103 protein-coding genes, 2 tRNA genes and 1 other RNA gene are annotated in these 109,231 nt (G+C 56.8%); 42 read left to right on the forward strand and 64 right to left on the reverse strand.

The annotated features are described in order from the left end of the window. Positions 1–147 precede the first annotated feature (147 nt). The 3 genes from pssA to H4J77_RS09935 all read right to left on the reverse strand — a co-directional run bounded on the left by pssA (position 148) and on the right by H4J77_RS09935 (position 3,341). Positions 148–987 carry a CDP-diacylglycerol--serine O-phosphatidyltransferase gene (gene pssA / locus H4J77_RS09925; RefSeq protein WP_123889998.1) on the reverse strand — a complete coding sequence of 280 codons (840 nt, stop codon included), beginning with the start codon at positions 985–987 and terminating at the stop codon, positions 148–150. Between the two features lie 130 nt (positions 988–1,117). Next, on the reverse strand, positions 1,118–1,609 hold the full coding sequence (gene ilvN, locus H4J77_RS09930; protein ID WP_123889997.1) for an acetolactate synthase small subunit: 492 nt from the start codon (positions 1,607–1,609) through the stop codon (positions 1,118–1,120). A 1-nt stretch (position 1,610) separates the two neighbouring features. Next, positions 1,611–3,341, reverse strand: a complete 1,731-nt coding sequence (locus tag H4J77_RS09935; protein WP_123889995.1) for an acetolactate synthase 3 large subunit — start codon at positions 3,339–3,341, stop codon at positions 1,611–1,613. A 412-nt stretch (positions 3,342–3,753) separates the two neighbouring features. Here H4J77_RS09935 and H4J77_RS09940 point away from each other — a divergent pair, with 412 nt between their 5' ends. Then, complete coding sequence (locus H4J77_RS09940) at positions 3,754–4,191, forward strand: DUF4124 domain-containing protein (protein WP_123889993.1); 438 nt, start codon at positions 3,754–3,756, stop codon at positions 4,189–4,191. Here the strand turns inward: H4J77_RS09940 and H4J77_RS09945 are convergent. The 3 genes from H4J77_RS09945 to mrcB all read right to left on the reverse strand — a co-directional run bounded on the left by H4J77_RS09945 (position 4,188) and on the right by mrcB (position 7,610). After that, positions 4,188–4,544, reverse strand: coding sequence for a YqcC family protein (locus H4J77_RS09945; protein WP_182248156.1), 357 nt, complete (start codon positions 4,542–4,544; stop codon positions 4,188–4,190). The two genes, H4J77_RS09940 and H4J77_RS09945, sit on opposite strands and share 4 nt — an antisense overlap. Beyond that, positions 4,541–5,215, reverse strand: a complete 675-nt coding sequence (locus tag H4J77_RS09950; RefSeq protein ID WP_182248158.1) for a tetratricopeptide repeat protein — start codon at positions 5,213–5,215, stop codon at positions 4,541–4,543. The genes H4J77_RS09945 and H4J77_RS09950 overlap by 4 nt, the downstream gene beginning before the upstream one ends. 67 nt (positions 5,216–5,282) lie before the next feature. Further along, positions 5,283–7,610, reverse strand: a complete 2,328-nt coding sequence (mrcB, locus tag H4J77_RS09955) for a penicillin-binding protein 1B (RefSeq protein WP_182248160.1) — start codon at positions 7,608–7,610, stop codon at positions 5,283–5,285. A gap of 123 nt (positions 7,611–7,733) precedes the next feature. On the opposite strand from mrcB, the gene H4J77_RS09960 reads away from it, so the two are divergent. The 3 genes from H4J77_RS09960 (at position 7,734) to H4J77_RS09970 (ending at position 10,725) form a co-directional block, all read left to right on the forward strand. Beyond that, the gene (locus H4J77_RS09960; protein WP_182248162.1) at positions 7,734–9,278 is read left to right on the forward strand and encodes a bifunctional aminoglycoside phosphotransferase/ATP-binding protein; all 1,545 of its coding nucleotides are present in this window, start codon (positions 7,734–7,736) and stop codon (positions 9,276–9,278) included. A gap of 175 nt (positions 9,279–9,453) precedes the next feature. Next, positions 9,454–9,720, forward strand: a complete 267-nt coding sequence (locus tag H4J77_RS09965) for a TfoX/Sxy family protein (RefSeq protein ID WP_123889983.1) — start codon at positions 9,454–9,456, stop codon at positions 9,718–9,720. A gap of 207 nt (positions 9,721–9,927) precedes the next feature. Beyond that, positions 9,928–10,725 (forward strand): cyclic nucleotide-binding domain-containing protein, encoded by a 798-nt coding sequence (locus H4J77_RS09970; protein ID WP_182248164.1) that lies wholly within the window; start codon positions 9,928–9,930, stop codon positions 10,723–10,725. Between the two features lie 262 nt (positions 10,726–10,987). On the opposite strand, the gene H4J77_RS09975 is transcribed toward H4J77_RS09970, so the two are convergent. From H4J77_RS09975 to H4J77_RS09985, 3 genes are read right to left on the reverse strand one after another with little or no spacing between them, the layout of a single operon-like run. Continuing rightward, positions 10,988–12,409 (reverse strand): efflux transporter outer membrane subunit, encoded by a 1,422-nt coding sequence (locus H4J77_RS09975; RefSeq protein WP_182248166.1) that lies wholly within the window; start codon positions 12,407–12,409, stop codon positions 10,988–10,990. Next, positions 12,406–15,543 carry an efflux RND transporter permease subunit gene (locus H4J77_RS09980; protein WP_182248168.1) on the reverse strand — a complete coding sequence of 1,046 codons (3,138 nt, stop codon included), beginning with the start codon at positions 15,541–15,543 and terminating at the stop codon, positions 12,406–12,408. Before H4J77_RS09980 ends, H4J77_RS09975 begins: the two co-directional genes overlap by 4 nt. Positions 15,544–15,549: 6 nt before the next feature. Continuing rightward, positions 15,550–16,734 carry an efflux RND transporter periplasmic adaptor subunit gene (locus H4J77_RS09985; protein WP_182248170.1) on the reverse strand — a complete coding sequence of 395 codons (1,185 nt, stop codon included), beginning with the start codon at positions 16,732–16,734 and terminating at the stop codon, positions 15,550–15,552. Between the two features lie 195 nt (positions 16,735–16,929). Here H4J77_RS09985 and H4J77_RS09990 point away from each other — a divergent pair, with 195 nt between their 5' ends. Continuing rightward, positions 16,930–17,577, forward strand: a complete 648-nt coding sequence (locus H4J77_RS09990) for a TetR family transcriptional regulator (protein ID WP_123889977.1) — start codon at positions 16,930–16,932, stop codon at positions 17,575–17,577. Here the strand turns inward: H4J77_RS09990 and H4J77_RS09995 are convergent. Genes H4J77_RS09995 through H4J77_RS10030 form a run of 8 tightly spaced genes read right to left on the reverse strand, consistent with a single transcriptional unit; the run spans position 17,574 to position 23,999 of the window. Beyond that, positions 17,574–18,446 carry a ChaN family lipoprotein gene (locus H4J77_RS09995; protein ID WP_182248172.1) on the reverse strand — a complete coding sequence of 291 codons (873 nt, stop codon included), beginning with the start codon at positions 18,444–18,446 and terminating at the stop codon, positions 17,574–17,576. The genes H4J77_RS09990 and H4J77_RS09995 overlap by 4 nt on opposite strands. Positions 18,447–18,456: 10 nt before the next feature. Then, positions 18,457–19,221, reverse strand: coding sequence for a heme ABC transporter ATP-binding protein (locus H4J77_RS10000; RefSeq protein ID WP_182248174.1), 765 nt, complete (start codon positions 19,219–19,221; stop codon positions 18,457–18,459). After that, complete coding sequence (locus tag H4J77_RS10005) at positions 19,221–20,267, reverse strand: iron ABC transporter permease (RefSeq protein ID WP_182248176.1); 1,047 nt, start codon at positions 20,265–20,267, stop codon at positions 19,221–19,223. Before H4J77_RS10005 ends, H4J77_RS10000 begins: the two co-directional genes overlap by 1 nt. Before the next feature lie 15 nt (positions 20,268–20,282). Next, positions 20,283–21,143, reverse strand: a complete 861-nt coding sequence (locus tag H4J77_RS10010; protein ID WP_182248178.1) for a hemin ABC transporter substrate-binding protein — start codon at positions 21,141–21,143, stop codon at positions 20,283–20,285. Next, positions 21,133–21,549: a biopolymer transporter ExbD gene (locus H4J77_RS10015; protein ID WP_182248180.1), complete on the reverse strand. Its 417-nt coding sequence runs from the start codon at positions 21,547–21,549 to the stop codon at positions 21,133–21,135. The genes H4J77_RS10010 and H4J77_RS10015 overlap by 11 nt, the downstream gene beginning before the upstream one ends. Beyond that, entirely contained in the window at positions 21,546–22,196 is a 651-nt protein-coding gene (locus tag H4J77_RS10020) for a MotA/TolQ/ExbB proton channel family protein (RefSeq protein ID WP_182248182.1), read from the reverse strand. Before H4J77_RS10020 ends, H4J77_RS10015 begins: the two co-directional genes overlap by 4 nt. Further along, positions 22,183–23,247, reverse strand: coding sequence for a hemin-degrading factor (locus H4J77_RS10025; RefSeq protein ID WP_182248258.1), 1,065 nt, complete (start codon positions 23,245–23,247; stop codon positions 22,183–22,185). The genes H4J77_RS10020 and H4J77_RS10025 overlap by 14 nt, the downstream gene beginning before the upstream one ends. A gap of 53 nt (positions 23,248–23,300) precedes the next feature. After that, positions 23,301–23,999: an energy transducer TonB gene (locus H4J77_RS10030; protein WP_182248184.1), complete on the reverse strand. Its 699-nt coding sequence runs from the start codon at positions 23,997–23,999 to the stop codon at positions 23,301–23,303. Positions 24,000–24,126: 127 nt separating this feature from the next. Here H4J77_RS10030 and H4J77_RS10035 point away from each other — a divergent pair, with 127 nt between their 5' ends. Continuing rightward, positions 24,127–26,325, forward strand: a complete 2,199-nt coding sequence (locus H4J77_RS10035; RefSeq protein WP_182248187.1) for a TonB-dependent hemoglobin/transferrin/lactoferrin family receptor — start codon at positions 24,127–24,129, stop codon at positions 26,323–26,325. A gap of 43 nt (positions 26,326–26,368) precedes the next feature. Next, positions 26,369–26,704, forward strand: a complete 336-nt coding sequence (locus H4J77_RS10040) for a Rieske (2Fe-2S) protein (protein ID WP_182248189.1) — start codon at positions 26,369–26,371, stop codon at positions 26,702–26,704. Positions 26,705–26,731: 27 nt separating this feature from the next. Here H4J77_RS10040 and sfsA read toward each other — a convergent pair whose 3' ends face one another. Together sfsA and H4J77_RS10050 are read right to left on the reverse strand one after the other, a co-directional pair. Beyond that, complete coding sequence (gene sfsA, locus H4J77_RS10045) at positions 26,732–27,433, reverse strand: DNA/RNA nuclease SfsA (protein WP_310734961.1); 702 nt, start codon at positions 27,431–27,433, stop codon at positions 26,732–26,734. After that, positions 27,433–28,611: a pyridoxal phosphate-dependent aminotransferase gene (locus tag H4J77_RS10050; protein ID WP_182248192.1), complete on the reverse strand. Its 1,179-nt coding sequence runs from the start codon at positions 28,609–28,611 to the stop codon at positions 27,433–27,435. Before H4J77_RS10050 ends, sfsA begins: the two co-directional genes overlap by 1 nt. A 219-nt stretch (positions 28,612–28,830) precedes the next feature. Here H4J77_RS10050 and dksA point away from each other — a divergent pair, with 219 nt between their 5' ends. The 14 genes from dksA (at position 28,831) to H4J77_RS10120 (ending at position 48,513) form a co-directional block, all read left to right on the forward strand. Next, positions 28,831–29,274, forward strand: a complete 444-nt coding sequence (gene dksA, locus H4J77_RS10055) for an RNA polymerase-binding protein DksA (protein ID WP_123889965.1) — start codon at positions 28,831–28,833, stop codon at positions 29,272–29,274. Positions 29,275–29,340: 66 nt separating this feature from the next. Then, positions 29,341–30,237, forward strand: a complete 897-nt coding sequence (gluQRS, locus tag H4J77_RS10060; RefSeq protein WP_182248193.1) for a tRNA glutamyl-Q(34) synthetase GluQRS — start codon at positions 29,341–29,343, stop codon at positions 30,235–30,237. 92 nt (positions 30,238–30,329) lie between these two features. Next, positions 30,330–30,506 carry a hypothetical protein gene (locus H4J77_RS10065; RefSeq protein ID WP_090475058.1) on the forward strand — a complete coding sequence of 59 codons (177 nt, stop codon included), beginning with the start codon at positions 30,330–30,332 and terminating at the stop codon, positions 30,504–30,506. Then, positions 30,490–33,441: a sensor histidine kinase gene (locus tag H4J77_RS10070; protein ID WP_123889963.1), complete on the forward strand. Its 2,952-nt coding sequence runs from the start codon at positions 30,490–30,492 to the stop codon at positions 33,439–33,441. Before H4J77_RS10065 ends, H4J77_RS10070 begins: the two co-directional genes overlap by 17 nt. 34 nt (positions 33,442–33,475) lie before the next feature. Then, the gene (locus H4J77_RS10075; RefSeq protein WP_123889962.1) at positions 33,476–34,912 is read left to right on the forward strand and encodes a sigma-54 dependent transcriptional regulator; all 1,437 of its coding nucleotides are present in this window, start codon (positions 33,476–33,478) and stop codon (positions 34,910–34,912) included. A gap of 919 nt (positions 34,913–35,831) precedes the next feature. Continuing rightward, positions 35,832–37,202, forward strand: a complete 1,371-nt coding sequence (locus tag H4J77_RS10080) for a polynucleotide adenylyltransferase PcnB (protein ID WP_123889961.1) — start codon at positions 35,832–35,834, stop codon at positions 37,200–37,202. Continuing rightward, positions 37,202–37,732: a 2-amino-4-hydroxy-6-hydroxymethyldihydropteridine diphosphokinase gene (folK, locus tag H4J77_RS10085; protein WP_182248194.1), complete on the forward strand. Its 531-nt coding sequence runs from the start codon at positions 37,202–37,204 to the stop codon at positions 37,730–37,732. Before H4J77_RS10080 ends, folK begins: the two co-directional genes overlap by 1 nt. A gap of 149 nt (positions 37,733–37,881) precedes the next feature. Then, the gene (gene panB, locus H4J77_RS10090) at positions 37,882–38,676 is read left to right on the forward strand and encodes a 3-methyl-2-oxobutanoate hydroxymethyltransferase (protein ID WP_182248195.1); all 795 of its coding nucleotides are present in this window, start codon (positions 37,882–37,884) and stop codon (positions 38,674–38,676) included. A gap of 4 nt (positions 38,677–38,680) precedes the next feature. After that, positions 38,681–39,532: a pantoate--beta-alanine ligase gene (panC, locus tag H4J77_RS10095; RefSeq protein WP_182248196.1), complete on the forward strand. Its 852-nt coding sequence runs from the start codon at positions 38,681–38,683 to the stop codon at positions 39,530–39,532. A 250-nt stretch (positions 39,533–39,782) separates the two neighbouring features. Then, positions 39,783–41,723, forward strand: coding sequence for an acetate--CoA ligase (gene acs / locus H4J77_RS10100; RefSeq protein ID WP_182248197.1), 1,941 nt, complete (start codon positions 39,783–39,785; stop codon positions 41,721–41,723). Positions 41,724–41,796: 73 nt separating this feature from the next. Further along, positions 41,797–42,978, forward strand: a complete 1,182-nt coding sequence (locus H4J77_RS10105; RefSeq protein WP_123889956.1) for an acetyl-CoA C-acetyltransferase — start codon at positions 41,797–41,799, stop codon at positions 42,976–42,978. 208 nt (positions 42,979–43,186) lie between these two features. Continuing rightward, positions 43,187–44,500 carry an acetyl-CoA C-acetyltransferase gene (locus tag H4J77_RS10110; RefSeq protein ID WP_182248199.1) on the forward strand — a complete coding sequence of 438 codons (1,314 nt, stop codon included), beginning with the start codon at positions 43,187–43,189 and terminating at the stop codon, positions 44,498–44,500. Between the two features lie 13 nt (positions 44,501–44,513). After that, the gene (locus tag H4J77_RS10115; RefSeq protein ID WP_182248201.1) at positions 44,514–46,655 is read left to right on the forward strand and encodes a 3-hydroxyacyl-CoA dehydrogenase NAD-binding domain-containing protein; all 2,142 of its coding nucleotides are present in this window, start codon (positions 44,514–44,516) and stop codon (positions 46,653–46,655) included. Next, entirely contained in the window at positions 46,648–48,513 is a 1,866-nt protein-coding gene (locus H4J77_RS10120; protein ID WP_218565769.1) for an acetyl-CoA hydrolase/transferase C-terminal domain-containing protein, read from the forward strand. Before H4J77_RS10115 ends, H4J77_RS10120 begins: the two co-directional genes overlap by 8 nt. Positions 48,514–48,541: 28 nt before the next feature. Here the strand turns inward: H4J77_RS10120 and H4J77_RS10125 are convergent, their stop codons facing one another. The 9 genes from H4J77_RS10125 to H4J77_RS10165 form a co-directional block, all read right to left on the reverse strand. Further along, a complete protein-coding gene (locus tag H4J77_RS10125; RefSeq protein WP_123889953.1) occupies positions 48,542–49,225 on the reverse strand; it encodes an MOSC domain-containing protein in 684 nt (227 codons plus the stop codon). Positions 49,226–49,299: 74 nt separating this feature from the next. After that, positions 49,300–49,716, reverse strand: a complete 417-nt coding sequence (locus H4J77_RS10130) for a hypothetical protein (RefSeq protein WP_123889952.1) — start codon at positions 49,714–49,716, stop codon at positions 49,300–49,302. After that, entirely contained in the window at positions 49,716–50,135 is a 420-nt protein-coding gene (locus H4J77_RS10135; protein WP_182248203.1) for an MAPEG family protein, read from the reverse strand. The genes H4J77_RS10130 and H4J77_RS10135 overlap by 1 nt, the downstream gene beginning before the upstream one ends. A gap of 72 nt (positions 50,136–50,207) precedes the next feature. Continuing rightward, complete coding sequence (locus H4J77_RS10140) at positions 50,208–50,675, reverse strand: GNAT family N-acetyltransferase (protein WP_182248205.1); 468 nt, start codon at positions 50,673–50,675, stop codon at positions 50,208–50,210. Positions 50,676–50,679: 4 nt separating this feature from the next. After that, complete coding sequence (locus H4J77_RS10145) at positions 50,680–51,066, reverse strand: MmcQ/YjbR family DNA-binding protein (protein ID WP_182248207.1); 387 nt, start codon at positions 51,064–51,066, stop codon at positions 50,680–50,682. Positions 51,067–51,077: 11 nt separating this feature from the next. Beyond that, the gene (locus H4J77_RS10150; protein ID WP_182248209.1) at positions 51,078–51,446 is read right to left on the reverse strand and encodes a VOC family protein; all 369 of its coding nucleotides are present in this window, start codon (positions 51,444–51,446) and stop codon (positions 51,078–51,080) included. 33 nt (positions 51,447–51,479) lie between these two features. After that, positions 51,480–53,069 carry an ATP-binding protein gene (locus H4J77_RS10155; RefSeq protein ID WP_182248211.1) on the reverse strand — a complete coding sequence of 530 codons (1,590 nt, stop codon included), beginning with the start codon at positions 53,067–53,069 and terminating at the stop codon, positions 51,480–51,482. Positions 53,070–53,131: 62 nt separating this feature from the next. After that, the gene (locus H4J77_RS10160) at positions 53,132–53,488 is read right to left on the reverse strand and encodes a DUF1304 domain-containing protein (protein WP_123889946.1); all 357 of its coding nucleotides are present in this window, start codon (positions 53,486–53,488) and stop codon (positions 53,132–53,134) included. Positions 53,489–53,526: 38 nt separating this feature from the next. Next, positions 53,527–54,534, reverse strand: a complete 1,008-nt coding sequence (locus tag H4J77_RS10165) for an AraC family transcriptional regulator (RefSeq protein ID WP_182248213.1) — start codon at positions 54,532–54,534, stop codon at positions 53,527–53,529. Between the two features lie 121 nt (positions 54,535–54,655). On the opposite strand from H4J77_RS10165, the gene H4J77_RS10170 reads away from it, so the two are divergent. Both H4J77_RS10170 and H4J77_RS10175 read left to right on the forward strand, forming a co-directional pair. Next, on the forward strand, positions 54,656–55,558 hold the full coding sequence (locus tag H4J77_RS10170) for a sterol desaturase family protein (RefSeq protein ID WP_182248215.1): 903 nt from the start codon (positions 54,656–54,658) through the stop codon (positions 55,556–55,558). Positions 55,559–55,592: 34 nt separating this feature from the next. Further along, entirely contained in the window at positions 55,593–56,294 is a 702-nt protein-coding gene (locus H4J77_RS10175) for a pseudouridine synthase (protein WP_182248217.1), read from the forward strand. On the opposite strand, the gene H4J77_RS10180 is transcribed toward H4J77_RS10175, so the two are convergent. The 5 genes from H4J77_RS10180 to H4J77_RS10200 form a co-directional block, all read right to left on the reverse strand. After that, positions 56,291–56,659 (reverse strand): cupin domain-containing protein, encoded by a 369-nt coding sequence (locus H4J77_RS10180; RefSeq protein ID WP_182248219.1) that lies wholly within the window; start codon positions 56,657–56,659, stop codon positions 56,291–56,293. The genes H4J77_RS10175 and H4J77_RS10180 overlap by 4 nt on opposite strands. Further along, on the reverse strand, positions 56,634–57,206 hold the full coding sequence (gene thpR / locus H4J77_RS10185) for an RNA 2',3'-cyclic phosphodiesterase (RefSeq protein ID WP_182248221.1): 573 nt from the start codon (positions 57,204–57,206) through the stop codon (positions 56,634–56,636). The genes H4J77_RS10180 and thpR overlap by 26 nt, the downstream gene beginning before the upstream one ends. 74 nt (positions 57,207–57,280) lie before the next feature. Further along, positions 57,281–57,880, reverse strand: a complete 600-nt coding sequence (locus tag H4J77_RS10190; protein WP_182248223.1) for a GNAT family N-acetyltransferase — start codon at positions 57,878–57,880, stop codon at positions 57,281–57,283. Next, a complete protein-coding gene (locus tag H4J77_RS10195) occupies positions 57,877–58,353 on the reverse strand; it encodes an ABZJ_00895 family protein (RefSeq protein WP_182248225.1) in 477 nt (158 codons plus the stop codon). Before H4J77_RS10195 ends, H4J77_RS10190 begins: the two co-directional genes overlap by 4 nt. A gap of 99 nt (positions 58,354–58,452) precedes the next feature. Continuing rightward, on the reverse strand, positions 58,453–59,346 hold the full coding sequence (locus H4J77_RS10200; protein WP_218565768.1) for a LysR family transcriptional regulator: 894 nt from the start codon (positions 59,344–59,346) through the stop codon (positions 58,453–58,455). Between the two features lie 216 nt (positions 59,347–59,562). On the opposite strand from H4J77_RS10200, the gene H4J77_RS10205 reads away from it, so the two are divergent. The 3 genes from H4J77_RS10205 (at position 59,563) to H4J77_RS10215 (ending at position 61,960) form a co-directional block, all read left to right on the forward strand. Further along, positions 59,563–59,742, forward strand: a complete 180-nt coding sequence (locus H4J77_RS10205) for a hypothetical protein (protein WP_182248227.1) — start codon at positions 59,563–59,565, stop codon at positions 59,740–59,742. A gap of 231 nt (positions 59,743–59,973) precedes the next feature. After that, positions 59,974–60,156, forward strand: coding sequence for a hypothetical protein (locus H4J77_RS10210; protein WP_182248229.1), 183 nt, complete (start codon positions 59,974–59,976; stop codon positions 60,154–60,156). A gap of 349 nt (positions 60,157–60,505) precedes the next feature. Beyond that, positions 60,506–61,960, forward strand: a complete 1,455-nt coding sequence (locus H4J77_RS10215) for a catalase (RefSeq protein WP_182248231.1) — start codon at positions 60,506–60,508, stop codon at positions 61,958–61,960. A 196-nt stretch (positions 61,961–62,156) separates the two neighbouring features. Here the strand turns inward: H4J77_RS10215 and pnp are convergent, their stop codons facing one another. From pnp to rlmE, 15 genes are all read right to left on the reverse strand, one after another. Continuing rightward, the gene (gene pnp, locus H4J77_RS10220; protein ID WP_182248233.1) at positions 62,157–64,265 is read right to left on the reverse strand and encodes a polyribonucleotide nucleotidyltransferase; all 2,109 of its coding nucleotides are present in this window, start codon (positions 64,263–64,265) and stop codon (positions 62,157–62,159) included. An 87-nt stretch (positions 64,266–64,352) separates the two neighbouring features. Next, positions 64,353–64,622: a 30S ribosomal protein S15 gene (rpsO, locus tag H4J77_RS10225; protein WP_123889934.1), complete on the reverse strand. Its 270-nt coding sequence runs from the start codon at positions 64,620–64,622 to the stop codon at positions 64,353–64,355. Positions 64,623–64,820: 198 nt separating this feature from the next. Beyond that, positions 64,821–65,741 (reverse strand): tRNA pseudouridine(55) synthase TruB, encoded by a 921-nt coding sequence (gene truB / locus H4J77_RS10230; protein ID WP_123889933.1) that lies wholly within the window; start codon positions 65,739–65,741, stop codon positions 64,821–64,823. 3 nt (positions 65,742–65,744) lie between these two features. Continuing rightward, positions 65,745–66,131, reverse strand: a complete 387-nt coding sequence (gene rbfA / locus H4J77_RS10235) for a 30S ribosome-binding factor RbfA (RefSeq protein ID WP_123889932.1) — start codon at positions 66,129–66,131, stop codon at positions 65,745–65,747. A gap of 95 nt (positions 66,132–66,226) precedes the next feature. Beyond that, positions 66,227–68,740 carry a translation initiation factor IF-2 gene (gene infB, locus H4J77_RS10240; RefSeq protein ID WP_123889931.1) on the reverse strand — a complete coding sequence of 838 codons (2,514 nt, stop codon included), beginning with the start codon at positions 68,738–68,740 and terminating at the stop codon, positions 66,227–66,229. Between the two features lie 62 nt (positions 68,741–68,802). Further along, on the reverse strand, positions 68,803–70,284 hold the full coding sequence (nusA, locus tag H4J77_RS10245) for a transcription termination factor NusA (protein WP_123889930.1): 1,482 nt from the start codon (positions 70,282–70,284) through the stop codon (positions 68,803–68,805). Between the two features lie 52 nt (positions 70,285–70,336). Next, positions 70,337–70,792 (reverse strand): ribosome maturation factor RimP, encoded by a 456-nt coding sequence (rimP, locus tag H4J77_RS10250; protein ID WP_123889929.1) that lies wholly within the window; start codon positions 70,790–70,792, stop codon positions 70,337–70,339. Between the two features lie 144 nt (positions 70,793–70,936). Continuing rightward, positions 70,937–71,013, reverse strand: a tRNA-Met gene (locus H4J77_RS10255). 103 nt (positions 71,014–71,116) lie between these two features. Next, a tRNA-Leu gene (locus H4J77_RS10260) sits at positions 71,117–71,201 on the reverse strand. 30 nt (positions 71,202–71,231) lie between these two features. Then, a complete protein-coding gene (secG, locus tag H4J77_RS10265) occupies positions 71,232–71,618 on the reverse strand; it encodes a preprotein translocase subunit SecG (RefSeq protein ID WP_123889928.1) in 387 nt (128 codons plus the stop codon). Then, positions 71,618–72,376 (reverse strand): triose-phosphate isomerase, encoded by a 759-nt coding sequence (gene tpiA / locus H4J77_RS10270; protein ID WP_123889927.1) that lies wholly within the window; start codon positions 72,374–72,376, stop codon positions 71,618–71,620. The genes secG and tpiA overlap by 1 nt, the downstream gene beginning before the upstream one ends. Positions 72,377–72,442: 66 nt before the next feature. Further along, a complete protein-coding gene (gene glmM / locus H4J77_RS10275) occupies positions 72,443–73,786 on the reverse strand; it encodes a phosphoglucosamine mutase (protein WP_182248235.1) in 1,344 nt (447 codons plus the stop codon). Between the two features lie 27 nt (positions 73,787–73,813). Next, positions 73,814–74,674 carry a dihydropteroate synthase gene (folP, locus tag H4J77_RS10280; protein ID WP_182248236.1) on the reverse strand — a complete coding sequence of 287 codons (861 nt, stop codon included), beginning with the start codon at positions 74,672–74,674 and terminating at the stop codon, positions 73,814–73,816. A gap of 7 nt (positions 74,675–74,681) precedes the next feature. After that, a complete protein-coding gene (gene ftsH, locus H4J77_RS10285; RefSeq protein WP_123889924.1) occupies positions 74,682–76,622 on the reverse strand; it encodes an ATP-dependent zinc metalloprotease FtsH in 1,941 nt (646 codons plus the stop codon). A 195-nt stretch (positions 76,623–76,817) separates the two neighbouring features. Then, entirely contained in the window at positions 76,818–77,444 is a 627-nt protein-coding gene (gene rlmE / locus H4J77_RS10290; protein WP_123889923.1) for a 23S rRNA (uridine(2552)-2'-O)-methyltransferase RlmE, read from the reverse strand. Between the two features lie 77 nt (positions 77,445–77,521). On the opposite strand from rlmE, the gene yhbY reads away from it, so the two are divergent. Continuing rightward, positions 77,522–77,836 carry a ribosome assembly RNA-binding protein YhbY gene (gene yhbY / locus H4J77_RS10295; RefSeq protein WP_123889922.1) on the forward strand — a complete coding sequence of 105 codons (315 nt, stop codon included), beginning with the start codon at positions 77,522–77,524 and terminating at the stop codon, positions 77,834–77,836. Between the two features lie 25 nt (positions 77,837–77,861). Here the strand turns inward: yhbY and H4J77_RS10300 are convergent, their stop codons facing one another. From H4J77_RS10300 to carA, 4 genes are read right to left on the reverse strand one after another with little or no spacing between them, the layout of a single operon-like run. Then, positions 77,862–78,239, reverse strand: a complete 378-nt coding sequence (locus H4J77_RS10300; RefSeq protein ID WP_182248259.1) for a hypothetical protein — start codon at positions 78,237–78,239, stop codon at positions 77,862–77,864. Positions 78,240–78,268: 29 nt separating this feature from the next. Further along, positions 78,269–78,742 (reverse strand): transcription elongation factor GreA, encoded by a 474-nt coding sequence (greA, locus tag H4J77_RS10305; RefSeq protein ID WP_182248237.1) that lies wholly within the window; start codon positions 78,740–78,742, stop codon positions 78,269–78,271. Between the two features lie 3 nt (positions 78,743–78,745). Next, positions 78,746–81,961, reverse strand: coding sequence for a carbamoyl-phosphate synthase large subunit (gene carB / locus H4J77_RS10310; protein ID WP_123889920.1), 3,216 nt, complete (start codon positions 81,959–81,961; stop codon positions 78,746–78,748). 34 nt (positions 81,962–81,995) lie between these two features. Then, positions 81,996–83,132, reverse strand: a complete 1,137-nt coding sequence (gene carA / locus H4J77_RS10315; RefSeq protein WP_123889919.1) for a glutamine-hydrolyzing carbamoyl-phosphate synthase small subunit — start codon at positions 83,130–83,132, stop codon at positions 81,996–81,998. Positions 83,133–83,505: 373 nt separating this feature from the next. Here carA and H4J77_RS10320 point away from each other — a divergent pair, with 373 nt between their 5' ends. Next, positions 83,506–84,279 carry a hypothetical protein gene (locus tag H4J77_RS10320; protein WP_182248238.1) on the forward strand — a complete coding sequence of 258 codons (774 nt, stop codon included), beginning with the start codon at positions 83,506–83,508 and terminating at the stop codon, positions 84,277–84,279. A gap of 64 nt (positions 84,280–84,343) precedes the next feature. Here the strand turns inward: H4J77_RS10320 and dapB are convergent, their stop codons facing one another. From dapB to grpE, 4 genes are all read right to left on the reverse strand, one after another. Beyond that, complete coding sequence (dapB, locus tag H4J77_RS10325; RefSeq protein WP_182248239.1) at positions 84,344–85,150, reverse strand: 4-hydroxy-tetrahydrodipicolinate reductase; 807 nt, start codon at positions 85,148–85,150, stop codon at positions 84,344–84,346. A 14-nt stretch (positions 85,151–85,164) separates the two neighbouring features. Then, the gene (gene dnaJ, locus H4J77_RS10330; protein WP_123889916.1) at positions 85,165–86,304 is read right to left on the reverse strand and encodes a molecular chaperone DnaJ; all 1,140 of its coding nucleotides are present in this window, start codon (positions 86,302–86,304) and stop codon (positions 85,165–85,167) included. Between the two features lie 134 nt (positions 86,305–86,438). Further along, positions 86,439–88,361 carry a molecular chaperone DnaK gene (gene dnaK, locus H4J77_RS10335; protein ID WP_123889915.1) on the reverse strand — a complete coding sequence of 641 codons (1,923 nt, stop codon included), beginning with the start codon at positions 88,359–88,361 and terminating at the stop codon, positions 86,439–86,441. Positions 88,362–88,450: 89 nt separating this feature from the next. After that, entirely contained in the window at positions 88,451–89,023 is a 573-nt protein-coding gene (grpE, locus tag H4J77_RS10340; protein WP_123889914.1) for a nucleotide exchange factor GrpE, read from the reverse strand. Between the two features lie 225 nt (positions 89,024–89,248). Between grpE and recN the strand changes: the two genes are divergently transcribed. Further along, a complete protein-coding gene (recN, locus tag H4J77_RS10345) occupies positions 89,249–90,922 on the forward strand; it encodes a DNA repair protein RecN (protein WP_182248240.1) in 1,674 nt (557 codons plus the stop codon). A 68-nt stretch (positions 90,923–90,990) separates the two neighbouring features. Here the strand turns inward: recN and fur are convergent, their stop codons facing one another. Continuing rightward, on the reverse strand, positions 90,991–91,404 hold the full coding sequence (fur, locus tag H4J77_RS10350) for a ferric iron uptake transcriptional regulator (protein WP_123890002.1): 414 nt from the start codon (positions 91,402–91,404) through the stop codon (positions 90,991–90,993). 124 nt (positions 91,405–91,528) lie between these two features. Here fur and H4J77_RS10355 point away from each other — a divergent pair, with 124 nt between their 5' ends. Beyond that, a complete protein-coding gene (locus H4J77_RS10355; protein WP_123890000.1) occupies positions 91,529–91,930 on the forward strand; it encodes an outer membrane protein assembly factor BamE in 402 nt (133 codons plus the stop codon). A gap of 51 nt (positions 91,931–91,981) precedes the next feature. On the opposite strand, the gene H4J77_RS10360 is transcribed toward H4J77_RS10355, so the two are convergent. From H4J77_RS10360 to H4J77_RS10370, 3 genes are read right to left on the reverse strand one after another with little or no spacing between them, the layout of a single operon-like run. Next, entirely contained in the window at positions 91,982–92,281 is a 300-nt protein-coding gene (locus H4J77_RS10360; protein WP_259364807.1) for an RnfH family protein, read from the reverse strand. Between the two features lie 7 nt (positions 92,282–92,288). Continuing rightward, a complete protein-coding gene (locus H4J77_RS10365; RefSeq protein ID WP_123889911.1) occupies positions 92,289–92,723 on the reverse strand; it encodes a type II toxin-antitoxin system RatA family toxin in 435 nt (144 codons plus the stop codon). 7 nt (positions 92,724–92,730) lie between these two features. Next, on the reverse strand, positions 92,731–94,134 hold the full coding sequence (locus H4J77_RS10370) for a sodium-dependent transporter (protein WP_123889910.1): 1,404 nt from the start codon (positions 94,132–94,134) through the stop codon (positions 92,731–92,733). A 186-nt stretch (positions 94,135–94,320) separates the two neighbouring features. Between H4J77_RS10370 and smpB the strand changes: the two genes are divergently transcribed. From smpB to H4J77_RS10390, 4 genes are all read left to right on the forward strand, one after another. Beyond that, positions 94,321–94,803 carry an SsrA-binding protein SmpB gene (smpB, locus tag H4J77_RS10375; protein ID WP_123889909.1) on the forward strand — a complete coding sequence of 161 codons (483 nt, stop codon included), beginning with the start codon at positions 94,321–94,323 and terminating at the stop codon, positions 94,801–94,803. Between the two features lie 236 nt (positions 94,804–95,039). Continuing rightward, positions 95,040–95,428: a transfer-messenger RNA gene (gene ssrA, locus H4J77_RS10380) on the forward strand. Positions 95,429–95,613: 185 nt separating this feature from the next. After that, on the forward strand, positions 95,614–96,870 hold the full coding sequence (locus H4J77_RS10385; RefSeq protein WP_123889908.1) for an integrase domain-containing protein: 1,257 nt from the start codon (positions 95,614–95,616) through the stop codon (positions 96,868–96,870). 89 nt (positions 96,871–96,959) lie between these two features. Continuing rightward, positions 96,960–98,390, forward strand: coding sequence for an IS1182 family transposase (locus H4J77_RS10390; RefSeq protein ID WP_096344619.1), 1,431 nt, complete (start codon positions 96,960–96,962; stop codon positions 98,388–98,390). 278 nt (positions 98,391–98,668) lie between these two features. On the opposite strand, the gene H4J77_RS10395 is transcribed toward H4J77_RS10390, so the two are convergent. Together H4J77_RS10395 and H4J77_RS10400 are read right to left on the reverse strand one after the other, a co-directional pair. Further along, positions 98,669–98,836, reverse strand: a complete 168-nt coding sequence (locus H4J77_RS10395; protein WP_259364799.1) for a hypothetical protein — start codon at positions 98,834–98,836, stop codon at positions 98,669–98,671. A 349-nt stretch (positions 98,837–99,185) separates the two neighbouring features. Beyond that, positions 99,186–101,096 (reverse strand): sigma 54-interacting transcriptional regulator, encoded by a 1,911-nt coding sequence (locus H4J77_RS10400; RefSeq protein ID WP_394244980.1) that lies wholly within the window; start codon positions 101,094–101,096, stop codon positions 99,186–99,188. A gap of 219 nt (positions 101,097–101,315) precedes the next feature. Here H4J77_RS10400 and H4J77_RS10405 point away from each other — a divergent pair, with 219 nt between their 5' ends. From H4J77_RS10405 to H4J77_RS10435, 7 genes are all read left to right on the forward strand, one after another. Further along, positions 101,316–101,798, forward strand: a complete 483-nt coding sequence (locus H4J77_RS10405; RefSeq protein ID WP_182248245.1) for an MSMEG_0572/Sll0783 family nitrogen starvation response protein — start codon at positions 101,316–101,318, stop codon at positions 101,796–101,798. A 65-nt stretch (positions 101,799–101,863) separates the two neighbouring features. Then, positions 101,864–102,856: a Nit6803 family nitrilase gene (locus tag H4J77_RS10410; RefSeq protein ID WP_182248247.1), complete on the forward strand. Its 993-nt coding sequence runs from the start codon at positions 101,864–101,866 to the stop codon at positions 102,854–102,856. Continuing rightward, positions 102,843–103,952: an MSMEG_0568 family radical SAM protein gene (locus H4J77_RS10415; protein ID WP_182248249.1), complete on the forward strand. Its 1,110-nt coding sequence runs from the start codon at positions 102,843–102,845 to the stop codon at positions 103,950–103,952. The genes H4J77_RS10410 and H4J77_RS10415 overlap by 14 nt, the downstream gene beginning before the upstream one ends. Before the next feature lie 10 nt (positions 103,953–103,962). Then, positions 103,963–104,523: an MSMEG_0567/Sll0786 family nitrogen starvation N-acetyltransferase gene (locus H4J77_RS10420; RefSeq protein ID WP_182248250.1), complete on the forward strand. Its 561-nt coding sequence runs from the start codon at positions 103,963–103,965 to the stop codon at positions 104,521–104,523. Further along, a complete protein-coding gene (locus tag H4J77_RS10425) occupies positions 104,516–105,532 on the forward strand; it encodes a sll0787 family AIR synthase-like protein (RefSeq protein WP_182248251.1) in 1,017 nt (338 codons plus the stop codon). Before H4J77_RS10420 ends, H4J77_RS10425 begins: the two co-directional genes overlap by 8 nt. Position 105,533: 1 nt before the next feature. Further along, complete coding sequence (locus tag H4J77_RS10430) at positions 105,534–105,815, forward strand: MSMEG_0570 family nitrogen starvation response protein (protein ID WP_182248252.1); 282 nt, start codon at positions 105,534–105,536, stop codon at positions 105,813–105,815. A gap of 28 nt (positions 105,816–105,843) precedes the next feature. Beyond that, a complete protein-coding gene (locus H4J77_RS10435) occupies positions 105,844–107,103 on the forward strand; it encodes an MSMEG_0569 family flavin-dependent oxidoreductase (protein ID WP_182248253.1) in 1,260 nt (419 codons plus the stop codon). A gap of 106 nt (positions 107,104–107,209) precedes the next feature. Here the strand turns inward: H4J77_RS10435 and H4J77_RS10440 are convergent, their stop codons facing one another. Next, positions 107,210–107,722, reverse strand: a complete 513-nt coding sequence (locus H4J77_RS10440) for an arsenate reductase ArsC (RefSeq protein WP_182248254.1) — start codon at positions 107,720–107,722, stop codon at positions 107,210–107,212. Continuing rightward, complete coding sequence (locus H4J77_RS10445; RefSeq protein ID WP_182248256.1) at positions 107,713–108,753, reverse strand: methyltransferase domain-containing protein; 1,041 nt, start codon at positions 108,751–108,753, stop codon at positions 107,713–107,715. The genes H4J77_RS10440 and H4J77_RS10445 overlap by 10 nt, the downstream gene beginning before the upstream one ends. A gap of 15 nt (positions 108,754–108,768) precedes the next feature. Between H4J77_RS10445 and H4J77_RS10450 the strand changes: the two genes are divergently transcribed. Then, positions 108,769–108,906 carry a hypothetical protein gene (locus H4J77_RS10450; RefSeq protein WP_182248257.1) on the forward strand — a complete coding sequence of 46 codons (138 nt, stop codon included), beginning with the start codon at positions 108,769–108,771 and terminating at the stop codon, positions 108,904–108,906. Positions 108,907–109,231: the final 325 nt, after the last annotated feature.

Here is a 109,231-nt window from a genome sequence, read left to right on the forward strand (position 1 = left end):
ACGCCATCTCGCCAGCCTGTCAACCCTTATTTTCAAGCTAACTTATTGATTAATAAGCGCTTTACTTAGAGCTTCCTGCTCAGCGAGAGGGCGAATTATAGAGATCTCAGCACGGCCGTCAAGCACTAAATGACAGATTAATTACATTTACTGTCCGCCCTGCTCTGCAGGCCGCTTATTACGTTGGCGCCAGCGCCAAAGTGACATGACCGGACCAGAGACAGTATAGCCTACGAAGATAGCCCAAAGGATTCGCGACGGATCAGACGAGATGACGGCAAAGACCAACACCACAACCAGAATCACAAAGAAAGGCACCCGTCCTTTAAAGTCCAGATCCTTAAAGCTGTAATAGCGGAAGTTACTCACCATCAACAACCCACCCAGCGCGGTCATGATGCCAACCAGTACTGAGATGTTAGCGCCATCGATACCAAAGTCAGACAGCGACCAGACCATACCGGCAACCAGGCCTGCACCGGAAGGACTGGGCAAACCGGTAAAGTACCTACCGTCGTCGTCGCCAATATGGGTATTAAAGCGCGCCAGGCGCAGAGCAGCACCCGCGACATAGATGAACGCGAACAACCACCCGACCTTCCCCATGTCGGTAAGCGCCCAACTAAATACTACGACCGCGGGAGCTACACCGAACGCAACCATATCCGAAAGGCTGTCGTACTCAGCGCCGAAAGCGCTCTGCGTATTGGTTAGCCGTGCTACTCGCCCATCCAGCCCGTCGAGCACCATGGCAACGAAGACGGCAACGGCCGCATGCGTAAAATTTCCATCCATTGCGCTGACGATGGCATAAAAGCCGGAAAAGAGCGCAGCGGTAGTGAACAGGTTCGGCAACAGATAAACGCCTTTATGGCGCACCTTCTTGCCATCCGGGCCGCTACTCTCTTCTACATGCTCATCTATAGGCAAAAGGGTATGCGATACATCCTGATCGGATTCTGGTTTGCTGGTTTGCTGCTCTGTCATGACATTACCTTATCGAGTCAACCGAGCTGAACAGTGTGGCAACTAGCCGAGAAAATAACCAGTGCTCACCACTACGGGCATAAAAAAACGCGGCCTGAAAGCCGCGTTTTTTCAAAACAACAACGATGAGCTAGACGCTCAAAACCTTTTCTCCGCGCGCAATACCAGAAACACCGGTACGCACCACTTCGAGCACAGACGTGGGACCAACAGCTTCGATGAAGCTCTCAAGCTTGTCAGTGGTACCTGCCAGTTGCACGGTATAGACACTTGCCGACACGTCAACGATCTGACCGCGGAAGATATCAGTTGTGCGCTTGACCTCGGCGCGCTGCGCACCCGTTGCCTTGATCTTGACCAGCATCAACTCGCGCTCGATATGCGGACCTTCGGACAAATTAACCAGCTTAACCACCTCAATCAGCTTGTTGAGGTTCTTGGTTATCTGTTCAACAACTTCATCCTGGCCAACCGTAGTCAACGTCAGCCGCGACAGTGTCGGATCTTCAGTTGGCGCCACCGTCAGCGTCTCAATGTTGTAGTTACGCTGCGAAAACAACCCGACAACACGGGACAAGGCGCCTGGTTCGTTTTCCAGTAGTACGGAAATGATGTGTCTCATATCAGGTGCGCTCCGTTTTGCTCAACCACATATCCCGCATAGCGCCACCCCGAACCTGCATGGGATATACGTGCTCACTGGTATCCACGGCAATATCCAGGAAGACCAGGCGATCTTTCATGGCGAAAGCCTCTTCCATCTTAGGCTTGAGATCTTTCAGCTCAGTGATGCGCATGCCGACGTGACCATAGGCCTCAGCAAGACGGACAAAGTCCGGCAAGGACTCCATATAGGAATGCGAATACCGGCTGCTGTACTGCATATCCTGCCACTGACGAACCATGCCCAGAGCACCATTGTTCAGATTGATGATTTTCACCGGAAGGTCATACTGCAGGCAGGTCGACAGTTCCTGAATATTCATCTGGATACTGCCTTCACCCGTGACACAGGCGACGTCCGCCTCCGGGAAGTTCATCTTCACTCCCATGGCGGACGGAAAACCGAACCCCATGGTGCCAAGCCCGCCAGAGTTAATCCAACGGTTAGGCTTATCAAATGGGTAGTACTGAGCGGCAAACATCTGATGCTGGCCGACGTCTGAGGTTACGAAAGCGTCACCCCTGGTAACTTCCCACAGGGTTTCGATTACGCTCTGTGGCTTGATAATAGAACCGTCACCCGCGTCATACGGGAACAGCTTGCCATCACCACGCCACTCATCAACCTGCTTCCACCAGGCGCCCTGCCCTTCCTGGTCCGGCTGCTGATTGATCTCCTTGAGAATCGCGATCATTTCACTCAGAACACTTTCAACCGGGCCAACAATCGGAATATCGGCTTTGACCGTCTTCGAGATGGTCGCGGGATCGATGTCGACATGAATGACCTTGGCGTTCGGGCAGAACTTGGCTGCGTCATCGCCATTGATAACACGGTCATCGAAGCGCGCACCGATAGCCAGAATGACATCTGCATGGTGCATAGCCAGGTTGGCCGTATAACTGCCGTGCATACCCAGCATGCCGAGAAACTGGCGATCGGTACCAGGATAGGCACCCAAGCCCATGAGCGTGCTGGTGATCGGCACATTGAGCGCCTTCACCAACTCAGTCAACTGAGGCGACGCCCCACCTAGAATGACACCGCCTCCGGAGTAGACGATTGGCCGCTTGGCAGCCAGCATCATCTCGACCGCTTTGCGAATCTGGCCTGAGTGACCGCGCGTAGCCGGGTTGTAGGAGCGTAGCTTGACCTTCTTCGGATAGCTGTACTCAAACTTGTCAGCCGGGTTGGTCATATCCTTGGGGATATCGACCACAACCGGGCCTGGACGACCGGTCTGCGCCAGATAGAAAGCTTTCTTGATGATCTCCGGAATGTCGCGCGGATCCTTGACCATAAAACTGTGTTTCACGATCGGACGCGAAACCCCAACCATGTCGGTTTCCTGGAAGGCATCCGTACCGACCACATTACTGGCAACCTGACCGGAAATGATCACCATGGGGATCGAGTCCATGTACGCCGTCGCAATACCGGTAATGGTATTGGTTGCGCCGGGTCCCGAGGTCACCAGAACGACCCCGGCCTTGCCGGTAGCACGCGCGTATCCGTCAGCCATGTGCGCAGCTGCCTGCTCATGGCGAACCAGAATATGCTCGACGTCGTCCTGCCGGAAGATTGCATCGTAGATATGCAGCAGGGCACCACCTGGATACCCATAGATATATTTAACACCCTCGTCACGCAATGAGCGGACGACCATCTCAGCGCCGGATAAAAGCTCCACTTTAGAATCACCTCTAGCATGCTGCCCACCATAGGAGGGCAGCCGGGTACCTGTTTACTGCTCGGCAGCGCAGTGACAACGGTAGTTGCCATGCATCAGCTTGACTACGTGCTTGGAGACTGACTCCTGATGTCTGGAGCAGCCTCCCCCAGCGCGAGGTAGCGCGTGCGGGTGCCAGGCCAAGAGTTGGCGGATTTCGCCACTTGGATTGAGCAACAAAGCGCGCTGGATTGGCAGCCGGTGGGCACCAAAATCAGCTTGCTTATGGGAACCCCGAATTGTTTACACTCAAGGCCGACAAGTCAAGCCAAGTTGCATATTTACCCGCCCCGGGATGTACCCGAAACACTTGCTTTGGCTATAGTAGCGCAACGACTCGTCGAAACCGGATCATCACAAGGAAGAAAACACCATGCGTAACACGGTCATCGCTATTGCATTGAGCCTGGCTTGCACCCAGGTAATGGCAGCGAAGCTATACAAGTGGGTAGACGAAAATGGCGTAACCCAATTTAGTCAGCAGCCCCCGGCAAGCCAGCAGTACGAGCGCATGAATGTGTCCGCACCACCTCAACTGGGAAGTACGCCAACGCCCGCCCATACACCGCCCGAGACGCAAGCTGGCACGAGCTCTGAAAGCGGCAGCACTGCAGCACAACAAGCAGAAAGAGAGCAGAAAGAGCTACGTGAAGCACAATGCGCCAAATTGCGTGAAGACCTCAAGACCCTGGAGAACAATCCGCGGCTAGGCCGAACCAATGCAGACGGCCAGATGGAACGTATCGGAGAAGACGAACGGCAAGCGATGATGACCAGAGCCCGCGAGGAGCTAGCCAGCTACTGCGACTAAGGTACCTGAATAGGGTGAGCTGGCGACAGCGGGGCGGCCATACGATCCACCTCACCAAGCGCCATCAGCAAACCCAGCTTACGCCGTCCCAGGCATGCGAAAGCCTCTTCACCCATCGGCTGCAAATTACACGCAGCCGATGGGTGTGAACGACTAGCGACATAAGCAGCCATGCGGGGCAAAAAAACCCACTGCAACCACTCTTCAAAACTCAGAGTATCCAGCGCAAAAGGGACCGCCGAGTTCAGGCGCGAATCATGGGGGCGTACGTTGCCCCACAACCCCAAGGCAAGCAACTCAGCTTCCAGCACGCGTAACGCGCCAGCCAAAGCCTGCCACTGCGCCTCGTTCAAGAAGAGACTTTAGCGCGCTGTCTGGCCTGCTCAGCGCCAGCACTATCACCCTGCTGCTCGCGAGCACGGGCGACCAGCTCCCATAACCCGGCCTGCAATTCAGGCCGACCAGAGGCGTAACTCAAGCCACGCCGGGCCAACTGCTCTGCCTGCGCGGCGTCGCCCTGCCCCAGCCTGACCTGAGCTAGCCGATAAAGCACTTGGGGCTCACGCGGAGCAATGCGCATCGCACGTTCAAGACTGGCGTTGGCACCATTGAGATCGCCATTGCTTTCCTGCTGCCGTGCAGTAGTCAGCAGGGCCAGAACTGGACCATCGAGTTGCTCATCCTGCTGAAGCACGCCATTACCAGAGCCCGCTCTGGGGCTATTGCCAATAGTTGGCACCGACGACACACCCGGACCGGTCTGTAGCGATGGCTGCGAGTCCAGCGGATAAGACTCAACCTGGCTAGAGCCGCCATCGGCATTCGGCACCATGACTACCACACCACTATCACGCGGCTGGCCGGTTACGGGGGTCGCCGTGGTTACGCGGCCAGCACCCGTATGCATATCTTCATTGGACACGGGGCGCCCATTATCGACTACCGGAATTGCGCCGCCTGAACCGGCACAGCCCGCAAGCATCGCCAACATGCCTACCAGCGGCACAATCTGTCTGATATCCATTTACCTGATCCTCTCGTTGCAAACGCTCATATTTCAAGCGCGATTGCGGCAGTGTACGCAGTGAGGCTTAACGCAGCCAGCCGCGAATAGTGTCCAGTACCTTGTTAGCCCCGTCCTGCAACGCCTCGGTATCTATGACAGGCCTACAACCCGGCCCGGGCAACGGCTCATATCCCTGACGGAAAGGTATTTCGATACTGCCCACACAGGAGGGATCGCTACCCAGCCCCGTCGCTGGATCCGCCCAAGCCTTAACAATACCGCTAGGCGGCACCGCCGAAAGACTTTGTGGATGAGCTTCGCCCATGAACGCACTCCATACCTGAAGCGCACCGGTCGCACCGGTCAACCGAGTACGCCCGTTATCGTCACGTCCAACCCAGGCAACAGCGACCAAGTCGTCGGAGAAACCAGCGAACCAGCTATCACGCAAATCGTTGGTGGTGCCCGTTTTACCGGCCAACCGGACGCTAGCAGGCACCCGGTTATAAGCCGAGCGACCGGTGCCTTCCGTCATGACATGCGACATCGCTTCCTGAGTCAGGAAAATACTGGCTGAATCAAACCGCTGGCGCACCTCGAACGGATAGCGTTTGAGCGGCTCACCCTGTGCCGTCAGTACATTGCGAATCGAGCGCAGCGGCGTATTAAAACCACCGTTGGCCAGCGTTTGATACATATCGCTCACCTGCATCGGCGTCATCGCCCCCGAGCCAAGCAGCATTGAAGGATAAGCGGGCCAATCGTGCTCCACTCCCAACCTGCGCACCGTATTGAGCACTTTATCAACCCCGACATCCATACCCAGACGAACCGCTGCCTGATTATAGGACTTGGCCAAGGCCAGATAGAGCGGCACCAGGCCGTGGCTTTGCCGTCCGTAATTCTGCGGCGCCCAGATCTTGCCGGGTTCCGCTTCCAGTTCAATCGGCGCGTCATCAATCGGCGTCACCAGAGAGTAACGATCAGCCTGCTCCAACGCAGTCAGATAAATTGCCGGCTTGATCAGAGAGCCGATCGGGCGGGAGGCATCCAACGCCCGGTTGAAACCCGAGAAACGCGGATCGCTGCCGCCTACTACCGCCATAACCTCACCGGTCTGCGCCCCGGTCACCACCATCGCAGACTCCAGCGGCACATTTTCCGCTGCAGGCCCAATACGCTTGAGCGTCGTTTTTACCGCTTCCTCAGCCTTATGCTGTAGCAAGGGATCGAGACTGGTAAAGATACGCAAGCCTTCACTGGTCAAATCTTCATCGCGATAATCGGCTCGCAGCTGTCGCTTGACCAGGTCCATGAACGCCGGATAACTGGTGTCAGCCATACTGCCGCCAATGGATACGTCCAGCGGCTTGTTCTTGGCCGTAACCGCCTGTTCCGCACTGATAATGCCTTGCTCGGCCATCAGGTCGAGCACCAGGTTACGACGATTAGTGGCACGTTCGGGATTACGTCGCGGGTTGTAATAGGACGCGCCTTTCACCATCCCAACCAGCAGCGCCACCTGGTGCAACTGCAATTCTTGCAGAGGCTGCGCAAAATAGTACTGACTGGCCAAGCCGAAACCATGAATCGCGCGATTACCGTCCTGACCAAGAAAAACCTCGTTGAGATAGGCTTCGAGAATATCCTCCTTGGAATAATGCAGCTCAAGCAGTATCGACATCATGGCTTCAAGGCCTTTACGAATGATGTTGCGATCACTGTTGAGGTAAAAATTCTTCACCAGCTGCTGGGTGAGAGTACTCCCACCCTGACGCAAACTGCCTGAGGTCAGGTTGACATAGATTGCGCGGGCAATGCCCTTGGGCGACACACCAAAATGCTGAAAAAACTCGCGATCTTCGACAGCAACCAACGAATCAACCAAGTAAGGCGATGCCTGATCCAGCCGCACCAGAATGCGGTCTTCGTTGTGCGCAGGGTAGATACCACCGATCATCATCGGCTCCAGCCGCGCCATGACCAGGTCGGAGGAACCACTGATACTGGCGACTTGCTGGCCATTAAAGCGCACGCTGACGCGCTGCGCCGGCTCCGGCCCCTCGAAGAACTGGAAACCACGTGTGTAAACATCAATACGGCTAGCGCCCACGGACATTTGTCCGGGCCCACTAACCGAATTAACCGAGCGGTAGCCCAAGGCTTTGAGCTCAGTCAGAAAGTCATCACGGGTGAGGTGCTGCCCGGCATACAACTCCAACGGGCGAGCAAACACCTTGGCTGGCACAGACCAACGCTTGCCGGAAAATTTCTCCTGGACTATCGCGTCAAGGTACATGGCCAGCGCGGCGAACAGCACCAGAAAAACCAGCCCTAACTTTAATATCCAGCCACCCAGGCGCCGCTTCATGCTGACTTTATTCCTGGACCGCACCTTGCGTTTTTTAGCCATATCGCCCTGCTCTACCTCACACCCGTTGAGACCGTTAGTAGGCTAACAGCCTGTTGCCATGGTTGGCCTAAGACCGGCCAACCCGCATAATGTTCTCACTGCCAGCCCCAGCAAGGAAACTACGTGAGCCAGACTCTATTAAAAGCACTGCAAAATCCCGCGCTCTTCGACCACCCGGTGAGCGAATTCACTCTGATGGAAACGCATATTTCCTGGGTCCTGCTGACCGGTGACTACGTTTACAAGATCAAGAAGCCGGTCAATTTTGGCTTTCTTGACTATTCCACTGTGGAGCAACGTGCACACTTCTGTGCCGAAGAGATCCGCCTTAATCGCCGCCTGGCCCCCAGCCTCTACCTGGACGTCATTGCAGTCCGCGGAACAGCAAAGTCGCCTACGCTAAAAGGCGACGGCCCGGTCATCGAGTACCTGGTAAAAACCCGTCAATTCCGCCAGCAAGATCTACTCGGCAATATGCAACGCGAGGGCCGACTGGAGAACTGGCATATTGACGAGCTCGCCAAGACGCTTTCACGCTTCCATGCACATATCGATCACGCCAGCATCGATATGCCGTACGGCAACCCCGACCAGATACAAGCGCCAGCAGTACAAAATTTCGAGCAGATTCGGCCCTTTTTAACGGCAAAAGAAGACCTGAACCAGCTCGAGCAACTGGAGCAGTGGGCGAATACTACCTTTCAACGCCTGATTCCCCAAATGGCCGAGCGCAAGGCCGCAGGGATGGTACGCGAATGCCACGGTGACATTTACCTCGACAACGTCACCATGGTTGACGGACAAGTGACCCTGTTTGACTGCATTGAGTTCAATGAAGCGTTCCGCTGGATTGATGTAATGAGCGATGTAGCCTTTATGGCAATGGACCTGGAAGACCGAGGCTTACCCGGCATGGCCCAACGCTTTGTCAGCGGTTATCTGGAAAACACCGGTGACTATGAGGGGCTCGCGCTACTGAACTACTACAAGGCCTATCGCGCCATGGTTCGTGCCAAGGTCGCACTCTTTGGCCTGAGCGACAACAGCACCGAGGCTGAGCGCGAACAGATCATGCAGCGTTATCGCGGTTACGCCGGCCTGGCCGAGCGCTATACCAACGTACCTACTCGTTTTGGACTGGTCACCGTCGGCCTATCGGGCAGCGGAAAAAGCACACTCGCACAGAATCTGGTCAGTGAACTGGGCGCTATCCGTATCCGCTCAGACGTTGAACGCAAACGCCTGTTTGGCAGCGCCGACAATCAAAACCTGGATGCTGGCCTCTATGATCCAGAACGTAGCGCCAAGACCTATGACCGGCTAGCAGGACTGGCTGGGCTGATTTTGAGTTATGGCTTCCCGGTGGTTGTGGACGCCACCTTCCTCAAACATGCACAGCGACAGCAGATCCGCGACGCGATAGAAGAGCAATGTGCGCCTTGCCTGCTATTGCACTGTGAGGTCGCGCTGGAAACTATCGAGCAGTGGATCAAGCAACGCCATACTCAAGGCACGGATCCGTCCGACGCTACTGTTGCTGTAGTTAAACTACAGCAACAGCAGGCCGAGGGGCTCGATGAGCAAGAACAGCAGATTAGCCTGGCGGTAGATACGTCCAGCGATACCAGCATTAAAGCCCTGATGGAGCAGCTAAAGAAGCGCTTATAGCCCTCTCCAGAGGGCTTCTGTACGGATGCTAAACAGGAATCTACACTAGGTATCGGGATACCAATAAAAAGAAGCCCGATACCATGCTGCTAACCAACTCATACCCGAGCGCCAGGCCGGGCCGCACTTTAGGCTCGTTCTCCATCGCGCCGTTTTTTAGCCAAGCGGGGTGCTCATGAGTCAAGATGAGTTACTCACCCTGCGCAATTTGGGCAAGACATCCGCGCAGTGGCTACACGCAACCGGCATACACAACCTGGACGAATTAGAACGATTAGGACCTGTGGGCGCCTACACGGCGGTGCGCGCGCGCGGTTTCAATGCGTCCAAAGCCCTGATGTTCGCAATTGCAGGTGCGCTGCAAGATATACACTGGAACGATCTGGATCCCCACTACAAACAACAGCTTTTACGCCAATTGGAAGATGAATCGCGTCCCTAGAGAATGTGCCGCTGGCACGTCGAGAACGCGAAAGCACTCACAATGCTGACGCAAACAAGTTGCCAGCGCAATTCGCAGGCTTTTATGTTGACGAGCAGTAGGGCCACTGCATTATTGTATAGCTAGCGCTGCGGCCCAGCCGATATTGTCTAGAGCGGCATACCGCCTTCACCCGGCAGACAGGATCTAACAAAAAGGAATTCCGTTATGTACCTCATAGGTGATCAGCCCCCCTACGCTGAAAAGCTAATCAATACTTTGCAGCGCATTCCGGAGCAACTGCTGGAAGGGCTAGAACCCTGCGACGCTCCCATTGAGCTGGATGCAGTGGATGACCTTTACGAGCACGTTGGTCACCACCGCATGTACCTCCTGAAAAGCGGACTGCTCCATGCATTAATCGACGGAAAACCGCTATTTTACATTCAGGAAGGCGACCTGATTGGCCTGCGTCAGGGCCTCAACACTGCGCCTTGCAACTACATGAGCGAAGAACCGCTAATACTAATCCCCTATGACCGCGAAGCGCTGTTCAAACATATTCATAGCAACAGCAAGCGCCAAGAGCAATTCACTCAGTATATCCTTGGTCAGGCCGCACTCATGTCTGACGCCCTGGCCCACAGCAAGCAACCTGAAGTCAGACCGGTAACCGGCTTTCAGCACTTTGCTCCGGGCGCAGAACTGATTCGCCAAGGCGATGAAGCGGACCATGTTTTCATCATCACCGAAGGGCAGGCCGAGGCCTTTGTAGAGGGTATTAAGGTCGGTGACGTGCAAAAAGATGAGATCTTTGGTGCCATGGCGCTGTTTACTCGAGAGAAACGCTCGGCCACCGTCATCGCCAGCGCACCCACTACCGTCATGATGATTCCCAAAGAGCAGTTCCTGGCATTGATGCAGAGCAATCCACGGATCGCGCATAGCCTGATTGAAAGTATGGCGCGTCGCATCGATCTGATGAATAAGGAACTGACACACTACAAACAGGCCGGTTCGAAATAGTTCGCATTTAGCATTGACATGTAAATGATATGCGTTATCATTAGCAACAAGTCATCGCGAGATGGCTTTGATAACAGATTGTCGCGAGACGAACGGTTATCTCCTCATCAGGCTAATCACGGATTTCGCCCGCTCAATGAGCGGGCATTTTTTTGTCTATTAATCTGATGTCCCATGACAAATAGCCGCTATTCCAACACTGAAGCAAAAAAACGCCGATAACCTGAGCGGGATATCGGCGTTCATGCTGCGCGGAAAAATATCAGGCTTCCGGCTGACGATCCTCCGGTGCCTGCTCTTCATACCAGCCACCACCCAACGCCTTGAACAGGTTGACTTCGCTTATTAGCTGAGCGAGCCGATCCGTCACTACTCCCTGACGAACACTGAATAGTTGGCGCTGCGCATCAAGCAGGGTCAGATAGCTATCTATACCCGTGCGATAACGACGGTCAGCAAGGTTGTAGTAGTTCTCACTGGTTTCCAACAGCGCGCGCTGCGCCTCTAGCTGCTCAACATAAGTATCACGCGCCACAAGGCCATCGGCGACTTCCTGGAACGCAGTCTGAATTGCGCCTTCATACTGAGCCACCTGCTGATTCTTGGTGATCTCGGCGTAATCCAGGCTTGCCTTGAGTGCACCAGCTCGGAATATGGGTACGCTGATACTGGGCTGAAACGTCCAATACTCAGAACCACTATTAAAAAGACCATCAAGATCGCTACTGGCTGTCCCGCCTGCGCCGGTCAGACTGATACTCGGAAAGAAAGCTGCCTTGGCTGCACCGATACTGGCGTTAACAGCGCGCAACTGATATTCAGCCTGCAAGATATCCGGCCGCTGATACAGCACCTCTGAGGGTATACCCACAGGCAAATCAGCCAGCAGTTTGTCATTCAATGACGCGCTCTCTTCCGGCAATCTTGGTGCAGCCTGGCCCAGCAGTGCGGCAAGGGCATTACGGTCCTGGGCAACCAACCGGCGATATTGAGCCAGACTTACGCGAGCAGTCTCCACCGAGCTGCGCGCCTGAGATAGCTGCAGAGAAGAGGCAACACCAACTTCGTAGCTTCTTGAGGTCAACTTCAGACTTTCTTCGAACGTATCCAGGGTTTCCTGAGTAACGTCCAGCAGCGCCTGATCCGCTTGCCAGGTAAAGTAGGTACTGGCGACGTTCGCTACCAGACTGATCTGCACGCCTCGTCTCGCCTCATCGCTAGCCAAGAACTCCTGCAATGCCTGTTCGCGCAGACTGCGGATACGACCAAACAGATCCAACTCCCAAGACACGCCAACTGTGGCCATGTACTGGCTACTGATGTTGCTATTACCTGAAGCACTAAGATCGCCAGGCATCCGCGTGCGGTTGCCAGAGCCGTTAACGTCCAGCTGCGGGTATATATTGGCGCGCTGGATTCCGTAAAGCGCGCGATTAGCCTCTACATTAAGAGCCGCAACACGCAGATCACGGTTATTTTCCAGCGCTACACTAATCAACTGTTGCAGCTGTGGGTCCTTGAAAAAGGCCTTCCAACCAATCAGCGCCGCATCGGTGTTCGCAGCGGTCTCATCACCCGTTTCCCAGGCTGCCGGAACCGACGCTTCTGGCCGTTGATAATCAGGGATCAGCGAGCAGCCACCCAAGGCGGCCATGACCGCCAGACTTAATAGACAGCGCTTCACTGTTGCTCCTCCTTCACGTCATTCGTCGGCTTCTCTTTACCCTTGAACAGGTTGGTGACCATGACATAGAACAGGGGCACCCAGAAAATGGCCAATACCGTAGCCGTTAACATACCGCCAATCACACCAGTACCAATCGCATGAGAACTGCCAGCGCCAGCGCCGGTAGCCAGTGCCAATGGCACCACACCCAGCGTAAATGCCAACGAGGTCATGATGATGGGGCGCAGTCGCAGACGGCAGGCTTCTACCGCCGCATCAAAGATATCCATACCCTCTTCATGCAAGTCCTTGGCGAACTCGACAATCAGAATGGCGTTCTTTGCGGTGAGACCAATGGTGGTCAACAAACCGACCTGGAAGAAGACATCATTCGATAGTCCCCGACCCAGGGTAGCCAACAGCGCACCAATTACACCCAGCGGCACAACCAGCATGACGGCCAATGGAATCGACCAGCTTTCGTAGAGGGCAGCCAGGCAAAGAAATACTACGATCAATGACAAGGCATAGAGCGCCGGCGCCTGATCGCCTGACAAGCGTTCCTCATAGGATAAGCCAGTCCAGGCAACACCGACGCCCTTAGGCAGCTTGGTTGCCATTTGTTCGATTTCAGCCATCGCATCGCCAGTACTGTAGCCGGGTGCAGGCTCGCCCAGAATCTCCATAGCAGAAACGCCGTTATAGCGTGACAGCTTGGGCGATCCATATACCCATTCACCCGTCGCGAAGGAGCTGAAAGGCACCATTTCGCCAACATCGTTACGCACAAACCACTTTTTCAGGTCTTCCGGGTTCATCCGCGATTCAGCTTGCCCCTGGATGTACACCTTCTTTACCCGACCCTGATCGATAAAGTCGTTTACGTAACTGGAGCCCCAAGCAATCGACAGCGTCTGGTTCACGTCGCTGAGCGACAACCCGAGTGCGCGCGCCTTTTCGTCGTTGATCACTAGCTGATACTGCGGCTGATCTTCCATACCGTTGGGTCGCACGCTGGTTAAAACCGGACTCTGAGACGCCATGCCCAGGAGTTGATTGCGCGCCTGCATCAGTACATCGTGACCTACGCCCGAATTGTCCTGCAGGTACAAGTCGAAACCAGTGGCATTACCCAGCTCCATCACTGCAGGCGGCGCAAAGGCGAACACCATGGCGTCACGGAATCCGGCAAAGTGCTGTTGCGCTCGTTGCGCCAGGGAGAATACATCCTGGCCCTCGCCTGTGCGCTCTTCCCAGGAGTGAAGCCCGACAAAAGCGAGGCCGGCATTCTGGCCACGCCCGGCAAAGTTGAAACCGGTAACAGTGAACACCGAATTGACCGTATCGGACTCTTCCTCTAACAGGTAAGTACGCATGGCATCTACTGTCTGTTGCGTGCGCTCAGCAGAGGACCCAACCGGCGTCTGTACCTGGGCAAAAAGCACGCCCTGGTCTTCATCCGGCAAGAAGGCAGCAGGCAGCCGGGTGAACAGGAAGATCATCAAACCAACGATCACTAGATACAGCAGAAGATAAGGCGCCTTGCGCTTCAGAATGCCGGCAACACCTTTCTCGTAACGGCCGATACCACGATCGAAGGTACGATTGAACCAACCAAAGAAACCGCGCTTCTCGTGGCTTTCTCCTTTGGGAATGGGCTTGAGAATGGTCGCGCAAAGCGCCGGAGTGAAGACCAGTGCAACCAGCACCGACAACCCCATCGCCGAGGCGATGGTGATCGAGAATTGGCGGTAAATAACACCGGTAGAGCCATCAAAGAAGGCCATAGGCAGAAATACGGCAGACAAAACCAAGCCGATACCGACCAGCGCACCTTGAATCTGACCCATTGATTTCCGGGTCGCCTCCAACGGTGATAGACCCTCCTCGGACATCACCCGCTCCACGTTCTCAACCACCACAATGGCATCGTCGACCAGCAGACCGATTGCCAGCACCATGGCAAACATGGTGAGGATATTGATACTGAAGCCAAACAGCGACAGCACACCGAAGGTGCCCAATAGCACTACCGGTACTGCCAGCGTGGGAATCAAGGTGGCGCGGAAGTTCTGCAGGAACAGGTACATCACCAGGAACACCAGCACAATCGCTTCGAACAGCGTGTGCACTACGCCCATGATGGACTCGGCCACTACCGGCGAGGTGTCATAGGGGTAGACGATTTCCATGCCTTCGGGGAAGAAAGGCTCCAGCTCAGAGATAGTTTCACGAATAGCCTTGGCCGTTTCCAGCGCGTTAGCGCCGGTCGCCAGCTTCACGGCCATACCGGAGGCAGCCTTACCATTGTAGAGCGCCGAAATACTCGCATCCTGCGCACCCAGCTCTACCCTGGCGACATCTCCCAGGCGCACCTGCGAACCATCGCTTTGCACTTTCAGCAGAATCTTGCGGAACTCTTCCGGCTTCTGCAGGCGCGTTTTACCCAGAATAGTCGCGTTCAACTGCTGGCCGGGCACTGCTGGCAAGCCGCCGAACTGACCGGCGGACACCTGCACGTTCTGTGCTTTGATCGCCGCACTCACGTCCATGGGCGTGAGGTCAAAATTGTTCAGTTTGCCGGGGTCGAGCCAGATTCGCATCGCATACTGCGCGCCGAATACCTGGAAGTCACCCACCCCGGCGGTCCGCGATATAGGGTCCTGAATATTGGATACGATGTAGTCAGACAGGTCGTCACGGTTCATGCTGCCGTCCTGCGACACCACACCAATAACCAGCAGGAAGTTACGTACCGCCTTGGTTACTCGAATACCCTGCTGCTGCACTTCTTGCGGCAACAGCGGTGTCGCCAATTGCAGCTTGTTCTGCACCTGCACCTGAGCAATATCAGGGTCGGTGCCCTGCTCAAAGGTAATGGTGATACTCATGCTGCCATCGGAGTTACTTTCCGAGGAAATGTAGCGCAGGCCGTCGATACCGTTCATCTGCTGTTCGATGACCTGAACCACGGTGTCTTGCACTGTCTGTGCCGACGCACCTGGATAGGCAACCGAGATGCCCACAGCCGGCGGAGCGATACTCGGATACTGATTAATCGGCAGTTTGAGTAGCGAGAGCCCGCCGACCAGCATGATGACCAGCGCGACGACCCAGGCAAAAATCGGGCGATCGATAAAAAAACGAGACATGGAGGATTACCCTTCCTGAGCGGGGGAAGAAGCCTTGTCACCCGAGTCAGAAGAGCCAGGCTTAGGCTGTTCAGACACATTGGTGGCAGGCGCAACGGATACTTCAGCGCCCGGCTTCACGAACTGCAAGCCTTCAGTAATAAGGCGGTCGCCATCATTCAGCCCAGAGTTGATCAACCAGCGGTTACCAACAGTGCGCTCGGTTTCAACTTCGCGCTTCTCAACCTTGTTTTCGGCATTCACTACCAAGGCCGTGGCAGTGCCACGCGGGGTGCGGGTAATACCCTGTTGCGGAGCAAGAATGGCATTGCTCTTGGCGCCCTCAACCAACTTCGCGTGCACGAACATTCCGGGTAGCAACATTTCGTCAGGATTAGGGAACACCGCTCGTAAGGTCACAGATCCAGTACTGGAATCGACGGAGACCTCAGAAAACTCCAGTTTGCCGTCCAACGGATAGACACTGCCATCCTCCAGGGTCAGCGTTACCTTGGCAGCGTTCTCGCCGCCACTCTCCAACCGTCCCGCCTCGAGGTCACGGCGCAAATTCAACATATCTCGTGCGGGCTGGGTAACATCGACATAAATTGGATCCAACTGCTGGATAGTCGCCAGCTCCTGAGCCTGCCCATTACTGACAAGCGCGCCTTCGGTGAAGGCTGAGCGACCAATACGACCGGCGATCGGCGCCAGCACTTTGGTATAACGCACGTTAATTTGTGCCTGATCCAGCGCCGCCTGCGCTTGCAGGCTGCTTGCACGGGCTTCATCAAACTCCTGCTGACTAACCGCACGCTCCTTGACCAGGATGCCGTAACGATCAGCCAACGAGCGGCTTGCCAGCGCACTGGCTTGGGCACTTTTGAGTGTCGCCTGATAGACATCATCATCAATCTGGTACAACTGCTGACCCGCCTTGACCTCGGCGCCTTCTTCAAAAAGACGCTTCTCGATAATGCCGTTGACCTGCGGCCGTACCTCAGCAATACGATAGGCAGCCGTGCGACCCGGCAGCTCCGTAGTCAGCACAAAATGCTCAGCCTTAAGCGTTACCACACCCACTTTGGGCGGCCCCTGCTCTTCAGAACCAGGGCCCTGCTGCTGGTTCTCTTCCTGCTTCTGGCAGGCGCCAAGCAACACGGTAATGGCTAACAACGGAATCAGTGCAGCATGAGCTGGCTTGATCGACATGGGGAAACCTCTATAAGGCGGAAATATTTGATCTTCGCTCAACACACTCGCTCAGCACAAAACGAGAGACAGCGGTAATGGTGCACAATATACTTACATTCATGAGTATTTGTAAGTGCTTTTGAACATCAGTTAACATTAGCTCACAAACAATGTCCTTGCGGGACAAAATCACTCGAGAAACACCAGAACAACATGGCCAGACGTACCAAAGAAGAAGCTTTTGAGACGCGCCAAAGCATCATTGATGCGGCGGAAAAGTGCTTCCATGAGAAGGGTGTTTCACGAGCGTCTCTGACCGATATCGCGCAGGCCGCCGGGGTTACTCGTGGTGCCATTTATTGGCATTTCCAGGGCAAGGCAGACCTGCTGGACGCCCTTTTTCAGCGCATCCACATGCCCCTCGAGGAACTCAGCGAAGCCACCCGTGATCCCGACGAGCCGCATCCCCTGGAGCTCTTCCGCGAACTGCTGACGCAAGTATTCCGCCGCGTGGAGTCAGACCCAACTACACGCCGGGTCCACGAAGTCATCTTCTTGAAATGCGAATATACCGATGAGCCCTGCGGTCCGAAAAAACACTTGCAAGCCATGCGCCAGGAACATGACAACCAGCTGCTGATTACCTTGCAGCTGGCGGTTGCGCGTGGCGAACTACCTGCGGATCTGGATATGGAGCTTGCTCTGCTCTGCGTGCACAGTTTTATCATCGGCGTGATCAACCAATGGCTGATGGTACCGACCCGACTGAGTCTCAGCGAACGAGCTGGCGACGTGGCTGACGCCATCCTTGATATGCTCAAACTGAGTCCGGCAATGCGCACCGACAGGGCAACACCTTAGTCCTGCCCCCAGTTGGCGCAGTAGTCTTGCTCAGGCAGGGCCGGAGTGAGCCAGACAAAGTCGGCTTGCTGCGCACCCGGCAACACCGCCCCACCCGCCTCCTGCAACAGCACTACCTTCGGTGCCTGCCCCCAGCTCGACTGCCAATGCAGCGGCACACCCAGATCCTTGCGCGCGTGATAAGCACCAACCAACAACAGGGCCGGCGTTGGCGCTTCTGCCAGGGCACGTGCCATCTGCTCATCACGGCCCTGTTGAATGGCCAGCATGGGCGCTACTTGTGCAGAATCCAGTTTGCCACAATGGCTATTCAGGATGGTCTGCTCCAATTGCTGACGCGCCGCCGGGGAATAGCGTGTACTGACCGGCGGGGGTTGCCGATAGCGCAGCATCATCTGTTCGCGCCCCAGATTGGCTGCCAGCAATCGCTCAGGTACCTGTAACCCCCAGCGCACCAAGGGGCCATAAAAAGACCATTGCCAGCCATCCTGCCAGGCCAGCTGCTTCTGCAGCGAGGGCGAGTCAGGCAATGGCTGACCCTGCAAGCGGTTGGCAAACACTTGCTGCCCTGGTTGCAGCATCTCCATGACTAACGCGCCCTGCGGACGCACCAGCTGCAACTGCTGCAGCAACCACAACTGCAACTGGTGATGGTCAGGGTTGTCGTGCTTCTCACCGACCAGCACATGGGCGCTGCCAGCCAGCGATTGCACCAGTTGATCGGCACTTAGCCACTGCTGAGCGGCAGTATCCCAGACCTGTCCGATATGCGCGTCATTGCGATGTTCGCTCGCCTGCCAATCGGGTAGCTCGGCGGCACCAGCCGAAGCGGAGAGGCAGAGTGCCAACAACCAATACGAATTCTTCATCAATTCACCCTCAGACAATAATCAGTGGGCTGTCCTGCAGCGGGTGCTTTTCAACCTGCACGACAACACCAAATACCTCGGCAATACGCTCTACGCTAAGCACGTCCCAGGGAGTCCCGATAGAGCGAACCCGCCCCTGATGCAGCAATAAAAGACGATCAGCATAACGGGCGGCCAAATTAAGATCATGCAATACCACGATCACCGCCAAACCACGCGCCGCCATATCTCGCGCCTGCTGCAAGATCAGCTGCTGATGCGCCAGATCGAGCGAAGAGGTGGGCTCGTCGAGCAGCAGGCAGCCCTGCCCTGCCGCATCCCAGACCTGACTCAGTACCCGCGCAAGGTGCACGCGCTGACGCTCACCACCAGACAGCGACAGATAACTGCGCGTTGCCAAATGACTGACATCAGTGGCATGCATAGCCTGCATAACAATCGCATCATCCTGCTGCTGGCCGCTGGCATGTGGCAGGCGGCCCATAGCTACGACTTCGGTGACACTAAAGGCGAATGCCAGTGATGAGCTTTGCGGCAGCACTGCCAAGCGCCTTGCGCGTTCCAGCGGGGGCCAATCGGCCAGCGCGCGTCCGGCCAATTCAACCCGTCCAGCGGAAGGTGTCAACTCACCAGTCAGGCTGGCAAGCAGCGTGCTCTTGCCAGCCCCGTTGGTACCTAACACAGCCAGCACCTCACCCGCTGCCACCTTAAAATCAATATCACGCAGTACCTTGTTGCGCCCGCGCTCGCAGCAGAGTCCTTCGACCAGCAGCATCAGACACCTCCTCGGCGCTGTGCGCGCATCAGCAGTGCCAGAAAAAAGGGCGCACCAAGCAAGGCGGTAATGATGCCCAACGGTAGCTCAGCCGGTGCTATCAGCAACCGCGCGCCCACATCAGCCAACAGCAGCAGACTCGCCCCCAACAACATGGATACCGGCAAGACCCGACGATGATCAGCCCCAAGCAACAGTCGCACCAAATGGGGCACCACCAGACCGACGAAGCCAATAAGTCCCGCAGCGGCGACACAGGCGCCAACGCCAAGCGCGGTCAACAGCACCAGCTCGCGTTTGACCCGCTCAACATCCACTCCCAGATGCCGAGCTTCCGACTCACCCAGCAGCAGCGCGTTCAGCGCCTTGGCCTGTCGCGGCAAACGCCACCAGACCAGGGCACAACATAGCGCTAACACCGCTACTCGCTGATAGTTTGCGCTGCCCAGACTGCCCATGTTCCAGAACGTCAACGTACGCAACATGGCATCGTCGGCAAGATAACTGAGCATGCCAATAACCGCCCCGCTGATCGCAGCAATCGCAATCCCGGCCAGCAGCATGCTCGCCACCGACGTACCCTGCACCGACTGCCCCAGACGGTAAACCAGCCAGGTGGTGATCACCCCACCTGCGAATGCGCCCAGCACAGTCGCGTAAGGCAGAACAAACGATGGCAGTGCCGACAACATGCTGCTGCCCAACACAATCATCAGTGCCGCACCGAGCGCGGCACCGCTGGACACCCCAATCAGGCCGGGATCAGCGAGCGGATTACGAAACAGGCCCTGCATGGCTGCCCCAGTCAGGGCCAGGGTGGCGCCGACCAGAATACCCATCAAGGTACGCGGCAACCGAATGTGCTCAATGATCAACACTTGATCGGTTGGCAGATCAGCCGTCGAGAACCAGCGCAGCAGCACTCGCAGGGTATCGCCGAGCGGAATAGCAACCGGCCCGAGTGCCAATGACAGCAGCACCGCCACCAACAGCAAAGCAAGCAAGAGTAGCGTTATCACAGGTTTGAAGCGGTAAGCCGCAACCATCTTCCATCCTTACGTTCAGTTGGCGAGCTGGGCCATATTCGCAGATTGGGCAGCCGCTTGACGCAATTGCGCCAGTGTATCGACAATCGCCGGATTGAAACCGCCTACCAGCAAGGCGCCATCGACGCTAACCAGTTGGCCCTTTTGGCCAGCCGGGGTCTTGGCAAGCGCGGGTTGCAGCGCGAGCAAGGCAGCGCTACCGCCCGCTTGATCAATGCTCTGACTGGTGGTTATCAGCCATTCTGGCCGCAACTGCAACAAGGCCTCAGCTGAAAGACTTCGGTACTGGCTAAACTGCCCTGCCACCGGATTGTACATGCCGCCCAGCTCAATCAGGCTATCGCCAGCCGTCCCGGCGCCCCCCACCAGCAAACTGCCCGCGCTATGACTAAGCAAAAACAAGGCGTGTGGGCGTTCAGCCGGAGCCTGGGGCAGTGCTGCCACCTGAGCTTTAAGTTCGCTTACCAGGTGCTCGGCTTGCGTACCACGCGAAAAGCGCTGGCCTACCGCGCCAATATTCTCATACAGCGTTGGCAGGTTAGCCTGAGCGCTGAGTACTATTACCTCAACACCGGCCTCACGCAATTGCGTCAGCACAGCGGGCGGCCCCATTTCTTCCGACCCCAGCAGCACATCCGGACGCAAAGACAGTATTCCCTCTGCGCTCAACTGGCGTTGATAACCCACATTAGGCAAATCACGCCCGGCCATTAGTGGTGCGCTGGTACTGTCCAGACCAACCAGCAGACTGTCGAGATCCAGGCGCTGGATCACCGAAGTAATACTTGCACCGGCGGCAACCAGTCGCAACGGCTCCGCTGTTGCAGCCCCGGACAAAAAAGCCAGCAAGCACAACACAAACAACTTATTCAGCATCAGATTGCTCCATCAATAAACGGGTATCACTACGTTCAGCCGCATTCAACCAGGCCAGCAGCTTTAACAAGGGTGTGGCCGGCGCGCCCTTTTCTACCGCAACGTCCAGCGGTGGGATCGATAGCTGCTTTTGCAATGCCGTTTGCAGCTCTGGCCAGCCGGCATAGGTCTCTTCTGCCAGCTGCCAATGACCATCGGCATGCAGCACCAACGCGGCACGTTCGGTGTCCTTTTGCTGCGCCAGAGCCGCAGCTGCGTCGCTATCGGGCAGCGCCACGGGTATTTCCAACAAGGGGGTATTGGCGGTGAGCAACAGGAACACCAGCACAATAAAAATCACATCCAACAGCGGCGTCAGATCCGCCACTAGGCTGCCAGCTCCAGGCTCTACAGGTAGGTCAATCATGCCGCTACCGGCCTCTCGACTGTGGTCGCAGGTATCTCATCGCCAATACCGTCGAGCATTAGAAGACAGCGATTGAGCAGCTGCTGCATGCGCTCTATATAAGTGGTACCCAGCAACCCTAACGCCTGACCACCACCCAGCGCTGCGATAGCAATAATCAGCCCCCAGGCAGTACTGTAGAGTGCCTGAAACAGGCCGTCCGCCAGCACGCTAGGGGTGACGGCTTTATCGCTCTCAGCGATTCCGGCAAACATCACCAATAAACCCAGCACCGTACCCAGGAGCCCAACCATGGGGCTCATCACGCTAATCAGCTGCAGCAGACGTAGCCTTCGCTGTAGATAATGACGGGCATCCAGCAACCAGACCGAGACCAGATCTTCACGCTGCAGCTTGCTCACGCCGCGATGGCTACGCAGCAAATCAACTCCCTGTTGCCAGCTGAATCGACGAACCCGCCGTGGCTCAAGCGGCTGACCGCACTGCTGTCGCGCCAACTGCAGGTCGCGCGCTGCCAGCGACGGTAGCAACAGCAATACCAGGGCTCGCTCCAGCAACACCGCCAGGGTGATCACCGAGCACAGCAGCAAGGGCCAGGCGATTCCACCCTGCGCGGCGAACCACTCAGGCAGTTCATACCCCCACATGGCTTTCTACCAGCTCACGCCAGACGGCTTGTTCGGGCTGACCCGGCTTGCGTTCACCAAACAATTGCAGGATTAGTTCGCCGTCGGAGTCATAGGCTTCCAGCGAGCTGACAATGCCGTCTGCCGTGGGCTTGCGCACTCGCCACAGCTGGCTGATGGCAGTCTCACGCAAGTGCAGACTGAAAGCCGGGTCCAGCACGTTATACCAGTCCCCCAGCCGACGCAGACGCTGCACCGGGCCGCTGTGGATTTGAATACACCCGTGATTACCAACAAACACCATGATGCGCTGCTGGCTGGCCGCAGCCTGCTCCAGGGTCTGCGCCAATGCAGACGTCGGCAAGCGTTCCGCCCAGCTATGTCCGGCGAGTCTCAAGGCCTGTTCACGAGCAACGCAATGACGCTTAAGCAGGGCCATAAAGTGATGCGTATCCATCAACTGCGCCCAGTCCTCGCGCAACGCAGCCTGGTCGACCAGGTGGTCCGGCTGCGATGCAGTGCTCGCTTCAGCGGTGGCGATAGTCAAGGCGTCAGGGCTGTCGTCACTCAACTGCTCACAAAGGTCATACCAGGCCGAAGCGTTGCTGGTGTCGGTCAGATAAACCTTGTGTACCGCTCGCCCCTGATGATCAAACACCTGAAAGCTGCGGCGCATTCCACCTCTGGCGAGCTCTTCGCTAACGGCGAACAGGCTGGCCCAATGGCGTAGAAACAGGCGCAGATCGATCTCGCCGTTGACTACCAAGCCCATGCTTCCGCTGCCGCCGATACTAATGTTGTCGTAGACTCCGTGCCGTTCATGCACGCAGTGCTCATTACGGGTCAATGCCATTACACGGCCCAGCGCGGGCAGACCATGCAGCAGCCCCTGCCAGTCGGCCTGCAGACGCTGAACGCCGCGTCCCAACGAGGCGTAAACCAGCTCGGCTTCGCTGACATTCAGCTGCGCCGCGCCGTCGCGTATGCGTAACCCTGGCTGCTGCTCGCGCAGTTGCCGCCAGGCATCAAGCAAATCGTTACCGGCGAACCCCGGCTGAGTCTGTTGCATCATCATTAGTCCTCTCCTGTTCCATTCGGGTACCGGCGCTCATCGCCGATAAAGGGTCAACGCAACGCAAAGGCGACAGGCACCTGCACCCGGGTGTCCACCGGCCGCCCCGCGCGCTGCTCGGGCCTGAAGCGCCATTGCAGAGCAGCGGTAATCGCCGCTCGGTCCAATAACTCGAAGCCGGATGAGCGCAGCACTACCGGCTCGCCACTAAGCCCCTGCGCACTGACCGGAATTTCCAGCCAGACCTTGCCCTCCCAGCCACGCTTGCGCGCCATCGGCGGATACTCTGGAGTAGCAGGTGGAGCGAGGTAGTCTGGGGCGGAGGTAATTACCGGCGAGGTGTGCGCCAGTGGCGCTGACGCGAGCTGCTGCACATCAGCTGTTACTTGCGCGTGACGGGGTGCCGAGACGCCTGCGGGTTCTCGCTCTCGCGCCTCTGCCGGGCGCTGCGCCGCAACCACCGGTTCGGGCATCTTGGCTATCGGCGCAGCAGCAACGCTTGCGGCCGGCGCACGCCGAACCGTCTTCGCTGGCGGCATGACAGGACTTGATGGCTGCGCAGACGGCTCCTCAGCGGGCGCCATTTGCACAAATTGCAGCGTCAAGGGTGCAGCTGACACCGTTGGCGTCTGGCTGAGCGGCATTGCCAGCATCGAGTCGCTGCACACATAAAGCCACAAGCCGTGAGCCACTACCGACGTACCCAACACACACCACCAGAGCAATGAGTTTCCCTGCCTTGTCTGCTTCATTGCCGCCTCCGGCGTCTCAATCCATAGTTAAACTTAACAATAATCATTTGCATTAACTATTAGATTATTATTCAATCTCTACCGCTTTACAACCCCAACACCGATAACAGACACAAGGAGTTTGCGCATGGCGCCCTTTGATCCAAGGCCACTCACCAAGCACTACTTTCCCTGGTTACTGATCGCCCTGAGCGCGCCCGCATGGGCCGAGTCTCCTGCCAAACGGCAGTTTGATACCCTCACCGTCACAGCCACGCGGCAGGAAGAGCGAGTTGGCGATGTTGCCGGCAGCGTCGACGTCATCGACGAACAACAGATCGACCGCCAGAACATCAACACTATTCAGGATCTGGTGCGCTACCAGCCCGGTATCTCGGTTGGTGGCACCGGGAGCCGCTTTGGCTCTGAAGGCGTCAGCATTCGCGGCATTGGCGGCAACCGCGTATTAACCCAGGTCGACGGTCTCAGCGTGCCGGATGCCTTCGCGTTCGGACCTTTCCTGTCAGCCCAGCGCGACTACGTAGATATGGATATCATCAAGCGGGTAGAGATCATTCGCGGGCCGGCATCATCGCTGTACGGCAGCGACGCCATTGGCGGCGCCGTCTCGTTTTTGACCCGCGATGCGGGCGACTATCTGCACACCAGCGACGACCAGTACGCACGCTTCAAGCTGGGGTATGACAGCGCCGATAACAGCTGGCTGCGCAGCACCACCCTGGCCGGTCGCCGCGGCGAGTGGGACGCCATGTTGCACCTGGGCCGTCGCAGCGGACATGAGATGGAGACCTATGGCGGTAAAGGCGGCAGCGGCAGCAGCCGCGAGCAGGCCAACCCCGTCGACTTTACGACCGACAACCTGATGGCCAAGCTCGGCTGGGATTACAGTGATGGCGGCCGTCTGCAACTGACCTACGAGCACTTTAAAGACGACGCAGACACACGACTGCTTAGCGACTACAGCAACACTGCGACCACGCGCACCTCGCAGGCGGACGATCAGATAACGCGTGATCGTTTCAGCCTGCAACACCTGATGCAGTTGGACAGCCTGTTAGTCGACCGCCTCAGTTGGCAGCTCAGTTACCAGGATAGCGAGAACCGCCAGCAAACCTTGCAGGATAGAGTCTCCGGGGGCACAGCCGTCTACCGCACCCGCGACTCGCGCTACAGCGAAAAACTCTGGGCCTTAAACGCTCAACTGGAAAAGGATCTGATCTGGGGCAGCAGCGACCACAAGCTGATTTATGGCATAGACGCCAAGCGCCTGAGAAATGATGATTTGCGCCTCGGCCAACAGCGCGATATCAGCAGCGGTACTGTCACCGCCGAGCCACCATCCAGCGACTTCCCTGATCCAACTACGCTCGAGCTGGCGGCCTTCGTGCAAGATCGTATCCGCATCGGCAGCTGGACCATCACACCGGGCCTGCGCTACGACCATTACCGCATGAAACCGGATGTGACCCAGCAGTATCTCAACACCAACCCGGCGGACGATGACCCAGCCAGTTACAGCGATTCCGCGCTGTCACCCAAGCTCAGCATCAGCTACGCCATCAACCCCGAGCACAGCGTCTACGCGCAATATGCAGCGGGCTTCCGGGCACCCCAGGCGATTGAAATCTTCGGTGAGTTTGAAAACCCGGGCATGTACCGAACCCTGGCTAATCAGGACCTTGAGGCGGAGACCAGCGACAGCTACGAGCTAGGTTTACGCGGCAACTACAGCGCCGGTAGTTTTGGCTTGGCGGCCTTCTACAACCGCTATGACAACTTTATCGAACAAGTCAGCCGGCCATCAGCGGCCCCCGGATTTCCATTCGGCGAGTTTCAGTACGTCAACCTCGACAAAGTCACCATTTACGGCGCTGAAGCTGAAGGTGAGCTGTACTTGGACACCCTCGGCCTGCCCCTGGGCTCGCGGCTGCGCGGCAGCCTCGCCTATGCCCACGGCACCGACGAAGAGTCTGATCAGCCGATCAACAACATTGACCCGCTCAAGGGCGTGATGGGCCTTGGCTATGACGAGCCAGCCAGTCGCTATGGTGGTGAACTGATCTGGACCCTGGTCGCCGACAAATCGCGCATCGACGAAACTGAAACCGCCAATCAGTATCAGCCAGCGGGTTACGGCTTGCTTGATCTCACCGCTTACTGGCAAATCACTGAAGGCGTGCAACTCAACGGCGGGGTTTACAACCTGACCGATAAGCAATACTGGAATTGGACCGATGTTCGCGGCCTGCCCTCGACTCAAGCCGGCGTTGCCCGCTATAGCCAGCCAGGCCGCAACGCCAGCGTCAACATCGTCTGGGAGATCTGAGGCAGAACTGGCCAAGCGGCGGCGCGGCGGCGATAATCGCGGCATGACTAATAATGATGTACTGCCCGCCCCCCTTTGCCAGCTGGACGAGCTTCCGCTTTATGGCAGCAAAGGCTTTCACCACCGGGGTCAGGCGCTGTTTGCGGTGCGTCAGGGCGAGCAGGTTTTCGTCTATGAAAATCGCTGTCCGCATCGTGGCGTGCCGCTGGAGTGGGTAGCCGATCAGTTTCTCGACAGCTCAAACCGCTTGATTCAGTGTGCCACCCACGGCGCACTGTTTCTGCCGGAGTCCGGCGAGTGTGTTGCCGGGCCCTGCGCGGGGCAGTCGTTGCAACAACGCCCGTGCCATATCCGCGATCAGCATGTCTGGCTTGATTAACGCATAACCGCTTTCGACAATAGTCCGCTAGAGCAAGACCGGCAGCTCACCTCGCACCTGCAAGCCCTGCGGCGTTGGCCAGACCGACCAGGCCAGCACAGCAACCCCGGCCGCCACCGCCGCGCGCAACAAGCGGCCGTATTCAGGATCGATTTCATCGGCTGGCCGTACCCGGTCGATTCCCGAGTGCATCACGCAAAACAACAGGCAGGCACGACGTCCATTGGCGGCAAGCTCGGTCAATTCGATCAGATGCTTCTGCCCACGCGCGCTGACCGCGTCAGGAAAAGCACCCTCACCTGCGCCCAGCGCCAGGGTCACACTTTTAACTTCAACGACACACTCGTCCGGGTCGGATAATAGAAAGTCAAAGCGACTCCCGCCTTGGCGCAAACTCACCTCTGCGCGCTGCTGCGTGTAACCGGCTAGCGGCGTAATCAGGCCGGCCTGTAGCGCCGCCGCCACCACCTTGTTGGCGCGCGCACTGTGAATGCAGGCCAGTTCGCCTGGCGCAACTTCAACCAACTCCCAACCACCCGGCAGCTTGCGCCCCGGCTTATTTTCTAACCGTAGCCAAACCCGATCACCGGGTTGCCCACAATTGCGCATTGATCCGGTATTCGGACAATGCACGGTTAGCTCACGACCATCTTCCAACTGCACATCGGCCAGGAAGCGCTTGTAGCGCTTGATCAGCCGTGCGGGTGTCAGCGGCACCTCAAAGGGAATCAGCATGCAGGCCAGCTTTGCAGAGCACGAGCCAGACGCTCGACACCCTGTTCAAGCCGCTCAAGCGAGGTGGTGTAGGCAAACCGCAGGTGCTGGTCAGCACGGTACTGGCCAAAGTCCAGACCCGGCGTCAGGGCCAAAAACTCGGTATCAATGACGTGCTGACATAGCTGCTGACTGTCGCCGCCCAATGCCTGCATATCTGCATATAAATAGAACGCCCCCTGCGGGGTCACCGGAATACTGAAGCCAAGCTGACGTAGCGCCGGCAATAGAAAATCACGGCGCGCCTGAAACGCCTCTCGGCGCACTTCGCAGATCTCCCGGCTTTGTTCATTGAACGCCGCCAGTGCTGCCTGCTGCGCCATATGCGGGGCGCAGATGTAGAGATTCTGCGCGAGTTTTTCCAGCGCAGGTACCGCTTCCCTGGGAGCGACCAGCCAGCCCAGGCGCCAGCCGGTCATGCCGAAGTATTTGGAAAAACTATTGAGCACAAAGGCGTCGTCCGCGACATTCAGCACCGAGCAGGCATCCACACCATAAGTCAGGCCGTGGTAAATCTCGTCGACAATCAACTCAGCACCCAGTCGACGGCAGGTAGCAGACATGGCGGCCAACTCGTCGCGCTCAAGCAAGGTGCCGGTCGGGTTTGCCGGCGAGGCGGCCAACACGGCAACGCAATCGCTATCCCAATGCTGCTCGATCAATTCGGGCGTCAACTGATAGCGCGTTTCCGGTCCAGTGGGGACTAAAACGGCGCGCCCTTCCACCAGCCGTAAAAAGTGGCGATTGCAGGGGTAGGCCGGATCGGCCATCAGTACTTTCTTGCCCGGCTCGACCAAGAGCGCGCTGATCAGTAACAACGCAGCCGAACCACCGGGCGTTACCACCACCCGCGCCGGGTCAAGATCAATGCCATAGCGCTGCGCGTAAAGACCAGCGATGGCTTCACGCAATGCTGGCAAGCCTAGTGCGGGCGTATAACCAGTGCGGCCGTCAGCCAGCGCCTGCTGCCCGGCGCGAATGATCGGCTCGGGGGTCGTGAAGTCCGGCTCACCAATTTCCATATGAATGACATCACGTCCCGCCGCTTCCAACTCGCGCGCCCGCGCAAGCACCGCCATGACATGAAAAGGCTGAATTTCGTGAACCCGTTGGGCCCAGCGCTGCTGAGACATGTAAACGTCCTGAACTAACTGAGTGTGCCGCGATCATACCGTGCCAGACGCGGGCCTGCAGTGCCGGAAATGTCAGCGGTTACACCTTCTGGCGCTAAACAGTAGCGGATGCGATCAGGTTCTGGTAGCTTTGCCCGCTTGCAGGCCACCGGCCGAGTCATCAGGTTGTGTATGTGGGACCTGGAACAGGAAGATCGAGCAAAAAGTGAGGCGGTTCTCATGCCCAGCAATGCCAAGCAAAAAACATCAATGTTGATCCGCGGCTTCGTCCCTTATGTAGAAAAAAAGGGCGAAGAGTATATGAACGAGCAGCAGCTCGAGCATTTCGCCAACATCCTCAATACCTGGAAAAAGGAATTGATGGAAGAAGTCGACCGCACCGTGCACCACATGCAGGACGAGGCAGCTAACTTCCCTGATCCGGCAGACCGTGCCAGCCAGGAAGAAGAGTTCAGCCTGGAGCTGCGCGCCCGTGATCGCGAGCGCAAGCTGATCAAGAAGATCGACCAGACCATGCAGCGTATCGAAGAAGACGACTACGGCTTCTGTGATTCCTGTGGTGTCGAAATCGGTATTCGCCGTTTGGAAGCACGCCCTACTGCTACCCTCTGCATCGATTGCAAGACGCTGGCAGAAATCAAGGAAAAGCAGGTCGGCAGCTAAGCCTTACCTGTGGTCCGCAGGCTGCCTCATCGCAGCCTGCGCTCATTCCCCGTCTGACCGGCCGATATGCACTCAGCAGCCCCCTACATCGGACGCTTCGCACCTACCCCTAGCGGTTACCTGCACTTTGGCTCTCTGGTTGCGGCACTTGCCAGCTATCTGGACGCACGCCAGCAGCAAGGCCAATGGCTAATCCGGGTGGAAGATCTGGATCAACCGCGCAGCATCGCCGGCGCCAGCGAACACATCATCAATACGCTAGCCTGCTACGGCATGCACAGCGATGGCGACATACTTTACCAGCACCGCCGACTCGGCCTGTATGCAGCCCAGATCGATCAATGGCTGGCGCAGGGACAAGCCTATTACTGCGACTGCTCACGCCGCCAACTGGCCGAATTCGGTGGCGTATATCCTGGCACCTGCCGCCACCGGCAACTACCGCCCGCTGCAGATCACGCGATTCGGCTGATCGTCCCGGAGCAGCCTATTACCACACTGGACCGCCTGCAGCCGCCGTTCACCCAGAACCTGACAACTACGCTAGGGGATTTCATCATCCGCCGCCGCGACGGTATCTATGCCTATCAACTGGCGGTGGTGCTGGACGATATAGCGCAGGGGGTAACTGACGTTGTGCGCGGCGCTGACCTGCTTGACTCGACGCCGCGCCAGCAGTGGATCTACCAACTACTGGGCCAGCCACTGCCGCGTTACCTGCACATTCCACTATTGCTGCGCGCCGATGGCGAGAAACTGAGCAAAAGACTCGGCTCAACCCCACTGGATCCGGCCAAGGCACCGGCTGAACTGTTTCGCGCCTTGCAGGCATTGGCCCAGCAACCGCCAGCCTCGTTACGCAGTGCCAGCATTGAAAAGCAACTGGAATGGGCTATCGCACACTGGCAACCAGAGCGCCTCAGCCCCACCCAAAGCCTGCCGCACGACCGCCTGTTTGATTGACGCCCTTGGCAAGGGGCAGCAGCCTGATTACCATCAGAACCTGACCATCGCGGACCGACATCCAACGGCCGCCCATAACCCAACGGATACCCATGTATATCTACCGACTGGTACTGCTGCTGGTGATCGGCATTTACCTGTTCTCCCCGGCCATCATGGACTGGTGGATAGAACCCCAGGGTGCCTGGTACCGTCCCTACGTGCTGTGGCTGATTCTGATTATCGCCGGCATGCTGCTACAGAGCCCAAAAGATGCCGATGAGCTTTGATCTCAGTCAGCTGCTGCTGATTAGTATTGGTTACCTGATCCTGCTGTTTGGCGTTGCCTGGATTACCGAGCACGGTCTGCTACCTCGTGCGGTTCTGCGCCATCCGGCAATCTACACCCTGTCGCTCGGGGTATACGCCAGTGCCTGGGCGTTTTACGGCACAGTAGGGCTGGCCTACCAGTACGGCTACGGCTTCCTGACCTACTATCTTGGCGTCTGTGGCGCCTTCCTTTTGGCCCCGGTGCTGCTCAACCCGATACTGCGCATCACCCGAACCTACCAGTTGTCATCGCTGGCCGACCTCTTCTCCTTCCGCTTCCGCAGCACCTGGGCCGGCACTCTGACCACGGTATTCATGCTGGTGGGCGTCTTGCCGCTACTGGCGTTGCAGATTCAAGCGGTTGCCGATTCGGTACAAATACTCACGCAGCAATCCGGCCAGGGCACAGTCGCACTCGGCTTTTGCATCCTGATCACGCTATTCGCCATTCTCTTCGGTGCACGGCACATTTCTGCCCGCGAGAAACATGAAGGCCTGGTCATTGCTATCGCCTTTGAGTCGCTGGTCAAGCTGATATCCATTGGCGCCATTGGTCTCTATGCACTCTTTGTCGTTTTCGATGGCCCGGCCGGTCTGCAGCTGTGGCTGGACAGCAACCAGGAAGCACTCAAGACGCTGCATACCCCGTTACAGGAAGGCCCCTGGCGTACACTACTGCTGGTCTTCTTCTCTGCCGCTTTCGTGATGCCGCACATGTATCACATGGCGTTTACCGAAAACCTCAACCCTCGCGCCATGGGCACCGCCAGCTGGGGGCTGCCGCTGTTCCTGCTACTGATGAGCCTGGCGGTGCCACCGATTCTGTGGGCCGGCCTGCACCTTGGCGTACCCACCAACCCTGAGTACTTTTCACTGGGCCTGGGCGTTGCCGCCGGCTCGGAATGGCTATCGCTACTGGCTTTCGTCGGTGGGCTTTCAGCCGCCAGCGGCCTGATCATCGTGGTCACCCTGGCGTTGTCGGGCATGGTACTCAACCACATGGTGCTGCCGCTCTACCAGCCCAGTGCCGACAACAATATCTACCGCTGGTTACTCTGGACGCGGCGCACTTTAATTGCGGCGATCATCATGGCCAGTTATGGCTTCTATCGCTTGCTCGGTGCCGAGCAGGATCTGGCCAACCTGGGCATCGCCTCCTTCGTCGCTACCGTACAGTTTCTGCCCGGCACCCTGTCTGTGCTCTATTGGCCACAGGCCAATAGGCGCGGCTTCATCAGCGGCCTGATTGCCGGCATGGCCGTCTGGGCAATCACCCTGCTGCTGCCACTGGTCACCAGCCTGCCAAGCTTGCAGCTGTTCGGCCTGACCCTCAGCTTCAATGCCGATACCTGGCACGTAGCAGCCATCAGCTCACTGGCGGTCAACGTGGTGGTGTTGACCTTGATCTCGCTATTTACCCAGCGCAGTGATGAAGAACAAAGCGCTGCAGAAGCCTGCTCGGTCGACAACGTCAGTCGCCCACAACGCATTCAACTGATGGCCTCGTCACCGCAGGAGTTTGCTCAGCAGCTGGCCAAACCCTTGGGTAACAAGACCGCGCAATACGAAGTAGAACAGGCACTGCATGACCTCAAGCTACCCTTCGACGAACGCCGCCCCTATGCCCTACGCCGTCTGCGCGACCGACTCGAGGCTAATCTGTCCGGCCTGATGGGACCCTCGGTAGCACAAGACATCATCGAGACCTTTCTGCCGTTCAAAATGGGACGTGATGGCTACGTAACCGAAGACATTCACTTCATTGAGAATCGTCTGGAAGACTATCATTCGCGCCTCACCGGTCTTGCCGCAGAGCTGGATGCACTGCGCCGCTATCACCGCCAGACGCTGCAGGACTTGCCCATGGGCGTGTGCTCGCTGGCGCAGGACAATGAGGTATTGATGTGGAACCGCGCCATGCAAGCATTGACCGGGATCGAGGCGGACAGCGTGATTGGCTCCCGGCTAAGCAATTTGCCCGCTCCCTGGAGTGAGCTGCTGGGCCGTTTTGTCGATGACCAGTCTTCGCATATGCATAAGCAAAAGCTCTTGGTCAAAGGCCAGACGCAGTGGCTCAGCCTGCACAAGGCGGCAATCGACGAGCCAGGATACGTTGGCGGCAGCGGCCTGGTTTTGCTGATCGAAGACCAGACCGAAAATCAGATGCTGGAAGAAGAACTGATGCATTCCGAGCGCCTTGCCTCGATTGGCCGGCTCGCTGCTGGCGTCGCTCACGAGATCGGCAACCCGATCACCGGTATCGCCTGCCTGGCGCAAAATCTGCGCGACGAGTCCGAGCAATTGGAGGCGCGTGAGGCGTCCGAACAGATCATCGAACAGACCCGACGGGTATCGCGCATCGTGCAGTCACTGGTCAACTTTGCCCACGTCGGCAGCCGCCACCAGCACCCCAACGAAGAAGTCGACCTGGCCGCCTGCAGCAACGAAGCGATACATCTGCTCTCGCTCAACCGCAAAGGGCCGGAGGTCAAGTATGTTAACCTGTGTGATCCGGCGCATCGGGTATCGGGTGATTCGCAGCGCCTGGTTCAGGTCCTGATCAACCTGCTAGGGAACGCGCGCGATGCCAGCGAAAATGGCGACAGCATCACCATCAGCACCCAGATAAACGAGCACCAGGTGCTGCTGCAAATTGAAGATCAGGGCAGCGGTATTGATAAGGAAATTATGGATCGCCTGTTCGAGCCCTTCTTCACCACCAAGGAGCCGGGGACAGGAACCGGGCTTGGATTGGCACTGGTTTACTCCATTGTCGAAGAGCATTATGGGCAGATAACTATCGACAGCCCAGTCGAGCATACATCCCAGCGTGGCACCCGGTTTACCATAACCCTGCCGCGTTACAGCAATATCAGTAACGGTGCCTACGCCTGACGTATTCCAGGGTGCCGTCACGCATGAGGTTTACATGTCACACATACTGGTAGTTGAAGACGAAGCCATTATCCGCACCGCCTTGAAGCGAATGCTGGAACGGCACCAATACCAGGTACAGGAAGCCGGCTCTGTCGCCGAGACAGAGCAATATGATCTCAAGACGTTTGACCTGATCATCAGCGATCTGCGTCTGCCGGGCGAGCCTGGCACCGAGATGATCAAGCGCGCACCTGATACCCCGGTATTGATCATGACCAGCTATGCCAGCCTGCGCTCAGCTGTCGACTCAATGAAGCAGGGTGCGGTTGACTATATCGCCAAGCCGTTCGACCACGATGAAATGGTCGAAACCGTGCAGCGCATCATCGCCACCCGCAGTCAGCGCGAACAGATCAAGAGCAGCCCGGTTGAGAGCAGCGCGAGCAAAACTGCCAGTGCCAAACCAAAGGTCGCTGCTGCGCCTGGTGACGACTACGACATGGGGATTATCGGCTCCTGTGAATCCATGCAAACCCTATTCAAACGCATCAGCAAAGTCGCGCCAACCGACTCTACCGTGCTGATCCAGGGCGAATCAGGCACGGGTAAAGAGCTGGTAGCGCGGGCCATGCACGAGCGTTCACAACGAGCCAAGGCACCGCTTATCTCGGTTAACTGCGCCGCCATTCCGGAGACTTTGATCGAGTCCGAGCTATTCGGCCACGAAAAAGGCTCTTTTACCGGTGCAACGGCAGGCCGCACCGGTCTGGTCGAAGCTGCTGATGGCGGCACCCTGTTCCTGGATGAGATCGGCGAATTGCCGCTGGAGGCGCAAGCGCGTCTGTTGCGCGTACTGCAGGAAGGCGAAATTCGACGCGTTGGCTCGGTACAATCACACAAGGTCGACGTGCGCTTGGTGGCAGCGACGCACCGTGATCTGAAGACCATGGCACGTCAGGGCTTGTTCCGCGAAGACCTCTTCTACCGACTCAACGTGATTGAACTGCGCCTGCCGCCGCTGCGTGATCGTGGCAAGGATGTTGTACTGATTGCCGAAGCGCTGCTGGAACGCGCCGCGAGCAATACTAACCAGCATGGGCTGCACTTCAGTGCCGAGGCCCGCAACGCAATTCTCAACTACACCTGGCCAGGCAACGTGCGCGAGCTGGAGAACGCTATCGAGCGCTCAGCCATTCTATGCGACCACGACGAAATCACCGCCGACCTGCTGGGCATAGAACTGGACGCCGAGTACGAGCGTGCCTCAGAGGCCGCCAATGCACTGCAGACCATGCAACACGCCGACAGCCCCGGCCAGGAGCCTGCAGAAGACCTCTCACTGGAGGACTATTTCCAGCATTTCGTGCTCGAACATCAAGAGCACATGACGGAAACACAGCTGGCTCACAAGCTCGGCATCAGCCGCAAATGCTTGTGGGAACGTCGCCAGCGCCTTGGCATTCCACGCAAGAAAACCGCCAACAGCTAAACAGCTAAACAGCTAAACAGCTTCTTATTCTCTAATCTCCTCCGACTAAAAGCGCGCTGACACACCTGCTGTGAGCGCGCCTTTAGTCGTGAGGCACCCTTGTGCCAGAGCGGTTTGTGGTCTGAGTAACAGTCAAGAGACAGCAAGTGTTACCTGTTACCCGCCCCATTTGCGAAAACTGTTACCCCACACCTTGGGCGAGGTAACACTTTTACGAGACTTACGGTAACAACTGCCACAGGTAGCACGGGAGGAGAAAACGAATAAAAACGTAAGCTATTGTTTTTAAATGACTTTAAAAAGATGGCACGGCAAATGCTTTATATCCAGTACAACAACAATAAAAACCAAAACACATAATAAAAATAATATTCATCTCCACAGACAATAAAAATAAAACGTGAGAGACGCAGCAAACTGATTCTTTTGGAGAATAGCAGTCAGGTCGCGAGCAGGATGCTCAGATGGACAAGAGAAAAATAAAAGTTGCCTAAGCAACCTACCGTCCATAGCAACATGAAGGCCGACACTGAACCTAAGCTTCCAAAGCAATCCGTTTGTTTTTGACAACCCGAGATGGGTTTATCACATGGCGAGCTTGGTCGCTGCTGTATAAAAAAAATTATAGCTCTGATAATAACAACAATAAAAAATACCATTAGGGGGAGTGAATGCTCCCCTTGGGCTTTATCTCCCGACTCCCTCCTCAAGCCCTATATCTTCCCTATCCTATTGTTCCTTACCTTTCAAGCCATTTCAGGCTAGAATGCTCGGCAATTGAGACAATTCAGGCTAGGCCCAACTCGCCAATTTTGGCGGCCCCGGCTCGCCAGACTTAAACTCATTCATTCATTCTAAGCCCTCAACCGACAGCACTGCGGTCAGCGGGCATTGACGGGCTGTTGGAAAACCAACTTTTATGATTCGGAAGCTGTTGCAGAAAATCCCTTCCCCGTTCGGCTCGCCTCAGCGCAAGCGAACAACCCCGACTGTCATCCCTGCCAGCCAGCATAGCCTGCGCCGTGAACGCCTCAGCCGGCACGCCGTAACGGTCGTTGAGCGGCTACAACAGGCAGGCTACCAAGCCTTCGCTGTCGGTGGCTGCGTGCGCGACCTGCTGTTGAATGTCGAGCCCAAGGATTTCGATATCGCGACCAGCGCTACGCCTGAACAGGTAAGAGCGACTTTCCGCAACTCACGTTTGATCGGTCGCCGCTTCAAGCTGGCGCATGTCCACTTCGGCCGTGAAATCATCGAAGTTGCCACATTCCGCACCAATCATGAAGAAGAGACCAGCGCCGAACAGTCACGCCAGAGTGAGTCGGGGAGACTGCTGCGCGATAACGTATACGGCACCTTCGAACAGGACGCCCAGCGCCGCGACTTCACTATCAATGCGCTTTACTACGACGTTACCAGCGGCCAGATTCATGATTTTGCCAATGGTATCCACGACATCCGTAATCAGCAGGTACGTTTGATCGGGCAGCCCGAGAAGCGTTACCAGGAAGATCCGGTGCGCATGCTTCGTGCTGTGCGCTTCGCCGGTAAGCTGGGCTTCGAGATTGAGCAACATACCGCGGCGCCGATCGAGTCCATGGCACCACTGCTGCACGACATCCCCGCAGCGCGCCTGTTCGACGAAGTTCTAAAGCTGCTGATGAGCGGTCAGGGTCAACATACCTTTGATCTGTTGTATCAGTACGACCTGTTCGCCCCGCTCTTCCCTGATACCGACGAAGCTATCATTGATCGCCCCGAATATACCTTGAAGATCGTTCGGCAGGCGCTGGCCAATACCGATGAACGTATAGCTCAAGGCAAACCGGTAACCCCGGCCTTCCTCTTTGCGGCTTTGCTCTGGCCAGCACTGCCACAACGGGTACGTGATCTGGAAGAACAGGGCGTGCCGAGTATTCCCGCGCATCAGCAGGCTGCTCAGGAGCTGTTATCCGAGCAATGCCGGCATACGGCAATTCCAAAACGCTTCAGCATCCCAATGCGCGAAATCTGGGATCTGCAGCCGCGTCTGGAGCGTCGCAGTGGTCGTCGCGCCGATCAGATGCTGGAGCATCCGCGCTTTCGTGCAGCCTATGACTTCCTGCTGCTACGCGAAAGCGCTGGCGAGCAAACTGACGGGCTGGGCGATTGGTGGACCCGCTATCAGGACGCCAATCCCGATGAGCGCCGACGAATGGTACGTGAAGTAGGCGGCGACAAGAGCGGCCCCAAGCGTTCACGCTCGCGCGCACGTCGCAAACCGCGCAACAGTAAGCCGTCGGACGCCTGATGACGCGCTGTTACATTGGCTTGGGCAGCAACCAGGCTGACCCCGTAGCGCAGGTCAATGCCGCCTGCGTGGCGCTCGCCTGCCTGCCCCGAACCAAGGTCGCTGCCTGCTCATCACTTTACAGCAGTGCTCCCATGGGCCCGCAGGATCAACCCGGTTACATCAATGCCGTGGTCGCACTCGATACCGAACTGGAGGCCGACGCATTGCTTGACGGTCTGCAGCAGATAGAGCGCCAGCAAGGCCGGGTGCGTAAGGCCGAACGCTGGGGCCCACGCACACTGGACCTGGATATCCTCTTGTTCGGTAACGTCCGGATCAACAGCGACCGCTTGCAGGTACCGCACTATCATATGCACGCCCGCGCCTTTGTGCTTTACCCGCTCGCCGAACTGGCGCCAGACCTGCAAATGCCCGACGGTACTCCGCTGCAAAAGCTACTGCAGGACTGCCCGCGCGGTGATCTGCAAACATTGACCGTTTTTATACAACAGCCTGATGCGCAAACAGGCTTGACACCCAACGGCTGACACGTAGGATGCCGTTCTCTGTCGGCCCTTGTGAGCGATGCTCATCAGGCGCAAAACACCCTGAGTATCCAGCGCGTTGCTACGCCATAGCGGCTGCCGCAGCGCTCACCGAACTGGCGCCTCTTTGAGGCCGAATACTGGAATCTGCCATGCCTGACGTAACCCTGACGACGCTAAACAAGCTAAAGCAGAACGGCGAAAAAATTGTCTGCCTTACCGCCTACGATGCCACCTTTGCCCACGTAGAGAGTGTTGCCGGCGTTGAAGTGATGCTGGTGGGCGACTCCCTCGGCATGGTGCTGCAAGGACACGACAGTACGCTACCCGTCAGTATTGACGATATGGCCTATCACACCCAGGCCGTCAAACGCGGTAACCGTGGCGCGCTGATCATGGCTGACTTGCCCTTTATGGCCTACGCCACTCTGCAAGACGCCTTACGCAACAGTGCCCAGCTGATGCAGGCCGGCGCGCATATGGTCAAGCTCGAGGGCGCAGGCTGGCTCGCCGAGAACGTCAGTATGCTCAGCCGCAACGGCATCCCTGTTTGTGCGCATTTGGGGCTGACCCCACAAACCGTCAACATCCTCGGCGGTTATAAGGTGCAAGGGCGTGAAGAGGCTCAGGCCAAAGCCTTGCTGGATGATGCGGTGGCGTTGGAAGCAGCCGGCGCCAGCATGCTATTGCTTGAATGTGTCCCTTCCGCACTGGCCAATCAGATTACCGCCGCCGTCAAGGTGCCGGTGATTGGCATTGGCGCTGGCAGCGGAACTGACGGCCAGGTGCTGGTAGTACACGATATGCTTGGCCTGTCGATCAGCGGGCGCTTGCCACGTTTTGTGAAAAACTTCATGATCGGGCAGACAGACATAGCCGGCGCAATCAGCGCCTATGTCACAGCCGTCAAACAGGTTGAATTCCCAGCAGCTGAACACGAGTTCTGAATCAATGAACACACTGCACACCATTGCGCAGCTGCGTGCTGCGGTCAGTCGTGCCCGCCAGGAAGGCAAGCGCATAGGTCTGGTTCCCACCATGGGGAATCTGCACGCCGGTCATATCGCGCTGGTCGAGAAAGCGCTGCAACGCACCGATTACGTGGTAGTCAGCATTTTCGTCAATCCACTGCAGTTCGGGGCCGGCGAAGACCTAGACAGCTATCCCCGGACGCTGCCAGAAGATCAAGCCAAGCTGCACGAGATCGGCACTCACATGATTTTCGCGCCCAGCGTCAGTGATATATACCCCGAAGGTATGGAAGGCCACACCCGAGTCGCCGTGCCCGTGGTTTCCGAAGGACTATGCGGCTCCAGCCGTCCCGGCCACTTCGAGGGCGTTGCCACTGTAGTCAATAAACTGCTGAACATTGTTCAGCCTGATCTGGCTATCTTCGGTCAGAAAGACTTTCAACAACTGGCAGTCATTCGCAAGATGGCACACGACCTCTGCATGCCGGTACAGATCATGGGCGAGCCCACTGTACGCGCGGCAGATGGGTTGGCCTTGTCATCGCGCAATGGCTATCTGAGTGCGGAGCAACGCGCCTGCGCACCTGTGTTGTACCGGACTCTGCAGCAGATCGCCGAAAAGCTTCAGGCCGGTCGGCAAGACTTTGCGGCCGTGATTGATGAGGCGCGGGCGCAACTAGTCGACGCGGGGCTAACACCCGACTACCTTGACCTGCGCGATGCCCACAGCCTGCAACCCGTCACGACCGCAACCCGCGAGCTAGTCGCGCTGGCCGCTGCCTACCTGGGTAAAACCCGTCTTATCGACAACCTGCAATTCTCCCTCGCCTGATCTGACCTGCGCGGCGCTGCCCATGGCAACGCCGCGCAGGCTGTTTTGAGTCCGTTACCCAGTCGCGCGTTCCCCAGCCCCTTCTCATACCAAAGAAGGGTTGAATTGGGCGCGTCGATATCCGACGCTGTATGTCATGAACTGAGCGCCTGCCTATACTTTCCAGCGGCACTCGGGTCGTGACGACGCCGTGCTTGCTCAGGGTGACTGTCGCGACCGCCCCGACTTCAATAACAACAGGGAACCACCCATGTACAAGATCGAAAACCACAAGGTATCCGCTGCCGCGCGCGTCGGTAGTCATCTGGACGAAGCTGGCTATGAACGTATGTATCGCCAGTCACTGGAGCAGCCCGATCAGTTCTGGGCAGAGCAAGCCGAGCGTTTTCTGACATGGGATCAGCCCTGGAGCAAGGTTCAGCAAAGCGACTTGAGCAAGGGTGAAGCCGCCTGGTTCATTGATGGCAAGCTGAACGTTAGCGTCAATTGCATCGACCGCCACCTCGCCGAACGTGGCGATACGACCGCCATCATCTGGGAAGGCGACGACCCGCAAGAAGCAACACACATCAGCTACCGCCAACTGCATGAGAAGGTCTGCCGCCTGGCCAACGTGCTCAAGGCCCGTGGGGTGAAGAAGGGCGACCGCGTATGCCTGTATATGCCGATGATTCCCGAAGCCGCCTATGCCATGCTGGCCTGCGCGCGCATCGGCGCGGTGCACTCGGTGGTGTTCGGCGGTTTCTCCCCCGATGCCGTACGTGACCGCATTCTTGACTCCGACTGTCAGGCAGTCATTACCGCCGATGAAGGTGTGCGCGGCGGTAAAGCCGTAGCGCTCAAAACCAGCGTAGAAAAAGCCCTGAAGGAATGCCCAAACGTACACACGGTGGTTACCGTACGGCGCACCGGTGCTGATATTCCCTGGACTGAAAACCGCGATATTTGGTACCACGAAGCCATCGAAGCCGTCAGTGCCGATTGCCCGGCCGAGCCCATGGATAGCGAGGATCCGCTGTTTATCCTCTACACCTCAGGCTCTACCGGCAAGCCCAAGGGCGTGCTGCACACCACGGGCGGTTACTTGCTGATGGCCTCCATGACTCATCACTACGTATTCGACTATCACCCAGGTGAGGTCTACTGGTGCACTGCAGACGTCGGCTGGATTACCGGCCACTCCTACATCGTTTACGGTCCGCTGTGCAACGGCGCGACTACCTTGCTGTTTGAAGGGGTGCCAACCTACCCCGATGCGTCGCGCTGCTGGCAAGTGATCGACAAGCATCAGGTAAACATCTTCTACACCGCCCCTACTGCCCTGCGCGCGCTTATGGCCAAGGGTAACAAACCGGTAGAAAGTAGTTCACGTGCCAGTCTGAGACTGCTGGGCACTGTGGGTGAACCGATCAACCCGGAGGCGTGGGAGTGGTATTTTCACGTCGTCGGCGAGAGCCGCTGCCCCATCGTCGATACCTGGTGGCAGACCGAGACTGGCGCCGCCATGATCACCCCGCTGCCCGGCTGCACCGACCTGAAACCAGGCTCTGCGACCCGCCCGTTCTTCGGCGTAGAACCGGCGCTGTATGATCCGGAAGGCAATGAACTGGAAGGCGCTACCAGTGGCAACCTGGTCATCAAGCGTTCATGGCCGAGCCAGATCCGTACCGTTTACGGCGACCACCAGCGCTTGGTAGAAACCTATTTCAGCACCTACAAAGGGGTTTACTTCACCGGAGATGGCGCACGTCGTGACGAAGATGGTTACTACTGGATTACCGGCCGCGTGGATGACGTGCTCAACGTCTCTGGCCATCGTATCGGCACCGCCGAGGTCGAGAGTGCGCTAGTGCTGCACGATGCTGTGGCAGAGGCTGCTGTGGTGGGCTGTCCGCACGATATCAAGGGCCAGTGCCTGTATGTCTATGTTTCCCCAATGAACGGTATTACACCCTCGGATGAACTGGTGACCGAGCTCAAGAGCTTTGTCGCCGATCAGGTAGGTGCGTTTGCCCGTCCGGAATACATCCAGTGGGCTCCCGGACTGCCCAAGACGCGCTCCGGCAAGATCATGCGCCGTATCTTGCGCAAGATTGCCTGCGACGAGCTGGATACTCTGGGTGACACCTCGACCCTGGCCGATCCATCGGTAGTGGATGAACTTATCGCTAACCGATTGAATCAAGCCTGAGACAACTTGTCCTGAACACGAGGCGCCTCTATGCTTGTGCACTCAAAAAAGTGCCGCATAGAGGAGTTCGTTCATGCAAGAGGTCGTGATTGTCGCCGCCACCCGTACTGCCGTTGGCAGCTTTGGGGGCCAGTTCGCCCATGTTCCCGCCCACGAACTGGGTGCGACTGTGATCCGCGCGCTACTGGATCAAACCAAAATTGACCCCGCCATCGTCGACGAAGTCATCCTCGGCCAGGTACTTACCGCAGGTTGCGGCCAAAACCCGGCGCGTCAGGCAGCAATTCACGGCGGCCTGCCGCACGCGGTCCCTGCACTGACGCTGAACAAGGTCTGTGGCTCAGGCCTCAAAGCCTTGCACCTGGCTGCTCAAGCCATTCGCTGCGGCGATGCCGAGGTTATGATTGCCGGTGGCCAGGAGTCCATGAGCCTGTCACCGCACCTGATTCCGACCTCCCGTACCGGCCAGCGTATGGGCCACGGCAAGATGATCGACAGCATGATTCAGGACGGTCTGTGGGATGCCTTCAACGACTATCACATGGGCATCACCGCCGAGAATCTGGTCGACAAATACAACATCAGCCGTGAGGAGCAGGATGCCTTCTCCGCTGGCTCACAGCAGAAAGCCGTCGCCGCGCAGAAAGCCGGCCGCTTCCAGCGTGAAATCACCCCAGTGAGTATCGCGCAGCGCAAAGGCGACCCGATTATCGTCAGCGAGGACGAGCAACCCCGCGATGGCACCACCACAGAGAGCCTCAGTCGCCTCAAGCCCGCGTTCAAGAAAGAGGGTTCGGTCACTGCCGGTAACGCCTCCAGCCTGAACGACGGCGCTGCTGCTGTCATGCTGATGAGCGCAGACAAGGCCAAGGCGCTGGGCTTACCCGTACTCGCCAAGATCGCAGCCTACGCCAATGCCGGGGTGGATCCGGCCATTATGGGTATTGCTCCGGTATCGGCTACCCGCAATTGTCTGGCCAAGGCCAACTGGCAAATCGCCGATCTGGACCTGATCGAAGCCAACGAAGCCTTTGCCGCACAGGCGCTGGCCGTCAGCAAAGAACTGCAGTGGGATATGGATAAGGTTAACGTCAACGGTGGCGCCATCGCCCTTGGCCATCCGATCGGCGCCTCCGGCTGCCGGGTCCTGGTGACCCTGCTGTACAGCATGCTGGAGCGCGATGCCAAGAAAGGTCTGGCGACCCTCTGCATCGGCGGCGGTCAGGGTGTGGCACTGGCGCTGGAACGCGACTGACAGGTTGCTGCAGTCCTGGGGCGCTGAACAAAGTGCCCCAGGACTGCAAGCCAATCGCCTGAGCATTCATCTCATTTTACCCCTATCTGCAACCGCCCCCCACGCAGTGAACTGAACCCCGCCGATCCTGTCCTATGCTTGATCAAAGCGCAGCCGCGAGGCCAGCGCTATATTCCTACTCTGTGAATCATCAAGACAAGGGCTCCTCATGGATAGCCAGCCGCCTTCTATCGCTCCCAGCCACCAGCCGGTCTATATCGTTGACGGTGCCCGTACGCCCTTTCTCAAAGCACGCGGAAAACCCGGTCCGTTCACCCCGGTAGATCTCGCAGTGCAGTGCGGCCGTCCGCTGCTGATGCGTCAGGGACTGGCGCCGGACGCCTTCGATCAGGTGATTCTTGGCTGCGTCAACGTAGTCTCGGACGAAATGAACCCGGCGCGCGTCGCCGCTCTGCGCCTCGGCATGGGCGCAGAGATGCCCGCCTTCAGCGTACAAATCAACTGCGGCTCGGGCATGCAATCGATCGATACCGGTTACCGCTATATTCGTGACGGCGGCGCCGACTTGATTCTGGCCGGCGGCGCCGAAGCGCTAAGCCATGCTCCCTTGCTGTTCAAGCAGAGCGCCGTTAACTGGTTTGCCCAACTCAATCAGGCGCGAAGCCTGCCAGCCAAGCTCAAAGCACTCAGCCGCTTTCGACCTAGCCTGTTCAAGCCAGTGATCGGCCTGCAACGCGGCCTGACTGACCCGATCGCCGGCCTCAACATGGGACAAACCGCCGAACTGGTGGCGCAGCTGTTCGATATTCAACGTGAATCCGCCGACGCCTACGCGCTGATGAGTCATCAGCGGCTGGCCGCTGCCCAGGAAGGCGGCTGGCTGAAGGACGAAGTGATACCGCTATTTGATCGGCACGGGAAGCAGTACGATCAGGACGACGGCGTGCGCCCGGATAATTCGATCGAGGCCCTGAGCCAGCTGAAGCCGGTGTTTGAAAAGCCCTACGGTCAGGTCACCGCTGGCAACAGCTCGCAGATTACCGATGGCGCCAGCTGGGTAATCCTCGCCTCTGAGCAGGCGCTGATCAAGCATAACCTCACCCCGCTGGCCGTTATTGTCGACAGCCAGTGGTCAGCCCTGGAACCCGAGATAATGGGGCTGGGGCCCGTGCTCAGCAGCACCGCGTTGCTGCAGCGCCAAGGCCATCAGCTAGCCGACATTGACCTCTGGGAGATCAACGAGGCCTTTGCTGCCCAGGTACTCGCCTGCCTTGAAGCCTGGCAGGATGCAGCGTTTTGCAAACAGGTGCTGGGGCTCGACCATCCACTGGGGAGGCTGGACCCTGCCCGCCTGAATATCGATGGCGGCGCCATCAGCCTCGGCCATCCGGTCGGTACCAGTGGTAACCGTATCGTGCTGCATTTGGTCAAGGCGCTGCAGCGCCACGGCCTGCGTCGCGGGATCGCCACGGAATGCATTGGCGGCGGCCAGTCGGGCGCCATGCTGATTGAAACACTTTAGGGAGACTGACCCGATGACCGCCTCCGTCCTTTCTGCTCTGGCAGCCCGGCGCATGGAAATAGGCCCCTTCAGCCCAGCCGAGCTTAAGGTCAGCCCACGCCGCTGGCAGCATTGGCACCTGAAACGTGACGAGCAAAACGTCGCCTGGTTACTGATGGACAAGGCCGACAGCAGCGCCAACGTGCTTTCCGAAGCGGTACTGCGTGAATTCAGCGAAATTATCGCCGCGCTCAAGAGTGACATGCCCAGCGCACTGGTCATCCGCTCGGCCAAACCCGGCAGCTTTTGCGTAGGCGCCGACATCAGCGAGTTCCGTGAGCTGCACACCGAACCCGACGTCATCAACAAGCTGGTCGAGGCACATTTGCTGGCTCAGCACCTGGTTGATCTGAGCTGTCCAACCATCGCCATCATCCACGGCGCAGCGCTCGGCGGCGGGCTGGAACTGGCGTTGTGCTGCGACTACCGGCTGGCGGTCAAAGGAGCCACCTTTGGCGTACCTGAAGTGCTGCTGGGGCTGCACCCCGGTCTCGGCGGAACCGCGCGTTTACCGGATTTGATTGATCCGTTGGTGGCCATGGACATGATGCTTACCGGTCGCACTATTCACGACGCGCAGGCCAGCCAGCTCGGGCTGATCGATCAGCTGCTGGAAGAACGCCACATAGGCAAGGCGGTCACCGCAGTGCTGGATAAGCAGATAACGGTCGACAGACGCAACCTGCGCGCGCGCCCCTTCCGCCTTGACTGGGTTCGACGCCTGGCGGCCTGGCGCATGCGCAAACAGGCAGACGCCAAGGTCGCGCCCCAGCAATACCCGGCACCGCAGGCACTGATCAAGCTCTGGGAACGCCACGGCAATAGTCCGGATCAGGTATTACACCGCGAGATCTATTCGTTCGCCCATCTGCTGAATACACCCAGCTCACGTAACCTGGTACGCGTATTCTTTCTGCGCGAACAGCTCAAGGCGCTGGGCGATCCAGGCAAGGGCAGGCACAAACCCGCACCGGTCCAGCATGTGCATGTTATCGGTGCCGGTGCCATGGGCGGCGATATTGCCGGCTGGTGCGCACTACAGGGGCTGCGCGTCAGCCTGTTTGATACCGAACCTAAAGCCATTGGCAAAGCGCTCAGCAACCTGACTGAACTCTGCCGCAAGAAGCACCGCAGCGCGGCACAAACCCGCGATATCCTCGACCGCCTGATTCCCGATCCGGACAATAGCGGCGTGGCAGTAGCTGATCTGGTGCTGGAAGCGGTACCCGAAGATCTGCAGCTAAAGCGGCAGGTGTATGCCGAGATAGAGCCGCGCATGAAACCGGATGCGATTCTGGCGACTAACACCTCAAGTATCGCCCTGGACAAGCTGCGCAGCGGGCTGGCTGATGCGGGCCGACTGGTCGGCATTCACTTTTTCAATCCGGTGGCGCAGATGCAACTGGTAGAGGTAGTTGCCCACTCTACCGCGCGCAGCAGTGCACTGGAGCGCGCCAGCACCTTTGTTGGCCAGATCAACCGCCTGCCAGCCCCGGTTAGCAGCGATCCCGGCTTTCTGGTCAACCGCGCCCTCACACCTTATCTGGTAGAAGCCATCGGCCTGCTGGATGAGGGACTGAGCGCCGAAGCTATTGACCAGGTAGCTATCGATTTTGGTATGCCGATGGGGCCGCTAGAGCTGGCCGACCAGGTTGGGCTGGATATCTGCCTGGGGGTGGCCGATATGTTGCGCGAGCAACTCGACAGCAACCTGCCCGAAGCACCTGAGTGGCTGCGCAGCAAAGTGAGCAAAGGCGAGTTGGGCCGCAAGACCGGTAAAGGCATATACCGCTGGAAACACGGCAAAGTGCAGAAAAAATACCGCCGTAAGCAGGCCCCGCGCGGCACCCAGGAGCGCCTGCTGCTACCCATGCTCAATGCATGCATGGCCTGCCTGCGCGAAAAGGTCATTGACGATGCCGACCAGCTCGACGGAGCGATGATCTTCGCCACCGGCTTCCCTCCCTTCCGCGGCGGCCCCATGCAGTACGCCGAGCAGTTGGGCTTTGATACCATTGAGCAGCAATTGCAGCAGTTAAGTGAAAAACACGGCCCCCGCTTCACGCCAGACGCAGGCTGGACTGCTCCGGGCTGGACGGCCGCACCGGATGAGTGAAGTGCCGCAGCGCTTTGACAAAGCCGAAGCGCTGGTCGATGAAATCCTCAAGCGCCTCGGCAATGAGCTGGTGGTGGGCCTGCCACTCGGGCTGGGCAAAGCCAATCACCTGATCAACGCCTTGTATCATCGGGCGCGGGCCAACCCTGATATATCCCTGACCATCTGTACCGCCCTGACGCTAGAAAAACCCAGCGCCAAGAGCGAGCTGGAACAACGCTTTATCGGTCCTTTGTCTGCACGGCTGTTTGCTGGCTATCCCGATCTTGAATACGCCAGAGCGCTGCGCAGCGGGGAGCTACCCAGCAATATCACCGTCCGTGAGTTCTTTTTGCAGCCTGGCGGTTGGCTGGGCGTGCCGCTAGCGCAACAGCAATACACCAGTCTCAATTACACCCACGCGCTGGCAACGCTGCTGCGCTGGAAGGTAAACCTGATTCTGCAGCTGGTCACACCCGGTGAGACCTTAACTGACGGGCAGCCCGCTCGCTATAGTCTCAGCTGCAACCCGGACATCAGCGCCGATTTGCTCGAACAGCGCCAACGTGGCGAGCTACGCATGCTCAGCGTGGGACAGGTCAACCACGCGCTACCTTTCATGGGCGGCTCTGCCGATCGCCCTGCCAGCGACTTCGATCTACTGCTGCAGGGCGAAGAGTACGAGTTTGCGCTATTCACCCCGCCGCACAGCCCGGCAGCTACCAAGCACCACGCCATCGGCCTGCGGGTCGCTAGCCTGATCGTCGATGGCGGCACCTTGCAAATTGGCATCGGCTCGATTGGCGATGCCATCGCCTATGCCTTGCGTCTGCGCCAGCAGCAACCAGAGCGCTTCCGCGCATTACTGCAAAGACTGGAGCAACAAGACAGTCTGCAGGATCGCCACTGCCATCCCTTTGAACAGGGGCTCTATGGCGTTACCGAGATGCTGGTCGAAGGCTTTCTAACGCTTATTGAGGCAGGCGTCATCAAGCGCGAGGTAGAGGGCAAACTGATTCATGCCGGCTTTTTCATCGGCAGCCCCGTGCTCTATCAGATCCTGCAGCGCCTGCCAGCAAGTACGCGCGCCAAGATCGCCATGATGCCGGTCTCTTACACCAACAGCCTATACGGCGATGAACCTGGCAAGCGCCAGGCGCGCAAACACGCGCGCTTCATCAATAGCGCCCTGATGGTCACGCTGACCGGCTCAGTGGTATCCGACGGCCTGGCCGATGCGCAGGTGATCAGCGGTGTCGGCGGCCAATACAACTTTGTGGCCCAGGCGTTCGCATTGGACGATGCGCGCTCGATCATCACACTACCCGCAACACGTACTCAGGCCGGCAAGGTCTCCTCCAACATTTGCTGGCAGTATCCGCACACCACTATTCCACGGCACTTGCGCGACCTGGTCGTGACCGAGTACGGCGTCGCTGACCTGCGTGACAAAAGTGATGCTGAGGTAATTGATGCCATGCTGTCGATCAGCGATGCGCGTTTTCAACCGGCGTTAATGAAACAGGCTAAGCAGGCGGGCAAGCTGCCCCCAGCTTACCGATTGCCGGAGCATTACCGCCGCAATACCCCTGCGCAGCTTGAGTCCAGCTTGCGCACAATGCAGCAACCGGGTGAGCTACCCGCCTTTCCGCTGGGCAGCGGAATGAGTGTAGAAGAAGAGGATTTGGCGCAGGCACTGAGCGCATTAAAAACCCAGATCGGCAGCAAGCGAGCACTATTACAGTTAACTTGGCAAGGTTGGCGGGTCAGCGCCAGCAGCCGCCAGCAAGTGGCGCTAAAGCGTATGAAGTTGAGCAAGACTGGCGGCCTACGTGAAGGCATCTATCGGGCACTATTGCTGGCCACGCTGCCACGCTAGTGCGTTCAACGCACCAGGCGAGCAGAACTCAAAGCCCTGGCAGCTGGCCCGTCGCCTTTTCCGCCGCAGACCTGCGCTCCTCCATCTCTACTCGCATCTTTTCTGCGACAGGCGATTGTAGCACCCGCTGTACAAAGTCCAGGTTATGCCCCTTGGAATGGCAGTAGCGAAACACCTCGTTAATGGTCGGATAGATTACATCCGCCTGGATTACCGTCAGCGTTTCGCCCGCCTCAATGCTGCCCGGTTGCAACACACGCGCATAAGCCCCACAGCGCTCGGCCTTAGCGAAAGCTTTAACAAATAGCTTGTCGTCGACCCGGGCCGCCAGCGTAGAACAGGGAATACGTGGCGCGGTAATTTCCAGCAGCAACTCACCCGCCTGCAGACGGTCACCGATTCGCAGTGTTGGCCACCAATGCGAAACTGTCAGATTCTCACCAAAGAAACCCGGTTCAAGATCACGCTGCAATTGCTGCTTCCACCAGTCGATATCTTCCTGGCTATAAATATAGAGTGCCTGATCCGGGCCGCCGTGATGCTTGAGGTCGGCAATAAAGTCACCTTCGATGCCCTGTGCGCCTATAGCAACCACACCCTGCAACGGTTGCTTGAAATGACCGGTACGGGTATGCCGATTGCCTATCTGCAAAGGCTGCGCTGAGCCAGCATTGATAGAGAGCAAACGGGGTTCGTGGGTATAGGAAGACATAACAGCAGCAGACTCCGAGAAGAGAAAACAAAGTTTGTAGTCGACCGGATCAGCCTGCAGCTGTCAACTAAAGGTCAGCGCTTACGCACCAGGTAATCGCGGCCCAAAAATAGAAAATGCGCACTCCCCAGCAACGGCAGCACTACCAACATCATGGTGGCAGCCCGCGACAAGGCCATCAATTGATGAAACAACAATAGTGCTGCTATACCCAGCAGCAGGGTAATCACTATCGCCTGCGGCTTGGCCACCTGACGCTGCGGATAAGCCACCTTGAGCACCAGCTGGGTTGCTCCCCACAGGCCAATAAACCCGAGCGCCAGCATCGCTACCAGCTGCCAGGCAAACTGCGGATCGGCTCCCTCGGCAAATGCCATCGGCAATGCCACCAACCCCATTCCCAGCAACAGTACCAAGCTGCCGAAGCAGAGTACCGCCTCCAGCAGGTACACGCGGCCTCGACCGCGCAGCAAATCCATAAACCCGGCCATCAGCCAATCACCAACACCCAGGCAGCCAGCGCAGTCATCAATATGAGCACGACACAACCAAAGGTGAATAGGCGGCGGCGCAGAGGTAGCTGATTGGTTCCGGTATGCACCAGGGTATGAGCGATCCGACTGAGTACAAATAACCAGGCCAGCAACTGCGTCAACCAGCCCACTGCCCCCAGGTTCAGTAGCACCAGGACCAGCACGTAGAAGAGCACCGGCGTCTCGAACTGGTTACGGATATTGTTATTGATCTTGATAACGCTGTCGGGCCATGCGTCGCTGTGTAACGCCCGCCGAACCTCGTCAACCTGACCCAAGGCCAGCGCCTTGCTTTTGGCCCGAGCCAGCGCAACATAGCTTGCCAGCGTCAGAGCGATCTGCAGCAGCACTGGCAGCAAAATGAGTTGGGCATTCATATTATTATTCCCTTAAACCTGAAGGCACAAAGATAGCGGTACGCTGGTAGCAATGCCAAGCAGCTTGCCACCTCAATCCAGTATTTTTTGCATGCGATAACGCAGTAGCGTTACCCCTTCGCCGCGCTGCACTTCTTCCTGTGCAATCACGCTGAAGCCCTGCTGGTGAAAGAATGGCTTCGCCAGCATGCTGGCTTCGGTAAACAGCCTCGTCACGCCTTGCGCGAAAAGGCGCTGCTCTGCTGCCAGGTAAAGTGTGCTGGCCACGCCACTGCGTGCAGCGCGCGGCGCGCAATACAGCAGGTCGATGTGCCCATCATGGGCATAACCAATAAAGCCCAGCAGCCTCTGAGCGTCCTCGGCCAACAGCAACTCCAGACTGCCCAGATGCTTCTGCCAGCGTGTTACATCCGGTTTAAGCGGCGCCCAGGCTTCGCATTGTTGCGCGTTATAGTGACTGGATGCCAACTGGTGCACTGCTGTGGTAAATAAAGCAGCGCAGGCAGCACTATCCGCTGCGGTCCCATCACGGAGCCGCATTGACTTAGCGCTCAAGCTGATCCGCATAAAGCGCAGCCTTACCGTGCCTCGCTTCCAGCCCCAAACGCTGCGCCCGCGTCAGTCCCCGCACAACCAACGCGTAAGAATGATCAACCATGCGCTGCAACTCCCCCGCTGGAACCGAACCATCATCTCGGACCGTATTCCAGTGGCGTTTGTTCATGTGATAGCCGGGAGTAACCGCCGGAAATAGATCGCGCAATCCGATCGCCTGTTCAGGGTCGCATTTCAGGTTGATACTGGCGACACCAGCACGCTCGACCAGCAGAGCAAACATCTTGCCCTGGATTTTGAATACCGCCGCTTCCGGGCCAAAAGGAAAGTCTTCCTGCGCCTCTGGCTTGCCAAGCAAATAGTTACGTAAATCCATGCCTTATTGACTCACAGGTTCTGGCCTATACGCCAAAGCACACCACTAGGATCAGTCAGCGTGAAGTCAAGCATACCCCAGGGCTGCTCAACCAATTCAGAGAGCTGCACATGATACTGTGATGTCAGACCTACTTTTTCTAGATGAATGTGCCAGGCCCGTGCATCGTCAACCAACAGATGCATCATGAAATTGTCAGCCAGCGCCGGCTGGTAAAAGTCCTGCAACAGAAAGCTGCATTCGCCAAGACGAAAGTAGGCTACATCGCCCATATCAGAGGCCATTTCAAAGCCCACATCACGATAAAACGCCTTGCTTTTCACATAGTCTTGCGCGGGTACAAACGCCTTTATTTCCCTGGCTGTCAATTTGCTATGCATCACATCTCCCTAGATTAAATCCACTTGTCTCGATCACGCTGGCGTCTCGATGCCGGCTGCGTCCGTCAAAGCCGGCATCAACACATAAAAACAAGTTCCGGCGTCCGAACTGGTAAAACCGATCTCCCCGCCCATCTGCTCTACCAGCCCGCGCGTAATAGCCAGACCCAGCCCGGTTCCGCCCGCCCGGCGCTGCGAGCTGCTGTCAGCCTGAGTGAAACGCTCGAACACCTTATCCTGAAAGCCCAGCGGCATACCGCCGCCATGGTCTCTGACCTCTATTCGCCAGCGCGCACCATCCTCTACGCTCCTGACCTGCACATGAATGACTGCGCCTGGTGGCGAAAACTTGATAGCGTTGGATAGCAGGTTATCCAGTACCTGCTTAAACCGCGTGGGGTCGACTCGCACGCGCGCATCGCTGAAAGGATTCTCGTACTCAATACTCAGATCACGCTGACGCACAACCCCGTCCAGCTCCTGGACAGCGCGCGGTAGAATTTGATCAAGCTCCAAGTCCTGCAGCTCAAGTTGCATGCTGCCAGCCACGAGTTTGTCGATATCCAGTAGATCGTTGATCAGTTTGAGCAAATGCTCGCCGTTACGTTTGGCGAGCAGCACCATGCGTTCCGCGTCCTTGGATAGCGCCCCTACGACACCGCCCTGCAGCAAGCTTAAAGTGCCAAGAATGCTAGTCAGCGGCGTACGCAACTCGTGATTAATGGTTGAGATGAATTCGCTTTTCATCTTCTCCGACTCGGCGCGCAACATTTCACGCTCGCGCCGCTGCCGAATATGAGCGGCACTGGTGTAGCCCACAGCCAGCAGGATAAGCAATAGCAGCACGTATAAACCGACGCGGTAGAGTACGCCGTGAGTTTGCTCTGAACGCGGCTGCACAATCAAACGCCAGGTCACACTCGGCAACTCGATCAACATGGCCTGCTGCGGCAAGCCCGGTATCAGATCCGCGCCCCATATACGGGTAAAGGTTTCTGCGCGCCTGTCTTGCCCGCGCTGAAGCTGCACGTTGAGGTCCTGCCAGCGCGGCTCGGTGTCAAGGATGCCAAGCAAAGCAGACGCATCCATCACCGTACTGACCAGCCCCCAGTAACGACCATCGAGATAGACCGGCGAGCGATATACTAACCCGCTGCCGCCCTGAACCAGATTCAGAGGTCCGGCCAGAACGGGCTTACCTGTGCTCATGATCTCTTGCACTGCACTCCACTGAGCGGGCACATCACTATAGGCAAGACCTAACGCCGCCTCATTACCCTCGCGAGGATAAATCAACTCGATGCGGTTATTCGGCGCAATACCAATATTGATCAGGTAATCGACTTCCTCCAGCATGCTGGCCAGCCAGTCTTCGACGTTTTTCTGATCACGCAATCCTTGCTGACTATGCAGGAAGGACACCAGTCCTCGGGTTAAATAGATACCGTCGCGCAGCCTGGTTTCCAGCACGCTGCGCACGTCTGCGCCGCGAGACAATAGCTGCTGGGCAGACTGACTGCGGGCAGAGACATCGATCTGCCACATCAATACCTCGACCACCAGAATCCCGATCAGCAGCATCGCAAACAAAGACTGTAGCAATGAGCGGTAATAAGTCAGCATTCAACCAATCCACCAGAAAGTAGAAACCTGCTTCGAGTCTAGTGCAGTCAGCACGACAAAGCTCAGGACAAGAGCACAAGAACCAGCGCGAGTGCAGCTGGAGCCGCTTGTACATAAAGAATCTTGCGGCTAGCGGTCAGGGCGCCAAATACCCCGGCGATGATCACGCAGCCAAGGCAGAACAGCTTGATGCCGTCGCCCGCCGGTCCCAGGGCCACGCCCCAAATCAGACCCGCGGCCAGAAACCCGTTATACAAGCCCTGATTTGCTGCCATCACCTTGGTCGCGGCGGCACTCTCAGGTGTTTGGCCAAAGGATTTGAGTCCCAGCGGTTTGTCCCAGAAAAACATTTCCAACAGCAGGAAGTAAGCGTGTAAAAGGGCAACCAGAAGTGTTGCTAAAGAGGCGATGGCGTACATAGGCAATCCTTGATTAACGTTACGATACTGTAACGCCATCAGTCCGTCCGCAACAGCCTGCGACGCGCACTCAAAGGCGTTTCACCACTCCAGCGACGAAACGCTCGGTTGAACGCACTTTGCTCGGAAAACCCCAGCAGCAGCGCAACATCACTGAGCAGCAAGCCAGGATCGGCCAGATATTGCTTTGCCAACTGTTGCCGCAGATCATCCAGCAACCCGCGCCAGCTCTGACCCCGCGACTCCAGGCGTCGTTGTAGATGACGAACCGACATATGCAGCTCTGCCGCCACCCGCGGCAAGTTCAAGCTACCCTCTGATAACAATCGCAGCATGCATTGCTGCAAAGCGCGAGCAAATGCATCAGATTCCGGCAGCGCCAGGAGCGCCGCCTGTGCCTGCCGGTCGAGTAGCTGGCGCACACTGGGATCGCTATGCGGTAACGTCAGCGTTAACACGCTGGACGGAAAAACCACCTCGGTGCAGGCGGCCGAAAAAAGCACAGGGCATGCGAAGAACTGCTCGTAGGCAGCAACTACCTGCGCATCACCCGGCGCTGGAAAAGCAAAACTCACTCTCAGAGGCACCGGTGGCATCGTCAGCAAATGTCGCAGCAGGCTAAGCAGAGCAGCAATGGCGACGCTGTCTGCGAGCTCGCCGGTCGAGGCGTGTGCTGGCCAGACCAGTGCCACCTCGTTAGTCGAGGCACTTACCTGCACCAGGTCTTCGCCGTAAAACAAGCGCTCATAACGCTGATAAGCAGCCACACCTTCAGCAAGATTGTTACAAGCCAGCAGCAGGTAACCCAGCACCCCTACATGCCTCGGTTTAGCCTGCGCGCCTATATTCAGCGCAACTGCTGGCTCGCTTGGTCGAAGCGCCACCGCTTGCGCCAGCATGGACTGCCACAACGGCATAGGCACCAGATCTGCACCAGTTCGACTGTCCAGCAATAGGCGCAACTCCGGCGCGGGCAGTTGCTGCGCATCGAGCCAGTCAGTCAACAGCTGCACCCAGGCACCGGTGACTCGCAATGGTGTCGCCATAATGCACCTCCACTTTTGTCGTCTAGAGTCAAAAATCCGACATATAAAGTCAAGAGGCAAGCTCCCGTTAGGTTCAGTATTACAACTATAACCAAGCTAAAAAGCAGGGAGTAACGGCCTCATGGGCTTGTTCGAGATGATGCAACAGATGCTCGCGGACAGCGGCTTAAGCTGGCTGGCGATGGATGAGCGCCAACTGGTATTTCTGCTGGCAACACCGGTATTCATTGCCGTGTTTGCCTGGGAGTACCTGAAGATTCGTCACAACCCGACCTTGGTCGATGGGCGTGAGGCCATACGCAACTTTGCGCTGGGCGCGGGTTATCAAACCACCGAACTGCTCTTTGCCGGGCTTATCGCTTTTCCGGTTTACGCCCTGGCCTATCATCACCGGCTGCTCGACATTCCGCTGAACCTGTTCACTGCGCTGGCGCTCTGGTTGCTGACTGACTTCTGCTTCTACTGGATGCACCGCAGCTCGCATCGCGTGCGCTGGTTATGGGCTGCCCACGTAACGCACCACTCCTCCGAGCGCATGAACTTTTCGACCGCGATGCGCCAGAACGCGACCAATATCTTCAACGGCGGCTGGCTGTTTTACGTGCCACTGGCGCTGATTGGCTTCAATCCAGTGTGGATAGGCGTTTGTTACGCGCTGTCCCTGGTTTACCAGTTTTTTATTCACACCACCCTGGTTGGCCGCCTGCACCCGGTTATCGAGTACATCTTCAATACCCCTAATCACCACCGGGTACATCACGCGCGTAATCCAGGCTATGTCGATACCAACTATGGCGGCGTATTTATTATCTTTGATCGCCTGTTCGGCAGCTTCACCCGCGAACGAGCGGACCAGCCCATCGAGTACGGCATTACGCGGCCGCCAGAGCACAACAATCGATTATGGATGCACTGGCTGCACGAGTATCGTGACCTGGCGCGTGATATGCGCCAGCCGGGGCCGCTGCGTCAGCGACTGGCGCATCTGTGGCGACCGCCGGAATGGGAGCGTGGCAACGATTGACCCTCGGCCTGGGCGCGGCAGGTATAATCGCCCCATGAAACTCGATCGTTTTATCAGCAACCACACCGCCCATAGCCGGCAGGCCGCGCGTCTGCTGATCGCCAGCGGCCATGTGCAGGTAGGCGGACAACTGACCCACGATCCGCGTCACGAAGTCGATCAGTTCGTGCCCATCAGCCTGGATGGCGAGCTGCTGCAGGCCCGCGAAGCGCACTTTGTAATGCTGCACAAGCCGGTCGATTACCTAAGTGCGACCACTGACCCACAACATCCCACCGTGATGGAACTGCTGCCCTCGCCCTTGCGTGAGGAGCTGCACATTGGCGGTCGCCTTGATCGCGGCAGCTCGGGGCTACTGATCCTCACCAACGATGGCCTCTGGTCACGACGTCTGACCGAGCCCCGCATCAAGCTGCCCAAGACCTACCGCGTCACGACCTTACGCCCGATCAGCGCGGAAACAACCGAGCGCTTTGCCAACGGCATCTATATGACCACCGAACAGCTAACTACCTCGCCCGCAGAATTGGAGCGACTGGGCCCCTGCGAAGCCCGGCTGACCATCTATGAAGGGCGCTACCATCAGGTCAAACGGATGTTCCATGCAGTCGGTAACCAGGTGGTGGCACTGCACCGTGAAAGCATGGGTGCCATCGTGCTGGACCCGGCACTGCAGCCGGGCCAGTATCGCGCTCTGACGCAGAAAGAGATCAACTCGGTCGACCAGCCTGGCTAAGACTCCAGATCTTGATAGCATTGCGGCTGAAAACGCGGTGAGCAAATAGCCAGAAACACCAGCTCATCGTCGCCGGTATTACCAATACGCTGCGCGCAACCCGCCGGAATCAATACCACGTCGCCTGCCGAGACCCGCTGCGGTGCCAGCGTATCGAGATAGACCTCGCCCTGCCCCGCCTCAATCAGGTAACGCTCCACCACGCCAGTCAAGGCATGCCAGCGGGTAGTCACGCCCACCGGAACGCGCGCCCGCGCGATCGACACCGCTGGATCGTGCTCAGCATTCGATAGCTCGTTGATATAGCAGCCTTCTGCAAAATAATATTCTCTGTCCAGTTCAAGGCGCTTGATCAGGGGCGTCATCAGACATCTCCACAGGCAGGGTACTGGGATAACGCGCTATTACGCGGTAACGCGAGCCATTGTCACTCGCTTCACTGGTAAACAGACATATCTCGCTTACCCTCCAGGACGGCAACTTCAGCTGTCGATGCCGCGCAAGAAAGCGGCCCGAATGACCGGCGCCGCTGCCGCAACGCGCCAGGGTCACATGTGGCACAAAGTGCTGAGAATCAGGTGCCAGCAGCGTCGCCAACAACAGGTCCAGTTTAGCTCGCAACGCATGCAGCGGGGCGTTATCGGCAACGCCAGCCCAGAGTATGCTCGGTCTTGCTTGTGGGCCGAAATACCCGACACCGCTGACCTGCACATCAAGCGCCTGCCAGCAAAGAACGGACAGAGCCTGCTGCACCTCGCAGCTCTGAGCGTTACTCATCTCGCCAAGAAAGCGCAGGGTCAGATGCAGTTGCGCCGGAGTTTGCCAGCGCAGAGCAGGGGCGGGCTCAGCCAGTGCGGCCAAGGCATCAGCCTGCACCCTGGGCAACTCAAACCCGATGAACAATCGCGGCATCAGCCTGATCTCCGCTATGGTAACGCGCCACGTAGGTGGCCTCGCCCCACTACCCTGGGCTCCGCCGCTATCGATTAACCGGCAGAGCGGCGGTCCAATTTGAACTGCAGTGACTTGCGCACCGACGGCCACTCGCTATCAAGAATAGAAAACACCACGGTGTCGCGTCGCGCGCCATCCGGCTCCAGTCGGTGGTTACGCAGGACGCCATCCTGCTTGGCTCCGAGCCGTGCGATGGCCGCGCGCGAGGCCTGATTGTGCCAATGGGTGCGGAACTCTACTGCGATTGCGCCCAATTGCTCGAAGGCATGAGTCAACAGCGCCAGTTTGCACTGTGTGTTGACGGCACTGCGCTGTACCCGGCTCGCGTACCAGGTGTAACCAATCTCCAACCTTCGACTCTCCGGTTCAGCATTACAGTAGCGGGTAGTGCCTATGACCTCCCCACTACTGCGCTCAACCACCACAAAAGGTAAAGCACGGCCGGCAGCCTGCTCCCGCAGGGCATACCCCACATAATCGTCAATGGTCTCGGTGCCAGGCACTTGGGTGTACCACAACTCCCAAAGTCGGCCGTCTGCTGCCGCCTTCACCAACGCAGAGCTATCCGCCGCACGCAGGGGTCTCAGCTGCACCAGATCGGTTTCCAGTATCACCTCATCAAACCAACTCATGAATGTCCCTCGGTCACAGCAGGCGAGTTCACCCCGTCGCCTTTCTTCATAACACGGTAATGCAGCCGCGCGAATAGGTAATACAGCACCCACTGCAGTAGAAGAGCCATGCACAAGTACGAAAACACCAGCAAGCCCGCATAGAGCAAGCCTGTACGATCAAAGAGCGCGAGATAACCACGCAGGTCGTCGCGCAACAGCAGCAGCGCGACTATCAGCGCTACGAAAAGGAGCGTCATTAGTACCGAGCACAGCGACAGCTTGAACGCGTCAGCGCTCGTCAAAGCTGAGGCTCGCCGACGGACGACCCAAAACGCCACATAACAGCTGGCACCGGCAAGCGTAGCCAAGGTAGCAAGCGCGCCCAGGGTTAAATCAAACCATACCTGAATGAAGCCAAAGCACACCGCCAATAACAGGTAGATGGCAATGTAACGCAGCGAACACTGTAACAATGGAAGCGATGCAGCCATCCGTTTCTCCTGAATTAGCTCAGCGCAAATTGACGCTGCGACACCGGGCATTATGGGTAAATTGGCGCGCATGCCAAGACATGCATAATGCCCGGGACTTCAACGGCGCTGGGCGAAAATCTCAACACAATGATCAATAAAAGCGCGCACTGGCGGCAACATCCCTTTGGGGGTCGTAAAGACCATATGAATATTCCCCTCAACGGCATGCCACTCTGGCAGGATATGGACCAACCTGCCCCGCTTCAGTTCAGGGCCACAGACATGCTCTGGCAGCAACACCACCCCCAAGCCAGCAACCGCGGAGTCACACAGCAACTGCATGTCGCCACAGCTGAAATGCGGCACATGCGCATGCGCGCGGGTCTCACCGTTGTCGTTGGCAAACTCCCAGCGATCACGCTCCAGCATCTCACCCACCGACAGCGTCGGAAACTGGGCCAACTCCTCCAGCTGCATAGGCTTACCACCGTGGTCCGCCAGCAGTTGGGGGCTGGCCACCAAAATCCGCGAGCTAACGCCAATTGAGCGCATAGCCAGAGACTGATCCGTATCGAAACGAGTCGCGACCCGAAAGGCGACGTCGATACGCTCCTTGATCAAATCTACCCGCTGACTGGACAGCAGTAACTGCAGACGCACCTCAGGGTAGCGCCGCATGAATTCAACCAGCGCTTCGCGTCCCAAATACTCCATCATCCCGGAAGAGCAGCTCACACGAACGATTCCGCGCACCTCATCCTTGGCCGTCATAGCCAGAGCCTCAGTCGCCTCCAGCCGGTCAACAATGGCCTCACACTGGCGATACACCTCTCGCCCCATATCGGTAACCCGAAAGCTACGGGTTGAGCGTTCGATAAGGCGCGTACCAAAGTACTGCTCCAAGCGTGTCACCCGTTTACTGAGCTTGGACTTTCGCTCACCGGTAGCGCGCTCCGCTGCCGCAAAACCGCCAAAACGAACTACACGGGCAAAGCAAATAAGATCATTCAAATCCTGCACCGCGCACCTCTCGTTGCGAAAATGGAAACACTGCGTAGGGATATCCCGGGCTACCGGCACTATAACCAGGGTAATAAAATAACCACTAAAGGCCACCCAGCGCGGCTTTAAAAGAAAGCACTGCTTTTAATGCTAGTTCAGCTTTGGAAACAGTAAAGCGCACCACCTCAAGCATTTTCCGGCCTTCGCCCCACCAGGAGAAATACCATGAGAAGTTTATCCGCTTTAGTTATCGCATCCTTTATTGCCACTAGCCCGGTTGCTCTGGCAGAAGATGGCAGCGAACACTACGACCAAATGCTGCAGCGCGTAGCAGGTCAATCCAGCGCAGCAACGACTGAACATCAAGCAAAAACCGCTGCAGAAGAAGAGCGAAAAAATAGCTAATGTCACCAGAAAGGATAAAACTGTTTCCAAAAAAGAAACGGTGTGTAGCGTAAAATAGAGCTACTGCGACACTATGCCGCCCCCCTATAGTGGACATCAACGGCCTATCGAACATGGCCTTAGCGGTGAAATGACTGACAGCCCTGAATCCTATCACGGGAAACAGTTTCATAATATTTCAAGCTAGCGCCATGCTCAGAAGACGCCAACTGAAACCATTAGGAGAGCATCATGAGAAATCTTTCTGCACTGATCGTTGCGTCTTTCCTTGCTTCAAGCCCGATCGCACAAGCAGATGACAGCAAGCAGCGAACCAACAACCTGCAAGGCAGCAGCACTAGCCAGAGCAGCACCGCCAGCGCAAGTGCTGGGGAAAGCAAAACCGAGCGCACAGATGAGCAGAAGCCAGTCTGAGCGCAGCAACCAAAACCGGGCATGTCGGCTAATAAAACCGGCAGGCCCGGCGCTTGAACTCCGAGAAACAGCAACCGAGCGCTATCTCTAGCCTGCTCGCTCAACCGCCATCCACAGGTTAAGCAATAGCTCTACGCTGCTGCCCTGGTCATTGCACCCTCTCCAAAAACACAAAACTGCCGGCAACCTTGGACAAACACAGTTTTGAACTCCGCGCACTGAACTCTAGACAGCAAACGACTCCAATCATTAGGTGCCTCGTGTAGAAGCAACGAGTGACGTACTGGCCAGGCGAAAACCCGCGAGCGATCGCAGCCTGCACCAGAACAATGACAGTGGAGACCTGATGATGTCTGACCAGAAAACAAAACCCACAACCAATGATGCCGGTATTCCGGTATCCAGTGATGAGCACTCACTTACCATAGGTCCAGACGGACCTATCATGTTGCATGACCATTACTTGATTGAGCAGATGGCGCAGTTTAATCGCGAGCGCATACCAGAGCGCCAACCGCATGCAAAGGGCGGCGGCGGTTTTGGTCACTTTCAGGTAACCCATGACGTCAGCTCCTACACCAAGGCAGCCGTATTTCAGCCCGGTACCAAGACCGATGTGTTGATGCGCTTCTCTACCGTCGCGGGTGAACGCGGTAGCCCGGACACTTGGCGCGACCCGAGAGGATTCTCGGTAAAGTTCTACACCAGCCAGGGAAACTACGACATGGTGGGCAACAACACCCCGGTGTTTTTCATTCGTGACCCGATGAAATTCCAACACTTCATTCGCTCACAGAAACGCCGCGCGGATACCAACCTGCGTGATCACGACATGCAATGGGACTTCTGGTCACTCTCCCCTGAATCAGCTCACCAGGTTACCTGGCTAATGGGGGATCGTGGCATCCCGAAAACCTGGCGCCACATGAACGGCTATAGCAGCCATACCTACATGTGGGTAAATGCCAAGGACGAGAAATTCTGGGTCAAATATCACTTCAAGACCGATCAGGGCATTGAGTGTCTCACTCAAGAGGAAGCCGACACACTCGCAGGGCAGGATGCGGATTATCACACCCGCGACCTCTATGACGCGCTCAAGCGAGGCGAGCATCCGAGCTGGACGCTGCACATGCAGATCATGCCCTTCGAAGACGCCGAAACCTATCGTTTCAACCCTTTTGATCTCACCAAGGTTTGGCCGCACAGCGATTATCCACTAATCCCAGTCGGCAAACTGACCTTGGATCGCAACCCCACCGACTACCATACCGAAATAGAACAGGCCGCATTTGAGCCGAACAGCCTGGTCCCAGGAATTGGTGTCAGCCCCGACAAGATGTTGCTGGGACGGATCTTTGCTTATGCCGATGCTCACCGCGCTCGGCTGGGCGTCAACTACAAGCAAATTCCGGTAAATCGTCCCAAGTCGCCCGTTAACAGCTACAGCAAAGACGGAGCGATGCGCATGGACAACGTAACCGATCCCGTTTATGCCCCTAACTCCAAAGGCGGCCCGGCGGCAGACCCAACGCTCAACCCACCGGTAGATACGTGGAGCACGAGCGGGGACATGGTGCGCAAGGCTTACACGCTGCACGCGGAAGACGACGACTTTGGTCAAGCAGGCACATTGGTCCGTGAGGTAATGGATGACGCCGCACGAGAACGTCTGGTGTCGAATGTGGTTGGACACCTTAGTGACGGTGTAGAGGAACCCGTTCTTTCACGCTCTCTGGACTATTGGCGCAAGATCGATCAGAACATCGGTGATCGCATTGCGCAGGGACTGAAACAGAGTTAAGCATTCATGCGAGAGAGAAGCCCGCTGCTCAGCGGGCTTTTTTATGCGTACTGCCAACCTTTTCATTACAAAAAAGTAGCGTAGAAGATGCGCAGCTCCAAGGTTCGCATTGCACACTACCAAGCGGAGGAAAGTAAAAGACACATAGCAAAAACCCGGCATTTGCCGGGTTTTTGCTATTGCTCAAGGGCTGCGCTTATACGCCGCTAGCTTCAGCAGACTCTACGTCTTTCATCGACAGCTTGATACGGCCGCGATTATCAACATCGAGCACCAGGACCTTCACTTCCTGACCTTCTTGCAGCACGTCGGTCACTTTCTCAATGCGCTCATTGGCGATCTGAGAAATATGCACCAAGCCGTCCTTGCCAGGCAGGATGCTGACGAACGCGCCGAAGTCGACAATGCGCTCAACCTTACCGGTGTAGACCTTGCCGATCTCCGCTTCAGCAGTGATGCCATCAACGCGCGCCTTGGCGGCGTCTGCGGCTTCCTTGCTGGCAGCGAAGATTTTCACGGTGCCGTCGTCAGTGATATCGATAGATGCGCCAGTCTCGTCGCAGATACTGCGAATGGTCGCACCACCCTTGCCGATAACGTCGCGAATCTTGTCGGAGTCGATTTTCATGCTGATCATGGTCGGCGCGTTGGAAGAGATTTCCTTGCGCGACGCTGGCAGCACTTCGTTCATCTGCTTGAGGATGCACAGACGTGCATCGTGTGCCTGGTGCAGAGCGATTTCCATGATCTCTTCGGTGATACCGTTGATCTTGATATCCATCTGCAGTGCAGTGATGCCCTTCTCGGTACCAGCGACCTTGAAGTCCATGTCGCCGAGGTGATCTTCGTCACCCAGGATGTCGGTCAGAACCGCGAACTTCTCGCCTTCCTTAACCAGACCCATGGCAATACCGGCTACCGGTGCTTTCATAGGTACACCAGCGTCCATCAGTGCCAGAGAAGCACCACACACGGAAGCCATAGAGCTTGAACCGTTGGATTCAGTGATCTCGGAAACTACGCGGATGGAGTAAGGGAACTGCTCCATATCAGGCATAACTGCCTGAATACCACGACGGGCCAAACGGCCGTGACCGATTTCGCGGCGACCAGTGCCGCCCATACGACCACACTCACCTACCGAGTAGGGAGGGAAGTTGTAATGGAACATGAAGGGCTCTTTACGTTCGCCTTCCAGCTGGTCAAGCAACTGCGAGTCACGTGCAGTACCCAGGGTGGTAACCACCAGGGCCTGAGTCTCACCACGGGTAAACAGCGCGGAGCCGTGAGTACGGCCCAGCACGCCCACTTCAATGTTCAGCGGACGGACGGTCTTGGTGTCACGACCGTCGATACGCGGGTTACCATCGACAATGCTTTGACGCACAGTACGGTATTCAATTTCTTTGAAGCCATCTTTGACTTCACCGGCTGAGAACTTACCAGCTTCATCACCCGACAACGCGGCAACGGCAGCATCACGCAGCTCGCCCAAACGGTTGTAACGGGCTTGCTTGTCGGTAGTGGTATAGCCTTCGGCGATACCGGCACCAAACTGGCCTTTGATAGCGTCCAGCAGCGCGGTATTTTCCGGCTCTGGCTGCCAATCCCACTTTGGCTTGCCAGCTTCGGCAGCCAGTTCCTTGATCGCTTGAATAGCAGGCTGGAATTCCATGTGGGCAAACAAAACCGCGCCCAGCATCTGGTCTTCGGTCAGCTCTTTAGCTTCAGATTCAACCATCAGCACGGCGTCTTCAGTACCAGCTACGACCATGTCCAGGCGTGAGCCTTTCAGTTGCTCGTAGTTGGGGTTGAGTACATAACCCTTTTCATCATCGAACGCGACGCGGGCACAACCGATGGGGCCGTTGAAGGGCGCACCGGAAATGGCCAGAGCGGCGGAGGTACCCAGCATGGCAGCCATGTCAGGATCTGTAGTCTTGTCGGTAGACACTACGGTACAAACGACCTGAACTTCGTTCATGAAGCCATCCGCGAACAGCGGACGAATCGGACGGTCGATCAGACGCGAGGTCAGGGTTTCTTTTTCGGAAGGACGACCTTCGCGCTTGAAGAAACCGCCGGGAATGCGGCCGGCTGCGTAAGTCTTTTCGATGTAGTGAACAGACAGAGGGAAAAAGTCACGACCTGCGTCGGCCTGCTTGGCGGCAACGACTGTGACCAGAACGCTGACAGCATCATCGATGCTGACCAATACGGCACCAGTTGCCTGGCGGGCGATACGACCCGTTTCCAGGGTGATAGTACTGTTGCCTAATTTAAACTGTTTGATAACCGGTTTCACGGTGTCTTCTCTCTCTTTATTTGCCTTTGGGGGAAACTCTGGGCATGGCCGGGTTTCGGACCCGACCATGTCCAAACGGGGCTGGTCTTAGCGACGCAGACCCAGACTGCTGATCAAAGCGCTGTAACGAGACAGGTCTTTCGACTTCAGATAGTCCAGCAGCTTGCGACGCTGGTTAACCATACGAATCAGACCGCGACGTGAATGGTGATCCTTCTTGTTGTCCTTGAAGTGACCCTGCAGCTTGTTGATGTTTGCAGTCAACAGAGCTACCTGAACTTCAGGAGAACCGGTATCGCCTTCGGCGCGCTTGTACTCGGCAACGATTGCAGCTTTTTCTTCAACACTCAGTGACATCTCGTATTTCCTCTGAGGTAACAGGCCGGGACCAGTGTCCCGTGTTTTAAATCGAGGTATGACCGTGCCTGTTAACAGCCACCCTCGTGGTGACCCGCAATCGGGTCAACTCTTGGACTGAATCACGGCCGCAAGGTTCGCAGCGCCTGACTCAGTCATATATACGGTATTTACCTGCCAGTAGCAGGCAACGAAACATCATGCATTGAAGCGCAATAGTCGCTTGGGCGCCACCCTGGCGTCTTCGGTCATTTCACCGATACCCAGGAAGCGGCCGCTAGCGTCACGCAACCTTACCTTGCCAAAGGCCGGGCTGCCGGGTACGCGCACCGCCTGTCCATGATTAAGGTAATAAGCGGTCTGCTCGGTCAATTCAAGAATGGGCCAATCTTGCAGGCCGCTATCCATTGGCAACAGCAGGTGATCAAGCGACTCGGCACCACCCTCGGCGTGCAGCGCTTCCAGTGCTTCCAAGGTAACCGACTGGCTCAAATCAAAGGGCCCGGCCACAGTACGCCGCAGCGAAGCCACATGGGCGCCACACCCCAGCGCTGCACCAAGATCTTCGACCAGGGTACGAATATAAGTCCCCTTGCTACAGTGCACTTCCAACTGCAGGCGATCACCCTCGAGCCCCAATATCTTGAGCACAGAGATGGTCACAGCACGAGGCTTGCGTTCGACCGTCTCGCCGGCACGAGCAAGCTTATACAGCGGCTGACCTTCGTGCTTTAGCGCCGAATACATGGGCGGGATCTGCTCGATATCACCGGTAAACTGCGCCAGATTCGCTTCCACGTCTGCCAGACTGATATTGACCGGCTTCATCTCGAGCACATCGCCTTCGGCATCGCCGGTGGTCGTCGTCATACCCAGACGCGCTTCAGTGATATAGGCCTTGTCAGCATCGAGCAAGTACTGGGAGAACTTGGTCGCTTCACCCAGGCACAAGGGCAATACGCCACTCGCCAGCGGATCAAGACTGCCAGTGTGGCCGCCTTTATTGGCATTAAACAGCCAACGTACCTTCTGTAGAGCCTGGTTAGAGCTCATACCCAACGGCTTATCGAAAATCAGAATGCCGTCGATACTGCGACGTTTAATCTTGACACCTGCCACGCCTCAGACCTCTTTATCGTCGGGGTGCTGGCTATCTTCGGCCACCGCCCGCTCAATAAGCGAAGAAAGATGCGCACCACGACGAACGCTCTCGTCATAGTGAAAGTGCAGTGAGGGCACGCTGCGCAGCTTCATGGAGCGGCCTAGCAACATGCGCAGATAACCCGCTGAATCCTTGAGGATCTCCAGGTTCAGTGCGATATCCTCAGCACTATCCTTGTTCATCAGCGTAACGAACACCTTGGCGTGCGCCAGATCGCGGCTCACTTCGACCGCGGTTACCGTGACCATACCAAGACGCGGGTCGCGGACTTCACGCTGGATAAGTAGCGCCAGCTCGCGCTGCATTTGATCAGCTACTCGTTGGGTACGACTGTATTCTTTTGCCATATTACCTATCTCAAGCAACAAACTCCGGACTGCTGAGCAGGCCGGAGTTCGTCACAAATTTCAGGCGATGACCGGGCTCGGTCATCGCTATCGGATTACAGGCTACGCTGAACCTGTACACGCTCGAACACTTCGATACGGTCGCCGCTGCGAACATCGTTGTAGTTCTTCACGCCGATACCGCACTCCATGCCATTACGCACTTCAGCGATGTCATCCTTGAAGCGACGCAGGGATTCCAGCTCACCTTCATAAATGACCACGTCTTCGCGCAGTACACGGATGGGGCGGTTACGGAACACAGTCCCTTCAATCACCATACAACCAGCGATCGCACCGAACTTCGGTGAACGGAATACGTCACGCACCTCGGCAACACCGAGAATCTGCTCACGAACATCGCTACCCAGCATACCGCCAAGCGCTTTCTTCACATCGTCGATGATCTCGTAGATGACGCTGTAGTAGCGCAAATCAAGACCTTCGTTTTCGATGATTTTACGCGCGGCTGCATCAGCACGAACGTTGAAGCCGAATACGACGGCGTTGGACGCGAGTGCCAGGTTGGCGTCGGTCTCGGTGATACCACCGACACCACCAGAAACGATCTTGACCTGAACTTCGTCGTTGCCCAGCTCGGTAAGCGAGGCTTGCAGCGCTTCCAGCGAGCCACGAACGTCGGCCTTGAGCACCACGTTGAGCGTCTTCTTCTCGTCCTGCCCCATGTTCTCGAACATGTTTTCCAGCTTGGCAGACTGTTGGCGCGCCAGTTTGATCTCGCGGAACTTACCCTGACGGAAGAGAGCGATCTCGCGCGCCTTCTTCTCGTCCGGAACGACGGTGAGTTCGTCACCGGCATCAGGCGTGCCGTCCAGACCAAGAATCTCGACCGGAATCGATGGGCCCGCGCCCTTGATGGGCTTGCCGTTCTCATCCAGCATGGCGCGAACGCGACCGTAGTTGACACCGGCCAGCACGATATCGCCTTGGCGCAAGGTACCATTCTGCACCAGTACGGTTGCTACGGGACCACGCCCCTTGTCCAGGCGCGATTCAACGACAACACCACGACCGGGAGCAGAAGGCTGCGCTTTAAGCTCGAGCACTTCAGCTTGCAAAAGTACTGCTTCCAGCAGTTCTTCGACGCCCGTACCGACCTTGGCCGACACGTGCATGAACATGGTATCGCCGCCCCACTCTTCCGGAATCACATCAAGCGCCGCCAGGGCGTTCTTGATGCGGTCAGGATCAGCATCTTCCTTATCGATCTTGTTAACCGCGACAACCAAAGGCACACCGGCAGCCTTGGCGTGAGCCACGGCTTCTTCGGTCTGCGGCATCACGCCGTCATCGGCAGCCACGACCAGGATAACGATATCGGTCGCCTTGGCACCGCGTGCACGCATCGCAGTAAAGGCCGCGTGACCGGGGGTGTCGAGAAAGGTAACCATGCCACGATCAGTTTCAACGTGATAAGCACCGATGTGCTGGGTAATACCACCCGCCTCACCGGAAGCAACCTTGGCACGACGAATATAATCAAGCAGCGAGGTCTTACCGTGGTCAACGTGACCCATAACGGTAACGACTGGCGCACGGCTCATTTCTTCGCCTTCGTGCGTCATGGATTCGACCAGACTGTCTTCCAGCGCACTTTCGTTAACCTGCTTGACCTTATGCCCCATATCTTCTGCAAGAATGGTCGCGGTATCCTGGTCAAGCACCTGGTTGATCGTCACCATGTTACCGTTCTTGAACATGTACTTGATGACCTCGGCGGCCTTCACCGACATCTTCTGAGCCAGTTCGGCTACGGTGATGGTTTCGCCAATTACAACTTCTCGCACAAGCGGTCCTGTCGGCTTCTCGAAGCCGTGCTGGTTACGTTTCTTGTTGGCCTTGAGCTTGCCACCGCCACCGCGGCGACGAGAGGCCTCGTCTTCGTCATTGATACGCGGCGTGTGGCGCCCCTTATCCTTACCATGACCACCCGCACGCTTGCGACCACGCTCTTCTTCGTCTTCGCGCGCCTTACGGCGATTCTCTTCTTTCTTTTTGTGCTGCTCAGCAGGTGCCGGAGCGGGCTCAACAACAGGTGCGATCGGCTCAGCCGGAGCAACTGGCTCTGCCGGTGCTGCCGCTGGCTTAACCTCTTCAGTCGCAACCGCTTGCTCAGCAGCCTTCGCGCTCTCTTCCTGGGCTTTCTTGGCCGCTTCTTCAGCTTGACGCGCGGCTTCAGCCTCAGTGGCCTTCTGGCGCGCCTCTTCTGCCGCACGCAGCTCTTCAAGCTCGCGTTGACGCTCGGCTTCCAGATCTGCCGGTTCACGCTTAACGTAGGTACGCTTCTTGCGCACTTCAACATTGACCGTCTTGCTACCCGCTACCTTCAGGGTGCTAACTGTCTTACGCTTGAGCGTGATCTTCTTCGGCTCGGAGCCGGAATCACCATGTGAGCTCTTGAGGAACGTCAACAAGGTCTGCTTCTCGTCATCACTCACTGCCTGCTCAGCAGCGGTATGGGACAAGCCAGCTTCGCGCATCTGTTGCAACAGGCGCTCCACAGGCGTACCAACCACTTGAGCCAATTCTTTGACCGTCACTTCCGCCATTCACTTCTCTCCTCAGTCGGGTCCCTACGTCTACGCAGGGCGGTGTTGCTTAGTCCGACCGGTTATTCAAACCAGGGGGCACGGGCAGCCATAATCAGGGTGCCGGCGCGGGCTTCGTCGATGCCTGCGATATCGAGCAGGTCGTCAACAGATTGTTCAGCCAGGTCTTCCATTGTCAGGATGCCTTTGCTCGCAAGCTGGAAAGCCAACGCGCGGTCCATACCATCCATGTTCAAAAGGTCATCAGCAGGCTGTGCTTCTTCCAGTTTCTCCTCGCTGGCGATCGCCTTGGTTAGCAAGCGATCCTTGGCTCTAGCGCGCAGCTCATTGACGATGTCTTCGTCAAAGCCGTCGATATCGAGCATTTCTTCCATCGGCACGTAGGCGATTTCTTCCAGCGTGGTGAAACCTTCCTCTACCAGCATCTGCGCGACTTCTTCCTCAACATCCAGCTCGTCAACAAAGTTACGCAAAATGTCGCCAGTCTCGGCCTCCTGCTTGGCGCGGATGTCGTCTTCAGTCATCACGTTCAAGGTCCAACCAGTCAACTGACTGGCCAAACGTACGTTCTGACCATTACGACCAATGGCTTGCGCCAGGTTGTCTTCCGCTACCGCCAAATCAATCGCATGAGTGTCTTCATCAAGAATGATGGAGGCCACTTCAGCCGGTGCCATGGCATTAATTACAAACTGCGCCAGGTTGTCGTCCCACAGAACGATGTCAACCCGCTCGCCACATAGCTCGCCGGAAACTGCCTGGACGCGCGAACCGCGCATACCAATACAGGCCCCTTGGGGATCTATGCGTTTATCCTTGGAGCGTACTGCGATCTTGGCGCGTGAACCCGGGTCACGGGCGGCACCCATCACCTCGATCAACTCTTCGGAGATTTCCGGCACTTCGATACGGAACAGCTCAATGATCATTTCCGGGCAGCTACGCGACAACACCAGCTGCGGACCACGGTTCTCGGTACGAATGTCTTTCAGCAGCGCCCGGATACGGGTGCCGGTACGAAACGTCTCGCGCGGAATCATCTCTTCACGCGGCAACACCGCTTCAGCATTGTTACCCAGATCGACGATGACGCTGTCGCGGGTTACTTTCTTGACCGTACCGCTGATAATGTCACCGAGCCGGTCGCGATAAGCATCAACCACCTGCGCACGCTCAGCCTCGCGCACTTTCTGCACGATAACCTGCTTGGCGATTTGCGCAGCAATGCGACCAAACTCAACTGACTCGATTTTCTCTTCGATGACGTCATCAATGGCAAGAGCCGGATCACGCGCCTGAGCCTGATCCAGCGTCAGCTGCATATCGGGCTCTTCGAAGTTGTCGTCAATCACGACGGTCCAACGACGGAAAGTTTCGTACTCGCCGGTCTGGCGATTGATCGCCACGCGGACATCCACTTCATCTTCATAACGCTTTTTGGTCGCTGTCGCCAACGCCAACTCAAGCGCTTCAAAGATCACATCGGGCGGTACGCCCTTCTCGTTGGAAACGGATTCCACAACCAGCAACACTTCTTTGCTCATCGTCTGCCTCGCCTAACGCCATCCATTGGGGCTACTAGAGCCCGAAATATGCTCAAAAACGCGGAATAATATTACTTTTATCGATCGAATCGATCGGCAAAAGGTACTCGTGATCCTCTACCTGCAGGATTACGTCTTCCCCTTCGATTCCGCGAATCACACCCTGAAAATTGCGCCGCCCATCATAAGGCACACGCAGTCTAATCTTGGCCTGCTCACCGACGTAGTCAGCGTACTGTTCAAGCCGGAACAGCGGACGATCCATACCAGGAGATGAGACTTCCAGGGTGTAATCACCGGAAATCGGATCTTCCACATCCAGTACTGCACTGGCTTGACGACTGACTGCTGCACAGGCTTCAACACTGATACCGTCGGGATGATCGATATAGACCCGCAACAAGGTATGTCGTCCTTGAGACAGATATTCAATGCCCCAGCAGTTATAGCCCAATGCCTCGATAATCGGGACCAGCAGGCTCTCCAACTCAGTCACTTTGCCGGACACGTTCACCGCCCTTATGATCCATGAATAAAAAATGGGCCTATAGCCCATGTCGTCTCTGGCCACTTCACCGAAGTAAAGTCCAGAGGTGGCGCCAACCCAGCGGTTAACGCCCTAACAAAAAGCCCCTAAAAAGGGGCCTTTGACTGGTTGCGGGGGCAGGATTTGAACCTACGACCTTCGGGTTATGAGCCCGACGAGCTACCAGACTGCTCCACCCCGCGTCGAATCTAGGGCATGAATTATACGCATGGTAGCCAAATATGACAACCAGCGCGCTCACCCCTGAAAAGAACAGGGCCTGCTGGTGCAGACCCTTTTTTTGATTGGTGCGGAAGATGGGACTCGAACCCATACACCCTAAGGCACTACCCCCTCAAGATAGCGTGTCTACCAATTCCACCACTCCCGCAAAACTGTTTACCGAGGGATAACGACTAACTCACTCCGGCGCTGCTGGAACATCCTCGCCAGCCGAAGCAGGCGTGAAATCTTCTTCGATAACCGGCACATCTTCACTAACAGGCGCTTCGGGAGCTGCCTGCTCGATCTGCAACATCGGATCAGGAAGACCAGCCTCCTGCACCGCCGACGCTTTGTGGCTCGCATAATAAGCCAAACCAAGCGAAGTCAGAAAGAAAATTGTTGCCAAAATTGCAGTCAAACGGCTCAAAAACGTACCAGAGCCCTGGCTACCAAAAACAGTACCCGATGCACCAGAACCAAAAGACGCACCTGTTTCCGCACCTTTACCCTGCTGCATCAGAACAAGCCCTACCAAGCCAATAGCGACCAGCAGGTGTAGCACTACAATTACGGTCTCAATCATTACACTCGTCCCGCGGCACGTGCTATCGCGCCAAATTCATCTGCGTTGAGGGAGGCACCACCAACCAGCCCCCCATCGATATCCGGCATTGCGAATAACGCCTCAGCGTTATCAGCCTTCACACTACCGCCATAAACAATCTGCACGGTCCGTGCCTGCTCGTCGTCCAGCATGGCCAACCGAGCGCGAATCATTGCGTGTACGTCCTGAGCCTGCTCCGGAGTTGCCGTCTGACCAGTACCTATGGCCCAAACCGGCTCGTACGCCACTACACCTTCGGCCAAGCCACCAACACCAAAGGTATCCAAAATAACTTGCAGTTGCCGCCCAACCACCGAAGTAGTCTCACCGGCATCACGTTCAGCCTGCGTTTCACCAACACACAAAACCGGACGCAAACCGCACGCAAGTGCCGCGGCAAACTTACGACATACCACCTCATCGGTCTCTCCAAACAACGCACGTCGCTCTGAGTGACCAACCAGTACAAATTCACATCCCGCATCACGCAACTGAGCGGGTGATATCTCACCCGTCAAAGCTCCGAACTCCGCCTGCGTAGCGCATGCCTGGCCGGCAACACGAATAGGTGTAGCTTGCAATGCCTCGACACAGCGTTCGATGTACAGTGCAGGGGGCGCAATCATCAGCTCAACCTGCTCTGGCCAATCTTGAGCGGCTAGCTGTTGCAGCAGCGCTTCAACCGACTGCCGCGAACCATGCATTTTCCAGTTTCCGGCAACTAGCGGACGACGCATGCTAAACCTCCCAACCCAAGCGGGCGCCAATCTTAACCAAGTTGCAACAGGGACACAACCGCCTTTTTAATCGGCGAATACCTGTGCAACCACTTCAGCCAAACGCTGCGCCTCCTGCTCGACCAGCGCGGCGTCCTGCCCTTCGACCATGACCCGCACCAGCGGCTCGGTTCCCGACAGGCGCAACAGCACTCGGCCAGCCTCCCCCATGCGCGCTTCAGTCTCAGCAACGGCAGCCTGCACGGTAGGATCATCAACAGGCGAAACAGCGCCCGGCGCATAACGCACGTTGATCAGCCGCTGAGGGCACTTGCGCATACCCTCGCACGCCTGCGACAACGTCTGCCCGGAGCGCTGCAATGCCTTTATAACCTGGAGCGCAGCGATAATGCCGTCACCCGTGGACGTGTGATTCAGGCATACCAGATGCCCCGATGACTCACCGCCCAATAACCAGTTACGCTCACGCAGTTCCGCCATCACGTAGCGATCGCCAACCTTCGCGCGAACAAAGGGGATACCCAAATCCTTGAGCGCCAACTCCAACCCAAGATTACTCATTAAGGTACCGACCACGCCGCCATTCAGCAGACCACGCTGATGAAGATCAACAGCCATGATGTAAAGCAGCTCATCACCATCAACCTCTTTACCCTCATGATCGACCATCAAGACCCGATCACCATCACCATCAAAGGCAACGCCCATCCCGGCTCCACTCGCCAACACAGACTCACGCAAGGCGGCCATATCGGTGGAGCCCACCTTGGCATTGATATTGAGACCATCCGGTTCAGCACCTATTACCCTGACCGCTGCACCCAGCTCTCGAAAGACGCTTGGGGCGACTTTGTAAGTGGCACCATGGGCGCAATCGAGGACCAGGTTGATACCTTTGAAACTGGTGCTAGTGGGTACGCTGCTCTTGCAAAATTCGATGTAACGTCCGGGAGCGTCTTCTACCCGCGTCACCTTGCCCAGCGCCGCAGAGTCAACCACTGTCATGGGAGCATCTACCAGCCGCTCAATTTCAAGCTCCAGGCTATCGGGCAGCTTGCTTCCACCGGACGAAAAAAACTTGATACCGTTGTCATAGAACGGGTTGTGTGAAGCACTGATAACAATGCCCGCGTCCGCCATAAAGGTACGTGTCAGGTAGGCGATAGCAGGGGTCGGCATAGGCCCCAGCAACTGTACATGCGCACCAGCTGCGGAGAGCCCCGCCTCAAGCGCTGACTCGAACATGTAGCCTGAGATCCGCGTATCCTTGCCGATCAGCACACGACAACCGCCATGATGCTTGAACGCCATCCCCACAGCCCAGCCTAACTTGAGCATGAACTCCGGAGTGATTGGAGCACTGCCTACTCGCCCACGAATACCGTCGGTACCAAAATAGCGCTTACCCATTAACAAACCACCTATTGGCTTTTCTAATTACTGCGTATCGCGCGCCTGCATAACCGCACTGGCCATACGCACCGCATCCATGGTTTCTGCCACATCATGCGCCCGAATAATCCTCGCACCAGCACCAATAGCCAGCGCGGCCAATGCCAGACTGCCAGACAAACGCTGATCGACAGGGCGATCCAGCACTTGGCCAATCATACTTTTGCGCGAGACGCCCACCAGCAACGGCAAACCTGAAGGCCGGAGGTGCCCCATACCCGCAAAGAGTTGCAAATTATGCTCAAGCGATTTGCCGAACCCAAAACCAGGATCCAACAACAAGCGCGCGCGAGAGATTCCAGCCATCTCGCATGCTGCAACCCGCGCCTGCAAATAAGCACTCACTTCATCCAGTACGCTGGCATAACTGGGCGCATCCTGCATGCTGCCAGGCTCGCCCTGACGATGCATCAAGCATACCGGCAAGCCAGTAGCTGCCGCCGCCTGCAAGGCCCCTGGTCGCTCCAGCGCCCGAACATCATTAATCAAACCGGCACCCGCCTGCGCACTGGCAGTCATGACCTCAGGCGTACTGGTATCTACCGAAATCACCACGTCGAAGCGCGACGAGATAGCCTCGACCACCGGCAAGACCCGGCCGAGCTCCTCTTCAACCGACACCGGCTCAGCACCTGGGCGCGTGGACTCACCACCGACGTCAATCAAGGTGGCGCCAGCGGCGAGCATACTTTCAACATGCGCCAGCGCACGATCCAGCCGGTTGAAATAACCGCCGTCGGAAAAAGAATCAGGGGTAACGTTGAGAATGCCCATGACATGCGGGCGGGATAGATCAAGCTCCCGACTGCCACATAGCAACCGGGAGCTTTCTAGAGAGGGACTCATCGCTGAATCAATGCTCCCCGGCAGGCCCGCCAATCACACCGCTATCTTTCGGCGGCTGATCAGACTCGCTGTCGGCGGCGTCATCTGGCGTTATTACTGCGCCAGGACCAGACTTGTCGTCGCCCTGCCAGTTCTTAGGCTCGCGCGGCGGCTTACCCGACATGATGTCATCGATCTGCTTCACATCGATGGTCTCATACTTCATGAGCGCTTCAGCCATCATATCCAGCTTCTCGCGGTTTTCCTCGAGCAGCCGACGTGCGGTGGCGTAACACTCGTCAATAATGCTGCGCACTTCTTCGTCGATCAGCTTGGCCGTCTCACCCGATACGCCCGAAGACGCACCACCGCCAGAACGACCCAGATAACCCTGATCTTCATCTTCACCATAAAGCAAGGGCCCCAACTTCTCGGACAAGCCCCACTTGGTAACCATGTTTTTGGCCAACTGGGTAGCGCGCATGATGTCATTGGAGGCACCCGTCGTGACCCCATCAAAACCAAGCGTCATCTCTTCGGCAATACGACCACCAAAGAGCGAGCAAATCTGACTTATCAAGGCCCGCTTGGAAAGACTGTAGCGATCCTCTTCGGGCAGGAACATAGTGACGCCCAGCGCCCGACCACGCGGAATGATTGTGACCTTATAGACCGGGTCATGCTCCGGCACCAAGCGTCCGACAATCGCGTGTCCCGACTCATGGTAAGCCGTATTCAGCTTTTCTTTATCCGACATCACCATGGACTTGCGCTCTGCGCCCATCATGATCTTGTCTTTGGCCATTTCAAATTCATGCATCTCGACCAGACGCTTGTTGGAACGCGCAGCAAACAACGACGCCTCGTTCACCAGATTGGCCAAGTCAGCACCGGAAAAACCGGGCGTACCACGGGCAATCAGCGCGGGGACAACATCGTCACCCATCGGCACCTTGCGCATGTGAACCTTGAGAATCTGCTCGCGGCCACGAATATCAGGCAAGCCAACCACGACCTGACGGTCAAAACGACCAGGGCGCAGTAGAGCTGGATCCAATACATCGGGGCGGTTGGTTGCAGCCACGACGATGATGCCGTCATTTGGCTCAAAACCGTCCATCTCCACCAGCAACTGGTTCAGCGTCTGCTCACGCTCATCGTGGCCACCACCCATTCCGGAACCACGGTGGCGACCGACGGCGTCAATCTCATCGATAAAGATAATGCAGGGCGCATGCTTCTTGGCCTGCTCAAACATATCGCGAACACGTGAGGCACCGACACCGACAAACATTTCGACGAAGTCAGAACCCGAAATAGTAAAGAACGGCACTTTGGCTTCGCCGGCGACCGCTTTGGCCAACAAGGTTTTACCGGTACCGGGCTGACCCACCATCAGGACGCCGCGCGGGATATGACCACCCAGGCGTTGGAACTTGCCTGGATCGCGCAGAAACTCAACCAGCTCGGCGACGTCTTCCTTGGCCTCATCACAGCCTGCCACATCGGCAAAGGTGGTCTTGACCTGATCTTCGGTCAGCATGCGCGCCTTGCTTTTACCAAAGCTCATCGGGCCGCCGCGACCACCGCCGCCGCCCTGCATCTGCCGCATAAAGAACATGAAGATGGCGATAATGATAAGGATCGGGAAGCTGGCGATCAGCAACTGAGTCCAAATGCTCTGCTGCTCAGGCTGCTTGCCTTCAATGATCACATCATTGTCGAGCAGGTCGCCTATAAGGCCGCTGTCCTGAATCGCAGGACGCACGGTTTTAAAGGTTTCACCACCACGCTCTTTACCCGTGATAATGAAGCCATCCACAGTTACGCGCTCGACCTGGCGATCCTTCACCAACTCCAGAAACTGGCTGTAGTTCAGCGCATCCGGCTCGCTGGTTTTACTGAAGTTGTTCATCACCGTGACCAGCACAGCTGCAATGATCAACCACAGGATCAGGTTCTTCGCCATATCGTTCAATTCACTACCCTCTTGCTCCACCGCCAGTGTGGCAGGAGCCTCGCTGAGTCTTGTTCCAGTTGACTACCTTACACCAGTTTAGATGATGCCGGGAGTCAGCGCTGTGTAACGCCCTGTGTCGCTCGGCCCAGAAAAGACCGCCATTCAGACCAGCAGTTCCCGACTACGAAACGGGACCCAAGCCAGTCAAGAGCGCCCTTTGTAACCACGGGCCAATAAATAGGTTTCGCGTGACCGACCACGAGAAGCATCTGGCTTGCGCGTAAGCAGCTTGTCGAACTGGCCACGCATTGTCCGGAAATACTCATCAAAGCCTTCACCATGAAACACCTTGATCAAGAAGTCGCCACCAGGGCGCAGCACTCGATCCGCCATGTCCAGCGCCAATTCGCAGAGGTACATCGCGCGCGGCTGATCAACTTCAGGCGTACCACTCATGTTGGGGGCCATATCGGAAATAACAAGGTCTACCTGGGTATCGCCAATAGCCGCAAGAATATCTTCAAACACACTGTCTTCGGTGAAGTCGCCGTGGACAAAGGTGACATCCGGAATACTATCCATCAGCAAAATATCAGAGGCGATGATACGCCCCTTCTCGCCGATCAAACGGCTGGCAACTTGCGACCAGCCTCCGGGAGCGGAGCCCAGGTCAAGCACGGTCATGCCGGGCTTGAGGATACGATCGCGTTCTTGAATAGCGAGCAGTTTGTAGCTCGCACGGGAACGATAACCGTCCTTCTGGGCCTGTTTAACGAAGGGATCATCGAAATGTTCTTGCAGCCAACGCTTGCTGGTCTTTGATTGTGCCACGGAATACCTCGTGCAGCGGGACGCGCCGCCGGTTAAACTAGTGTCTTCACACTCATTAAATCATCATACGGACTATTATGGCGCTCAGTTCCGCACAGAAAAAAGATCTTAAACGTATCGGCCATCACCTTAAGCCGATCGTCATTATCAGTGAACAGGGAGTCAGCGAAGGCGTGCTGGCCGAACTTGATCGGGCTCTGAACGATCACGAGCTGATCAAGATCCGCGTGACAGTCAGTGACCGAGAAGCCAAACAGGCTCTTATCGGCGACGCTTGCAAGCAGAGCGGCGCTGAGCTTGTGCAGGTCATTGGCAAGATGGCGATACTGCTTCGTCGGGCCAAAAAGCCCAATGACAACCTGTCGAACCTGAAACGCTTCAAAGACTTCTGAAGCCTTGCAGTTGAGAAAGGAGCGCTTAGCGCTCCTCATCAGGCCTGGGCTGAAATATCAACATCAGCCCAGCAAAAGCGACAACCAGATAACAAAACAACGACAGAAACATCGCTTGCGGTAGAAAACGAACCGCGAAAAAACAGCCTACAGCGACCAATACGGTCAACAGCAGCTGCCCGCGCACATCCCGCCAGAAACCCGCCCCCCGCTTACCTACCAGTACCACCAGCTGCAGAACCACGCATACTGCTGCGAAACCAAGCATGATAGGGCGCACCAGATTACTCACATCGTCGACCAACAAGGGCGCAAGGCCTATGTGGGTAAGCGCTGGCAACAACACAAAGTGGGCAGCCCATACACCACCCACCCAAAGCGTCAACGCCAGCTGCCAAACCACCCGACCGCTGCGGCCCGCTGGCGCCGATGTCACTTGTGACTCACCTCAACAAGTTCGTACTCAACGACACCGCCAGGCGTTCTTACCGCAACGACCTCACCCTCTTCCTTGCCGATCAAGGCGCGAGCGATAGGCGAGCTGACCGATATCTTGCGCTGCTTGATATCCGCCTCGTCGTCACCAACGATTTGATAAACCACTTCCTCGTCGGTATCAACATTGGCGATGGTAACGGTAGTGCCGAAGATCACTTTGCCGGTAGGCGCAATCGTAGTTACATCAATCACCTGGGCATTCGACAAGCGACCTTCGATATCTCGGATACGAGCCTCGACCATACCCTGCTGCTCACGAGCAGCATGGTATTCAGCGTTTTCCTTCAGATCGCCCAGCTCGCGCGCTTCTGCGATGGCCTGAGTAATCTGCGGACGCAACTCGGTTTTAAGATGCTTGAGTTCGACTTCCAGGGCTTCGGCGCCCTGCTTGGTCATGGGGTATTTCATCGATCAAATTCCTTTGTGCAGATCCTGGAGACGACGCACCGCGCGCTCCGGGCCAAATTTCAGTGCTGTACAAACCGCAGCGCCACCCGCCAGCGTGGTGGTGGAATACACCTTGTGCTGCAGAGCATTACGGCGAATAGAGTAAGAGTCGGCGATCGACTGACGACCTTCAGTGGTATTGATCACCAGGTCAATCTCGTCATTTTTGATCATGTCGACAATATGCGGACGCCCTTCGGTCACCTTGTTCACGCGGCGCACAGGCAAGCCGGCAGCGGCAACCACTTTGGCCGTTCCACTGGTGGCAACCACTTCAAAGCCCAGTTCGATCAGATCACGCGCCACGTCGACCACAAACGGCTTGTCGTCATCGCGCACACTGATGAAGACGCTACCGCTGGTCGGCAACACTTCACCCGAGCCCAGCTGGGACTTGGCAAAGGCCTCGCCGAAGCTGTCACCGACACCCATAACCTCGCCAGTCGACTTCATTTCCGGCCCAAGAATCGGGTCAACACCCGGGAACTTGGCGAACGGGAAAACGGCTTCCTTGACGCTGAAGTAGGTGGGCACCACCTCTTCAGTAAAGCCAACCTCTTCCAGCGTCTTGCCAGCCATGACTCGCGCAGCGATTTTGGCTAGCGACTGACCAATGCACTTGGACACAAAAGGCACGGTACGTGATGCACGAGGATTGACCTCGATCACGTAGATGCGGTCGCCCTGCAACGCCAACTGCACGTTCATCAAGCCGATGACGCCCAACTCCAGCGCCATGCGCTTGACCTGCTCACGCATCTCGTCCTGAACATGAGCCGGCAACGAGTACGGCGGCAAGGAACAGGCCGAGTCACCGGAGTGAACACCCGCTTGTTCGATATGCTGCATGATCGCACCGATCACAACCTGCTTGCCGTCGGAGACTGCGTCGATATCCACTTCAATGGCGCAATTAAGGAAGTGATCCAGCAATACCGGGCTGTCGTTGGAGACTTTCACCGCATCACGCAGGTAGCGCTTGAGCTCGTCTTCCTGATAAACAATCTCCATCGCCCGACCACCCAACACGTAGGACGGACGAACGACCAGCGGATAACCAATCTTGTTGGCCGCACGAATCGCTTCTTCTTCACTGCGTACGGTCGCATTCGGCGGCTGCAGCAAATTGAGGCGCTCAACCATCTGCTGGAAGCGCTCACGATCTTCCGCACGGTCGATGGATTCAGGGCTGGTGCCGATAATAGGCACACCCGCTTCTTCCAGAGCGCGCGCGAGCTTCAATGGCGTCTGACCACCGTACTGCACGATCACACCCTTGGGCTGCTCGACACGGACGATTTCCAGTACATCTTCCAGGGTAACCGGCTCGAAATACAGGCGATCAGAGGTATCGTAATCGGTTGATACGGTTTCCGGGTTGCAGTTGACCATGATGGTTTCATAGCCGTCTTCGCGCATCGCCAGAGCCGCGTGTACACAGCAATAGTCAAACTCGATACCCTGACCAATGCGGTTGGGACCGCCACCCAGGATCATGATCTTGTCACGCCCGGACGGATTGGCCTCGCACTCTTCCTCATAGGTCGAGTACATATAAGCCGTATCGGTCGCAAACTCGGCCGCACAGGTATCCACCCGCTTGTAGACCGGGAAAATATTCAGCTTGTGGCGCTGACGACGCAGACTCTTCTCACTGACGGCCAGCAGCTGGGCCAGACGGGTATCAGAAAAGCCCTTGCGCTTGAGGCGGTACATCAGGCTGTAGTCGACATCAGCCAGGCCCAACGTCTTGATCTTCTCTTCTTCGTTGATCAGATCTTCGATCTGCACCAGGAACCAGGGATCAATTTTGGTGAGCTCGAAAATCTGCTGCATGCTCATACCGGCACGGAAGGCATCAGCCAGATACCAGATGCGGTCAGCGCCCGGAACAGTGAGTTCGCGAGTCAGATCGGTCTGCGCATCGGCTGCGGCCAGATCAACCTTGGGGTCGAAACCGCAGGCACCCACTTCCAAGCCACGCAGCGCTTTTTGCATGGACTCCTGGAACGTACGACCAATCGCCATCACCTCACCCACCGACTTCATTTGCGTCGTCAGGCGAGCATCAGCGTTGGGGAACTTTTCAAAGGCAAAACGTGGAATCTTGGTAACAACATAGTCGATTGCCGGCTCAAAGGACGCAGGCGTGCGGCCACCAGTAATATCGTTTTGCAGCTCATCCAGGGTGTAACCCACAGCGAGCTTGGCGGCGATCTTGGCAATCGGAAAGCCCGTCGCTTTGGAAGCCAGTGCCGAGGAGCGAGATACCCGTGGGTTCATTTCGATCACGACCATACGGCCGGTATCAGGACAGATACCAAACTGGACGTTGGAACCACCGGTTTCCACACCAATCTCACGCAATACCGCCAAGGAGGCGTTACGCATGATCTGGTATTCCTTATCGGTCAGCGTCTGGGCTGGCGCGACAGTAATGGAGTCACCGGTGTGCACACCCATAGGATCGAAGTTCTCGATCGAGCAGACGATAATGCAGTTGTCCTTTTTATCGCGGACCACTTCCATCTCGTACTCTTTCCAGCCAATCAGCGACTCATCAATCAGCAGCTCATTGGTGGGCGAAAGATCGAGACCGCGAGTACAGATCTCTTCAAACTCTTCGCGGTTGTAAGCAATACCGCCACCCGTGCCGCCCATGGTGAAAGAGGGACGAATAATGCACGGAAAGCCGACCTGATCCAGCACACCGTAGGCCTCAGCCATGCTGTGGGCGATACCGGAACGCGGGCAATCCAGGCCGATGGACTTCATCGCCTTGTCAAAGCGCGAACGGTCTTCAGCCTTGTCGATAGTGTCGGCATTGGCACCGACCATTTCGACGTTGAATTTTTCCAGTACGCCGTGCTTTTCCAGGTCCAGGGCACAGTTCAGTGCCGTCTGCCCACCCATCGTCGGCAACAACGCATCAGGACGTTCTTTTTCGATGATCTTGGCAACCGTTTGCCACTTGATCGGCTCAATGTAGGTCGCGTCAGCCATCGACGGATCGGTCATGATCGTCGCCGGGTTGGAGTTAACCAGAATCACCCGGAAACCCTCTTCCTGCAGCGCTTTACAAGCCTGCGCGCCGGAGTAATCAAATTCACAGGCCTGACCGATCACGATTGGGCCAGCGCCGAGGATCAGAATGCTTTTGATATCAGTACGTTTTGGCATAGTCTTTTCAACAAATCCTTGGGTGTTCCGGGGCTCAGGCGCGCTTGCTCATGGCATCGATAAAACGGTCGAACAGGGGGGCGACGTCATGCGGCCCGGGGCTCGCTTCAGGGTGTCCCTGAAAGCTGAATGCCGCCTTGTCGGTCCGCTCGATACCCTGCAAGGTGCCATCGAACAATGATTTGTGAGTCAGGCGAAGATTCGCTGGGAGCGTAGTCTCATCAACCGCGAAGCCGTGATTCTGACTGGTGATCATGACCACACCGCTATCGAGATCCTGCACCGGGTGGTTGGCACCATGATGGCCGTGCCCCATCTTCACCGTCTTGGCTCCAGAGGCCAGTGCCAGCAACTGATGACCCAGGCAGATACCAAAAACCGGAATATCGGTTTCCAGAATGTCCTGAATGGCCTTGATGGCATAGTCGCAGGGCTCAGGGTCACCAGGACCGTTCGACAGGAAGATGCCATCCGGTTTCATGGCCAACACCTCAGCGGCAGGCGTTTGCGCGGGCACTACCGTCAAGCGGCAGCCGCGTGCTACCAGCATACGCAGGATGTTGAACTTCACGCCGTAGTCAAACGCCACAACGTGGTAAGGCAAATCAGCATCGGCTATTTCCGCATGACTGTCAGTCGCGAGATCCCAGACAGTGGAGCGCCACTGGTAAGACTGCTTGACCGATACTTCTTTAGCCAGGTCCATACCCTTCAGACCCGGGAAGCCGCGAGCCAACTCGAGCGCTTGCTCATCAGAAATATCATCACCGGCTAACAGGCAGCCGTTCTGCGACCCTTTTTCGCGCAGGATACGCGTCAGGCGACGGGTATCAATACCCGCAATAGCCACAATACCGTTGTCTTTTAGGTACTCATCCAACGACTGCTTGGAGCGCCAGTTACTGGCCAGCAGCGGTAGATCACGGATCACCAGACCGGCAGCTTGCACCTTGCCTGACTCGACATCTTCAGGGGTAACACCGGTGTTACCAATATGCGGATAGGTCAGAGTGACAATTTGGCGCGCATAGGAGGGATCAGTAAGTATCTCCTGGTAACCGGTCATAGCCGTATTGAAAACGACCTCACCGACGCTGGAGCCGTCGGCGCCGATGGACTCACCGCGAAAAATACTACCGTCGGCGAGTGCGAGAATGGCTGGCTTGGACAAGAAAACCTCCGAAAGGACTGACACGTTTCACCAAACGCGGGCTGCACAAAAGCGGGAATGAAGTGTGTAAAACACAACATCCCGCTCATAAAGGCTTTGTCAGATACGCGCTGAATAGACAGATTAGCGCATTAGTTTAACGACTTGCCCCCAAAATATCCAGACCACAGACCGCCTTCGGCGCAATGGATGTCGCCCGGCGACAGCCCATAACGTGATTTCATTCTCATTCACTTCTGTGTTAAAACACGCATTGGAACATTCGTAGCAGGGCAATAGCCCAACATAGACGGCGACAGATCGTCTTTCAGGCCGGGCAACCAAATGCCTGAGCTACATAACAATAACAAAATGGACTCGGGGATTTTCCACCATGGTAACGCACTTGAAACGCCTGCTTGTGTTGGCATTGCTGTGCATGGCACCGTTCGCTCACGCTGACATTCAACGATTACAGCAGCTGCATGAGCTGCGCAGTCAGGGATTTCTCGCAGGCACCTATCTGCTAATCGACAACAACCTGTTTGAGCGCGTTCGCGAGCCCGGAAATCGCGAGATTTATCGCGGCGCCATGGGGCAAATGGATCGCCTGCTAAAGCAGCTAGGAAGTACCGGCGAACTGCGCCCCCTTTATAACGACTTTGCCGCACTGGTCACCGAGCTCGAGCAACTACCCGAAGGTGAACAAGCCTACTACGGCCTGGCTACGGTAAACCGCATCATGATGGCGCACGGCAAGTTTGAAAAAGCCGCCGGCGAACTCTACGCAGCCGAAACAGCCGACGCGCCAACAGAACTGGTCGCCTTGCACGCACAAAGCATAGAAACCAGCCGCATTCTGTTGCTATACGAAAACAATATGTTCAGCTCGGTCGGCGTCTACTTCATCCAGACCCAGGAAGGTATTTTTGAAGACCTGGACGCACAGATCGCAGAAGGCTCGGCAAAACTCAAAAGCATATTGCCGGATCATCAGGACACGCTGCGACAGCTGGACCAGCAGTACGAGTTCATTCGCCCGCGGCTAATCAACCATCACACTGACTGGGTGCCCACCATTGCCGCGTTCTACCTGCGCAAAAATATCGAAATCCTGGACAACCTCTCCAGCGAACAAGCCCTCCTTGGCGCCAATACTGCCAGCTAACAGCGAAGCATAAAAAAGGCGCGTACCGCAAAAGCAGTACGCGCCTTTTTTGTTACGCAGCGTACTACTCGTTTAGACCGAGCACATCCTGCATATCAAACAACCCGGCATCATGCCCGGACAGCCAGAGAGCCGAACGCACCGCACCCTTGGCAAAGGTCATACGACTGGAGGCCTTGTGAGTAATCTCAACCCGCTCACCCTCAGTAGCAAACAACACCGTATGATCCCCGACCACATCACCGGCACGAACGGTGGCAAAGCCGATAGTCTCTGGCTTGCGCGCACCCGTCTGACCTTCGCGGCCGTAAACCGCCACCTCAGCCAAATCACGATCAAGCGCATTAGCCACTACCTCACCCATACGCAAGGCGGTGCCCGATGGCGCATCAACCTTGTGCCTGTGATGCGCTTCGATGATTTCGATGTCGGCGTCATCACCCATGACCCGCGCTGCCATATCCAGCAGCTTGAGACACAGATTCACACCCACACTGAAGTTTGGCGCAAACACGATAGGAATCCGCTTACCAGCCTCGGCCAGTTGCGCTTTCTCATCCTCGCTAAACCCGGTTGTGCCTATGACCATCGCCTTACCGGCAGCAAGACAGTGCCGCAAATTAACCAGCGTGGTGGTCGGATGCGTGAAATCAATCAACACATCAAAATCATCAAGCACCTGCTGCAAGCCGCCGCTAATAAGCACATCGAGTCGCCCAACACCGGCCAACTCGCCAGCATCGGCACCCACCAACGAGCTATCAGGACGTTCAATGGCAGCAGTCAGCGCAGCGCCATCAGTCTGAGCAATCGCCTCTATCAGGGTTTTACCCATTCGACCCGCTGCACCAATTACCGCTATCCGTCTCATATAGCGCTCCCGCCTCAGAATTTCATGTCTTCGAAGAAGTTTTTCACTCCATCAAACCAGCTTTTGGCTCGAGGAGACTGACTGGAACCTTCTTCTTCCAAGGTTTCGCGCAACTCTTCGAGCAGCTCACGCTGACGCTTGGTCAGATTGACCGGCGTCTCCACCGCGATACGGCAAAGAAGATCGCCCGCCGAGCCGCCACGAACGGGGGTAACACCCTTGCCTCGCAAACGGAACAACTTGCCGGTTTGCGCACCATCAGGAATTTTCAGCTTCACCCGCCCATCGAGCGTAGGCACTTCCAGCTCACCACCCAATGCAGCATCAACAAAGCTGATCGGCACTTCGCAATACAGGTTTTTGCCGTCGCGCTGGAAGATCTTGTGCTCGCGCACCGAGACCACTACATACAGATCACCCGCCGGACCACCATTAACACCTGCTTCGCCCTCACCGGCCAGGCGAATACGGTCACCAGTATCAACACCGGCAGGCACCTTGACGGAGAGATTCTTCTGCTTCTCAACACGCCCATCGCCATGACAGTCCTTGCAAGGATCAGTGATCATCTTGCCGGTACCATGACAGCGCGGACAGGTTTGCTGAACAGAGAAGAAACCCTGCTGCATACGCACCTGGCCAATACCGCCGCAGGTGGTACAAGTGCTTGGCGACGTGCCTTTCTTGGCACCAGAACCATCGCAGGTTTCGCAGCCGACAAGCGTTGGCACACGAATGGTCACGGACGTGCCGCGCACCGCTTCTTCCAGATCGAGCTCAAGCGTATAGCGCAGATCACTACCACGCTGGACACTGGAGCGACCACGACCACCACCGCCGCCACCAAATATATCGCCAAATACATCGCCGAAAATATCGGAGAAATTGCCGCCACCAAAACCACCGGCACCACCAGCGCCCATGCTCGGATCTACACCGGCGTGGCCATACTGATCATAAGCAGCGCGTTTGTTGGCGTCAGTCAGAATTTCGTAGGCTTCAGTCGCTTCCCTGAATTTCTCATCGGCCTTCTCATCATCAGGATTACGATCCGGATGGAACTTCATCGCCAAGCGGCGATAAGCCTTTTTCAGCTCGGCTTCACTGGCGCCCTTCTCGACACCCAGCACTTCATAATAATCACGCTTGGACATTTTACTCGGCTTCCTTCACGTTCACTCGGCACAAACGGCAACGCGGGAGAAGCTCCCGCGTTGCCTGGCAGAGTCGGTCTTCAGCGCCACTACATCACTGCACAGGCGCCCAAGAACCGCGGTTCATCAAGGACTTATTTGTTGTCCTTGACCTCTTCGAACTCAGCATCGACTACGTCGTCGCCATCATTCCCGGCTTCAGCTTCAGCACTCTGGGCGTCAGCCTGACCTGCCTGCGCCTGCTCAGCGTACATCTTCTGAACCAGCGGACCGGATGCCTCGGACAGCGCGTTGATTTTGGCTTCAATCGCATCCTTGTCATCGCTCTTAATGGCCGCTTCCAGATCAGTCAGCGCTGCTTCGATCGCCGTCTTCTCTTCTTCGGTCGCCTTGTCACCAGCCTCAGTCAGGGTTTTACGCGTCGCGTGTACCAACTGATCGGCCTGGTTGCGAGTCGTGACCAGCTCTTCAAACTTGCGATCTTCCTCGGCGTTAGCCTCGGCATCACGCACCATTTGATCGATCTCTTCATCGGACAGACCAGAAGAAGCCTTGATCACAATCGACTGCTCTTTACCGGTAGCCTTGTCCTTAGCAGACACGTTCAGAATACCGTTGGCATCGATGTCAAAGCTGACCTCGATCTGCGGCACACCGCGCTGTGCTGGCGGAATATCGGCCAGGTCAAAACGACCCAGTGACTTGTTCTGACCAGCTTGCTTACGCTCACCCTGCAGCACGTGAATGGTCACGGCAGTCTGGTTATCGTCAGCAGTCGAGAACACCTGCGACTTCTTGGTCGGGATAGTGGTGTTCTTCTCGATCAGCGCCGTCATCACGCCGCCCATGGTTTCGATACCCAGAGACAGGGGAGTCACGTCCAGCAGCAGAACGTCTTTCACATCACCGGCCAATACCGCACCTTGAATAGAGGCGCCAATGGCAACCGCTTCATCAGGGTTAACGTCTTTGCGCGGCTCTTTGTTAAAGAACTCGGACACTGTCTTCTGCACCAGCGGCATGCGCGTCTGACCACCAACCAGAATGACATCGTTGATCTCGGAAATATCCAGACCAGCATCTTTCATGGCTACACGGCAAGGCTCGATACTGCGCTTGATCAGCTCTTCAACCAGCGATTCCAACTTGGCGCGAGTCACTTTAACATTCAAGTGCTTCGGACCAGACGCATCTGCGGTGATGTACGGCAGATTCACATCAGTCTGCTGACTGGAAGATAGCTCGATCTTGGCTTTCTCTGCTGCCTCTTTAAGCCGCTGCAGGGCCAGCGGATCGTTGTGCAGATCAACGCCGTTTTCCTTTTTGAACTCATCGGCCAGATAGTCGATCAGGCGCATATCGAAGTCTTCGCCACCCAGGAAGGTGTCGCCATTGGTGGCCAACACTTCAAACTGGTGCTCGCCGTCAACTTCGGCAATTTCAATCACAGACACGTCGAAGGTACCGCCACCCAGGTCATAGACCACGATGGTGGAGTCGCCACGCGCCTTGTCCATACCGTAAGCCAACGCTGCTGCGGTAGGCTCGTTAATGATGCGTTTGACGTCCAGACCAGCAATACGGCCAGCATCCTTGGTTGCCTGACGCTGACTATCGTTAAAGTACGCAGGCACCGTAATAACAGCTTCGGTCACCGGCTCGCCAAGATAGTCTTCGGCGGTCTTCTTCATTTTCTTCAGCACTTCTGCCGACACCTGCGGCGGCGCCATTTTCTCATCGTTAACCTGAACCCAGGCATCGCCATTGTCGGCTTTAACGATTTTGTAAGGCACCAGCTTGATGTCTTTCTGAACGACGTCTTCTTCAAAACGACGACCGATCAGACGCTTCACCGCGTACAGAGTGTTATGCGGATTGGTCACAGACTGGCGCTTGGCAGACTGACCTACCAGCGTCTCGCCGTCTTTGGTGTAGGCGACGATAGAGGGTGTAGTACGACCGCCCTCAGCATTCTCAATAACTTTGGCTGTGCCATTTTCCATAATGGAGACGCAGGAGTTGGTGGTCCCCAAGTCAATACCGATAATCTTGCCCATGTTTAATTCTCCAAGTCATGCTGCCGCGTCTAACCAGCGGCGAGGTTTATTCTGCGTATGAACCCTAAATGGGGTCACCGAAATTTATTTCAAGCCTGCTCATCAATAGAGGGAGCGGGCTCTACCGGCGGTTTGCTGACTACCACCATAGCGGGGCGCAACAAACGACCGCTTAACGTGTAACCTTTCTGGAACACCTTGAGCACAGTATTTGGCTCAACATTAGCGCTTTCTTCCATTGCCATCGCCTGATGGAACTCCGGATTAAAGGGCTCACCTTCAGGCACAACCGGGACGATTTGAAAACGACCCAAGGTGTCAGCAAACATCTTCAGCGTCAGCTCAATACCTTCGCGCATCGGCTTGATCGCCGGATCGTCCGGATTGGACAACTCCAAACCACGCTCCAGACTATCGAGTACCGGCAGCAGGTCACCGGCAAAGCGCTCCAGCGCAAACTTGTGCGCCTTCTCAACTTCCTGCTCCGCCCGACGCCGCGCATTCTGCACATCCGCAGCTGCGCGAATGGCCTGATCCTGAGCTGTCGCCAGCTGCTCTTCCAGACTGGCAATGCGTGCCGCAAGATCACCTTCAGGCGTATCCAGGGTCTCGTCTACCAGGCCGTCCTGATCCTGCAGATCGGGTCTCTGTTCATCTGCCATCTGTTTCTCCTGTCATGCAAAAAAAGGGGCATACGGCAAACACCTATAAAACCGCGGAGCCGCCCTGCCCAGATCAATATAAGCCTTGCTGCCAACCTATATGGGGTCGCAATTCAGCGCTTCAAGGGGAATTAGGCAAGTCATGCCAATTTTAAGGCGGCACTTGTCGACACAAAGCAAACTACTGTATAAATAACCAGAACACTTACCAAGGGAGCGCGAGTCATGCTGGTACACCTTGCGGTCAATAATTACGCCATTGTCGACCATCTTGAGCTGGAGCTGCGCGGCGGTATGAGCGTTATATCCGGCGAAACCGGCGCCGGCAAATCGATCATGCTCGACGCGCTGGCACTGACCCTGGGTGGCCGTGCGGATAGCGGCACCGTGCGCCCCGGAACTGACAAAGCCGACATACTCGCTACCTTCGATATTGGCGACATAGCCGAAGCACAGGAGTGGCTGAAAAACCGCGACCTGCAGCAGGACGATCACCAGGTGATACTGCGCCGCGTGATTACCGCCGAAGGTCGTTCGCGTGGCTACATCAACGGCTCGCCATGCCCACAGCAGGACTTGCGTGCACTGGGCGAAATGCTGATCGATATCCACAGCCAGCATGAACACCAATCGCTACTCAAGACCGATACCCACCGCCGTCTACTGGACGAGTTTGCCGGCGCCGGTGATCTGGCACGACAGGTTCAGCTGGCCGCGCAGCGTTGCAAGCAAACCGAGAAAACGCTCAACCAACTCAGTCAGCAGGGTGACGAGCAGCTTGCCCGTCAGCAGTTGCTAGCCTACCAATTGGATGAACTGGAAAACCTCAGCCTGCAAGAAGGCGAACTTGAAGCGCTGGAAAACGAGCAACGCCAGCTCGCCAGCGCCGACCAGATCCAGCACTCCTGCCAACACGTCATAAATGTCTGCAGCGAAAACGACGCCGGCAGCGTGCTGGAAGCCCTGACCTCCTGCCTGCAACGCCTGGATAGCTTCAAGGCGCACAACGCACACCTGCGCGACGCCAACGACTTGATCGCCAGTGCGCAGATACAGATTGAAGAGGCGGTAGGCGAGCTGACCCGCTACCTGGATCACTTCGAAGCAGATCCGGAAAGACAGCAACACGTAGAAGAACGCATGAGCGCCATTTTTGAGCTGGCGCGCAAGCATCGCATCACTCCGCAAGAGTTGCCTGCGCTGCAACAACAGCTAATCGATGAACTTGAAGCGCAACAACAAAGAGGCGCCGACGCAGAGCAACTGCAAGAAGAGTTGCAGGCCTATCAAGAGCATTACCAAAAACTGGCCGAAAAGCTCTCCGCCAGTCGCAAGAAAGAAGCAGTACGCCTGAGCAAGGCTGTGAGCAAAGAAATACAGCAACTTGGCATGCCCGGCGGCCGAGTTGAGCTACAACTAACGGCGTTAGACGCGGTGGGCTATCCGGTTACCGGGCTTGAGACCGTTGAGTTTCTGGTTAGCGCCAACCCTGGCCAACCAGCCAAGTCATTGGCCAAGGTCGCCTCCGGCGGCGAACTCTCGCGTATCAGCCTGGGGATTCAGGTGATCACAGCGCAAACCTCTCGCGTACCCACGCTGGTATTTGATGAGGTTGATGTAGGTATTGGTGGCCCCACCGCCGAAATCGTCGGCCAGCTCCTGCGCCAGCTCGGCGCACGCGGCCAGGTACTGACAGTAACCCACCTGCCGCAAGTCGCGGCACAAGGTCATCAACACCTGTTTGTGCGCAAGCAACAAAGCAAGAATGAGACTCGCACCTGCATTGATCAGCTGGACGAGCACGGCAGAGTAAAGGAGGTCGCGCGTATGCTGGGCGGCATCGACATGACAGACGAATCGCTTGCTCACGCGCGCAAGCTGTTATCTGCCGTCAGCTAACGCCGTGAGGCAAAAACAACAAAGCCAGACCGCAGGGTCTGGCTTTGTGCTGAGCACCAACAAACTACTTACTTGTCGGCAGACGATTTCTTCACATATAGCACGAGGTTGTGATCAACCAGTTCAAAGCCATTCTCTTTGACGATCTCGCGCTGGCGGCGCTCAATCTCCGGGTCAAAGAATTCAATCACTTCACCGGTATCAACACAGACCATATGGTCGTGATGCTCACCATCAGCCAATTCGAACACGGCGTGACCACCATCAAAATTGTGGCGAACAACCAGACCGGCTGCTTCAAACTGGGTCAATACACGGTATACCGTCGCCAGGCCGACATCTTCACCAGCCTCCATTAGCGCCTTGTAAACATCCTCGGCACTCATGTGACGCTCTTGTGAGCCGTCGAGCATTTGCAGAATTTTAACCCGAGGTAAGGTCACCTTCAGGCCAGCTTTGCGGAGTTCTTGATTTTCTACCATGGTTACTTTCTCGTTCAGCGCTTCGCAGGGCGGGATCAGTCGGGTATGATTCAAGGCCATTCAGCCATTCAAAGATAGTGGATGTTACCACGTGACGCCAAAAAGCATTAATCAAATACTCCTTATGCTGCTATGCACTGTCTCTATCACCCTCAGCGGATGCGGCATTATCCCCGGGGTATATAAAATCGACGTACAGCAAGGCAACGTCGTGACGCAAGACATGGTAGATCAACTTCGCCCCGGCATGACTCAACGGCAGGTACGCTTTATCATGGGTACTCCCCTGATACAGGATACTTTCCATCCAGAGCGCTGGGATTATCTGTATAGCTTGAAGTCAGGCCGCAGCGACCGCGTGCAAGAGCGCATCAGCCTGAACTTTGACGACAACCGACTGGTTGGCCTGTCTGGTGACTTTGTTCCCGGCGCCAGCACCGACGAAGAGATCATGGGCGGTCAGCAGAATAGCGAGACCGAAAGTTACCCCGTCGACCTCGGCGCACCGCTGGGCACTGGCGAGTAACAAGGCTTTTCAACAAGGGCGCCGCGAGCGCCCTTGCGCCAGCCCCATCGGTTACGCGCTATCTTCCTTTGCCGCCTTGGCCTTGGCCGCACGCTGCTTACGCACGTCCTTGGGGTCCGCAATCAAGGGGCGATACATTTCAACCCGCTCCCCCGGCTGCAACACTCGCTCTGCCGGTTTGGCCACTGTCTTGCCAAAAATCCCCAACGGGCAGCTTGCCACATCAAGCTCAGGAAAGTGATCACCCATACGCGATAACGCTACCGCCTCGCTCATGCTGGTACCTTCGGGCACACTTAAGCTGATGATCTTTTGCTTGTGCGGCAAAGCATAAGCCACCTCAACCACCATAGTTTTATCAGCCACCGTGCAACTCCTTGGCCCGCTGACAGAAGGCATCAACCAAGGTATTAGCCGCCTGATTGAACAACGGACCCAGCGTAGCCTTGACCAACGGCCCCGAGTAATCGAATTTCAGATCCAGCGTGATCTTGCACGCATTCTCGCCCAGGGCTTTGAACTCCCAAACACCCTGCAGATCGCTGAACGGACCATCAACCAGGTGCAGCGCAATGCGCTCACCGGGAATAAGCGTGTTGCGTGTCGTAAAGGACTGAGAAAACCCGGCTTTGGCGACCGTCAATTCAGCGCACATTTCAATGTCACTCTCACTGATCACCTTGCCCTCGGAACACCAGGGCAGGAACTCAGGATAGCGCTCCACCCGATTAACCAACTCATAAAGGTGAGCTGCCGGATAAGGCAGCAGGGCCGAACGTTGAATATGCGTCATGCGGTTATCACTTAATCAGTTCCGTAAGAAAGATAATCAGAATACCTGTCGGGGCAACATAGCGTAACAACGAATATATCACCGGAAACAGGCGAGGATACGTCAACGCCAGCTCAGCACGGAACACATCGCGATCCAGTACCCAGCCCGCAAACAGCACGAAGCAGAGCCCGCCCAAAGGCAGGAATATGCGACTGGTCAAATAGTCGATACTCTCGAAAAAGGTCTTACCGCCCTCTTCGGTCCAAAGGAAGAAATGCCAGCCATCGGCGTTAGAAACAAAGAAACGTGCATCCGCCAGCAGGTTGAACGAAAACACCGTACCCAGGCCCACCAGCCAACAAAATAACGCCATCAATGCGGTTATTTTGGGTCGGCTTTTACCACTGCGCTCCACCCAATAGGCGACGGCAGGTTCCAGCATGGATATCGCCGAACTCCAGGCCGCAACCGCAACCAAAATAAAGAACACCACACCAAACACGGTGCCCATGCCGATATTGCCAAAGGCGATAGGCAAGGTAACAAACATCAGACCCGGGCCAGCGCCTGGCGTCTGCCCTGCGGCAAACACGATAGGGAAAAGCGCCATACCAGCGGTCAATGCAACCACGGTATCCAATATGCCCACCGTGATAATGGTTGACCCTAGCGACGCCTTGCGCGGCATGTAGGCGCCAAACACCATAATTGACCCCACGCCAACGCTCAGCGTGAAGAAGGCATGCCCCATCGCCGCCAGAATGCCCTCCGGTACCTTGGCAAGATCAAAGTGAAACAAGAAGTGCACGCCTTCCATAAAGTGCCCGGTGGTCAGGCTGTAACCTAGCAACAGAACCAGGAGCACGAACAGCAAAGGCATCAGAATGCGCAGACCACGCTCAAGACCGGCGACGACGCCCTTGGCAATAATAAAAGCGGTCAGCAGCATAAACAGCGTGTGCCAGATAGTTAGACGCAGAGGATCAGCCGTCAGCGCATCGAACTTGGCCCCTGCTCCGGCCCCGTCGATACCCGTGAACTCACCACGCGCCATGGCAATAATGTAATCCAGCGCCCAGCCCGCCACGACACTGTAGAAGGACAGAATCAGAAGAGCCGCGAGCATGCCCATCATGGCGGCCCAGGACCAACGCTCGGAGGCACCAGACTGACGCGCAAGGCTGCGCAGCGTATTCACCGGACTCTGCCGCCCACGCCGCCCCAGCAGCGTCTCCGCCAGCATCACCGGCAAACCGATCAGCGCAATGCAGCACAAATACACCAGAACGAAGGCCCCACCGCCGTAGGTACCGGCCATATAGGGAAACTTCCAGATATTGCCAAGACCCACCGCCGAACCGGTTGCCGCCAGAATGAAAACCCAACGACTTGCCCAGATCCCGTGAATCGATACCTTCTCGTCGCTCATTTCCGTTCCCGGCCTGTGCTGAAAAAAAGAACGGCATTGTCCAGATTTTGATCAGCCGCCACAAGTAAGTCTATGCGATCACTAGACCATAGAGCGCGAAACGGGCACTTTATGCCGTTCAAACAGTCAGTGAAACAGCAAAGCAACACATGTTTTACCCGCAAATACAGGTATAATACGCCGCCTATGAGCAAGCAAAAAAACGCCAAGGCCAACAGCGGCACCATCGCGCTGAACAAAAAGGCCAAACACGACTACTTCGTTGAAGATCGCTTCGAGGCGGGCCTCGCCCTGACCGGGTGGGAAGTCAAAAGCCTGCGCGAAGGAAAAGTGCAACTCGTCGACAGCTATGTACTGCTGAAAAATAACGAAGCCTTCCTGCTGGGTGCACACGTCACGCCGCTGATGACAGCCAGCACCCACGTGGTCGCAGATCCAACCCGCACGCGCAAGCTGCTACTGCACGCCCGTGAACTGGACAAGCTGATTACCGGCGTCCAGCAGAAGGGCTTTGCCTGCGTCCCGCTAGCGCTTTACTGGAAGGGGCATCTGGTTAAATGCGAAATCGCGCTGGTCCGCGGCAAGAAAGATTTCGATAAACGCCAGACCCTCAAAGAGCGCGATTGGGATCGAGAGAAGCAGCGCGTCGTTCGCGATAACCAGCGCTGAAATTTTTTTCACTTTTTTTTGAACTAATCGAAAATCACCTCGTCTTACTATTAACAGGGCTGGTCCGCTCCACCAGTCCGGTTTATGGTTTAAAGCAAGCAACACCCTATACCCTGCCCGTCAGGGTATTTTTTTGCCTGCATTTCCCATAAAGCACAAACGCCAGACGCGAGCGCCCTATGACGCATGGAACCTTTAGCGTACAATCACGTCTCAGTAGTACACCTGAAAGATTTGGGGCCGATTTGGATTCGACGACGGTTACAAAACTGGAGGGGCATGCCGAGTTGGTAACAGAACTCGTAAATCCACTGTTGCAAAACTATATAATTGCCAATGACGACAATTATGGTGCTCAACTAGCTGCGTAAGCAGCCTAGATAGCACTTCTGGTAGCTTCGGCTCCAGCGATCATTAGAGGATGCCTGTAAACTCGAAGTGATTGTCAGATAGAACAGGATCGCCGCCTAGTACGTTGTGGACAACGCGGCTAAACATTACACAACTCGCTCCAAGCACCCTGCCACTCGGGCGGTGAGGAGTTAACTCAGTAGAGATGGCTAAGCATGTAGAACCGATAGCGGCGGACTGGCGGACGGGGGTTCAAATCCCCCCGGCTCCACCAAATATACATCTAAAGACGTCCCCGGACGTCTTTTTTTGTGCCTGATGCATATGCAAATCAATAACTTACGCTCCATTAGCGTCCATAGACGTCCACCAGCAGCCAGCACTTCTGGTATTCCAAATGGTATTCCAAGCATTCACATGGTATTTTTGGAATACCAAAGACGCCGCTGGAATACCAAAATGTCAGGCAAAGCCATACGTCTCACCGAAGCCAAGGTGAAGAATGCCGTCCCCGCAAAGACGGATTACGTCTTAGGTGATGGCGACGGCCTTCAAATGCGAGTGAGAAGCAATGGCTCTAAGCTCTGGAATTTCAACTACTACCACCCGGTGACCAAAAAGCGTCTCAACATGGGACTTGGAACCTATCCCGAAATCACACTCTCACAGGCTCGCAAGCTCACCATCGATGCAAGACAGCTGATTTCTCAGGGAACCGATCCTAAGGAACAGCGAGATAACACCCGCCAGCAGCAAAAAGCTGCCAGCGAGCACACCTTGAGAAAAGTTGCCGAAGCCTGGTTTGATCTGAAGAAAACAGACGTCACACCAGCCTATGCCGAAGACATTTGGCGGTCACTGACGCTGCATGTCTTCCCGGATCTTGGAGATACCCAGGTATCTAGCATTACAGCGCCGAAAGTCATCGAGCTTCTTCGCCCCATTGAAGCTAAAGGCAGTTTGGAAACAGTGAAGCGCCTTTCTCAGCGGCTGAACGAAATCATGACCTATGCAGTCAATTCAGGCCTTGTACTCGCCAATCCACTCAGCGGCATAAGAGCCGTCTTCAAAAAGCCTAAGAAACAGAACATGGCATCCTTAAGTCCTGACGAGCTTCCTGAGCTTATGATCGCCATCTCCAATGCCAGCATCAAACGTACTACCCGCGCCTTGATCGAATGGCAACTACACACAATGACCAGACCCGTTGAAGCAGCCACAACGCGATGGGCCGATATCGACTTCGAAAAGCAAATCTGGACCATCCCTGCTGAACGAATGAAAAAGCGCCGCCCACATATAGTGCCATTGACTGATCATGGATTGGCAATCCTTGAAGCTGTTAAGCCTTATAGTGGACACAGGGAGTTCGTTTTCCCTGCGGATCGAAATCCGCGTACCCATTGCAACAGCCAGACCGCTAACATGGCCCTTAAGCGCATGGGCTTTGCTGGCCGACTGGTCAGTCACGGCATGCGCTCTATTGCTAGCACCGTTCTCAATGAGCATGGATTTGACCCTGAACTGATTGAAGTAGCCCTGGCGCACGTAGACAAAAACGAAGTCAGAAGCGCCTACAACCGTGCTGACTACATTGAACGTCGCCGGCCAATGATGGAGTGGTGGAGCAAGCATATTGATCAGGCCGCCACTGGAAGCCTTTCTGTCGCATCTGTTAACCCAGAAAATGCGAGAAAGGTTGTACCCATTCGATAAAGAAATGGCTGCTTTCGGCCCAGAGTGTGTAAAAACGCTATCTCAGACCCTTGCTATAATTTCTGAGAATCTCATTGCAAGGGAAATCAATGAAACGGTTTATCCAGGGTGAACACCGAGGTCAAAGCACCTTGCTTCCCGAAAGCCTCGACGACTACGTCAGCGATATCAATCCAGTGCGCGTGGTCGATGTCTTCGTCGATGAACTCGACCTAGCCAAACTGGGTTTCGATGGTGTGATTCCAGCCGAAACCGGCAGGCCTGCTTATCACCCTGCGATCCTGCTGAAGATCTATATCTACGGCTACCTGAACCGCATTCAATCCAGCCGTCGTCTGGAGCGTGAAGCCCAGCGCAACGTAGAGCTGATGTGGTTAACAGGTCGCTTGATGCCCGACTTCAAGACCATCGCCAACTTCCGAAAAGACAACAGCAAAGCTATTCGCGGCGTCTGCCGTCAGTTCGTTTTGCTCTGCCAGCAGTTGGGGCTGTTTAGCGAAAACCTGGTTGCCATTGACGGCAGTAAATTCAAGGCGGTTAACAACCGCGACCGGAACTTCACTAGTGCGAAGCTGAAGCGGCGCATGGAAGAAATCGAGGCGAGCATCAGCCGTTATTTGGCCTCACTCGATGCGGCTGATCGCCAGATACCTAGCGCCTCTAAACCAGATACGGTGAGCTTGGAAGATAAAATCGCCAAGCTCAAAGCACAGATGAAAGAGCTTCAGGGGATTGAGTCACAGCTCAACGAATCGCCAGATAAACAGGTTTCGCTGACCGACCCGGATGCCCGTTCGATGATGACGCGCGGCAGCGGGATCGTTGGCTACAACGTACAGACGGCTGTTGACACGCAGCACCATTTGATCGTTGCTCACGAGGTCACCAACCGAGGTTCTGACCGTGACCAACTCAGTTCAATGGCGAAGCAGGCTCGTGAAGCCATCGGCGTAGAAACGCTGTCGGTAGTTGCCGACCGAGGCTATTTCAAAGGCGAAGAAATCCTGGCTTGTTACGACGCAAACGTCACCGCCTACGTGCCGAAGCCGATGACTTCAAGCGCCAAAGCTGATGGCCGATTCAACAAAGATGCCTTCGTGTATGACGCGACCAGAAACGAATACACGTGCCCGGCGGGAGAGGCCCTGATCTGGCGATTTTCCAGCGTTGAGAAAGGCATGAATATGCATTGCTACTGGAGTTCAAAGTGTCAGAGTTGCACGCTGAAAAGCCAGTGCACACCAAGCACAAATCGTCGAGTAAAGCGTTGGGAGCATGAAGCTGTGCTTGAGGAAATGCAGCGACGGCTGACCAGAGCACCAGAGATGATGAAGGTTCGAAAGCGGACTGTTGAGCATCCCTTCGGGACGCTCAAGCAATGGATGGGGGCGACACACTTCCTGACTCGAAAACTGAACGGGGTGAGTGCGGAGATGAGCTTGAATGTGCTCGCCTATAACATGAAGCGGGTTATGAAAATCATCGGTACAGAAGGCTTGCTGAAGGCGATGGCGGCGTAAAAGCCTCAGCTTTTACTGCTCCAGGAGATGCCGAAGAGCTCCATACACGTTCTGACGCGCTATCGACACTGATCTTGGCAAATGTCCGGAAAATCGCCTCGCCCAAGAGCACTGGGCTTAGTCATCCAACATGCGAAAAGTGTTTTTACACACTCTGGGCCAGAAGCGGACTGTCTATCCCATAAATAAGCCGTTCCTTTGTCTGAACCGTCCGCGGAAACGGGGCTGAACCCTTCACCGATCTGCCCGACGACGAGGAGCAATCGCCTAATCACCATCTAAAGAAAGTCCGGGTCAGCCTCGGGTCGATCCCAGAACGATTCCGTCAATAGCCGCACTAGTTTTAAGGTGATGACATCACCCGCACGTTCAATAGCCAGCTCGGCAACACTCTGGTAAGTGATCTTGGCGGGTAGGGTTATGGTCTGGTTACAGGCAACTGTCACACTTGAAACCCGCTGCATAGCCGGTGAAATCATATCGATGTAAGGTCGCTTTCGAGATTGTGAATATGACAGAAAGCAGGAGACTGCTCGGACGCGGCTATTGGTCATATACGGATGTTTCGGATTTCGTTTAGTGTGCCAATTTTTTCGCTTTAAACGATTCTAAACGTACTCATTGGTTACAAGCGATCTTTACAAGACCCTCATGGATAGTGGGCTTCCGACGATTAGCGCCCTCTAAAGCAACCTCGCCTCTATGTACCGTATTGGCCCCGAAGGTCTTCTGACCTCAACATCTCTCTTACTGTCGGCTCAGCTGAATCGTGACGCTGAGCTGATGCGCACGTACCTAGGTAGGAATACCAAAACGCTTTAGTCGTGATGCCAGCGTGGTCGGTTTGACGCCAAGCAATGCTGCGGCGCCATCCTTGCCAAAGATCTTGCCATCGCAGGCGGCTAGTGCGGCGTTGAGATTGTCTTTTTCCAGCGTGCGTAGCTGCGCCTCGGTAAGAATGCCACTGATCTGCGGCGTACCGGCTTCTGCTGGCCCCACCGCCGCAGCCTGACCCACCGGCATATCGAGCAGCAGATCCTGCCCTTTACTGGTGATCAATGCGCGCTCGATGATGTTCTGCAGTTCGCGAATATTGCCCGGCCAATTGTAGCTTTGCATGCGCTCTACATCCGTCTTGCGCAATCGTGCCGGTGGCCGGCCTAGGCGCGAGCAGATCTGTTTGACGAAGTGACTGGCCAGCAGCGGTATGTCCTCCGGACGCTCGCGCAATGCGGGTGACAGGATCGGGAAGACGTTGAGGCGAAAGTACAGGTCTTCGCGAAAGCGCTTGGCCTTTACCTCGGCCAGAAGATCGCGGTTGGTGGCAGTAATGATGCGTACATCGACCTTGCGTGTACGCTCCTCACCAACCCGCTCGAACTGACCCTCCTGCAGAACGCGCAGCAACTTGCTCTGCAGCTCCAGAGGAATCTCGCCAATTTCGTCGAGAAACAAGGTACCGCCATCAGCCAGCTCGAAGCGGCCGACCCGGTCGCGCATGGCACCGGTAAAAGCGCCTCTGACATGCCCAAAGAACTCGCTCTCGAACAACTCGGCGGGGATGGCGGCGCAGTTGACCCGGATCAGCGGGTTATCGCTACGGCGGCTGGACTGGTGGATTGCCCGGGCGATCAGCTCCTTGCCGGTGCCCGATTCACCGTGGATCAGCACACTGGCATCGGTAGGTCCGACCACATCAATCTGTTTGACGATGGTCAGTATGGGTTCGCTCTGCCCGACGATCTCACGGAAATGATGCTCGATCAGTATCTCTTCCTGCAGGTAGGCATTCTGCTGTTCAAGCCGCTGCTTCAGTTCACGCAACTCTTCCATGGCACTCTGCAGACGCTGCTGGGTCATCTGCCGTTCGGTAATGTCACGGAACACCACCACCGACCCAATGATCGAGCCACCTGAAATCACCGGCGTGCTGGTGAACTCCACCGGAAACATGCTGCCATCGCGGCGCCAGAACACTTCCTGCTGTCCCTCATGAACCAGACCGTCATGCACCGCCTTGTAGATCGGACAATCCTCCACCGGGTAATGACTGCCATCGGCATGACTGTGGTGATGAATTCGGTGGATGTTCTTGCCGATCATTTGATCGACTTCCCAGCCGAGCATTCTGGCCGCGGCCGGATTCACGTAGGTCGCCAAACCGTCGCTATTGATACTGTAAATGCCATCGCCCACCGCACTGAGCAGCAGCTGGTTTTCGCGTTCGCTCTCCTGGAACAGCGTCAATATATTCTGCCATTCGATCAGCCCGCCGCGCATGGTGCGCTCAACATTGGCCTGGTTCTGGCGGTAACGCTCTTCATCCCGCTCGCGCAGGACCAGTATCAGATAGACCACACCCTTGAGCTTGAGTGTCGAGGCAGACAGCTCAAGCTCGATCCGCTCACCGTCCCTGCGCGCGCAGGTCAAGGAATCTGTCCAGCCCTTGCCTTCTTCCAGAACCGCCTGAGTGAAAACGATCAGCTCCGCTAGCGCATGACCAAACAGCCTGGTAACGGTGAGCTCGAGAATTTCATGTCGCGGATAGCCTAGCAACTTGCAGGCCGCAATATTGATATCGACAAAGCGGTTACCCACGGGATCAAACTGCACGATGCCCGCATTGCAGTGCTCGAACACCAGATGCCGCGAAGGGTAGGCCATGCCAGACCAACCGGATAAGTAATCCACATCTTCCAAGCTCATGACTACGACCTTTCGTGGTTATTGCTACGCGATCTCGTAGTTATACGACATATCGTAGGCACGCAACAGGGTCAGTTTCGCTCTTGAAAACGCTGCCAGACCATTAACTCTATTTAATTCAGTAGCTTGCGAAACAACATGCCGCTTTGGCACAGCCGTTGCTCTAGTCAGGTTAACCGCAGTCACTCACTGCGTTGTTAACCCAACCGGAGAATCAGAATGCCTACAGTCGAAACGCCCCACTACAAAGACGGTGACTTTCTCGTCAACTACGAAGAAAAGGTTTTCGAGGATGTCAAAGCCGAGCCCGGCGAAAAAGCCTTGCTGACCTTCCACACCATTGCCTTTGAAGGCTCCATCGGCCTGGTCAACATGCTGCAGGCCAAGCGCTTGTTGCGCAAAGGCTTCGAAACCAAGGTTCTTCTATATGGTCCAGGCGTACAGCTGGGCGTGCAGCGCGGCTTCCCGACACTGGGTGCCGAGGCCTTCCCGGGCCATCTGGCAGTCAACAACCAGATCAAGGCATTCATGGAAGAGGGCGGCGAAGTCTATGCCTGCCGTTTTGCCTTGCAAGCCCTGTATGGCCAGACCGAAAAAGCCTTGATTGAAGGCATCCGTCCAATCAACCCGCTGGACGTAATGGACCTGCGTCTGCTGATGCGCCGTGAAGGCGCCCTGATCATCGATACCTGGACTGCCTGAACCCATTCCCTCCCGTCATCGGGAGGGAGTTTCGCTCCTTCCGTCTTTCCAATTGAGGATCCGGTATGACAATCATCAAAGCCGCCGCCGTCCAGCTCAGCCCCGTGCTCTACAGCCGTGAGGGCACCGTGGACAAGGTCTGCCGGACCATAGCCGAGCTGGGCCGGGAGGGGGTTCAGTTCGCGGTCTTTCCGGAAACCGTAGTGCCCTATTACCCGTATTTTTCCTATGTGCAGCCGCCCTTCAAGATGGGCAAGGAGCACCTCAGACTACTTAACGAATCCGTAGTGGTGCCTTCGGCAACCACGGCGGCTATCGGTGAAGCCTGCCGCCGCGCCGGCATGGTGGTGAGTATCGGCGTCAACGAACGCGACGGCGGCACCCTCTATAACACTCAATTGCTGTTCGATGCCGACGGCACCCTGCTGCAACACCGGCGCAAGATAACCCCTACCTACCATGAGCGGATGATCTGGGGCCAGGGCGATGGCTCGGGTCTGCGGGCAGTGGACAGCCAGGTCGGTCGCATCGGTTCACTGGCCTGCTGGGAGCATTACAATCCGCTGGCGCGTTATGCCCTGATGGCCGATGGCGAACAGATCCATGCCGCGATGTTTCCCGGCTCGCTGGTCGGACCTATTTTCGCCGAGCAGATGGAAGTGACTATCCGCCACCACGCATTGGAATCAGGCTGTTTTGTGGTCAACGCCACATCCTGGCTGAACCCCGAGCAGCAGCAACAGATCATTGCCGACACCGGCTGTGAGCTGGCGCAGATCAGCGATGGTTGCTTCAGCGCCATCGTCAGTCCCGAGGGCAAATTACTTGGTGAGCCACTGCGCAGCGGCGAGGGTACTGTAATCGCCGACCTGGACCTGACACTGATCGATAAACGCAAACGCATGATGGATTCAGTCGGGCATTACAGCCGCCCTGAATTGCTCAGCCTGCTGATCGACCGGCGACCGGCCCCGCATCTGCATGAGCGCAACGCTGTTGCCGACGCCGAGAACAGCAACCCGATGATGACCGAGGAACCTGACTATGCAAGCCTCTGAACTAGCCTCCAAACAGCTTATTGTGACCGACTTGCTAAGTGAGCTGCAGTGCCACGGCGTGCGCTGGCAGGATGCTACCGGCCTGTCGCGCCAGGGCGGTGCAGGCCCATCGGATCACAAGGCGTTGACCGTCGGTGAACACACCTCGATGATCCCGATTCTGAATCGCGCCTCGCTGGACTCTCCTTATCTGGCACGGCCATCAGCCAATGGCGGCGGGGCAGAAATTCTGCGCGATGGCCACGTGGTCGGCCAGGTCAGCATGCCCGGCGTGCCCAACTTCTATGCACTGTCCACCGCAGACGGTACGCCCTACTGGAAGATCGCCACCCTGCACAGCAAGGATGTGCTGGCGACCACCATATTGCAGCACTGCATCCGCATGAACGACGCGGCCAGCGCCTGCCAGTTCTGCGCCATCAACCAGTCCCTCAAAAGCGACAGGACCATCGCCCGCAAACGCCCTGCGCAACTGGCAGAAGTCGCCAAAGCCGCGGTTGAGCTGGACGGGGTAAAGCACATGGTGATGACGACTGGCACCCCGCAAACTTCTGATCGCGGCGCAGCCATTCTCTGTGAATCGGCGGCCGCCGTGACCGCAGCGGTCGACCTGCCGATTCAGGCCCAGTGCGAGCCACCGGATGACGATCGCTGGTTCCAGCGCCTAAGGGACAGCGGCGTGGTGTCACTCGGAATGCACCTGGAAGCCGTCAGCGACCCGGTGCGTGCGCGCATCATGCCGGGCAAGGCCGAAGTGCCGCTGTCGCGATATTTCTCCGCCTTCAAGGCCGCCGTCGAGGTGTTTGGCCGCGGTCAGGTCAGCACCTACATCCTCGCCGGGCTGGGGGATTCGGAGGAGGCCATCGTCGAAATGAGCGAGCTACTCGCGGCCATGGGTGTGTATCCCTTCGTGGTGCCCTTTGTGCCGATTGATGGCACGCCGCTGGCCAATCACCCCAAACCGAACAACGACATGATGCAGCGCCTGTACCCACAGATCGGTGCCAGCCTGCAGCGCCACGGTTTGCATTCAGACGACATCAAGGCCGGCTGCGCCAAGTGTGGCGCGTGCTCGGCACTGAAACGACACGAGTGAGGATCTGAGCATGGCCGAGCATCCCTTTGCATTGACCGAAGACAGCTTCCCGGATTTTCGCGCCGACGATGTACTGGTCAAGCCTGCCAGTGAAGCCTGGGAAAAAGCGGAGTACTTTGCGCTGCGCCGCCGGGTGTTTTCCGAGGAGCAGCAATTACTGCCCCAGGACAAGGATGAGCACGACTTTCAGGCCATTCCCATAGTCGCCTTGGCCTGCCAGTGCGGCATGCCCAATGCCGTGGTCGGCGCCGTGCGCATCTACCAGCCACAACCGGGTCTCTGGTATGGCGGCCGGCTTTGTGTCGCCGCCGAGTACCGACGCCACGGCATGATCGGCACCGCCCTGATCAACGAGGCGGTATCCCGCGCCAGGGACATCGGCTGCGAGCGCTTTCTGGCTACCGTGCAGTTGTGCAATGAAGACTACTTTCAGCGCCTGCATTGGCGCACGCTTGAGCACATAGAGCTACTAGGCCAACCCCATGCGGTGATGCAGGTAGAATTGGAGTACTACCCCTTTATGCCGCGGGAAATATCGCTGCTGCCTCTGCGGGCCCGCCGTCATGGGTAAGCCGCTCCTGACGCCTACCCAGCCCAGCCTGGATGCCCTGCTAGAGGCACTGCGTGACACCCCGGCCATGCGCTCGAAGGTTTCAATTCAGGGCCCGGCCGCTGCGCTGGACCGATCCCAACCGCTGGACCGGGATGCTCTCTATGCCCTGCCGGGGGATGATACCGCCGCCATCCGCTGCGGTGATCATTACCAGTTGCTGGCAATAGAAGGCATGATTCCGCGCTTTGTCGAGCAAGCACCCTGGTTCGCAGGTTGGTCGGCGGTCATGGCCAATGTCAGCGATATAGCCGCCATGGGCGGGCGCGCTAGTGCCGTAGTCAACGCTTACTGGCACCACGATCCCGCATGCGCAGACCAGGTGCTCGCCGGCATTCGCGACGCCTGCCGGGCTTACGGCCTGGTGCTGGCCGGCGGTCATACCAGCCAGGCGCCTGGCAACCCGGCCGCGCTGGCCGTGGCCATTACCGGCATGGCCACCCGTCTGCTATCCACACTACATGTAGCACCCGGACAGATCCTGGCACTGGCGGTCGACCTGAACGGCCAATGGCACGCCGACACACCCTATTGGAAAGCCTTCGAGCAGGTACCTGCCGAACTGCTGCGCAGCAAGCTGGAGGTACTGCCGACACTGGCCGAAGCCGGTCTGCTTCAAGCCGCCAAGGACATCAGCAATGCCGGGCTGCTCGGCACACTGTTGATGCTCCTGGAACCCACCGGCTGCGGCGCGGAGGTCGACCTTGATCAGCTACCGCGTCCGGCTGACGGTGACCTGCTGCGCTGGCTGCAGGCCTTCCCCAGTTTCGGCTTTCTACTCAGCCTGAACCCCGAAGACTGGGGCCCGGTGCAGGCCGCTTTCGCCGCAGAGGGGCTCAGCTGTGCACGCATCGGCAGCATCAATGCCAGTGCCCAGCTGGATGTAAGCCAGGCCGGCCAGGTCGCCACCTTCTGGGATCTGGCCAGCACCCCTTTTACCGGTTTTACCTATCCAAGACAGGAGCACTGACATGCCCGCCGTTACGTTCACGGTTCGCTGGCCCGATGGCCAGGAGACCGCGGCCTACTCACCCTCCACGGTGATTCATCAGCACCTGAAGCACAATGTCTCCTATCCAGTGGAGGAGTTCCTGGAACGTGCCGAAACTGCGCTGGATGCCGCTTCCGAACGTGTGCGCGAGGTCAAGGGCTTCTATTGCAGCGCCGCGATGGACACCCTTAACCAGTTGCGCCAGACCTCCAGATCATTCAGCCGGGGTGAAGTACACGTCAGCTTCACGCAAGCACCCTGAGCCAACCCGCAATCAACAGGACCCCAACATGACTTCCGCAAACAAAACACCGCACCACAGTGTCATCATCATTGGTGGTGGTCAGGCTGGCCTGTCGGCCAGTTACTGCCTGCAGCAACAGGGTATTGACCATCTGGTGCTGGAAAAAAGTACCCTCACCAATGCCTGGCGTACCCAGCGCTGGGATGCTTTCTGCCTGGTCACCCCCAACTGGCAATGCACCTTGCCTGGCTACCCGTACGCCGGGGACGACCCGCACGGCTTTATGAAGAAAGACGAGATCATTGCGTACCTTGATGGCTTTATCGAGATGGTCAACGCGCCCTGCCGGACCGGCGTCACCGTGCAGCGGGTCAAGCCGCGTGCCCAGGGTGGCTACCTGGTGCATACCAGTGACGGCGAGTTCACAGCCGATCAGGTTATTGTTGCCTCTGGTGGTTATCAGGTGCCGATCATCCCGCGTCTGGCCGAGCGGGTTCCTGCCGAGATTGAACAGATCCACTCCGAACAGTACCGCAACGCGGATCTGCTGCCCGCAGGCAATGTCCTGGTGGTGGGTTCGGGGCAGTCAGGCGCACAGATTGCTGAAGACCTGCACCTGGCCGGCCGCAAGGTGTTCCTGGCGGTAGGCGATGCGCCGCGCTGCGCGCGTTTCTATCGGGGCAGGGATGTGGTCGAGTGGCTACACGACATGAAGTACTACGACATCAGCGTAGACAAACACCCACTGCGCGAAGGCGTGCGCGACAACACCAATCATTACCTGACAGGACGCGACGGCGGACGCGATATCGACCTGCGCCGCTTCGCGACCGAAGGCATGGAGCTGTTTGGTCTGCTATCCGGGCTGGAGGGCACCACCCTGCAGTTCGCGCCCGACCTGACCCGTAAACTGGACGCGGCCGATGCGGTGTACGAACGAATTAATCGCAGCATCGACAAGTACATTGAGGAAAATGCCATCGACGCGCCCGCCGGCGAGCCCTACCAGCCTGTATGGCAGCCAGAGGCTGAGCGCGAACAGCTGGACCTGATTAGCGCAGGTATAACCAGCATCATCTGGTGCATCGGCTTCGCGCCTGACTTTCGTTATGTGGAGGCCAGCGTATTCGACGGCCACGGCCACCCGGTACACCAACGCGGCGTCACCGCCCAGCCTGGCCTGTACTTTCTCGGCCTGCCCTGGCTGCACACCTGGGGATCGGGACGGTTCAGCGGCATAGCTCAGGACGCCGAATACCTGGCCGACCAGATAGTCAGAACGGCTCGCTTGGCGCGCGCAGGTTGAGAACGGGGCTAACCCCCTAAATAGTCAAAACAGGTATCAGATGAACATATTCAGACCAGCAAAGAACCAGAAGCAATAGTGTTCATCTGATGCCAATTGCTCTTCTTTATGATGGGGCCAACGACCGCATATGCGCGGCCAATGCGGACGGCTCCGCACGCTGCCCAGCCAGTTGCCCGAGATTTTCAGCCAGGGCACTGATACGCGTACGCAAGGCGCCATAGCACTCAAAAAACGCATCGCTCTTAAGCTCTTCGCTGCCTTCGACTGCGGCAGGATCCGGCAGACCCCAATGCACGCGCTGGGGTGTACCAGGAAACTGCGGACAGACTTGCCCGGCATTCCCACACACCGTAAGCACGATATCCAGGGGCACCGCACCCGGGGCTAGGAATTCATCCCAGCTCTTGCTGCGTGGCGGCTCTGCGCCGGTCCAGTCACTCAACTGGTCCATGGCTAGGGGATTGACCCGCCCGGTCGGATGACTGCCCGCGCTGAAGGCCTCCACATGATCGCCCAGCAGGCGGTTGAAGAGCCCTTCGGCCATGATGCTGCGCGCCGAATTGCCAGTGCACAGCACTAGCAGGCGCACCGGTTCGGCATCAGCGTTCAGCAACATGGGCTGCCCTCTGCCGTCGGGGCGACTTCGTCATAGGGCACCGCGCCGCCACAACCTGGGAAGATGCCATAGTGCCGTTCGAAGTTGCCGATAAAATCGAAGTGCGCGGCAAAGCGCGTGTCCTGCAGCATTCGCCAGGTATTACCGCACACTGGAAAAATGCGCCCGGTCTCGATGGCATGATGCTTGTCCAGCTGGAACATATGCTCGGCGTCGGGGATGCTACCCCGGTAGATCACCGCCTGACCATAATCCTCACAAGCCGGCTCCAGTTCCGGCAGCTTGAACAGCCGATAGGTGGCCGAGAAGAAGCGGGCATTGCCGAGTTTGGCAGCGATTGAAGGATCGGTAATTTCCAGAGGCCGATCCTCCACCAGGCGTGGATCAAGAAATCCGTGGCGCCTGGCCAGATTCTCGAAGTCATTCCAGTAAAGCGCTCCACCCAGGCACTCGCCGTACAGCACCTCGTCCTGACGCAAAGCGTCGGGCAGCCGGCGGTCGGCATAGATGTCCGAAAAATACAGTTCCCCACCGGGCTTGAGCAGGCGATAGGCCTCGCGCAGCACAGCATCCTTGTCCGGCGACAAATTGATCACGCAGTTGGAGACGATGACATCGATGCTGTTATCGGCCAGATCCAGGGTGTCGAGCTGCTCGATATAACCATGATGGAACTGGACATTGGCAAAGCCGAAGCGCTCGGCGTGATAGTCCAGGTGCCGGCGCGCCACATCCAGTTGCTCTTCGGTCATGTCGACGCCAATGACGCGGCCCTCGGCGCCAGCCAACTGCGCCAGCACATAACAGTCACGTCCCGAGCCACTGCCCAGATCAAGGATTTGGCAACCCTTGAGCAAGTGCGGGGCAACCAGGCCGCAGCCATAGTATTTTTCCGTGACTTCGGGATGGATACCCGCCAGCAAAGGCTTGAGCCAGGCCGGCATGCTGGAGACGTCGCAGCAGGCTGATGTTTTCAGATCGGCACCGCTCTGCAATACCTTCCCGTAATAGTCCTTGACCGATTCGTGCATGGTGCCCCCCTGGGCATGGGTGAACTGAATCTTGAGGTCCGCCTGGCGGAATCAGTTACGGTAGCCGAGAGCGTGCTGCCTGAACAGTATCGCGTAACGGGACGTGACGAATCTTCGAAAGGGAGTCACTGGTTGATGACCTTGGCGGGGTAAGTTTTGCTCGTCACTCGTCGCAGAATCAGCAAAGCACGATAGACGGCTGGAGGGCGATTACTGTGTGCGCCCCTAAACACAAACCGATAGGGGTTTTAAGATGGTCGAACGGCCATGACTATTAAGCCGTGTTCGCTAGCGGTTGAGCTTCAGGGGTGGTTTTTGGCCTAAAAGTGCAGTCCTGCCATTGGCCGCTAACGGCCCAGAGTGTGTAAAAACACTTTCCGTATGTTGGAGGCCTAAGCACAGCGCTCTTGGGCGAGGCGATTTCCCGAACATTTGCCAAGGTCAGCCCCGGTAGCGCGTCAGATCGTGTATGAAGCGC

Source organism: Pseudomonas sp. 5Ae-yellow, from assembly GCF_014077575.1.
In the GTDB taxonomy this organism is placed as follows: domain Bacteria; phylum Pseudomonadota; class Gammaproteobacteria; order Pseudomonadales; family Pseudomonadaceae; genus Halopseudomonas; species Halopseudomonas neustonica.

Bases quoted from the DNA above. Each gene is read 5' to 3' on its own strand.
- H4J77_RS10195 (WP_182248225.1), bottom strand. From the start codon at position 58,353: ATGGCTGCATCGCTTCCATTGTTACAGTGTTCGCTGCGTTACATTGCC.
- panC (WP_182248196.1), top strand. From the start codon at position 38,681: ATGAACACACTGCACACCATTGCGCAGCTGCGTGCTGCGGTCAGTCGT.
- H4J77_RS10040 (WP_182248189.1), top strand. From the start codon at position 26,369: ATGACTAATAATGATGTACTGCCCGCCCCCCTTTGCCAGCTGGACGAG.
- H4J77_RS10030 (WP_182248184.1), bottom strand. From the start codon at position 23,999: ATGAAGCAGACAAGGCAGGGAAACTCATTGCTCTGGTGGTGTGTGTTG.
- folK (WP_182248194.1), top strand. From the start codon at position 37,202: ATGACGCGCTGTTACATTGGCTTGGGCAGCAACCAGGCTGACCCCGTA.
- H4J77_RS10115 (WP_182248201.1), top strand. From the start codon at position 44,514: ATGACCGCCTCCGTCCTTTCTGCTCTGGCAGCCCGGCGCATGGAAATA.
- H4J77_RS10010 (WP_182248178.1), bottom strand. From the start codon at position 21,143: ATGCTGAATAAGTTGTTTGTGTTGTGCTTGCTGGCTTTTTTGTCCGGG.
- H4J77_RS10390 (WP_096344619.1), top strand. From the start codon at position 96,960: ATGAAACGGTTTATCCAGGGTGAACACCGAGGTCAAAGCACCTTGCTT.
- folP (WP_182248236.1), bottom strand. From the start codon at position 74,674: ATGAGTCCCTCTCTAGAAAGCTCCCGGTTGCTATGTGGCAGTCGGGAG.
- H4J77_RS09990 (WP_123889977.1), top strand. From the start codon at position 16,930: ATGGCCAGACGTACCAAAGAAGAAGCTTTTGAGACGCGCCAAAGCATC.
- H4J77_RS10120 (WP_218565769.1), top strand. From the start codon at position 46,648: ATGAGTGAAGTGCCGCAGCGCTTTGACAAAGCCGAAGCGCTGGTCGAT.
- greA (WP_182248237.1), bottom strand. From the start codon at position 78,742: ATGAAATACCCCATGACCAAGCAGGGCGCCGAAGCCCTGGAAGTCGAA.
- H4J77_RS10450 (WP_182248257.1), top strand. From the start codon at position 108,769: ATGGGTGAACTGAATCTTGAGGTCCGCCTGGCGGAATCAGTTACGGTA.
- H4J77_RS10190 (WP_182248223.1), bottom strand. From the start codon at position 57,880: ATGAGTTGGTTTGATGAGGTGATACTGGAAACCGATCTGGTGCAGCTG.
- H4J77_RS10125 (WP_123889953.1), bottom strand. From the start codon at position 49,225: ATGTCTTCCTATACCCACGAACCCCGTTTGCTCTCTATCAATGCTGGC.
- H4J77_RS10205 (WP_182248227.1), top strand. From the start codon at position 59,563: ATGAGAAGTTTATCCGCTTTAGTTATCGCATCCTTTATTGCCACTAGC.
- tpiA (WP_123889927.1), bottom strand. From the start codon at position 72,376: ATGCGTCGTCCGCTAGTTGCCGGAAACTGGAAAATGCATGGTTCGCGG.
- H4J77_RS10035 (WP_182248187.1), top strand. From the start codon at position 24,127: ATGGCGCCCTTTGATCCAAGGCCACTCACCAAGCACTACTTTCCCTGG.
- H4J77_RS10400 (WP_394244980.1), bottom strand. From the start codon at position 101,096: ATGAGCTTGGAAGATGTGGATTACTTATCCGGTTGGTCTGGCATGGCC.
- H4J77_RS10070 (WP_123889963.1), top strand. From the start codon at position 30,490: ATGCCGATGAGCTTTGATCTCAGTCAGCTGCTGCTGATTAGTATTGGT.
- H4J77_RS10385 (WP_123889908.1), top strand. From the start codon at position 95,614: ATGTCAGGCAAAGCCATACGTCTCACCGAAGCCAAGGTGAAGAATGCC.
- H4J77_RS10440 (WP_182248254.1), bottom strand. From the start codon at position 107,722: ATGTTGCTGAACGCTGATGCCGAACCGGTGCGCCTGCTAGTGCTGTGC.
- H4J77_RS09980 (WP_182248168.1), bottom strand. From the start codon at position 15,543: ATGTCTCGTTTTTTTATCGATCGCCCGATTTTTGCCTGGGTCGTCGCG.
- H4J77_RS10105 (WP_123889956.1), top strand. From the start codon at position 41,797: ATGCAAGAGGTCGTGATTGTCGCCGCCACCCGTACTGCCGTTGGCAGC.
- H4J77_RS10050 (WP_182248192.1), bottom strand. From the start codon at position 28,611: ATGTCTCAGCAGCGCTGGGCCCAACGGGTTCACGAAATTCAGCCTTTT.
- H4J77_RS10015 (WP_182248180.1), bottom strand. From the start codon at position 21,549: ATGATTGACCTACCTGTAGAGCCTGGAGCTGGCAGCCTAGTGGCGGAT.
- pssA (WP_123889998.1), bottom strand. From the start codon at position 987: ATGACAGAGCAGCAAACCAGCAAACCAGAATCCGATCAGGATGTATCG.
- dnaJ (WP_123889916.1), bottom strand. From the start codon at position 86,304: ATGTCCAAGCGTGATTATTATGAAGTGCTGGGTGTCGAGAAGGGCGCC.
- H4J77_RS10110 (WP_182248199.1), top strand. From the start codon at position 43,187: ATGGATAGCCAGCCGCCTTCTATCGCTCCCAGCCACCAGCCGGTCTAT.
- ftsH (WP_123889924.1), bottom strand. From the start codon at position 76,622: ATGGCGAAGAACCTGATCCTGTGGTTGATCATTGCAGCTGTGCTGGTC.
- grpE (WP_123889914.1), bottom strand. From the start codon at position 89,023: ATGGCAGATGAACAGAGACCCGATCTGCAGGATCAGGACGGCCTGGTA.
- H4J77_RS10025 (WP_182248258.1), bottom strand. From the start codon at position 23,247: ATGATGCAACAGACTCAGCCGGGGTTCGCCGGTAACGATTTGCTTGAT.
- recN (WP_182248240.1), top strand. From the start codon at position 89,249: ATGCTGGTACACCTTGCGGTCAATAATTACGCCATTGTCGACCATCTT.
- H4J77_RS10420 (WP_182248250.1), top strand. From the start codon at position 103,963: ATGGCCGAGCATCCCTTTGCATTGACCGAAGACAGCTTCCCGGATTTT.
- secG (WP_123889928.1), bottom strand. From the start codon at position 71,618: ATGATTGAGACCGTAATTGTAGTGCTACACCTGCTGGTCGCTATTGGC.
- nusA (WP_123889930.1), bottom strand. From the start codon at position 70,284: ATGAGCAAAGAAGTGTTGCTGGTTGTGGAATCCGTTTCCAACGAGAAG.
- H4J77_RS09965 (WP_123889983.1), top strand. From the start codon at position 9,454: ATGAGTCAAGATGAGTTACTCACCCTGCGCAATTTGGGCAAGACATCC.
- H4J77_RS09940 (WP_123889993.1), top strand. From the start codon at position 3,754: ATGCGTAACACGGTCATCGCTATTGCATTGAGCCTGGCTTGCACCCAG.
- H4J77_RS10020 (WP_182248182.1), bottom strand. From the start codon at position 22,196: ATGTGGGGGTATGAACTGCCTGAGTGGTTCGCCGCGCAGGGTGGAATC.
- H4J77_RS10365 (WP_123889911.1), bottom strand. From the start codon at position 92,723: ATGACGCATATTCAACGTTCGGCCCTGCTGCCTTATCCGGCAGCTCAC.
- yhbY (WP_123889922.1), top strand. From the start codon at position 77,522: ATGGCGCTCAGTTCCGCACAGAAAAAAGATCTTAAACGTATCGGCCAT.
- H4J77_RS10160 (WP_123889946.1), bottom strand. From the start codon at position 53,488: ATGTACGCCATCGCCTCTTTAGCAACACTTCTGGTTGCCCTTTTACAC.
- H4J77_RS10000 (WP_182248174.1), bottom strand. From the start codon at position 19,221: ATGCTGCTGGTCGAAGGACTCTGCTGCGAGCGCGGGCGCAACAAGGTA.
- H4J77_RS10130 (WP_123889952.1), bottom strand. From the start codon at position 49,716: ATGGCCGGGTTTATGGATTTGCTGCGCGGTCGAGGCCGCGTGTACCTG.
- H4J77_RS10135 (WP_182248203.1), bottom strand. From the start codon at position 50,135: ATGAATGCCCAACTCATTTTGCTGCCAGTGCTGCTGCAGATCGCTCTG.
- H4J77_RS10360 (WP_259364807.1), bottom strand. From the start codon at position 92,281: ATGGTGGTTGAGGTGGCTTATGCTTTGCCGCACAAGCAAAAGATCATC.
- H4J77_RS09950 (WP_182248158.1), bottom strand. From the start codon at position 5,215: ATGGATATCAGACAGATTGTGCCGCTGGTAGGCATGTTGGCGATGCTT.
- H4J77_RS10140 (WP_182248205.1), bottom strand. From the start codon at position 50,675: ATGCGGCTCCGTGATGGGACCGCAGCGGATAGTGCTGCCTGCGCTGCT.
- H4J77_RS10435 (WP_182248253.1), top strand. From the start codon at position 105,844: ATGACTTCCGCAAACAAAACACCGCACCACAGTGTCATCATCATTGGT.
- H4J77_RS10430 (WP_182248252.1), top strand. From the start codon at position 105,534: ATGCCCGCCGTTACGTTCACGGTTCGCTGGCCCGATGGCCAGGAGACC.
- H4J77_RS10405 (WP_182248245.1), top strand. From the start codon at position 101,316: ATGCCTACAGTCGAAACGCCCCACTACAAAGACGGTGACTTTCTCGTC.
- H4J77_RS09995 (WP_182248172.1), bottom strand. From the start codon at position 18,446: ATGAAGAATTCGTATTGGTTGTTGGCACTCTGCCTCTCCGCTTCGGCT.
- glmM (WP_182248235.1), bottom strand. From the start codon at position 73,786: ATGGGTAAGCGCTATTTTGGTACCGACGGTATTCGTGGGCGAGTAGGC.
- H4J77_RS10165 (WP_182248213.1), bottom strand. From the start codon at position 54,534: ATGGCGACACCATTGCGAGTCACCGGTGCCTGGGTGCAGCTGTTGACT.
- H4J77_RS10425 (WP_182248251.1), top strand. From the start codon at position 104,516: ATGGGTAAGCCGCTCCTGACGCCTACCCAGCCCAGCCTGGATGCCCTG.
- H4J77_RS10445 (WP_182248256.1), bottom strand. From the start codon at position 108,753: ATGCACGAATCGGTCAAGGACTATTACGGGAAGGTATTGCAGAGCGGT.
- H4J77_RS10415 (WP_182248249.1), top strand. From the start codon at position 102,843: ATGCAAGCCTCTGAACTAGCCTCCAAACAGCTTATTGTGACCGACTTG.
- smpB (WP_123889909.1), top strand. From the start codon at position 94,321: ATGAGCAAGCAAAAAAACGCCAAGGCCAACAGCGGCACCATCGCGCTG.
- infB (WP_123889931.1), bottom strand. From the start codon at position 68,740: ATGGCGGAAGTGACGGTCAAAGAATTGGCTCAAGTGGTTGGTACGCCT.
- H4J77_RS10215 (WP_182248231.1), top strand. From the start codon at position 60,506: ATGTCTGACCAGAAAACAAAACCCACAACCAATGATGCCGGTATTCCG.
- thpR (WP_182248221.1), bottom strand. From the start codon at position 57,206: ATGCCGCGATTGTTCATCGGGTTTGAGTTGCCCAGGGTGCAGGCTGAT.
- H4J77_RS10005 (WP_182248176.1), bottom strand. From the start codon at position 20,267: ATGGTTGCGGCTTACCGCTTCAAACCTGTGATAACGCTACTCTTGCTT.
- H4J77_RS10320 (WP_182248238.1), top strand. From the start codon at position 83,506: ATGGTAACGCACTTGAAACGCCTGCTTGTGTTGGCATTGCTGTGCATG.
- H4J77_RS10180 (WP_182248219.1), bottom strand. From the start codon at position 56,659: ATGACGCCCCTGATCAAGCGCCTTGAACTGGACAGAGAATATTATTTT.
- mrcB (WP_182248160.1), bottom strand. From the start codon at position 7,610: ATGGCTAAAAAACGCAAGGTGCGGTCCAGGAATAAAGTCAGCATGAAG.
- dksA (WP_123889965.1), top strand. From the start codon at position 28,831: ATGCCCAGCAATGCCAAGCAAAAAACATCAATGTTGATCCGCGGCTTC.
- rbfA (WP_123889932.1), bottom strand. From the start codon at position 66,131: ATGGCAAAAGAATACAGTCGTACCCAACGAGTAGCTGATCAAATGCAG.
- H4J77_RS09970 (WP_182248164.1), top strand. From the start codon at position 9,928: ATGTACCTCATAGGTGATCAGCCCCCCTACGCTGAAAAGCTAATCAAT.
- H4J77_RS10150 (WP_182248209.1), bottom strand. From the start codon at position 51,446: ATGCATAGCAAATTGACAGCCAGGGAAATAAAGGCGTTTGTACCCGCG.
- fur (WP_123890002.1), bottom strand. From the start codon at position 91,404: ATGGTAGAAAATCAAGAACTCCGCAAAGCTGGCCTGAAGGTGACCTTA.
- H4J77_RS10370 (WP_123889910.1), bottom strand. From the start codon at position 94,134: ATGAGCGACGAGAAGGTATCGATTCACGGGATCTGGGCAAGTCGTTGG.
- rpsO (WP_123889934.1), bottom strand. From the start codon at position 64,622: ATGTCACTGAGTGTTGAAGAAAAAGCTGCAATCGTTGCCGAGTACAAG.
- H4J77_RS10080 (WP_123889961.1), top strand. From the start codon at position 35,832: ATGATTCGGAAGCTGTTGCAGAAAATCCCTTCCCCGTTCGGCTCGCCT.
- H4J77_RS10355 (WP_123890000.1), top strand. From the start codon at position 91,529: ATGCTGCTATGCACTGTCTCTATCACCCTCAGCGGATGCGGCATTATC.
- carB (WP_123889920.1), bottom strand. From the start codon at position 81,961: ATGCCAAAACGTACTGATATCAAAAGCATTCTGATCCTCGGCGCTGGC.
- H4J77_RS09985 (WP_182248170.1), bottom strand. From the start codon at position 16,734: ATGTCGATCAAGCCAGCTCATGCTGCACTGATTCCGTTGTTAGCCATT.
- H4J77_RS10210 (WP_182248229.1), top strand. From the start codon at position 59,974: ATGAGAAATCTTTCTGCACTGATCGTTGCGTCTTTCCTTGCTTCAAGC.
- dapB (WP_182248239.1), bottom strand. From the start codon at position 85,150: ATGAGACGGATAGCGGTAATTGGTGCAGCGGGTCGAATGGGTAAAACC.
- H4J77_RS10065 (WP_090475058.1), top strand. From the start codon at position 30,330: ATGTATATCTACCGACTGGTACTGCTGCTGGTGATCGGCATTTACCTG.
- H4J77_RS10410 (WP_182248247.1), top strand. From the start codon at position 101,864: ATGACAATCATCAAAGCCGCCGCCGTCCAGCTCAGCCCCGTGCTCTAC.
- panB (WP_182248195.1), top strand. From the start codon at position 37,882: ATGCCTGACGTAACCCTGACGACGCTAAACAAGCTAAAGCAGAACGGC.
- gluQRS (WP_182248193.1), top strand. From the start codon at position 29,341: ATGCACTCAGCAGCCCCCTACATCGGACGCTTCGCACCTACCCCTAGC.
- acs (WP_182248197.1), top strand. From the start codon at position 39,783: ATGTACAAGATCGAAAACCACAAGGTATCCGCTGCCGCGCGCGTCGGT.
- ilvN (WP_123889997.1), bottom strand. From the start codon at position 1,609: ATGAGACACATCATTTCCGTACTACTGGAAAACGAACCAGGCGCCTTG.
- H4J77_RS10145 (WP_182248207.1), bottom strand. From the start codon at position 51,066: ATGGATTTACGTAACTATTTGCTTGGCAAGCCAGAGGCGCAGGAAGAC.
- H4J77_RS10175 (WP_182248217.1), top strand. From the start codon at position 55,593: ATGAAACTCGATCGTTTTATCAGCAACCACACCGCCCATAGCCGGCAG.
- H4J77_RS10075 (WP_123889962.1), top strand. From the start codon at position 33,476: ATGTCACACATACTGGTAGTTGAAGACGAAGCCATTATCCGCACCGCC.
- H4J77_RS10170 (WP_182248215.1), top strand. From the start codon at position 54,656: ATGGGCTTGTTCGAGATGATGCAACAGATGCTCGCGGACAGCGGCTTA.
- dnaK (WP_123889915.1), bottom strand. From the start codon at position 88,361: ATGGGCAAGATTATCGGTATTGACTTGGGGACCACCAACTCCTGCGTC.
- H4J77_RS10155 (WP_182248211.1), bottom strand. From the start codon at position 53,069: ATGCTGACTTATTACCGCTCATTGCTACAGTCTTTGTTTGCGATGCTG.